We start from the raw sequence: 115,343 nt of genomic DNA on the forward strand, positions 1-115,343 counted from the left end.
CACAACCAGGTCGGCGCCGTCGAGCTGTTGCACGCGCTGCGCGACAGCCGCAAGGCCGCGCGACCGCTGTCGCTGTATGTGCATGTGCCGTTCTGCGCCAACGTCTGCTACTACTGCGCCTGCAACAAGGTGATCACCAAGGACCGTGGCCGCGCCCGGCCCTATCTGCAAAGTCTGACGCAAGAGATCGAGACGGTCGCCTGCCACCTCGGCCCGAAGCAGGTGGTGGAGCAACTGCATCTGGGCGGCGGCACTCCGACCTTCCTGAGCCACGACGAACTGCGCCAGGTGATGGGCAGCCTGCGCCGGCACTTCAATCTGCTGGAGGACGACTCGGGCGACTACGGCATCGAGATCGATCCGCGCGAAGCCGATTGGGCGACCATGGGCCTGCTGCGCGAGCTGGGGTTCAACCGGGTGAGCATCGGTCTGCAGGACCTCGACCCGCACGTGCAGCGCGCGGTCAATCGCCTGCAAAGCCTGGAAGAAACCCGCGCGGTGATCGACGCCGCGCGCACCCTGCAGTTTCGCTCGATCAATATCGACCTGATCTACGGTTTGCCCCGTCAGTCGCCGCTGAGTTTTGCCCACACTGTGGAGGAAGTCATCCGCCTGCAACCGGACCGCGTGTCGGTGTTCAACTACGCGCACCTGCCGGAGCGCTTCATGCCCCAGCGGCGGATCAACAGCGATGACCTGCCCACCCCGGTCGCCAAACTGTTGATGCTGCACACCACCCTCGAACAGTTGACCCAGGCCGGCTACCGCTACATCGGCATGGACCATTTCGCCTTGCCGGACGACGCGCTGGCCATCGCCCAGGAAGACAGCACCCTGCAACGCAACTTCCAGGGCTACACCACCCATGGGCACTGCGATTTGATTGGGCTGGGGGTGTCGGCGATCAGCCAGATCGGTGACCTGTACTGCCAGAACACGAGCGACCTCGGCGCCTACCAGAGCGCGCTGGCGGGTGCGCAACTGGCGACCAGCCGTGGGCTGCTGTGCACCCAGGATGACCGGCTGCGGCGGGCAATCATCCAGCAACTGATCTGCCATTTCCAGCTGGACTTCGAGCGCATCGAGCGGGCGTTCACCCTCGACTTTCGCGGCTATTTCGCCGCGCTGTGGCCGCAATTGCAGACCATGGCCGGCGACGGCCTGATCGAGCTCGACGCTCGGGGCATTCGCGTACTGCCGGCCGGGCGCCTGCTGGTACGCTCGCTGTGCATGCTGTTTGATGCGTACCTTGCGCAACAGAACCGGCAGCGGTTTTCGCGGGTGATCTGAGGCGTTACTTCGACGCCAGGCTCATGGCTTCCATCTGCGCGTCAGCGGGCTGATCCTTCATGGCCTTGCCCAGTTGCATCTGCACCATGGTCAGGCTGGCCTGCAACGTGGCGATGCTGGCCTGCAAGTTGGCGACCCGCGCCTGACGCGCCTCGGGGGTCATCGAATTGTCGGACTGGGCGGCAGCGACTTCGGCCTGCTTGTCGGCGATCTGCTTTTTCAGCTCGCGGATCATTTTCAGCAGCTGTTTGACCGGGTCGGTCTGACTGCTGTTATCGATGTCCTTGTTCGAGTCGGTTTTGGCGGCACGAAAGCCGGCACTGGAGATCGATACGCTCACGCCCTCGGTTACCTTGGTCTCGCTGGCAGGTTTTTCGTCGTCGCGCGCCGCTTCTGCCGCCGGGTTTTTCCTGAGGTCCGGCACCGTGGGAATGTTCACACTGGAAGGATTGAGGCCACCGATGGAAGACATGATCCGGGTCCTGATTGAATGAGAGAGGCCTTTGTATCGGCACGGATACAGGAACCTTTATAGCGCCAGAGCTGTTTTGTAAGCGCTGGCCTCATCCACCCTCGGTGCGTTACCCTTACGTCTTATGTGTGATTTCCCACAAGGATTGAAGAAATGCCTGAGCCAGTCAAACTGCGCGCTCATAGCCAGGCTCACTGCAAGGACTGCAGCCTCGCCCCCCTCTGCCTGCCACTTTCGTTGAATCTGGAAGACATGGATGCGTTGGACGAGATCGTCAAACGCGGGCGCCCGTTGAAGAAAGGCGAGTTTCTGTTTCGCCAGGGCGACCGGTTCGATTCCGTCTATGCAGTACGCTCGGGTGCGTTGAAGACTTTCAGCCTGAGCGGCAGCGGTGAAGAGCAGATCACGGGTTTTCACCTGCCCAGCGAACTGGTCGGGCTGTCGGGCATGGACACCGAGATGCACCCGGTGTCCGCCCAGGCGATGGAAACTACCTCGGTGTGCGAAATCCCCTTCGAACGCCTGGATGAACTGGCCCTGCAACTGCCACAACTGCGCCGCCAGTTGATGCGCGTGATGAGCCGCGAGATTCGTGACGACCAACAGATGATGTTACTGCTGTCGAAAAAAACCGCCGACGAACGCATCGCCACCTTCCTCGTCAACCTCTCGGCGCGCTTCAGGGCCCGCGGGTTCTCGGCCAACCAGTTTCGGCTGAGCATGTCGCGCAATGAAATCGGCAACTACCTGGGCCTGGCGGTGGAAACCGTGTCCCGGGTATTCACGCGTTTTCAACAGAGCCAATTGCTGGCCGCCGAGGGCAAGGAAGTGCACATCCTCGACCCGATCCAGCTGTGCGCGCTGGCCGGTGGCTCCCTGGAAGGCTGATCCAGACACCTGCGGCCAAGCGCACCGGCGACGCCGCAGGTATACTTCGCGTCCGTTTTCCTCCCAGGACCCTCGACGATGATCCTCGATTCGTTCGACATCAAATCCCTGATCCGCCCCGTCATCGACTTCCCCAAGCCTGGGGTGATTTTCCGTGACATCACGCCGCTGTTCCAATCACCCCGCGCGCTGCGCCTGGTGGCCGATACCTTTGCCCAGCGCTACGTCGAGGCCGACTTCACGCACATCGGCGCAATGGATGCGCGCGGTTTTCTGATCGGTTCGATCATCGCCTACCAGTTGAACAAACCGCTGATCCTGTTCCGCAAGCAAGGCAAATTGCCGGCCGACGTGCTGGCCGAGGGTTACCAGACCGAATACGGCGAGGCCTTTCTGGAAGTGCACGCCGACAGCCTGTGCGAAGGCGACTCGGTGCTGATGTTCGATGACCTGATCGCCACCGGCGGCACCCTGATTGCGGCGGCAAACCTGGTACGGCGCATGGGCGCGCAGATCTTTGAAGCGGCGGCGATCATTGATTTGCCGGAGCTGGGTGGATCGCAGCGTTTGCAGGCTATGGGGATTCCCACCTTCTGCCTGACGCAGTTTGCGTTGACCGAAAAATAGCGGTTAAGCCACACATCAAAATGTGGGAGGGGGCTTGCTCCCTCCCACATTTTTATTGGGTGTGCACCTTTAGGCTTGCGGTATCGCCTAGAGCGCGATGGGCTTGCGGCCCGCGAACGAGTGCGCCAGGGTGCCGCCGTCCACCAGTTCCAGCTCGCCACCCAGCGGCACGCCGTGGGCGATGCGCGAGGTGATCAGGCCTTTGTTGGTCAGCAGCTGCGCGATGTAATGCGCGGTGGCCTCGCCTTCCACGGTTGGGTTGGTGGCCAGAATCACTTCGGTGAACGTGCCCTGCTCCTGGATTCGCGTCACCAGTTGCGGAATGCCGATGGCTTCCGGCCCCAGGCCGTCCAGCGGCGACAGGTGGCCCTTGAGCACGAAGTAACGGCCGCGATAGCCGGTCTGCTCCACCGCGTACACATCCATCGGCCCTTCCACCACGCACAGCAGCGTGTCGTCGCGGCGCGGGTCGGCGCATTGCGGGCAGAGTTCTTCTTCGGTGAGGGTGCGGCACTGGCGGCAATGGCCCACGCCTTCCATGGCCTGGCTCAGGGCCTGGGCCAGACGGATGCCACCGCTGCGGTCACGCTCCAGCAGTTGCAGCGCCATGCGCTGGGCGGTTTTCTGGCCGACGCCCGGCAAGGTGCGCAGGCCGTCGATCAGTTGGCGAATCAGGGGGCTGAAGCTCATGGGCGAAGGGTCCGACAAAACAACGAGACGCGGTTTATACCCGCGCCTCGGATTAGCGTCAAATGCTCAATCCTGCGCAACGCGTACCACCAACTTGCCGAAGTTGCGTCCTTCGAGCAACCCGATAAATGCCTCGGGCGCCTGTTCCAGGCCGTCGACCACGTCCTCGCGGAACTTGATCTTGCCCTCGCGCACCCACGGCGCCATGGCGCTGAGGAACTCCGGCTGGCGGTCGCCATAGTCATCGAACACAATAAAGCCCTGGATACGCACGCGCTTGGTCAGCAGGGTGCGTTGCAGCGCCGGCAGGCGATCTGGCCCGGTGGGCGTCTCGTTGGCGTTGTAGCCGGCGATCAGGCCGCATAGCGGAATGCGCGCTTTGGCATTGAGCAACGGCAGCACCGCATCGAACACCTTGCCGCCGACGTTTTCGTAATAGATATCCACCCCATCGGAGCAGGCCGCGGCCAGCTCATCGGCGAAGTGCTCGCTCTTGTGGTCGACGCAGGCGTCAAAGCCCAGCTCGTCCACCACGTAGCGGCATTTTTGCGCACCGCCGGCGATGCCGACGACACGCAGGCCCTTGAGTTTGGCCACCTGCCCCACCACTGAACCCACCGCACCGGAGGCCGCCGCCACCACCAGGGTTTCCCCGGCCTTGGGCTGGCCGATGTCCATCAGGCCCATGTAGGCGGTCATCCCCGGCATGCCCAACACGCCCAACGCCATGGACGGGCTGGCCAGACCATTGGGCACCGGCATCAGGTTAGTGCCATCGGAAATGCTGTGGCTCTGCCAGCCGGTGGAACCGACCACCAGGTCGCCCACCTGGAATTTCGGGTGGCGCGATTGCTCGATACGGCTGACGGCGCCGCCGGTCATCACCTCGTCGATTTCCACCGGGGCCGCGTAAGACGGCGCGTCGCTCATGCGGCCACGCATGTAGGGGTCGAGGGACAGGTACAGCGTCTTGAGCAGTACCTGGCCGTCCGCCAGCTCCGGCAGGGTCACCCGTTCCAGGCGGAAGTTTTCCGGCGTCGGTGCGCCCTGGGGGCGAGAAACCAGGACGATACGCTGGTTGAGAGTCGGTTCTTGAGACATCAGGGTGCTCCTTATCGAAATCATCGGTATAGGGTGCAGACCGCGAGTGTCGTGCCGGGGTTCGATCGGATCGGCACAAACAAAAATGCCAGGCACAAGGCCTGGCATTGACGTACAGCCAAAGCTGGCCGATCAGAACGGCAGCTTCATCCCCGGCGGCATCTGCATGCCGGCGGTCATGCCAGACATCTTGTCCTGGCTGTTGGCTTCGATCTTGCGCACGGCGTCGTTGACGGCCGAGGCAAACAGCGCTTCGAGCATTTCCAGGTCATCTTCGCCCACGCCCGGCAGCACGCTGGGGTCGATGCTCACGCGCTTGATGTCGTGACGACCCGTCATTACCACGCTGACCATATCGCCACCGGCCTTGCCGGTGACTTCGGCGTTGGCCAGTTCTTCCTGCATCTTGGCCATCTTTTCCTGCATCTGCTGCGCCTGCTTCATCAGGCCGGCCATGCCACCTTTCATCATGGGAATCACCTCAAAAGTACGTGGATCGATCAGTTAACAGCCCGGTGTCATGACGCTTGGGTCACCGGAGCCTCGACAGGTTCAATAGTATCGTGACGCACCACCGCACCGAACTGCTGCATCATCTGCTGGATAAGCGGATCGGCCTGGATCGAGTTTTCCGCATCGCGCTGGCGGTTGATGCGTCGACGGGTCGCGGCCTGGGCCGGGGTTTCCTGCTCGGGCTTGATCAGCTCGATGGCGATGGTCAACGTGCGCCCGTGGTACTGGTTGAGTGCATCGTTGAGCCGGCGCTGCTGGGTCGCATTGAACAGCGCGCTGTGGGCCGGGTCCAGGTGCAGCCGCCAGTGGTCGCCGTCGATGGCGATCAGGGTGCAGTTGGCGGCGATGCTGCCGGTCATGCCGGAAATCGGCAGTTTCGGGAACAGCTCCAGCCATTGCAGCGCCAGACCGGTGGCCGGGGCTGCGGCGGGTTCCGCCTCGGGCTCCGGAGCCGGTTCGGCAACGTGTTCACTGGCCAGTTCGTCCAGGTAGCTGTAGGCCGAATCCATATCCGGCTCGATGTAATCTTCGTCCAGCGGCGGTTCGTCGTCGAGGTCGATGGCCGGAACGGCGGCTTCGACTTGCGCAACGGTGGGCTCGGGCACCGGCGCAGACACCCACTCGGGGGCATCCGGCACCACGCTGTCCGGGGTCGGCGTGGGCATCGGCGTCAGTTCGGGCTGCTCGCCGATGGTTTCCAGTACGGGCTCCACGGCGGGCTGCTGTTCGGGCTCGCCCGCGACCGGCTCATTCCACGGCAGATCGACGACTGCCTCGGGCTCGACCACAACCGGCGCCGGCTCGGGTACTGACTCTGGCGCTGGCACAACAGGCGCAGCCACCGCCGGCGCAACCGCCGCCGCGCCCGCCACGGATTTGGCGGAATCAACTGTGGCCTGGCTGATCCCCACTGGCTTTAGCGGCTGCCTCGGCGCGTCGGCCGAGTCGGCGGGCCGGAAGGCCAGCATGCGCAGCAGCACCATCTCGAAGCCACCGCGCGGGTCGGGCGCCAGCGGCAGGTCGCGGCGGCCGATCAGGCCCATCTGGTAATAGAACTGCACATCTTCGGCCGGCAGCGCCTGGGCCAGCGCCAAAACGCGGTCGCGGTCGCCGTGGCCGTTGTCGACGCCTTCAGGCAGCGCCTGGGCGATGGCGACACGGTGCAGCACATTGAGTATTTCCGAGAGCACGCCGTTCCAGTCCGGGCCCTGCTCCGACAAATGGCGCACGGCTTCGAGCAATGCCTTGGCGTCGCCTTCGATCAGCGCATGCAGTACATCGAACACCTGGCCGTGGTCCAGGGTGCCCAGCATGGCGCGCACATCGGCGGCCATGACCTTGCCTTCACCGAAGGCGATGGCCTGGTCGGTGAGGCTCATGGCGTCGCGCATCGAGCCATCGGCGGCGCGGCCGAGCAGCCACAGTGCGTCGTCCTCGAACGGTACGTTCTCGACGCCGAGCACGTGGGTCAGATGCTCGACCACGCGCTCCGGGGTCATGTTTTTCAGGGAGAATTGCAGGCACCGCGACAAAATCGTCGCAGGAAGTTTCTGCGGGTCGGTGGTGGCCAGGATGAATTTGACGTAGGGCGGCGGCTCTTCCAGGGTTTTCAACAGCGCGTTGAAGGAATGGCTGGACAGCATGTGCACTTCGTCGATCAGGTAGACCTTGAAGCGGCCACGGCTGGGGGCGTACTGCACGTTATCGAGCAGTTCGCGGGTGTCTTCGACCTTGGTGCGGCTCGCGGCGTCGATCTCGATCAGGTCGACGAAGCGCCCTTCGTCGATCTCGCGGCACACCGAGCAGGTACCGCAGGGCGTGGAGGTGATGCCGGTTTCGCAGTTAAGGCACTTGGCGATGATGCGCGCGATGGTGGTCTTGCCCACCCCGCGCGTACCGGTGAACAGGTAGGCGTGGTGCAGCCGCTGGCTGTCCAAGGCATTGATCAGAGCCTTGAGCACATGGGTCTGGCCGACCATTTCGCGGAACGAGCGCGGGCGCCATTTACGTGCAAGAACCTGATAACTCATCGAAAACCGTCGCAACTGGGAAGCGGAAGCCGGTAATGCTAGCGGAGCAGGGGGGAAATTGCATCCGACATGCTCGTCTAATCTGACTAAGCTGTGCTCAACAGCCTCTCGAAGGCCTGCACATGGAGGGCATATGCGCGTAGTTCTGGGCGCTTTATGGATGATTGCCACGGCTACCCTGGCGGCCCCTGCGCCGCTGCGTTTCTCGGTTTCCGACAGCTGGGCGATGCCGGTGGTGCAACTGGAGGCCGGCGTGCCCACCCAGGGGATCATGTACGACCTCATGTCGAGCCTGGCCACTCAGGTCGGTCGCCCGATCAGCTTTCATGTGCTGTCGCGGGTGCGAATTGCCGCGGCGTTGGCCCATGGCGACATTGATGTGCGCTGTTACGTGGCCCAGGCCTGGGTCAACGACTTGTCGGGTGACTACAGCTGGAGCGTGCCGCTGATGGTGCAGCGCGATGTGCTGGTCAGCGTCAGCAACCAGCGGGTCAAGGTGGACGAACTGGCCGCGCAGCCGATCGGCACGGTGCTCAACTACCGCTACCCCCTGCTCGACCTGCTGTTTGCCAGCGGCCAGCTCAGCCGCGACGATGCCCGTAGCGAGGAACAGGTGCTGCAAAAGCTGGTGGCCGGGCGTTTTGACTATGCGGTGATGAATGAATGGATCGTGGATCGCTTCAATCAGAAAGTCCCGGTTGGGCAGCGCTTGCACAAGGTGGCGACGATTGAAGAGCAAGATCTCAGGTGCGTGGTGCGCAATGCCCCGGATGTGCCGGTGCAACAGATCCTGCGCACGTTGCAGCACATGAAGAGGTCGGGGGAAATCGACGACATCATCCGGCTGTACATCGGACGCCCCGCCGCCAACGTCCCTCCAGACTGATGGCGGCGACGCTGACCAGCACGATCACCGCGCCCAGCATCACCTGTAAGCCAATGTGTTCGCCCAGCAGGGTAGCCGCCAGGCCCATGGCGACCGGCGGAATCAGGTACATCGCCGCCGTCGCGCGGCTGACCTCGACATGCTTCAACACATAACCCCAGCCCAGATACGCCAGGGCGCTGGGGAAAATTCCCAGCACCAGCACCGCCATGTTGTCCGCCAGCGGCGCCCGCGCCACGGCCGCGGGCAGGCCTGGCAGATTAACGCCCAGCATCAGCGTGCCCGTCCACACCATGTAGCACGCCATGGTCAACGGGCTGTACCGGTGGGCGTAGTGTTTCTGGATCGCGAAGTAGACGCTCCATGAGAACGCCGCCAGCAGGATCAGCAGGCCATGCGGGTCGATATCTGCAACGCCATGGTCGCCCCGGATCACCACCAGCACACCGATCAGACCCAGCAGCACGCAGCCCCAGCGCCAGGCACCGACCCGTTCCTTCAGGCAGAAAAACGCGATCAGCACACTGAACAGCGGCGCTGACTGTGCGAGCACGCTGGATGCCGCCGCCGTCACCCATTGCTGGCCGTAATTGAGACAGGTGTGGTGCAGGAACACGCCAAAAAAACCCAACACACACAACCACGGTGCGTCGCGCAGGTGTGGCCGGCCGATGCCCGCCACCAGCGCAATGCCGCCCATGAACACTGAGGCAATCAGGAACCTGAGCAACGCCAGTTGGCCGGGACGGTAACTGTGCAGGCCCAGGTGCACGCCAATCGGCGAATAGGACCAACAGAGGATCACGCCGGCGGCGACTAGCGTAAGCTTTACGGGTGACGGGGCATTCATCGAGGGTGTCCGGCAAGGAGAAGGAATGCCGTCAGTCTTGGCCGTGATACTCGGCAGGACAATTAAGGGTTTCTGACTTCTGACATCAGTGGAATTGAGCAATGGAACTGGCCCAACTGAAAATGGTGCGAGCGGTGGCGCAGACCGGCAGCGTGGCCCAGGCCGCCCTGCTGTTGCATTGTGTGCCGTCCAACATCACCACGCGCATCAAGCAGCTGGAAAGCGAACTGGGGACACCGCTGTTCATCCGCGCCGGACGCGGGCTGGTGATCAGCGCTGCCGGCGAGATTTTCCTGGATTACTGCGAACGCATTCTGGCACTGGTGGACGAATCCAAACGCGCGCTGGACGCCACTGCCGTGCCCCGTGGCACCTTGCGCATCGGCGCAGTGGAGTCCAGCGCCAGCGGGCGCCTGCCGCCGTTGCTGGCGGAGTATCACCGTCGCTATCCCGAGGTCAGCCTGGAACTGGTGACCGGCTCATGGAGCCAATTACTCGACGACCTGCAACACCATCGCCTCGACGTGGCGTTGGTGGGGGCCTGCAACAAACGTGAAAAACTCGAGCACTGCGTGGTCTACAGCGAACGCCTGGTGCTGATCGCCAGCGCCTTGAGTGCGCCGATCCACAGCGCCGAGGACCTGGCCGGCCGCACCCTGCTGGTGTGGCCGCCGGGCTGCCCGTATCGCGCGGCGCTGGAAAACTGGCTCAGGCCTCAGCCGTTCAAACCGGCCATTGCCAGCTATGCGAGCTGGGGCACGATCATTGGTTGCGTCAGCGCGGGGATTGGCGTTGCCCTGGCGCCGGAAGGCATTCTGGCCCGCTATGAGCAGGCCGACCAATTGGCCTCGTATCGATTTGACGCGCTGGCGCCGGTGGACAACCTGCTGTTCTGGAACAAGGACACCCAGCGGCATCTGGCGCGGGATGCGTTTGCCGAGCTGCTGCGAGAGACCTTTGGCTGACCCTGGCCACCGCTGGAATCAGCTCTTCGGTGGGGTTAACCGGGCGTACTGATCCTGGCTGATCCAGCCGGTATACGTGCGATCCCTGGCAGTGGTGAACTCGACCTGGGCCCAGCCATCCTTGAAGGCCAGCACCCCCACCACGTCATGCTTGACGATATAAGGGCGCTTGGCAGCCTTGGCGCCTGGCGATTCCAGCAGGTAGGCCTTGTCGGTCGCCACGGTCACCAGGCCGATCCAATTCGTCTCGGCGGTCTCGCTCAGGTCCAGGCCGGTGGCGATCTCCGGCATCAACACATTCATGCAACCGGGATGCTGACGGCCCTGCTCCACGGTCAGCGTTACGCCATCGACTGAAGACGCCACGCTGCCGGGGTAGGCGGCGTCGAGCCAGGTGGTCAGCGCGTCGGGCTTGCCTTGCAGGTAGAACGCGCAACCGCGCGTCATACCCTCGCCCATTTGTTCGGCGTAATAGCCTTCGATTTCATGCTGCGGCGTCACGGCCAGCATCAAGCCTTCGTACCTGCCCGAATGCAGCTCGACCGGACCAGCCAAGGCAGAGCCCATGGCGCATAACGACACACCCATCGCCAGAAAACGGATCATCCTGTTTTTCCCCAACTCACTATCAATTGCGCACGTTTGCCCTGCCATGAACAAGAAGCTGGCGGACGCTAACAAGTTGATTGGGGGTTGTCCATAGGCTGTTTCCCGGTGAAAACAGCCCATGCAGAATGTTACTGACCGGCTTGCAACTTTTCATAAGCCTTTTTGATTCGCTGGTCGTAATCGCCGTATTGCGGACCGTTGTAGTTGCGGGCCATCCCCACATAATCCCGGCTTTTCATGGCTTTGACCAACGCCGCGTTCTTGCTGCAGAAACCAACAAATGCGTTCAGTTGCTGGCCGGCGTTGAGCTTCATCGCGGCAACAAAATCAAACACATCCTTGAAACCACACGCGGCAAAATTGAACCCCATGATCTGAAACATGCCATACGACGCGGACATCAATGCGGCCTTCTGATCCAGGCTGTAGGCCGCCCGCAACGTTTGCCAGGCGGTGGCCTGATCCTTGTTATTGATTCGCCATTGCGTGTCGGCTTTCGCCATGTAGGGTGCTGAGAGATTGGGGTGGGAACTGTCGTACTTTTTCTGGGTGTACTTGTGGAAGATATGCCGCTCGTAGGCGAGCACCGGGAATTTTTCCGGCCCGAACCCGGACCGCCCGCCCGACTCCACAATGGCAAACGCCTTGATGATATTCACCTCGATACCGTTGCCCAGCGCGAGCGCAGCCTGCTTGAAGTCGGCATCGCTGAGGGTCACGTTACCGTCGCAGGTGGCTTGGGTGACCAACGGCTGCTTGTCTGACGCGGCCTGAGCCGGCGACTGAACCGCCGCCGCAGGTTGTCCGCCCGTGCGCGCAGCTTCGATCAGCGCTTTAAACGTCCTGCCAGCCGGGTCGATGACACCGTCGGGGCTGGCGACGTTGAGGCGATTCTTTTGAAAGTCAACGATGCGCTGGTTCAACAGCGGGCCCGACTTGCCGTCCACCACCAGGGGCGTAACGGATGGGGAGGCGATCAGATTGAACAACTGCTGGATGTACCTGACATCAGCCGGCAGATTGCTGGCTTTGCCAAGGGAACCGACTGAAGCACCGAGAGAACCGGATAAATCTGGAGAAGTGGTCATGGCAATCATCCTAAGTCTTCAGGAAATGAGCGCCTTCACTTCTTCACTACTCCAGCACCGAGGTCATTTGCATGATTGAAATTAGCAGGGCGTTGGAGGTTGTCCAGCCGGAATCGTCCGCGCCATGAAAAATGGGCAGAGGGCTGAATAAAAGGAGGGTGAGTTGAATCAGGGAGGAGAGCGTTATGGAGGCAACCCCACCAGCCACACCCCGGCACACTAATGGCGAGCGCGTTTATGAACTGACCATGGCTAGCGCTACAACCTAAGAAACAGAAAAGGTAGATGGGTGTGGGTACCCATCTCCCTGTCGTTTTCTCTTACCGGCCAACCGGTAGGCCTACAGCTTCACGGCCGACAGCGACTGAAGGAATTGGGCGATGTTCGCCTGTACCGATCTATTGAGCGACTCCTTGAGCCTGACCAGCCCGGAAAACGCGTAGCCAGGCGGAACAGTGCCCTCCGTGTAGATGTCTTTTTCAAACAGGATCTTCCCTGTTCGGCGACTCACAACGGTGTAGCGCGCACGCGCGGGCGTCACCATGGTGATGCCTCCGGCCGGGGGATCTAGCTCCAGAACCTTTACGAAGATGTTGACCTTGTCCGGCGCGTCGTCGCTGAACACCCCAGCCTTGTCTATCGCCTCCACCAGCGACTTCTCCCACAGGATGGGAAAACCTTCGCCGTAGGTTGGGATGTCACCCTTGACCTCGCTGGGAACGCCATAGGAAACGGAAACAGCCTTTAGTTCGACTGCTTGCTGGGTAGTGGCCCGCTGGACACCTGGAACTGAGAAGTTCGTCGGTGGTGCTGTGACGCAACCAGTTAGTGCCGCTCCCAGTACGGTGAGGAGCGTAATTCTCTTGAGCATATCGAAGTCCCTTTCCTAGTTGCGCGGATGATACCGATACATTTCAGGCGTGTCCTACAACATCAATGGCAAAGCGCTGGCGCCATCGAGCAGACTCACAAAAACATAACCCCTAACCTCCACGTCATCTCCTTGGAGATGCTGATTTACATGCAGAAACTTATGCGCCCTACGCTGAGGCGTCGGCATGAACCGGGTGCAAACATTTAGCTTTGGCCTGATGGACCTGCACGGCATTGAAGACAGCGGCCAGCCATAATTCGTGGCTATCGACGTTTACAAGCGGTTCGGGCTCACGGCAACACGGCTGCGTCTTGAGCCCGCTGGACCATCACGAAAAGACCTTGAGAGTGCGAACCTCTGTAGGCCTACCTCGCGGCAGGGAACGCTTATTAATCAGCGAGTCCGGTCTTTACATACTCTTCATGCACAGCGACAAACCCGACGCTAAAGCCTTCCAGGAGTGGGTAATACGGGTTGTCCTCACATCCATCCGCAAGGACGGCGCATACGTCCAAGGCGAAGAAAAGGTGGTGACCGGCGAGTTGTCCGAAGACGAACTGCTTGTGCGGGCAATGAGCATATTACCCAGAGGGTCGACCAACTGACCCAAGAACGCGACGTCCGCGCCCCGAAAGAGAACGGGGCAGTTACCTACCCCGTGAATGCTTAGAAATCGAACATCAACTGCGTCCAAGGCGGACTGCGGTAATGCTCACACACGCTTTCACGTTGCCCATAACGAGTACGGCAGTATGAGCTGACTTGGACAGTCCGAAGATGCTGCGGTGTGCGACGTCGAATACGTCGGCGTTTCGTATCGTTCATACCTTCTCTCCATGGTGAAACACCATGGGATAGAGAGCAGGAGATGTGTGCCAGCTATCCGCTAAAAGTCATACGGTATTGTATTAGCATACCGTATAGCCCACACTTCCCCCACAGCCCTTGCCTATGGCACTGGTTGAGTCGCTGAAGGGCTAACTCTGCCAAGTCCTACCCCTTCAACAACGCTGATACCCTGTCCCCTCACAGGACGGGGTTTTTTGTGCCTGGCAATAAGCCAAACAGCAAAAATCCTTCTACTTTTAGATCGTAATTTGTCACTCTAATGTTGGGGACTGGCGCCGCGAATACGGCTGTCAGTGCATGTTGCGCATGGTAACAGCAAACATCAACCAAAGTGCAGCCAGCCCGGCGCATCCGAGGAACACAACGGACAACCCGCCATGAAACAACGTCCGAGTGACCTACTAATTCGACGGCACCGCAATAAATCCGAGTCTGTTATGGCTACTCAACTTCGGGAAAAAACGCTGATCTCCCTTCGCCTTTACCTTGGTCACATCATTTTCTGATACCGCTTCAGTTAAAAGGGGTGCAAGGTAATGCCGAAGTGTAAGGACATATTGCGTTGTACCTGAGGCCTGTTTAGAGCCTCGGGATGGGAATTCCAAGATATCGCTCTCAAGTGGTCACCGCCTTCCCTGCTACCATCGAACAACACGTAGTTTCCGGGGTTACACATGCACTACATCGACCACGCTGAGCTGGAGGACAATTTCGAGTAGGCCGGCTTAGCGGACAATGCTCGGCAGGCTTTCCAGCTATAGGCAAGCAAGGCTGCCTCTTCGAACTTGCGGCTGCTTTGCCGAGACAATTAGCCAAGGGCAGCTATCACGGTCTTTCCGGCTGGAGGATGACTACGAGATTGGATGTCTAGGGGCTGGAGTTTCCGGGGTTTCATTACGCTCACCCTTGAGGGCATCCTAAAGCGCTTTACCCACGACCATCCAGCAGATTGCGAATTTGTCATGAGCAGACCGAGGAGGCGGTAGGATGAATTCAGTAGCCATGTGACTCGCGGAATCCCTGATAATTGTGATACTCAATCCATTCCACCACATCGAAGGGAACGTAAAGCTGCTGCTTTGCGCGAGAGATTGCGATGTACACAGCACAGATCCTCTTATCGAACTCATAGGCGTCCTTGAACTTCACGTTGGTGAGCAACTCAGGCGTCAGCAGGACCCAGTTGAACTCCATCCCCCCCGCATCTTCTGCCATCATCAACATGCAGCGCTTACCAGAGCGGCCGACCATTCTGTTCAATCGGGGCAAATCAGCAACCTTAAAGCCTTTTTCCAGTTCGGCCTCCACCCATAGAAAAGACTCATCGAACAGGTTAGCGTCCCGCACCTGCTGCCAATCGGGCATGTCGCTGAAGTACGGGTGCGGCCCCACTTCACTGTGTTCAGGATTGTAGAAATCCGGTTTGAACAATGCGATAGCGGTGCTCATGAAATGCCCCAGATCGTCCTGTGCCTTTTTGTCCAGCAAACTGAACGCGCAGTTGGAGTCGTGCAGGTGAATGGCCCACCTTGCCGTGTCCCAAGGGGAGGCAGTCAGCACCACACAACCTTCAGGCGGCACGAAGCCCTCCGGATACATTTCGATACCAACATCAGCATTACGAGCGCCTTCGAAGGGGATCTTACTCTTCTGAGAATGCAGGGATATCAAAGGATTGAGCAGTCGCTCCACATTGCGTCCTGAGCGCACAGAGTAGCTGACATTACTTTGCCTCACCTCACGCTTTCTTTGAACCGGTGCTCCACCTGCTTGTTGATACTCATCCCCCAAGGTTATCAACACCTGACGCCCCCGCTCGATAATCTGCAAAAGCGACTCGGGAACATCTTGACTCTCGTCAATGAGTACATGCGTGTAACGAGCAGGCACCATGCAGCCCGCGAGGCTCGCCCGCTTTATCATTAGTAATGCCTCGAACCCAGTCTGACTGGCCCAACCTGGGTTTGCCTCAAGGTAACTCCACAACCGGCTCGAATACTCTAGAAGCACCGTTGCATCTAGATTGGACAAGGGTTGCTTGAAATGAGGCAGATGCTTGGCCGAAAGACTATGTCCCCTAGAGCGGCAAAAGCTCTTGATAACCTTGAGGCAAACATCAACGGTCGCTTGCGCATCGTGGCTATGAAAACCGAGAATATTCAGCTCCTCCGCTAGCGTCTGCTTGCCTGGGATCCTGGCGGGCGTAATTGCAGGTTGAGTCATTCGGCCATGCAGTAACCTTTGTGCGAAGTGCACGAACGTCCAACCTGCCTTCCTATCACACGACCCTCCCATGCGCTCACGAAGAGCCTCCAGTTTTCCGGGTGTGTGCGCCAGTAATAATGTTTTATCCGGCCGCAGATACTCCATTAAGGCACCAAGCATGTGGCTCTTGCCTATTCCCGCGTAACCTTGAACATGCAAGTCCTCATCCAAATTTGCGCGAAAAATCCTGACCAACTTGTCTTGCGCAGCGCTCAGCCAACGCTCACGGTGTATGGGTGTAACCACCTGCTCGCTGAATGGGTCGTTGCGTCTACGATGGCGAACCTTGTACGCGACATCCCACTTACCATCTGGCAGAAGGTAATCCTCCGCCGATACTTCATCTGCTAGAAGAAAGCGCAAATTCAAGCCTTTGACGGCGTTCAGACCGAAGTACAACTTCCGTGGGTCGAACAACCGCTGCGCTTCTGATAACAACCCTGAAGCCGCTGAATGTCGGGAGTCGACCGCCCATGCAATGAGTTTGGACAACACTGTCTCAGCCGCACCAGAATTGAGGTCTTTTTCTTCTGCCTGGGCCAGATTCTGGATGACCAACATCGCCGCCAACTCCGGATCAGCCATGGCGTTAAGTGCACTTACACCCTCGATAGCCAACAAGCCAGCACAGGTTTCCTCCGTGATGGGCAAGAATAAAGGACCAGATAAATCAAAATGTTCCGGGAGCATAAAACCTCATAGACAAGAAAGAACAGGACGCATCACAAGATCAGCCCCGGTCATAGTCTTCGAGCATATCAGGGTCCTCCTCTTCATCTTCCTCATCGGAATCAAGGGCCCAAGGTGCAAGGCTATCAACTCCTCGCCTGATATTATTTTGAATGGGCAAAGTACTGCGGATGTCTTTGAGCCAGCCCAACTCAACCAACCTAGAGCGCACCAAAGAAATAGGCGCACCGAGGCTGACACTTAAATCAACGAGTAACTGGTGCGCGATGCAGATGTTGTCATGCTGGTGATCGATATAGATGATCCCATGTCCGCGCCACTTGACATCATGGTGCTTAAGTAACGGAACCAAATGGTCCGCTAAGTTTTCGGCCGCCATCCATTGCCATTGCCATTGCTCATCCTTTTCTTCGCTTGCATCGTCCATTACGAGGCCCTCTCTTGAAATCGAGCTGGAATCAATAGTTTTCCAGTGCGCCCGACAACCTACGAAGTCGATCTTACGCTCGCCATCAATACAGCCATATCACATCAACCTGTCGTCGAAACCCGCTAGCTGTCATTTCGAACAGCCTTTGCTCTTACACTCAACACTATACGCCAAGCTCATGGTCATCCTGTTCGACGAGATGTTCAACCGAAGCTATGCTTCAAGGTCGTCGTTTTAGACGCGAGTCGATGACAACAAGAGCATCTGACATGACACATAATTACATTTGAGCATTATCAACCAAAGCCTATACGGCAGCTGCGGGCGTTTCTCCTGAATCTTCAGGATAATGGCGACGCGAAGAAATTGCTGCTGACGCAGCCACGACGCCCAAGTTGCTTACCTCCAGACTCCCATGGACCTCGCAGAAGCGCCATAGCGAATCTACTCCTTTCAAACGATGGCCTGAACAGACCTTAGACTTGGGCAGGAATGTCTCTCCCACTAATCAACGCCTCCCGCTTGCAACGTTTGCAGGGAGCGACGAATTCTCTTTGGGAGAACAACGGGCGAATGACATCCGGCACCGCGATTCGGAAGTAGTAGACAGAGGGGTAATACAGCAAAAGGTAGGACAGGACGGTCGACACGGATGTATCACTCCTCGTACCACGTCGTAGTAAAGGGTGAAAAACCGTTAAAAATCAATCAATTGAGCGTTATGGAGGCAACCCCACCAGCCACACCCCGGCACACAATGTTCCCGCTGTGGCTGCTGCCTTCCGGCTCTGACCAGGTTCACGGGTAATCGTTGCGGGGGGACCGATGGGGTCACCATAACGACGCCTGCCTCTCGGCAAGCGGGGCCATTGTACCGATCTCATCGGAAGTTACAACCGTTGGTGCCGGATTAAAAATATCCGATGGTTCAAGCACTTGCCAGCGGCTTGCGCTTCTCCATCGTTCTTTTCACTTTGCCAGCAGGACCTCGTCAGCCCGGCCGCCCTCTTCCTGGATGACCAGGTGAATGAAGTGCAGCTTGGCGATCACCGCAGGCGGCAGTACAAAAGGGTAGAAATCCGGCTGCCCCATGCTGCGTGACAGTTCGTTGAGCATGCCGGCCAGTTCGATCCAGGCGTTGACGAACGACAGGAACGCCGGGCCGCCCGGATGCTCGGGGTCGTACAGGGTGGTGAGGGGGAACGGCTGGTAATCCAGGTCCATCTCACGGGCACTCATGCCAAAGCCCAGAGCAGTGTCGACGGCGTCCATCATGTGCAGATAGTGGGCCCAGGTTTCCGCCCAATCTTCCCACGGGTGCATGGTGGCGTAGGCGCTGACACAGGTCTGCTGCCAGTCGGCACGCGGGCCGTGCTGGTAGTGCTGGTCGAGCGCCTCGGCATAACTGGCGCGTTCGTCGCCGAACAGGTCGCGATAAGGCTGCAACCAGTGGCTGCTGGCGATCAGACGATCCCAGTAGTAATGGCCGACTTCATGACGAAAATGCCCGAGCAAGGTGCGGTAGGGCTCGTGCATCTGCACGCGGATCTTCTCGCGATGGGCGTCGTCGGCTTCCTTGATGTCGAGGGTGATCAGGCCGTTGGCATGCCCGGTGGTGGGCGCATTGCCTTCAAGGTCGACCCCGACGAAGTCGAAGGCCAGGCCCGCCTCTTCATCCACGCTTTTGGGCACCACTTGCAGGCCCAGGCTGATCAATTGGGCGACGAGCCGACGCTTGGCCGTCTCGACCTTGCCCCAGCGTTCGTGATTTTCCGCGATCGACAGGTCGGGAATGGTGCGGTTCAGGCTGCAGGCCACGCACAGTGCGTCGGTGCTGTGGGCCGGGATCAGCCAGTTGCACGCCGCCGGGGTGTCGAGGTTGGCGCAACGGCGAAAGGTACCGGCGTCGAGGTTGTCATCCATTTGCCAGGTATCGACCACCGGGCCCGGTTGCAGCGACGACAGACGGCTCTGCTGCGGGTGGTAGCCCAGCAGGGCCGAGCAGGCCAGGCACTGGCTGTTGCGAAAGAACAGCGACTGGCCGCAACGGCATTGCCAGACCTTGCTGTTACGCGAGGATCCGGCCATGAACGGGGCGGCGATGCGCGAACTGAGTTGCTCGAAGTAGCGGAACATGACGATCTCTCACGGGAAGACAGAGACTAGATCACCTTGTGCGCGGGATCGTTCCCGCGCGCAGCGTCAGGCCTTGCCGTGCTTGCTCAGGAAATCCACAAAGGCGGCCTCATCCAGCACGTTGAGCCCCAGCTCGCTGGCCTTGGCCAACTTGGATCCCGCCCCTGGCCCCGCCACCACGCAGTGGGTTTTCGCCGACACGGAACCGGCCACCTTGGCGCCCAGGCTTTCGAGCTTTTCCTTGGCCACGTCACGGCTCATCAACTCCAGGGAGCCAGTGAGGACCCAGGTGTGCCCGGCTTCCGGCAGGCCTTCGACGACCTTTTTCTCACTCTCCCAGTGCATGCCGAAGGCCTTGAGCTGCTGCTCGATGGCCAACGCGTGACTGGCGTTTGCCGGGTTATCGAAGTACTCGCGCACCGCCTTGGCCTGCTTCTCGGGCAGTGCCTGGCGCATGTCGAGCCAGTCGGCCTTGATTACGCCTTCGAGGCTACCGAACTTGTCGGCGAGCTTCTGCGCCGCGCCCGGGCCGACGGACGGCACGTGCAGTTTGTCGAGCAAGCCGCCGAGGGTGGTGCTGGCGGCGAACTCGGCGCTCAGGTCGCCCTGATCCTGCAACTGCAGGCCGCATTCGTCCGGCGACAGCAGCGCGCCGATCACCTGCCGGTTATGGGCGTCCTCGAAAAAGCTGTGGATCTCATGCGCCACTTCCAGGCCCACGTCCGGCAAGTACGTCAGCACCTGCGGCAAGGCCTGTTGCACCCGCTCCAGCGAGGCCAGGGAGCGTGCCAACACCTTGGCGGTCTCCTCGCCCACATCGGGAATGCCCAGGGCGTAGATAAAGCGCGCCAGGGTTGGTGTTTTGCTGTTTTCAATCGCGGTGATCAGCTTCTTGCTGGAAATATCGGCGAAGCCTTCCAGGTCGATGATCTGCTCGTACGTGAGCTTATAGAGGTCGGCCGGCGAACCGATGAGTTTTTCATCCACCAGTTGCTCGATGGTCTTGTCGCCCAGGCCGTCGATGTCCATGGCCCGACGCGAGACGAAATGGATAATCGCCTGCTTGAGCTGCGCACCACAGGCCAGGCGGCCGACGCAACGGTACACCGCGCCCTCGCTGACGGTTTCCTTGCCCTTGCTGCGTTTGACCAGTTGCGTGCGTTCCACATGGGAACCGCACACCGGGCAGCGCTCAGGGATCGGCACCGCGCGGGCATTGTCCGGGCGACGCTCGAGCACCACCGAGACCACCTGCGGGATCACATCCCCGGCGCGGCGGATGATCACGGTATCGCCGATCATCACGCCCAGGCGCGCGACTTCGTCCATATTGTGCAGAGTAGCGTTGGAGACAGTGACACCCGCGACCTTGACCGGCCTGAGGCGCGCCACCGGGGTGACGGCGCCGGTACGGCCGACCTGGAACTCCACATCGAGCAGCTCGGTGAGCTCTTCCATGGCCGGGAATTTATGGGCAATGGCCCAGCGCGGTTCGCGGGCACGAAACCCCAGTTCGCGCTGAGAGGCAATGCGGTTGACCTTGAACACCACGCCGTCGATTTCATAGGGCAGGCTGTTACGCCGCTCGCCGATATCGCGGTAGTAGTCGAGGCAATCCTGAATGCCCTTGGCCAGTTTCAATTCGTGACTGATGGGCAGGCCCCACTGCTGCAACTGCTGCAGGTTGCCAATATGGCTGTCGCTGATGTCCGCCGTCACCTGGCCAATGCCATAGCAGCAGAATTCCAGCGGGCGACTGGCGGTGATCTTCGAGTCCAACTGGCGCAGGCTGCCGGCAGCCGCGTTGCGCGGATTGGCGAAGGTCTTGCCGCCGATTTCCAGCTGCGACGCGTTGAGTCGCTCGAAACCGGCCTTGGACATGAACACTTCGCCGCGCACTTCCAGCGTCGCCGGCCAGCCGCTGCCATGCAGTTTGAGCGGGATATTGCGCACGGTGCGCACGTTGACGCTGATGTCTTCGCCGGTGGTGCCGTCGCCACGGGTGGCACCACGCACCAGCTCGCCGTCCTGATACAGCAGGCTGACCGCCAGACCATCGAGCTTGGGTTCGCAACTGTACTCGACTGCGCCAAACAGATCGCCGGCCGGCAGGTCCAGGCCCTCGGTCACGCGCCGGTCGAATTCCAGCATGCTGCTCTCATCGAACGCGTTGCCCAGGCTGAGCATGGGAATCTCGTGGCGCACCTGGGTAAACGCCGACAGCGCCGCACTGCCCACCCGCTGCGTCGGCGAATCGCGCGTCACCAGCTCGGGATGCTCGGCCTCAAGGGCCTTGAGCTCGTGGAACAACCGGTCGTACTCGGCGTCCGGAATGCTCGGCTCGTCGAGCACGTGGTAGCGGTAGTTGTGCTGATCCAGTTCAGCGCGCAGTTCGAGAATGCGGGTGTGGGCGGCGGTCATGGGTGTTCTCTCATAAAGCAAAAGAGCAGCCGAAGCTGCTCAATATGTTAGTGCACGGATTCTACAGACAACGCTTAAGATCGAACCTCAGCGTTTCTGTGTCAGGGCACGACGCTCGAACTCGACGATGCGCTGACGGTAATGTTCGATAGTCTGGGCGGTCAGCACGCTGCGCTGGTCGTCCTTGAGTTCGCCGTTGAGTTCCTGGGACAGCTTGCGGGCTGCGGCCACCATCACGTCGAACGCCTGTTTCGGGTGACGCGGGCCTGGCAGGCCAAGGAAGAAACTCACCGCCGGGGTGCTGAACAGGTCGATGTCGTCCAGGTCGAAGGTGCCCGGCTTGACCGCGTTGGCCATGGAGAACAGCACTTCGCCGTTACCGGCCATGCTTTCGTGACGATGGAAAATATCCATCTCGCCAAAGCGCAGGCCGCTTTCGAGAATGTTCTGCAGCAGTGCCGGGCCTTTGAAGCCACCCGCGTCGCGGCAGATCACGCTGATCACCAGCACTTCCTCGGCGGCCGGCTGATCGCTGACCGACTGGCGCGACGCCTGCTTGCCGACGTTTTCATCCGGGAAATCATCGTCGCGACTGCTGAAGCTCGGGCCTTCGTCCACGTCAAGGTTCAAGTCACCCTGATGCGGCTCGGCGACGCCCGCACTGCCGCGCTTGCCACGCTTGGCCGACGGTTCGCGGGCTTCACGCTGCGGCGCGCTCATCGACGGCAGGTCATGCTCGTCCAACTGCGGCTCTTTATGGGTATCGAGCACACGGGGCGGCCCCAGCAGCTCGGCGCTGCCGTCGTCGTCGGGCAAGTTGGACAGGTTGCGGTCCAGACGAAATTTAAGCTTGCCCTTGCCACCGCGCATGCGGCGCCAGCCATCAAAAAGAATACCGGCAATCACAATGATGCCGATGACGATCAGCCACTCGCGCAGACCGATTTCCATGTAATCCCGTGCCTCTATAAAAAATGCTGAAAAATAAGGGGTTTAGCACTGTGCAAACCGCTTTAAAACGTGGCGCCAACTCTATGTTCTGACTGACGTTTTGCCCACGCGTACGAAAAATTGACATTAAACTAGCACGACCCAAGATAACTTTACACCGTCTGTCAAAATGCCTTGAACAAATATGTCCATTTGTCACTTTCTCCAGACCGGTAAAACGCCCTATATCGCACCCTGCATTTTCGCCGATGGCAGCGCTCAAGATTCCACCATCTTCAGCGCTTCTTCGACATCCACTGCCACCAATCGCGAACACCCCGGTTCATGCATCGTCACCCCCATCAGTTGATCGGCCATTTCCATGGCGATCTTGTTGTGGGTGATGTAGATGAACTGCACGGTCTGGGACATCTCCTTGACCAGCCGCGCATAGCGTCCGACGTTCGCGTCATCCAGCGGCGCATCCACTTCGTCGAGCATGCAGAACGGCGCCGGGTTGAGCTTGAAGATGGCAAATACCAGCGCCAGTGCGGTCAGGGCTTTTTCGCCGCCGGACAACAAATGGATGGTGCTGTTCTTCTTGCCCGGCGGACGCGCCATGATCGTCACCCCTGTATCGAGTAGATCTTCGCCCGTCAGTTCCAGATAAGCGCTGCCACCGCCGAAAACTTTCGGGAATAACGCCTGTAAACCGCCATTAATCTGATCAAAGGTATCCTTGAAGCGGTTGCGGGTCTCCTTGTCGATCTTGCGGATCACGTTTTCCAAGGTGTCCAGCGCTTCGACCAGGTCGGCGTCCTGAGCATCCAGATAACGTTTGCGCTCGGACTGCTGCTGATATTCGTCGATGGCCGCCAGGTTGATCGCGCCCAGGCGCTGAATGCGCGCGGCAATGCGTTCGAGTTCTTCTTCGGCGTCTTTCTCGTTGGCCTGGGCGGTCAGGGTGTTGAGCACGCCGTGCAGGTCATAGCCGTCTTCGAGCAACTGGTCCTGCAGGGTCTTGCGGCGCACGGTGAGGGCTTGCCACTCCATGCGCTGCTGTTCGAGCTGGCCACGGATCAACTGCGATTGCTGCTCGGCCTGGGTGCGACGCTTCTCGGCGTCGCGCAATTCGCGGTCGGCATCTTCCAGGGCGATCTGCGCGGTCTTGAGTTCTTCGTCGACGCTCATGCGCTTGTCGAGCAGCTCTTCGAGTTTGAGGCGCAGCTCTTCCAGCGGCGCTTCGCCCTCCTCCAGGTTCAGGCTCAGTTGCTCGCGTTTTTCGGTAAGGCGTTCGGACTGCATCTCCAGGCGTTCGAGGGCTTGGGCGGTGGACGCATGCTGGGCGCGCAACGAGCCCAGGCGCACCGCCAACTGATGGGCATGATCCTTGTGCTGCCGGGCTTCCTGGCGCACGCGGTCGAGACGTTCGCGCAGGCTGTCGCGCTGGGCCAGCAGCAGCTCGCGCTGTTCGGTGTCCAGGGCCATGCTGTCGAGGGCTTCCTGCAACTGCAGGCGCGCTTCGCCGATCTGTTCATGTTCAAGAGCGCGCTGTTCACCCATCTCCGCGACTTCTTCGTCGAGACGCGTGCGGCGCAGGGTCAGTTGCTCGGCCTTGGCCTTGCTCGCCGAGAGCTGCGCCTTCAATTCGCCCTGCTGGCGCGCTTCGTCCTGCAACAGACGGCGCAGGTGCTCGCGGCCGGTTTCCTGCTGGCGCTGGGTGGCGCGCAGGGTTTGCAGTTCGGTTTCCAGGCGTTCCAGGGTGGCTTCGCGTTCTTCGCGCTCGGCACTCAGGTTGACGATTTCCTGGCCACGGGCCAACACGCCGCTTTCGGCTTCGCTGGCGCGGCGCACGCGCAGGAAGTGACGGCCGACCCAGTAGCCATCGCGGCTGATCAGGCTGGCGCCGGCCGCCAACTGGCTGCGCTGGGCCAGCGCCTCGTCGAGGGATTCAACCGGGCGTACCTGGCCCAGCCACGGCGACAGGTCAACGGCCGCCTCGACCTTGTCCTGCAGGCTGCCCGGCACCCGTTTGCCATCGGCATCCGGGCTGAGCAGGCGCAGATCGCCCTGGGCAAAGCCGGCCAGGTCAAAGCCGACGAAATCATCCACCAGCACCGCTTGCAGGTCGGCACCCAAAACGGTTTCCACGGCCAATTCCCAACCGGCGTCCACCTTCAGGCCTTCGGCCAGGCGCGGACGCTCGGCCAGGTGCTGGTCGCGCAGCCATTCGGCGGTGCCGGTGCCCGGGTCCAGGGCGGCTTGCTGCAAGGCTTCAAGCGACGCCAGCCGACCGTTGAGCCGCTGCAGATCGCCCTGGGCCTGCTGCTGGGCCTGGGTCGCCGTGTGCAATTGCTGACGCAGTTGCTCCAGGCGCTCCACTTGCTGTTCTTCACTGGCTTCGAGCTCTTCGAGGGTCATCTCGCTTTCGGCCAGTTGCTCGCTCAACGCCATGATCGCCGCGTCTTCCGGGTCGGCGGCGAGCAGCGCGCGCTCTTCGAGCATGCGGCGCTGGCGCTCGGCCAGGCGCTCCATGCTGGTTTCCAGCTGCTGGATGCGCGACTGCTGCACTTCGGCCTGACGGCGCGGTTCGGCCGATTGCAGGTTGAAGGCGTCCCACTGCTCCTGCCAGCCGTGCATGGTGGCTTCGGCTTCTTCCAGGGCGGCGGCGGCCTCCTCGGCGGCGGCGTTGGTGATCTCCTGCTCGGGGGTGAGCATGTCCAGCTCTTCGCCGAGGGTCAGCAGCAGGGTGCGGTCATGGCCCAGGTGCGATTCGGTTTCCAGGCGCGCGCGTTCGGCTTCCTTCAAATCGTCCTGCAACTGACGCAGGCGCTGCTGACCGTGCTGAATGCTCTGCTCGACGCGGGCAATGTCGCCGCCCACCGAATAGAAGCGCCCCTGCACCAGATTGAAGCGCTCGGACAGGTCATGGTGCCCGTCACGCAGGCGCTCGATGCTCGCGTCGGCATTGCGCTGTTCGGCCACCAGGGCTTCAAAGCTGATTTCCTGGGTGCCGATGATCGCCTCGCGCTGGCCCACCTGCTCGTTCAGCGCCTGCCAGCGCAGGGCCGACAGCTGCGCCTTGAGCTGGCGTTCCTCGCCCTTGTATTCCTGATACTTCTCGGCCGCCTGGGCCTGGCGGTGCAGGCGCTCCAATTGACGCTCAAGCTCTTCGCGCAGGTCGGTCAGGCGGGCGAGGTTTTCGTGGGTGCGGCGAATGCGGTTTTCGGTCTCGCGGCGGCGCTCCTTGTACTTGGAGATACCGGCGGCTTCTTCGATGAAGTTGCGCAGATCCTCGGGCTTGGCTTCGATCAGCTTGGAGATCATGCCCTGCTCGATGATCGAGTAGCTGCGCGGGCCCAGGCCGGTGCCGAGGAAGATATCGGTGATGTCGCGTCGACGGCATTTGGTGCCGTTGAGGAAATAGCTGTTCTGGCTGTCGCGAGTGACTTTGCGGCGGATGGAGATTTCCGCGTAGGCGGCGTACTCGCCGACCAGGGTGCCGTCGGAGTTGTCGAACACCAGCTCGATGCTGGCCTGGCTTACCGGCTTGCGGCTGGTGGAGCCGTTGAAGATGACGTCGGTCATCGACTCGCCACGCAGGTTCTTCGCCGAACTCTCGCCCATCACCCAGCGCACGGCGTCGATGATGTTCGACTTGCCGCACCCATTGGGCCCGACCACCGCCGCCATGTTACTGGGAAAGTTCACCGTGGTCGGGTCGACGAAGGATTTGAACCCCGCCAGCTTGATGCACTTGAGCCGCACGCTTAGGCGTCCGCCAACGCGGCGATCACCAGCGAGCTGCTGCGCTGGCAGTAGGCCGACAGCACCGTGCGAATCTGCGCCAGGTCACGCTCGAGCACGGCGGCGAGCAGTTGCTCGAACAGCGCCAGGTATTCGCTCATGCTCGCTTTGCGCTGATCCAGGGCCAGGTAGTAGGCGCGGTTCATCGCAGGCTGCAGGTTCTCAATGGTTTCCTGCAAGTACGGGTTGTTGGCGAAGGGGTATGCGGCGCGCATCACATTGAAGCTTTCTTCGACGAAGGCGCGGATGTCCTGGCGTTCGAAATTGCTCACCAGGCGCTGCTGGATCTGCACGAACGGCGCCATGTCGGCCTGGGTCTGCCAGCCCTCGGCGACCGCATTGCCGAGCAGGATGTACAGCTCGCCCATCAGCGTGCACAGGCTCTGCACTTTGTGCGCCGTCAGTTCGGTGACATGGGCGCCACGACGCGGCAGGATCGCGATGAGGTGGCGACGTTCGAGGATCAGCAAGGCTTCGCGCACGGAACCACGGCTGACATTCAGCGCCAGCGTGACCTTCTGTTCCTGGATCCGCTCCCCAGGCTTTAAATCGCCGCGAATGATACGTTCGGCGAGGTGGTGAGCGATTTGCTCGGCGAGACTGTCCGGCGCCTTGAACGTCATGTTTTCCCTTCAAAATCTTCTATCGTTGACAGCGCGGCAGTGTAGCGCATTGGCTCGCTGATGGCGCTACGCCCACAGGGGCGAATTTGGCATGAAATAAGCAGTTATTGCAGCTCATCACCCTGTAAAAACGCCGGCTTCAGAAGCCCGAACCCTAATTGAGGATGCTGTGACCACTATTTCTTGACCCTAAAGTCAGAAAGCCATTGACCGAAAAGTCAGACATGACTAGATTCGGCGCACAGCGGTTACAACAATAATGAGTCTGCGAGGCCTTCCGTGATCCAGTTTTTACTCAACCAGGAACTCCGTAGCGAGCATGCCCTGGACCCCAACCTGACGGTGCTCAATTACCTGCGTGAACACGTGGGCAAGCCCGGCACCAAGGAAGGCTGCGCCAGCGGTGACTGCGGCGCGTGCACCGTGGTGGTGGGCGAGTTGCACCGCGATGACTGCGGCGCCGAGCAGATTCGTTATCGCAGCCTCAATTCGTGCCTGACCTTTGTCTCGTCGTTGCACGGCAAACAACTGATCAGCGTTGAAGACCTCAAGCACCAGGGCCAGTTGCACAGCGTGCAGCAGGCGATGGTCGAGTGCCACGGCTCGCAATGCGGCTTTTGCACGCCGGGTTTTGTGATGTCGCTGTTTGCCCTGCAAAAGAACAGCGATTCACCCGACAGCCGCAAAGCCCACGAAGCCCTGGCCGGCAACCTGTGCCGCTGCACCGGCTACCGCCCGATTCTGGCCGCCGCCGAGCAGGCTTGCTGCAACAAACCCCAGGACCAGTTCGACAGCCGCCAGGCCCAGACCATCGCCCGCCTCAAGGCCATCGCGCCCACCCACACCGGCGAGTTGAACAGCGGCGACAAACGCTGCCTGGTGCCCCTCACCGTCGCCGACCTGGCCGACCTCTACGACGCCTACCCGCAAGCCCGGCTGCTCGCCGGCGGCACCGACCTGGCGCTGGAAGTCACGCAGTTTCACCGCACGCTGCCGGTGATGATCTACGTGGGCAACATCGACGAGATGAAGCGCATCGAGTCCTTCGACGACCGCCTGGAAATCGGCGCCGCCGCCGCCCTCTCCGACTGCTACAGCGCGTTGCACCAGGCCTACCCGGACTTCGGCGAACTGCTGCAGCGTTTTGCCTCCCTGCAGATCCGCAACCAGGGCACCCTGGGCGGCAATATCGGCAACGCTTCGCCGATTGGCGACTCACCGCCGCTGCTGATCGCCCTGGGCGCGCAGATCGTGCTGTGCAAGGGCAGCACCCGGCGCACCCTGGCGCTGGAAGACTACTTCATCGACTACCGCGTCACCGCCCGGCAAGACAGCGAATTCATCGAAAAAATCATCGTGCCCAAGGGCCACACGCTGTTTCGAGCTTACAAGGTGTCCAAGCGCCTGGACGATGATATTTCCGCGGTCTGCGCCGCCTTCAACCTGAAGATTGACAACGGTGTAATCAACCAGGCGCGCGTTGCCTTTGGTGGCATGGCCGCCACGCCCAAGCGCGCCAAACACTGCGAAGCCGCGCTGGTCGGCGCCACCTGCAACGCCGCCACCGTCGAACGCGCCTGCGCCGCCCTGGCCGAGGACTTCACCCCGCTCTCGGATTTTCGCGCCAGCAAGGAATACCGCCTGCTCAGCGCGCAAAACCTGCTGCGCAAATACTTTATCGAGCTGCAGACGCCGCACATCGAGACTCGGGTGACCGCTTATGTCTAACCATCACGCCGTCGTTAAAACCCAGGCCGAACTGGCCGAGCTGTTCGCCGGGGAAATCACCTCTGGCGTCGGCCGCAGCGTCAAGCACGACAGCGCCGCCAAACACGTCAGCGGTGAGGCGCAGTACATCGATGACCGCCTGGAATTTCCCAACCAGTTGCACCTGTATGCGCGCCTGTCCGACCGCGCCCACGCGCGCATCCTCAGCATCGACACTGCGCCCTGCCACGCCTTTGACGGTGTGCGCATCGTCATCACCCACGAAGACGTGCCGGGCCTTAAAGACATCGGCCCGTTGCTGCCCGGCGACCCGCTGCTGGCCATCGACACCGTGCAATACGTCGGCCAGGTGGTGCTGGCCGTGGCCGCCCGCGACCTCGACACCGCGCGCAAAGCCGCGATGGCGGCGCTGATCGAATACGAAGACCTGGAACCGGTGCTCGACGTGGTCCAGGCCTACCGCACCAAACACTTCGTGCTCGACAGCCACACCCACCAACGCGGGGATTCGGCGGGCGCATTGGCCACGGCCAAACATCGCCTGCAAGGCACCCTGCACATCGGCGGTCAGGAACACTTCTATCTCGAAACCCAGATTTCCTCGGTGATGCCCACCGAAGACGGCGGCATGATCGTCTACTGCTCCACGCAAAACCCCACCGAAGTACAGAAACTGGTGGCCGAAGTGCTCGACGTGTCGATGAACAAAATCGTCGTCGACATGCGCCGCATGGGCGGTGGTTTCGGCGGCAAGGAAACCCAGGCCGCGAGCCCCGCCTGCCTGTGTGCAGTGGTCGCGCGCCTCACCGGCCAGCCGACCAAGATGCGCCTGCCGCGCGTCGAAGACATGCTGATGACCGGCAAGCGCCACCCGTTCTATATCGAATACGACGTGGGTTTTGATGACAGCGGCCGGCTGCACGGGATCAACCTGGAACTGGCGGGCAACTGCGGCTGCTCGCCGGACCTGTCCAACTCGATCGTCGACCGCGCGATGTTCCACGCCGACAACTCGTATTACCTGGGCGACGCCACGGTCAACGGTCATCGCTGCAAGACCAATACCGCGTCCAACACCGCCTATCGCGGCTTCGGCGGCCCCCAGGGCATGGTCGCCATCGAAGAAGTGATGGACGCCATCGCCCGCCACCTCGCGCTCGACCCGCTGGCGGTGCGCAAGGCCAATTACTACGGCAAGACCGAGCGCAACGTCACCCACTACTACCAGACCGTCGAGCACAACATGCTCGACGAGATGACCGCCGAGCTTGAAGCCAGCAGCCAATACGCCGAACGCCGCGAAGCGATCCGCCAGTACAACGCCCACAGCCCGATCCTGAAAAAAGGCCTGGCGCTGACCCCGGTAAAATTCGGCATCTCGTTTACCGCCAGCTTTCTCAACCAGGCCGGCGCGCTGATCCACATCTACACCGACGGCAGTATCCACCTCAACCACGGCGGCACCGAGATGGGCCAGGGCCTGAACACCAAGGTTGCGCAAGTGGTGGCCGAAGTGTTCCAGGTGCACATCGACCGCGTGCAGATCACCGCGACCAACACCGATAAAGTGCCGAACACCTCGCCCACGGCCGCCTCCAGCGGCGCCGACCTGAACGGCAAGGCCGCGCAGAACGCCGCCGAAACCATCAAGCAGCGCCTGGTGGAATTTGCCGCGCGCAAGTACGACGTGAGTGAAGCGGATGTGGAATTTCGCAACGGCCATGTGCGCGTGCGCGAGCAGATTCTGAGCTTCGAGGCGTTGATCCAGCAGGCGTACTTTGCTCAGGTGTCGCTGTCGAGCACCGGGTTCTACAAGACCCCGAAAATCTTCTATGACCGCAGCCAGTCGCGCGGGCGGCCGTTCTACTACTACGCGTTCGGCGCGGCCTGCTGCGAAGTGATCGTCGACACCCTCACCGGCGAATACCGGATGCTGCGCACCGATATCCTGCATGACGTGGGCGCCTCGCTGAACCCGGCCATCGACATCGGCCAGGTCGAAGGCGGCTTCATCCAGGGCATGGGCTGGCTGACCATGGAAGAACTGGTGTGGAACGACAAGGGCAAGCTGATGACCAATGGACCGGCCAGCTACAAGATCCCGGCAGTGGCCGACATGCCACTGGATTTGCGGGTGAAGCTGGTGGAGAACCGCAAGAACCCGGAAGACACGGTGTTTCACTCCAAGGCCGTGGGCGAGCCACCGTTCATGCTCGGCATTGCCTCGTGGTGCGCGATCAAGGATGCGGTGGCGAGCCTCGGGGATTATCGCCATCAGCCGCAGATCGATGCCCCGGCGACGCCGGAGCGGGTGCTGTGGGGGTGTGAGCAGATGCGGCGGTTGCAGGCAAGCCAGCTCCCACAATGACGGCCTTCACACATCAACATGTGGGAGCGGGCTTGCCCGCGATGACGGCCTGACAGACACCACAGGAGGTAACCATGAACAACTGGATCAGCGCCCTCGCCCACCTGCAAGCCAGCGGCGAATCCTGCGTGCTTGTCACCATTATCGAAGAGCTCGGCTCCACCCCGCGCAATGCCGGCTCGAAGATGGTGATCAGCGCCGACCGGTCCTTCGACACCATCGGCGGCGGGCACCTGGAATACAAGGCGATGCAGATCGCCCGCGACATGCTCGCGCGCGGCCAGCAGAACACCCATCTGGAGCGCTTCAGCCTCGGCGCCAGCCTGGGCCAGTGCTGTGGCGGCGTGACCGTGCTGCTGTTCGAGCCCATGGGCCAGGTGCAGGCGCACATCGCGGTGTTCGGCGCCGGCCATGTCGGCCGCGCACTGGTGCCCTTGCTGGCGAGCCTGCCGTGCCGGGTGCGCTGGATCGATTCGCGCGAGCAGGAATTTCCGCAACAGATCCCCGAGGGCGTGCGTAAAATCGTCAGCGAAGAGCCGGTCGACGAAATTGCCGACCTGCCGGCGGGCAGTTACTGCATCGTCATGACCCACAATCACGCGCTGGACCTGGCACTGACCGCCGCCCTGCTCACGCGCAATGACTTCACCTACTTCGGTCTGATCGGCTCCAGGACCAAGCGCGTCAAGTTCGAACACCGCCTGCGCGAGCGCGGCTTCGATACCGCGCAGTTGCAACGCATGCGCTGCCCCATGGGCCTCACCGAGGTGAAGGGCAAACTGCCGGTGGAGATCGCCATCTCCATTGCCGCGGAAATCATCGCCACCTACAACGCCAGTTTCGGCCAGCACGCTGCCCGCGCCGAACCCATTGCCAAACTGCTGCCGGCGTCACGTCGCAGCCACGCTATCTGAATCGAGCCCCCCATGCCTTTGACTCGCAAAGCCTACCGCGCCGCCCTCCTGCACAGCCTCGGCGACCCTGCCGAAGTGGGCATCGAAGCCTCCTACGAGTATTTCGAAGACGGCCTGCTGGTGATCGAAAACGGCCGCATCAGCGCCGTCGGCCACGCCGCCGACCTGCTGCAGAGCCTGCCCGCCGATACCGAAGTCGTTCACTATCAGGACGCGCTGATCACGCCGGGACTGATCGACACCCATATCCACCTGCCGCAAACCGGCATGGTCGGCGCCTATGGCGAGCAATTGCTTGATTGGCTCAACACCTACACTTTCCCCTGTGAAAGCCAGTTCGCCGACAAGGCCCATGCCGAGCACGTCGCGGACATTTTCATCAAGGAGCTGCTGCGCAACGGCACCACCACGGCGCTCGTGTTCGGCAGCGTGCACCCGCAGTCGGTGGACGCGTTCTTTGAAGCCGCGCAAAAACTCGACCTGCGCATGATCGCCGGCAAAGTGATGATGGACCGCAACGCACCGGACTACCTCACCGACACCGCCCAAACCAGCTACGCGGACAGCAAGGCGCTGATCGAACGCTGGCACGGCAAGGGCCGCCTGCACTATGCAGTCACCCCGCGCTTTGCCCCCACCAGCACGCCGGAGCAACTGGCATTGGCCGGGCAGCTGCTGGGGGAATACCCCGACCTGTACCTGCAGACCCACATCAGCGAGAACACGCAGGAAGTCGAATGGGTGAAGGAACTGTTCCCGGAGCGCAGCGGCTATCTGGACGTGTACGACCACTACAAACTGCTGGGCGAACGCTCGGTGTTCGCCCACGGCGTGCACCTGTGTGACGACGAATGCGCGCGACTGGCAGAGACCGGCTCGGCAGTCGCCTTCTGCCCTACCTCGAACCTGTTTCTGGGCAGCGGGCTGTTCAACCTGCCGATGGCCGAGAAGCACAAGCTCAATGTTGGCCTGGGCACCGACGTGGGCGGCGGCACCAGCTTTTCACTGCTGCAGACCCTGAACGAAGCGTACAAGGTCATGCAGTTGCAGGGCGTGCGGTTGAGCCCGTTCAAGTCGCTGTACCTGGCGACCCTGGGCGGCGCGCGGGCGCTGCGTCTGGAAGACAGAATCGGGACTTTGCAACCAGGTTCGGATGCGGATTTTCTGGTGCTGGATTACAACGCCACGCCGCTGCTCAGTTATCGCTTGAAGCAGTCGAACACTATTGCCGAGACGTTGTTTGTGTTGATGACGCTGGGGGATGATCGGGTGGTGTTGCAGACTTATGCGGCTGGCCGGTTGGTGCACCAACGGTGATTTTTGGCCACGGAGTTATTGTGTACATACCGAGTGCTGGCGGTTCCACCCTTACATCGCCCCACCACTCGGCACCTCGTCCAGGCTCGGTGTGCCCCAGATCAAAAGCAAGAGCGCGGCAGCCTTAGAGCCGACCGGAGTGGTTTGCCGAACGCTGTACAAAATGTGAGAGGGGGCTTGCTCCCGATGGCTGAGTGTCAGTCAACTTATTGGTAGCTGACACACTGCTATCGGGAGCAAGCCCCCTCCCACATTTGGATCTCCATTTGTCTGATGGATATCACACTGCTTTTGATCTGCTTTTGATCTGCTTTTGATCTGTTTTGCTTTGGCTTTTGATTTTGATCTCAAGCGCCCCGTCAACCACGCTGGCCGAAGTGCGGGCACACCGAGCCTGAGCGAGGTGCCGAGTGGTGGGGCGAAGCGTTTTTGGTTACTTTTTGCGCTCTTCAAAAAGTGACCCGCCGTAAGGGCGGAACCGCAAGCAGCCGTTACCGCAGCAACGGATATGTACACAATTAAAGCCCCCTCCCACACTTTTAAAATGTGTTTACACCTTCAAAGAAGAACGCCCAGCCTTCCTCGTCTGCAACAAATGCGAAAACACCGCATGCAAATCATCCGAGGCCCCTTCCTCATCAAGGTTGAGCTTGCTGTCGATATGATCCATGTGGTGCATCATCAACTCCACCGCCAGCACCGCATCGCGGGCTTCGATCGCATCGATCAACTGGGTGTGTTCATCGTAGGAACAGTGCGAGCGGTTGCCACTTTCGTACTGAGCAATGATCAATGATGTCTGCGAAACCAGGCTGCGCTGAAAGCTGATCAGCGGCGCATTCTTAGCCGCTTCGGCCAGCTTGAGATGGAACTCGCCGGAAAGACGAATACCCGCACCGCGATCACCACGAGAAAAACTGTCGCGCTCGTCGTTGACCATCTGGCGCAGTTCGGCCAGTTGCTCGGCGGTGGCATGCTGCACTGCCAACTCAGTGATCGCGCGCTCCACCAGACGCCGCGCCATGAACACCTGGCGGGCCTCCTCGACACTCGGGCTGGCAACCACCGCACCGCGATTGGGCCGCAGCAGCACCACGCCTTCATGGGCCAGACGCGACAGCGCACGGCGAATGATGGTGCGGCTCACGCCGAAGATTTCGCCCAGTGCCTCTTCACTCAATTTGGTGCCGGGTGCCAGGCGCTGCTCGAGGATCGCCTCGAAGATATGCGCGTAGACGATATCGTCCTGGGTGCCGGTGCGACCGGCCTTGCCAGCGCGCGGTTGTTTCTTGAGAGGTTGCAACTGTTCGTTCATGGGCACTCGGGTTTGGAGAACGGCGGCGAATTAACGGTAATACGGCAACAGCATGACGCTGGCAAGTATCGCCTGAAAACGGGGCACATTGTACACAACCCGATACGCCAACACACTGTACGGCTGTTTGCGGCCCCGGCTGTATTGCAATGACCGGTGACCTTTGAGTTTAGGCTTGAATCCGCGCCTTCACCGGCAACTCCCCAGGTAAAAGGATCACCCCCGTCATGACCGATGCCACCCACGCGCCCCTGCGCCCGCTGGCCGACACTTCGCCCTCGGCCGTCGTCGCCGGCTTTATCGCCATGATGACCGGCTACACCAGTTCCCTCGTGCTGATGTTCCAGGCCGGCCAGGCCGCCGGCTTGACCACGGCGCAGATTTCTTCGTGGATCTGGGCGCTGTCCATCGGCATGGCGGTGTGCAGCATCGGCCTGTCGCTGCGCTACCGCACGCCGATCACCGTCGCCTGGTCGACGCCCGGCGCGGCGCTGCTGATCACCAGCCTTGGCGGCGTGAGCTACGGCGAAGCCATCGGTGCCTACATCACCTGCGCGGTGCTGGTGACGCTGTGCGGGCTCACCGGCAGTTTTGACAAATTGCTCAAGCGCATTCCCGCTTCACTGGCCGCCGCCTTGCTGGCCGGGATCCTGTTCAAGATAGGCAGCGAGATTTTCGTCGCCGCGCAACATCGCACCGCGCTGGTGCTGGGAATGTTTTTTACCTATCTGATCATCAAGCGCCTGTCGCCGCGTTATGCGGTGCTCGCCGCGCTGGTGATCGGCACCGCGTTGTCCGGGCTGCTGGGGCTGCTGGATTTCAGCGCGTTTCACCTGGAAGTGGCGGTGCCGGTGTGGACCATGCCGCACTTCTCCCTCGCAGCGACCATCAGCATCGGCATCCCGCTGTTCGTGGTGGCGATGACCTCGCAGAACATGCCCGGCATCGCCGTGCTGCGCGCCGACGGTTACAACGTGCCAGCCTCGCCATTGATCAGCACCACCGGGCTGGCCTCGCTGCTGCTGGCGCCGTTCGGCTCCCACGGCATCAACCTGGCGGCGATCAGCGCGGCCATCTGCACCGGGCCGCACGCCCATGAAGACCGAAACAAGCGCTACACCGCCGCCGTGTGGTGCGGGGTGTTCTACGGCATTGCCGGGGTGTTCGGCGCGACCCTGGCGGCGCTGTTCGCCGCCTTGCCAAAGGAGCTGGTGCTGTCGATTGCGGCGCTGGCGTTGTTCGGCTCGATCATCAATGGCCTGAGCGTCGCCATGCACGAGCCGAAGGAACGCGAGGCGGCGCTGATCACCTTTATGGTCACCGCATCGGGGCTGACGCTGTTTTCCATCGGCTCGGCGTTCTGGGGCATTGTCGCGGGGCTGTTGACCCTGCTGATCCTGAACGGGCGAACCCGCGCTCAATGACGCAGCAGCTTGCGCAGCGGCACGCCGTCTTTGAGCACCGGTGATTTGATCACGATGTAGCTGAAGTACTTGGAGATACCGATGTTCTTGTCCAGCAGGCCTTCAACCACTTCCTGGTAATGCTGGATGCTGCGGGTCATGAAACGCACCAGGTAATCGTAGCCGCCGCTGATCAGGTGGCATTCAAGTACCTCATCCACCAGGCGGATATTGGATTCGAACTTGGCGAAGTCTTCGCGCTTGTGGTCGCTGAGGGTGATTTCGGTGAACACCGTGACCGAATCGGTGATCTTGGCCAGGTTCAGATGCGCCTTGTAGCTGGAGATATAACCGGCCGACTCCAGCCGCTTGACCCTTTGCAGGCACGGGCTGGCGGACAGACCCACGGCATCGGCCAGGCTGACGTTGGTCATCCGGCCATCTTTTTGCAGTTCAACCAGAATGCTGATGTCGATCCGGTCCAGCTTGACGAGCCCTTCCATTGCATACCTCTTGACTGCCGTTTGTAAGCAATCTTCTAGCAAAATCAGCGCCGTAAAGACAGCTGATGCTGAGCGACCAGATCAGCCATGCTGTTAATGCAGTAATCGGCCGCACACGGCGTGGGCTGCGGCGAGCGGTTGCGGCCGATCAGGCAACGGTCCAGCGCCAGGACGGCACCGGTGGACGCGCGGGTCACGTGCAACACAGGCTGTACCTGCGCCCCTTGGCGGTCAAGCCATTGCTCGGCCTCCACCAGAGAAATGAAATGCTCGGCCTCGATGCCCAGGCGTTCGCACAACAGCCCACGGTCTTCGGCATCGCGGTCGCCGCGCACCAGCAAACGATAGAACTTGCGCAGGTACAACATTGCCCCCGGCGCATCCTCGAACAGCGACCAGTTGCCCGCCGAACGCGCGAAGCTCATGCCCTCCTCCCAACTGGCGTGCAGCCCCCAGCGCTCGGCGAGCTGGCGATGGGCAAAACACAGCACGCCGCTGAAGCCCAGCTCGGCAAAGCGCGGGTAGAGGCCCTCGATCACCGCGTTGAACTCGGCCAGTACCTGCTCCCTGGCTGGCGTTGGCCCGCCACGGCTGTCGAGCAGCGGCTGCAACGCGGCGAACACGCCCGAGTCACGGTCCACCAGCACCCCATCACAATCGATCAGCAACGCTCGATAATCTGTCAGTCCCATGAGGGGTCACGCCTCCAATGATGCAGTGTGGTCGCCCGTGCGCCATAACAGGTCACGGGCGGTGCCGCCAACCGGGTTCGCCGCTGGTAGCGGCTCAGTTCAAGACCCGTGCCAGGGCTGCGTCGAGAATCTGCACGGCTTCGTCAACCTGCGCCTCGGTGGTCACCAGCGGCGCGAGGAAGCGCAGCACGTTGCGGTACACGCCGCACTTGATCACCAGCAAACCACCGGCGCGGGCTTCGTCGATCACTCGTTGGTTGAGGTCGGCATCCGGGCTGCGCGCCGCGTCGTCCTTGACCAGTTCGATTGCCAGCATGAAGCCGGTGCCACGCACGTCACCGATGCGCGGGTAGCGCGCCTGCAGACCGAGCAGGCCGTGACGCAGGCGTTCGCCGAGCACGTGGCTGCGCGCCAGCAATTGTTCCTCTTCGAACGCACTGATCACCGCCAGCGCCGCCGCGCAGGCCAACGCATTACCGCCGTAGGTGCCGCCCAGGCCGCCGGGCAGCGGCGCGTCCATGATGTGCGCCTTGCCCACCACGCCGGACAGCGGCAAGCCACCGGCCAGGCTCTTGGCCACGGTAACCAGGTCGGGCTGGATGCCCGAGTGCTGGAACCCGAACCAACTGCCGGTGCGACCGAAACCGGTCTGGATCTCGTCGAGGATCAGCACGATGCCGTGTTTGTCGGCCAGTGCGCGCAAGGCCTGGAGAAACTCCGGCGGCGCGGCAAGGAAGCCGCCGTCACCCTGCACCGGCTCAATCAGAATCGCCGCGACGCGGTCCGGGGCAACCTGGGTGGCCAGCAGTTCATCCAGCGCCTTGAGCGCCAGCTCGCTGGTCATGCCGCGATATGCGTTGGGATAGGGGGTGTGAAACACCTCCGGCGCAAACGGCCCGAAGTTCTGTTTGTACGGCTGGCTCATGCCGGTGAGCGTGGTGCCGAGCAACGTCCGGCCATGGAAGCCGCCGCGAAAGGCAATGACCGCCGAACGATTGGTGTGGGCACGGGCGATCTTCACCGCATTTTCCACCGCCTCGGCACCGGACGTGAAGAACGCCGCCTTGTAGGCCTCCTCCCCGCCAACCAGCTCGCACAGGCGCTGGGCCAGGTCGAGGTAAGGCTGGTAGGCCACCACCTGGAAGCAGGCGTGGGAAACTTTCTGCAACTGCGCCTGCACCGCCGCGACCACTTTGGGGTGGTTATGGCCGATGTTCAGCACGCCGATGCCGCCGACGAAATCGAGATAGCGCTTGCCTTCCACGTCCCAGAGTTCGGCGCCCTGGGCGCGATCGATCACCAGCGGGTGCGCGGTGATCAGGCCACGGGGTACGAATTGATCGCGCTGACGGAGCAAATGTGGGGTTTTATCGACTCTGCTGTTCATGGCATTTCCCAAGGTGAGCCCGGCAACCGGAAGGTGGTTGCGATGACATTCAGATTACGGCCTGGCAAAAACGAACTGCACCGAACTTGCCCCGTGAGAAATTCGGATCGACTGTTTTTTCACTGCGTTTCAACAGATCCTGCGCCGGCATTGCGCGATGATGATGGCTACTTTCAGCCCTGCGGAGATGCCCATGGCCCTGCTCTACAAATCCGACCCCGTGCGCGGCGAACGCTGGAAGGCCCTGTTTGCCGAACACGCGCCGGATATCGAATGGCGCGCCTGGCCGGACATCGGCGACCCCAGCGAAATCGACTACCTCGCCGCCTGGCTGGCGCCGGACGATCTTGAACAATTGCTGCCCAACCTGAAGGTGCTGTTTGCCGTATCAGCCGGGGTCGACCAACTGGACCTTGCCCGTTTGCCCGCCGACTTGCCGGTGGTGCGCCTGCTCGATCCCGGCATCACCCAGGGCATGTGCGAATACGCCACCTGGGCCGTGCTCAGCCTCCATCGCGACATGCTGCGCTACCGCCAGCAACAGACGGCGCGCTGCTGGCAGGCGCACCGGTTGCAACCGGCGGCCAACCGCCGCGTCGGCGTGATGGGCCTGGGCGCGCAGGCGCAGCAGATCCTCGCGACCCTGGCGCCGCTGGGGTTTGCCTTGTCGGGCTGGGCCCGCAGCGCGCATCAACTGCCGGGGGTTACGTGTTATGCGGGTGAAGCGCAATTGTCGGCGTTTCTCGGCCAGTGCGACATTCTGCTGTGCGTATTGCCGTTGACCGAGCAGACCCAGGGCATTCTCAACAGCCGCTTGTTTGATCAACTGCCACAGGGTGCGGGGCTGATCAACATGGGGCGCGGCGGGCACCTGGTGGAGGAGGATCTGCTGGGGGCGCTGTCCAGCGGGCAACTCAGCGGCGCGGTGCTGGATGTGTTGCAGCAGGAGCCGGCGCCAGCGGAGCATCCGTTTTGGGGGCATCCGCAGATTTTGATGACGCCACATATTGCGGCGATGACTCAGCCGGATAGCGCGTTTGGCGTGTTGTTGGGGAATATTCGGCGGTTTCAGCGCGGGGAGCGGATGGTTGGAGAGGTGGATCGGGGGAAGGGGTATTGATGGGGTACATATTCGTTATTACTGGGTACATATCCGTTATTTGGGTAACGGCTAAGTAAGGTTCCGCCCTTACGGCGGGTCACTTTTTGAAGAGCGCAAAAAGTAACCCAAAACGCTTTGCCCCAACACTCGGCACCTCGCCCAGGCTCGGTGTGCCCTCACTCCGGCTTTGGAGCGTGGGCCGCCGCGATGGGCCATCCTTGGCCCAGCGCAGCTAACCCGGCGTCCTGCCGGGTTGCCCACGCTCCAAAGCCTGCGTTCGGCCAGCGTGTTTGACGGGGCGCCTCAGATCAAGATCAAGAGCGCGGCGGCCTTAGAGCCGACCGAGGTTTTCCTACCTGGCGCTGTTCAAAATGTGGGAGGGGGCTTGCTCCCGATGGCTGAGTGTCAGTCAGCTTATGGGTAGCTGACCCACTGCTATCGGGAGCAAGCCCCCTCCCACAGTGGATCTCCATTTGTCTGTTGGATATCACACTGCTGTTGATCTGCTTTGCTCTGGCTTTGGCTTTGGCTTTGGCTTTGGCTTTTGATCTTGATCTTGATCTTGATCTCAGGCGCCCCGTTAACCACGCTGGCCGAACGCAGGTTTGAATCCGTGGGTAACCCGGCAGGACGCCGGGTTAGCCGCACTGGGCCATGGATGGCCCATTGCGGCGGCCCACGGATTCAAGCCTGCGTGCGGGCACACCGAGCCTAAGCGAGGTGCCGAGTGGTGGGGCAAGAGCCCTTTTGGTTACTTTTGGGGCTCTTTTCCAAAAGTGACCCGCCGTAAGGGCGGAACCCTATGTAGCCGTTACCCAAATAACGGATAAACACACCGCTAAAAAGCTGTCACCCCAACCCCCCAATATGAAATGCCTTAACCTCAAGGTACTCATCCAACCCGTACTTGCTCCCCTCACGCCCCAGCCCCGACTGCTTGATACCGCCAAACGGCGCCACCTCCATCGAGATGATCCCGGTATTGAGCCCGACCATGCCAAACTCCAGCGCCTCACCAAAGCGCCACGAGCGCGCCAGGTTCTGCGTGAAGTAATAGGCCCCCAACCCGTACGGCGTGGCGTTGGCCAGCGCAAGTGCCTCGGCTTCGTCGGTAAAGCGCATCAGTGGCGCCACCGGCCCAAAGGTTTCCTCATTGGCCAGCAGCATCCCGGCATGGGCATCGCCCAGCACGGTAGGCTGCACAAACGGGCTGTCGCCACCAGGGACGGCACCGCATAACAAGGTCGCGCCCTGGCTCAGGGCGTCCTCGATATGCCGCGTCACCTTGGCCACCGCCGCAGGGTTGATCAGCGGGCCGATGGTCACGCCCGCCTCCAGCCCATTGCCGACCTTAAGCTTGCCCACCTCCTCCACCAGCCGCGCGGCGAAGCGTTCGTAGATGCCGGCCTGCACCAGGATGCGGTTGGCGCACACGCAGGTTTGCCCGGCATTACGAAATTTGCTGATCATGACCCCGGCCACCGCCTGCTCCAGGTCAGCGTCGTCAAACACCACGAACGGCGCATTGCCGCCCAGTTCCAGGCTCAGGCGCTTGATGTGCTCGGCGCTCTGGCGCATCAGCAGGCGGCCGACGGCGGTGGAGCCGGTGAAGGAAATCTTGCGCACCACCGGGTTGCCGGTCAGCTCCGCGCCGATACCGGCGGGCAGCCCGGTGAGCACATTGAAGACGCCGGCCGGGATGCCGACACGCTCGGCCAGCACTGCCAGGGCCAGGGCCGACAGCGGTGTGAGGTCGGACGGTTTGACGATGATCGGGCAACCGGCGGCCAATGCCGGCGCGCACTTGCGGGTGATCATTGCGTTGGGGAAATTCCACGGGGTGATGGCGGCGCATACGCCCACTGGCTGTTTCAACGTCAGCAGACGCCGGTCGCCACTGGGGGCCGGCATGGTTTCGCCATACACCCGCCGTGCTTCTTCGGCGAACCATTTGACGAAGCCTGCGCCGTAGCGAATCTCGCCACGGGCTTCATTGAGCGGCTTGCCCTGCTCGCAGGTCATGATCAGCGCCAGGTCCTCGAGGTTGTCGAGCATGGCCTGATACCAGCGCTCCAGCAGCGCTGCGCGTTCGGCGGCCGGGCGTGCACGCCAGGCGGGCCAGGCACGCTCGGCGGCGTCGATGGCGCGACGGGTGTCCACCGAGTCCATGGCCGGCACCCGTGCGAGCACCTCGCCGCTGGCGGGGTCGAGGATGTCCAGGGTGGCGCCGCTGGCGGCGGCGATCCACTGGCCGTCAACGTAGGCGAGTTCAGCCAGAAGGCTGGGGTCTTGCAGGCGAGTAGTGAGCATGGTCGAGTCCTGATCCGAGACACGCTCCAGTCTAGGGAGGTGCCGCGAACAAGGATGCCGAAAGCGTCGCGTGGGCAGCGTGGCGTGCTGAAATTACCCGCGCAACGGCAGGCTCTGCTAAGCCTTCAAAGAGCCGAGCAGGCCGTGCAGGAATGCCTCGCCGGCTTCCATCTGGCTGATCTCGATAAACTCGTCGGGCTTGTGCGCCTGCTCAATGGAACCGGGCCCGCAGACCACCACCGGCACGTCCAGGCGCTGCTTGAACAGCCCGCCTTCGGTGCCGAACGAGACCTTGGCAGTGCCGGTATCAGGCGCGGCGAACTGCTTGAGAAAACGCACCGCTTCAACGCTGGGGTGCGTGTCGAGGCCGGGGTAGACGTTGACGGTTTCGATCTCGATGGCGGCCACGTTGGAGAGTTTTTTCGCCTCGTGCACGATCACTTCGGCGCGCTCGCGCAGTTGCTCCAGAAACAGGTCCAGGTCGTCGGCCGGCAGGTTGCGCACCTCGAAATCCAGGGTGCACAGGTTGGGCACGATGTTCAGCGCCTTGCCGCCGACAATCTGCCCGACATGCACGGTGCTGTAGGGCACGTCGTAATCGCTGTCCTGGGCGCCATGGTGCTGCAACTGCTGCTGGCTCTCGCGCAGTGCGGCGATAAAGTCGCAGGCGACATGGATGGCGTTGACCGAACGCGGTGCCAGCGACGAGTGCGCCTCCAGGCCCCGGCAGTAGGTGCGGTAGGAGCCCTTGCCCTTGTGGCCCAGCACGAATTGCATGTTGGTCGGCTCGCCGATCACGCACAGAAACGGACGCATTGGCGCCAGGTGCAGCACATCGAGCAGGCGCCGTACGCCGACGCAGCCGATCTCTTCGTCATGGGACAAGGCCAGTTGCAACGGGCGGCTCAAGGTGTGCTGCGCCGCATCGAGCATGGCGTCGATGGCCAGCGCGATAAAGCCCTTCATGTCGCAACTGCCACGCCCGTAGATGCGCCCGTCCTGCACGGTGGCGGCAAACGGCGGGAAGGTCCAGGCCTGCCCCGCCGCCGGCACCACATCGGTGTGCCCGGAGAGCAGCACGCCGGGCCGCACTTCGGGCCCGGTGCTGGCGAACAGGTTGGCCTTTTTGCCGCTCTGGTCCTTGACGATCAGCGACTCGATGCCCTGGGTCAGCAGCAGGTCGCGCACGTATTCGATCAAGGCCATGTTCGACTCGGACGACACGGTGTCGAACGCCATCAGTTTTTTCAGAATCTCCAGTACGCGCGGTTTCATAAGGACTGGCTCCGGTGCAGGGCAAGATATCGGCTCATGCGTAGGCGCCGCTGGTTTCCACCACGAGGCCACGCTGGGTCTTGATCAATTGGGCGCCGTCATGGTGGCAGAGCATTTCACCGCCATTGTCCAGGCTGTGGCGGGGGGGAGCGATGCGGTTGCAGACGCCGTCGATACGCACCGGGCAAAGGTTGAGGAAGGTGCACAGTTCCGGCACGGCGGCCCGCGCGCCCACCGGCGGCAGGGTGCCGCTGGTGGCGCCGCAGGTTTCCAGCCAGCCCTGGCGCAACTCCGGCACCGAATGAATCAGCAGGTCGGTGTAGGGATGGAACGGCGGCGTGGCAAACGACTCGCGGCTGCCGGCCTGCACCTTGTGGCCGCTGTACATCACCACAATGTCGTCGCACAGCGCGCGCACGGTGGAGATGTCGTGGCTGATAAACAGGTAAGACACGCCCAGTTGCTGGCGCAGGTCGCGCAGCAGCTCAAGGATCGCCGCGCCGACCACGGTGTCCAGTGCCGAGGTCACTTCATCGCAGAGGATCAGGTCGGGTTTGGCGGCCAGCGCCCGGGCCAGGTTGACCCGCTGCTTTTGCCCGCCGGACAACTCGCTGGGGCGCCGCTCGGCCAGGGCGTGCGGCAGGCGCACCAGGTCGAGCAGCTCATGGGTGCGCTCGCGCAACGCCGCGCCCTTGAGGCCGAAATACATTTTCAACGGACGGCCGATGATGGCGCCGACGCTGTGCATCGGGTTGAGCGCGGTGTCGGCGTTCTGGAACACCATCTGAATGCGTCGAAACTGTTCCGGCGTGCGCTCGGACAGGCGACCACCGAGGGGCTGACCGTCAAACGTGAGGCCGCCCAGGGCCGGCGTCAGCAGGCCCGCGACCACCCGCGCCAGGGTGGATTTGCCCGAGCCGGATTCGCCGATCACGCCAATCGCCTGGCCACGGCGCACGGTGAGGTCGATGCCTTCGAGCACACGGATCAGCGGCATGCCCTGGGCGTTCTTGTTGCCGTAGCCGGCGGTCAGGCCGTTGATAGTCAGCAGCGGTGTGTTTTCGGCGATGCCGCTGGGCGGGCGAATCGTCGCGTCGGGCCGCGCGGCCGCAAGCAGGCTGCGCGTGTAGTCATGGGCCGGCGCCGCCAGCAACGGCGCGGTATCGCTTTGTTCAAGAATCTGCCCGTCATTGAGCACCACGATGCGGTCGGCCATCTGCGCCACCACCGCCAGGTCGTGGGACACATACACCGCCGTGGCGCCGCGCTCGCGCACCACGCGCTTGAACGCGCGCAACACGTCGATCTGGGTGGTCACGTCCAGCGCCGTGGTGGGCTCGTCGAGCACCACCAGCAACGGGTCGCTGATCAGCGCCATGGCCGCCATCACCCGCTGCAACTGTCCGCCCGACACTTGGTGCGGGTAGCGTTGGCCGATGCTTTCCGGGTTTGGCAATGACAGGTCGCGGAACAGGTCCACCGCCTTGGCCTCCAGCTCGACACGGCTGCCCAGGCCGTGAATCAAAGCGCCCTCCACCACCTGGTCGATGAGTTTTTTCGCCGGGTTGAACGCGGCGGCGGCACTCTGGGCGATATACGACACGCGGTTGCCACGCAGTTTCTGCAACTGGCTTTCGCTCACCGCCAGCATGTCGTGCTCGCCCACGCGCACCACGCCGCCGGACAGCCGGCAACCGCGCCGCGCATAGCCCAGCAGCGCCAGGGCGATGGTGGTCTTGCCGGAACCGGACTCGCCGATCAGCGCCAGCACCTGGCCCTGTTCCAGGGCAAAGCTTACGCCCTTGACGATTTCCACCTCGCCGCGTTCGCCACAGGCGACCACGCGCAAGTCTTCGACACGAATCAATTCAGTCATTTCAATGGCCTCCGGTGCGTCGGCTACGTCTGGAAGACAGGTAGTCGATCAACAGATTCACGCCGATGGTCAGGGTGCCGATGGCCAGCGCCGGAATGACGATAGCCAGCGCACCCTGGCTGAGGCCGCCGATATTTTCGCGCACCAGCGAGCCGAGGTCGGCGTCGGGTGGCTGCACGCCAAGACCGAGAAAACTCATGCCGGCGAGCAACAGTACGATGTAGCCGAACCGCAGGCCGAGGTCGGTGAGCACCGGGTTGAGGATGTTCGGCAGGATCTCCCGGCACGCCACGTACAACCGGCGCTCGCCCCGGGTGCGGGCGACCTGCACGTATTCCAGCGCCTCGATGTTCACCGCCATGCTGCGGGCCACGCGGAACGATCCGGGGATGTAGCTGATGACCGCCGTGCAGATCAGCAGGGTCACTGACGAGCCGAAAGCCGACACCATGATCAGCGCGAGCATTTTGCTCGGGATGGAAATGAAGGCGTCCATGATGCGGCTGATGATTTCGTCCAGCCACTTGGGCGACACCACCGACACCAGCGCACACAGCGTGCCCAGGGTGCTGGCGAGCACCGCAGCCACCAGCGCCAGGCCGACGGTAAAGCGTGCGCCAACCATCACCCGGCTGAGCATGTCGCGGCCCAGGTAGTCGGTACCGAACGGGTGCGCCAGGCTGAAGCCGTCGAAGACGTTATCGGACACCACTTCACCCACCGGGTGCGGCGCCAGCCAGGGGCCGACCAGCGCCAGCAGCAGCCAGGCGACGCAGATTACCGCACCGGCCAGGCCCAGCCAGGACGGACCGTTGGAGGCCTTGGCCAGGGCCAGTGCGGAGGATGCAGGCTTGGACTTCGCAATGAGCGTGTTCATTGGTTTCTCAGCCTCGGGTTGGAGAGGATTGCGCAGAGGTCGGCGATCAGCACCAGGCTCAGGTAAGCGGTGCAGAACAGCATGGTGCAGGCTTGCACCAGCGCCATGTCGCGGTTGGTCACCGCATCGACCATCAGGCTGGCAATGCCCGGGTAGTTGAAGATGGTTTCGACGATGACCACGCCGCCCAGCAGGTACGACAGGCTCAGGGCAATGGCATTGGCAATCGGCCCGATGGCATTGGGCAAGGCATGGCGCAGCACGATGCGGATCGGGCCGACGCCTTTGAGCCGCGCCATTTCCACGTAGGGGCTGTCGAGCTGGTCGATCACCGCAGCGCGGGTCATGCGCGCCATTTGCGCGACGATCACGCAGCACAGCGTCATCACCGGCAAGGCATAGGTGCGCATGAACGCCCACGGCGAGCTGATATCGCTGGCATAGGACAGCGACGACAGCCACCCCAGGTTCACCGCGAAGATCAGCACCGCCAGGGTCGCCACCAGAAACTCCGGCACCGCGACCATGGCCAGGGTGACAAAACTCAGGATGTTGTCGATACGCCCGCCACGGGCCATCGCCGATCCGATGCCGAGTACCAGGGCCACCGGCACCGAGACCAGCGCCGTGGTGGTCGCCAGCATCAGGGTGTTGGGCACCCGGCCGCCCATCAACTCACTCACCGGTGTGGCGCTGGACACCGACATGCCCAGATCGCCGGTGAGCAGGCTCATCAACCAGTGCAGGTAGCGCAACACACCGGGCTGGTCCAGCCCCAGTTTCAGGCGCAGCGCCGCCACCTGTTCCGGGGTGGCGAACTGGCCGAGTGCCTGTTGCGCCGCGTCGCCCGGCAGGACTGCCGTGATCGCGAACACGACCATCGACACGATCAACAAGGTCACGATGGCAGCGCCCAGGCGCCGGCCGATCAACCACAGTGTAGTGCTGTTCATCGCAAAGCCCTCATTACGCGTCCAACCACACCTGCTCGGCGAACATGTAGCCCATGAAGCCGCCCAGCGGATTGGTGCTGTAGCCCTTCAGACGCTGGTCGACGCCATCGATGTTGCTGATGAACACCGGCACGCCGATGCCGCAATGGTCATGCACCAGGGTCTGCATGTCGGCGTACATCTTGCCGCGTTTGGCTTCATCGGTTTCGGCACGGGCCAGCAGCAGCAACTGATCGAACTGCTCGTTCTGCCAGCCGGACTCGTTCCACGGCGCCTTGGACTGGAAGAACTGCGAGAACATCACGTCGGCATTCGGCCGTGGGTTGATGTTGCCGAAGGTCAGCGGATGCTTCATCCAGTGGTTGGACCAGTAACCATCGCTGGGCAGGCGATTGACGTCGAGCTTGAGGCCGGCCTGTTTCGCCGACTGCTGCAACAGCACGGCGATGTCCACCGACGAGGTGGCGGCGGGCGAAGCGGCGAGCGGCATGGTGATGCTTTCCATGCCGGCTTTTTTCAGCAGAAAGCGCGCTTTCTCAGGGTCGTATACGGTCTGCGGCAGGTCGGCGTTGTAATAGCGCGAACCGGGCGCAATCGGATGATCGTTGCCGACCACGGCGAACCCGCGGAACACCGCAGACTTGACCTGTTCGCGGTCGAGCAGGCATTTCATGGCCTGGGTGAACTCGGGGCTTTTGCCCGGCATCTGGTCCTGACGGATGATCAGGTTGGTGTAGTTGCCCGAGGGCGAATCGACGTACCGGTGCCCGGCGCTGGCCTTGATCCGGGTGGTGGAGCGCGGGTCGACCTGGTTGATCGCATGCACGTCGCCCGACAGCAACGCGTTGACCCGCGACGGTTCATCGCTGATGGCGATGACTTCGATCTCGTCCAGGTACGGCAGGCCGGGTTTCCAGTAGTTGGGATTGCGCACCGCCACCGAACGCACACCGGGTTTGAATTCCTTGACCTTGAACGGCCCGGTGCCGATGCCCTGGCTGAAGTCGGTGGTGCCTTCGGGCACGATCAGCAAGTGCGACACGGCGAGAATAGAGGGCAACTCGGCATTCGGCGCGCCGAGGCGAATCTGTACCTCGTTGGGACCGCTGGCCTTGATCTCCTCGAACTGCGCCACCAGCGCCATGACTTTGGAGCCGATCGCCGGGTCCTTGTGGCGGTTCAGGGAATACACCACGTCGGCGGCGGTGAGCGGCTTGCCGTTGTGGAAGGTCACCTCCTTGCGCAGGGTGATGGTCCACAGCGTGGCGTCGGTATTGTCGATGCGTTCGGCCAGTTCCAGTTGCGGCACCATGTGCACGTCGAAACGGGTCAGGCCGTTGTAGAACATGTACTGGCGCACGTAGTCGGTAGACAGGGCACCCTTGGCCGGGTCGAGGGTATCGGCGGTGGAACTGGCCACACTGGCCACGCGAATTTTTCCGCCGGGCTTGCCCTTGCCGGCCACCGGCGCGTCATCGGCCCACAGCTTGCCGGCGGCGCCGAACAGGCTGCCCGCGCCCGCCGCCGCCACACCGGCGACGCCAAGCATCTGCAGGGCGTTGCGGCGCGACATGCCGCGGTTGAGGCTTTCAAATACCCGCAGGCTTTCTGCACCGGAGATGAGTTCGGGTGTGTTTTTGTTATCAGTCATGGCAAGGCTACCTGTCGAAGATCAAAAGATTCGAGTGCTCACGGATATCCGGAGCGTCCTGGAAACGCAAACGACGGTGAGTCAACGGCGACGGTTCAATGCAAGTAATCCTGGAAGCGGTAATAGGCGCCCACGAACGGCAGGAACCAGGGTGTGCCGAAGTGTCCGGGGATGGCCGGCCACTCCAGTTCGCGCCACGGGTTGGCCGCCGCATTGCCGGCCATTACCTCGGCCATGACCTGGCCCATGTGCACCGACATCTGCACGCCATGGCCGCTGTAGCCCATGGAGTGAAACACGCCGCCATGCTGGCCGGCGCGTGGCAGGCGGTCGGAGGTCATGTCCACCAGGCCGCCCCAGCAGTAATCGATCTTCACCTGCGCCAGTTGCGGGAACATGTTTACCATCGCCGTTTGCAGCACCTTGCCGCTCTTGGCGTCGGACACACTGTTGGACATGGCAAACCGCGCACGCCCGCCGAACAGCAGGCGGTTGTCCGGGGTCAGTCGGAAGTAATTGCCGATCATGCGGCTGGTGACATAGGCACGGTGCTGCGGCAACAGCTGGTCGATCAGCGCCTGGGGCAAGACCTCGGTGACGATCACAAAGCTGCCCACCGGCACAATGCGTCGGCGATACCAGCCGAGGCCGCCGTGCTGGCAGGCGCCGCTGGCCAGCAGCACCTGGCCGGCATGCAGCGAGCCCTTGGCGGTGTTGACCTGATAGCCACCGGCTTGTGCCTTCCAGTCGTTGACCAGGGTGTGCTCGTGAATCAGCGCGCCACGTCGCGCGGCGGCTTCGGCCAGGCCGACACCGAAGCGCCCGATGTGCATCTGCACGCCATTGCGTTGCAGCAGGCCGCCGTGAAACTGCGCCGAATTGACTTCAGCACGGGCCTGCCCGGCGTCGAGCAATTGCACATCGGCGTCCACCTCGCGACGAATCAGCTCGCAGGTGCGTGCCAGCCCCTCGTAATGCAGGGGCTTGGCCGCCAGCTTGAGCTTGCCGTTGCGCACCAGGTCGCAGGCGATCTGCTCCTGCGCCACCAGCGACACCACCGTGTGCACCGCGCTTTCATAGGCCTGGTAATAGGCCCGCGCGCGGTCCGCCCCGAGGCTGGCGTGCAGCCCGGCGTAGTCCTGGGCCACGCCAGTGTTGCATTGCCCGCCATTGCGCCCCGACGCTTCGCCGACCACCCGCCCGGCATCCAGCACCACCACGCTGGCGCCGCGCATGGCCAGTGCACGGGCAGCCGACAGCCCGGTAAACCCGCCACCGACCACCGCCACATCGACCTGCCGAGGCAGGTCGCCCGACTGTGCGCCGGTAAAGGCCGGTGCGGTGTCGAGCCAATAGGATTCACTGCCCATGTCTAACCTCGCGTGCTGTGGACGTTCGTTTTACAAACCCACCAGGCCTGGCAACCCACCGATATCGCTAATCTGCTGGTAACCATAAGCGGCATTGGCCGGCACTTCATGCCCACGGGCAACGAAGGCCTTGTGCTTGATCTTCATGTCATGGGCCGGCATCAGGTCGTAGCGGAAGCTGGATGACACATGCAAGATGTCTTCCGGACCGCAGCCCAGGTTGTCGAGCATGAACTCGAACGCGCGCAGGCGTGGTTTGTAGGCCTGGGCCTGTTGGGCGGTGAACACTTTGTGGAAAGGCGCGCCGAGCTTGTCGACGTTGGACATGATCTGACTGTCCATGGCATTGGAGAAAATCACCAGGGGAATCTTGTCGGCGATCTTCGACAGGCCGGCCGGCACATCGGCATGGGGACCCCAGGTCGGCACGGCGTCGTAATACAGCTGGCCTTCTTCGCGATACTCAATGCCCCAACGCTTGCAGGTACGGGCCAGGGCGGTCTTGAGCACTTCATCGTAGGGCCGCCAGTCACCCATCACCTGGTCGAGGCGGTAGGCGGTGAAGTCCTTGACGAACTGTTCCATCTGCTCGGCCGTGACGCGGTCGGCAAACAGCTCGCGGGTCAGGGTGCCCATCTGGAAGTTGGTCAGCGTACCGTAGCAGTCGAACGTAATGAATTTGGGACGAAGAAAGCTCATGGCGTGTGGTCCTGGAGTCAATGGAATGTGGCCAAGCGTTCGCGGCTCTGGCGGCGCGTCAGCCCTGTGCAACACAGCTTCATTACAACACTGTGAAATCAGCAGATGGCGTCAAAAACGCCCGCACCTCAATACAAAGCACCGTTTTTAGCGCCAGCGCCAGCAGAGTTTGCGGCGCGCACAAGCCTTGGGCAAAGCCCGTATTCATGCGCCTTAATGGGCCTTTTACGGCATGAAGGCTCAAGAATGGGGCTGGCGAGCGGCAGAAAGTGTGGTGGACCGCCGTGGTTTATGTTGCGCGCTGGCGCAGCCATAAACAGCCCTCCGTGCGGCAACGCATTTGCTGCTGAGCGCCGCCTCCAATTTAGTAGTAACTATGGTGGTGCGACCCTCCTGCATCGCAAATCTGCCGAATACTGCGCACCCTCTTGCCAGCCCTGAAAACAGGTGGGATACAGGCATTCCAATGATGCTCCCCCTTTTGCTCAACGGAGGCCCGCCATGGCAGCCCAGCCCCACACTGATTACCTCTATCGCTCGATGACGGTGGCCGACTTGCCGGCCGCCCATGCCCTGTCGGTGCAACTCAAATGGCCCCACCGCCAGGAAGACTGGGCGATGTTGCAGCGCGTCAGTGACGGCTTTGTAGTACTCGACGGCGAACGCCTGATCGGCACCGCATTCGCCTGCCCTCAGGGCGACTACGCCACCATCGGCCTGGTGATTGTCAGCGACGACTATCAGGGCCGGGGCATTGGCCGACGTTTGATGGAGCTGGCGCTGAAAGCCTGTGACGCGCGCACGCCGTTGCTCAACGCCACCGTGGCCGGCGCGCCGCTGTATGCCAGCCAGGGTTTTGTCGAGTTCGGCCATATACAACAGCACCAAGGCAATGTGCAGGTGCCCGAGCAGACCGCGCTGGCCGAGGGGGAACACTGTCGCCCGTTGACGGCCGATGATCACGCCGCCGTGATTGCCCTGGCCAACGCCGGCAGCGGCCTGGACCGCCGTGAAATCCTGCGCGACCTGCAGGTGGAACACGCCGTGGGCATCGAGCGCGACGGCCAGTTGCGCGGCTTTGCGCTGCTGCGCCCGTTCGGCCGTGGGCGCTGCCTCGGCCCGGTGGTGGCCGAAACCTTCGAACAGGCCAAACACCTGATCACCACGTTGCTGGAGCAGGTGCCGGACGCCTTCGTGCGTATCGACATCCCCGCCGAGTGCGGCCTCGGCGACTGGCTCGAACAGGCCGGTCTCAAGTGCGTCGACACCGTCGCGCGCATGGCCAAGGGCACACCGCCCCAGGCCGGCGGCGGCGTCCACCTGTTTGCCCTGATCACCCAAGCGGTCGGTTGATTCTTTTCTGGAGCCTTGCCCATGTCCTCTCCCCGTATTCTGATGCTGGCCCGTGCCGACGGCAGCGCCGTTGGCACCCCCTTTCGCCACGCGGCCCTGAACGCCCTCGACCCGTTCGGCGACGCCCGCCAGATCGCCTGGTTGAGCGAAGACGGCATGTCGGCCGGGCGCGTCGCGTTCAGCGGCGAAGCTGTGATCGACGATTTCCCCTACAGCGAAACGCTGGTGGTACAAGCCGGTTCCGTGCTGCTGCACAGCGCCGAGCAGACCCTGGAACTGGGCGTCGGCGACAGCGCCGTGATCGGCCGGGGCACGCGCCTCACCCTGCAAGCGAGCCCCGGCAGCTGGTGGGCCTTCTGCGCGCTGAACCTGACCGATGCGCCGCTGCGTCCCGGCCTTACCTGGCTCGATCCACGCACCCCGCTCAACCCGTCTGCCGCACCCGACGCGCAGATTTTGATTGGCCCGGCGCCGCAATGCCGCGCGAACAACCTGTTCGACGATGAAAGCACCGAGCTGCGCGTGGGCATCTGGGACTCCACGCCCTATGCCCGTCACGGCCGCCCGCACAAGCTGCATGAATTGATGTACCTGATCGAAGGCAGCATGACGTTGCAGGACGCCGAGGGCGTGGACACGACGGTCAACCCCGGCGACACCGTGTTCGTCGCCAAAGGCGCGCCCTGCGCCTGGCGCGGCTCGGTGTATGTGCGCAAGATTTACACGGTGAAATAAGCTGTTATCGCTCCAGGGAGCCCGTTGAATGACTACACACTCTTCGAACCGTTACAGCGTCGATGCGCACACGGCGGACAAGTTCTATATCGATGGCCGCTGGGTGGCGCCGGCCGTTCCGGCGAGCCTGGCGGTGATCAACCCGGCCACCGAAGAGGTGGCCGCGCAGGTCGCGCGCGGCTCCAGCGAAGATGTCGACCGTGCCGTCGCTGCGGCGCGTGCGGCGTTTCCCGGCTGGTCGGCCACCCCCCCGGCGGCGCGCGCTGGGGTGCTGGGGAAAATCCATGAACTGATTCTGGAGCGCAAAGAGCAACTGGCCCAGGCGCTGTCCCTGGAAATGGGCGCGGCCATCGGTTTTGCCCGCGCCATGCAGGTGCCGCTGGCGGCCGAACATGTGCGGGTGGCGCGTGATTTGTTGACGAGCTACCGCTTTCACACGCTCGAAGGCAGCACCGCCATCGAACGCGAAGCCATCGGCGTGTGCGGGCTGATCACGCCGTGGAACTGGCCGCTGTACCAGATCACCGCCAAGGTCGCGCCGGCGATTGCCGCCGGCTGCACCGTGGTACTCAAACCCAGCGAATTGTCGCCGCTGAGCGCGCTGCTGTTCGCTCAACTGGTGCACGACGCCGGCCTGCCGCCGGGGGTGTTCAACCTGGTCAACGGCAGCGGTCACGAGGTGGGCGCGGCGATGGCGGCACACCCTGACATCGACATGATTTCCATCACTGGCTCCAACCGCGCCGGCGCCCTGGTGGCGCAGGCCGCCGCGCCGACGGTCAAGCGCGTGACCCAGGAACTGGGCGGCAAGTCACCGAACGTGCTGCTGCCCGATGCGGACTTTGCCAACGTGGTGCCGCTGGGGGTGATGTCGGCGTTTCGCAACGTGGGCCAGTCGTGCAGCGCGCCAACGCGGATGATCGTGCCGAGGGCGCGGTTGGCCGAGGTCGAAGCGCTGGCGGCAGCCACAGCCAACGCGATCATTGTGGGTGACCCGTCAGCGGAGGAGACAGTGCTGGGACCGATTGCCAATCAGGCGCAGTTCGAGCGCGTGCAAGTGATGATCGAGGCCGGCATCGACGAAGGGGCGAAACTGGTGTGCGGCGGTCCGGGACGTGTGGCGGGTTTTGACTACGGCTTTTACACGCGGCCGACGGTGTTCTCCGAGGTGGAGAACCGCATGCGTATCGCCCAGGAGGAAATTTTCGGGCCGGTGCTTTGTATCATTGCGTATGACACGGTGGACGAGGCCGTGGCCATTGCCAATGACACGGTGTATGGGCTGGGCGCGCATGTGCAGGGGCAGGACCTGCAGGCTGCCCGGGCAGTGGCATCGCGTATTCGGGCGGGGCAGGTGCATCTGAATCATCCCGCGTGGGATCCGATGGCCCCGTTTGGGGGGTATAAGCGGTCGGGCAATGGGCGGGAGTATGGGGTGGTGGGGTTCGAGGAGTATCTGGAGATTAAGGCGATTGTTGGGTTTGGTAGTTAAGGATGGGCCATCCTTGGCCCAGCGCGGCTAACCCGGCGTCCTGCCGGGTTAGCAACGGATTCAAGCCTGCGTTCGGCCAGCGCGGTTGACGGGGCGCCTGAGATCAAGATCAAAAGCAGATCAACAACAGGGCAAAAGCAGGATCTGGTCGATTCGCTTTTTTGTGGGAGCTGGCTTGCCTGCAATGCAGACACCTCAATCCTTCAGGCAGACCTAGGCGATGCCTTCGCAGGCAAGCCAGCTTTTATCAAACACAAAATAAAGTTTTGATTTAAAACATGAAACTTCAGGAAGCCACATTCCTGTGGCGAGCAGGCTTGTCCTGCGGTGGGCTGCGCAGCAGTCCCAAAACCATGCTCCGAGCAGTTTCAGGTGCGCCGCATGTTCCTTGATTGGGGGCGCTTCGCACCCCAACGCGGGGCAAGCCCCAATGCCGTTCAGTTAAGCGCAGATTCCCTGTGGCGAGCAGGCTTGTCCTGCGTTGGGCTGCGCAGCAGCCCCAAAACCAGGCGCTGAGCCGTATCAGGTACACCGCGTTTTGCTGGATTGGGGGCGCTTCGCACCCCAACGCGGGGCAAGCCCGCTCGCCACATAAGCCCACATATTTTCCTTAACTGAACGGCATTAGGGCAAGCCCGCTCGCCACAGAGGCTCTAGTTTGCTGCGCGACAGCGCTCAGTCGAAGGCTTGGCGCTGCTTCCCGCATTTGATCGCGCTCCCCTCATACCGGTGGGTTCTAAGGGTGGGCGGCTTTTGTAACATCATCCAGCACGCGCTCGGCCAGCAAGCGCGACACTTCAATCAGTTGTGCAATACCCAATGCGCATTCGCGCCGTGTGCTTTCCAGCTCAAAGGCAAAGTCGCAGGCCAGGGCGTGGGCGCAGGCCAGTGATTCGCTGAGGTTGACCAACAGGTCCTGGGTGGGGATGCCGTCCTTGACGGAGAACAGCACGCTGGAAGCGCAATCGCGTGGGGGACTTGGGGTGGGTTTGATCATTGTGAAGCTCCGGAGAAGTATTGAAGGAGCTGCCACTGATCGCCGCGACGCGATGGAAGGTGGCAGCTGTACGCAGGTTCGCGGACCGACTCTCCAGAACATCGGCATACCCGAAGGTATCCCGCGCACAGCTGCCATAACGCCGCACAGTAGACGATAAAAAAGCGCCAACTGAAAGGAGCCGATGACGCTTTTGCGTCTGAAGAAATACGGGCCGCGACGCCCGACCGCTGAATGCGCAGCGGTATACGGAGACTAGAGATCGAGTGTCCTAGGGACAACCTCAAATCCGTGTGGGACGTTTCCGTTTTTTACCAACACCTGAATTCAAAATGTGCAGTGGGTCAGCTAGAAATAAGTTAACTGACACACCGCATTCGCGAGCAAGCCCCCTCCCACAGTTTGTACAGTGCTCGGCAAAAAAATGGTCGACTCGCTCCGGCCAGCGTGGTCGACACGGACGCCTGAAATTCAGATCAGCAGTGTGATATCTATCGACAGATGGAGATCCAAATGTGGGAGGGGGCTTGCTCCCGATAGCAGTGGGTCAGCTATCCATAAGCTGACTGACACTCAGCCATCGCGAGCAAGCCCCCTCCCACACTTTGAACAGCGCCAGGCAGGAAAACCTCGGTCGGCTCTAAGGTCGCCGCGCTCTTGATCTGGGGCGCTGTAAAAGCGGAACCGCCATTAGCCGTTACCGAAGCAACGGCGATACCCACCCCAAAAAAACCTCAAAAGTCCGCCACCTTTCCCCAAGCCGAAGACTTGAACCGATCCGGATGATAAGGCTGCGGATCCACAATCGGCTGTGCCCCACTCACAATATCCGCAATCAAATGCCCCGCCCCCGGACCAATCCCGAACCCATGTCCGCTGAACCCCGCCGCCAATACCAATCCTGGCAAGCTGGCCATCTCGCCAATCCCGGGCACCCCGTCAGGCGTACTGTCCACATACCCCGCCCAAGCCGCGGTCACCGTAGACTCTTTAAAGGCCGGCATCAGTTGCGCAGCCCGCGCATAAGTCAACTTCACCGCCGCCGCATCCGGCGTCGGGTCCAGAATCCGCATCTTCTCCATCGGCGTCGGCTCATCGAGACGCCAGCGCTTCCAGCTCTCATGCCCTGCCCGCGCGCCCTCGAACCCGCCCACCGCCAGATTGCGCCAGCGACGTTGAAACATCGGTAAAAACTGCGGCGCAAAGCTGAGCAACTGCGGCGTCGGGTCAACCCGCCCGCGCCCGCTGATGGCCAGCGTATAGCTGCCATCAAAGCGACGTGTCATCGAGGCCTGGGAGGTGTGCAGCGCACTTGGCAGGTCCTGATTGGGCGGCGACACACGAAGCACCGTTTGCCGAATGGTCGCCTGGGGAAAACGAATGCCGTACTGACGGCAGAACGACGACGCCCAGGCACCGGCGGCGAGTACCGCGAGACGGGTGCGGATGGTGCCCTTCTCGGTCACTACTCCCGACAGTCGCCCGCCTTCGGTCTCCAGCCCGCGCACGGCGCAGCCCTGATGCACCGTGCTGCCCAGCGCCATGATCGCGCGCGCGACCGCAGGCGCTGCGCGAGATGGGTCGGCGATGCCGTCGGTGGGCGCGTAGACCCCGCCCTTCCACTGTTTGCCGGTGGCCCGACCCCGTTCAGCGGCTTGCTGCGCGGTGAGCATATGGGTCTCGACGTTAACCGAACGGGCAAATTCGCCCCAGCGCGCCCAGCCGTCGATTTCCTTTTCGTCATTGCTCAGGTAAAGCAGGCCGCAGCGGGTGAAGCCGGTCTGCTCGCCGGTTTCGGCGGCGAACTGCGACCACAGTTCCAGGCTCTTGGTGGCCATCGGCAGCTCGCGCGCATCGCGATTCTGCTGGCGGCACCAGCCCCAGTTGCGGCTCGATTGTTCAGCGCCGATACGGCCCTTTTCCACCAGGGCGACGTTCATCCCGCGTTTGGCCAGGTAATAAGCAGTAAAGGCACCGATAATGCCGCCGCCGATCACGACCACGTCGGCGTCCGTCGGCAGGTCAGGCGAGGTTTCTACAGGAATCAGGGGAGCTGGCATGGGCGGGTTTCCGTCAAGGTCGGTCGTGGGGGCTCTGGCATCGCGGCAGCATGGATTTATTACACCACCATGAAGCCATGCATAAACGGCGAAAAATACCGGCTGACTGACACAAACCACCGTTTAACAGGCCCGCCCCGGCAGACTTTACCGATGAAGCGAATGAAGGTTTGCGTAACGCTGTAAGGCGGCCGCGCCTATTAGCTGGTAAAGTGCGCACCGTTATTTATCAAGAGGAATGTTTCATGGCCACTAACCGCTCCCAGCGTCTGCGCAAAAAACTGTGTGTGGACGAGTTCCAGGAATTGGGTTTCGAACTGAACCTGGAATTCAAGAAAGACCTGGCTGACGATGCAATCGATGCATTTCTCGACGCGTTCCTCAAAGAAGCCATGGAAGCCAACGGCCTGGGCTACGTCGGCGGTGACGACTACGGTCTGGTCTGCCTGCAGAAGCGTGGCTCGGTCAGCGAAGAGCAGCGCGCCAAGGTTGAAGCCTGGCTCAAATCCCGCGATGAACTGACCAAAGCTGAAGTCAGCCCATTGCTGGACGTCTGGTACCCGGAAAAGCCGATCAATCCGGTTGCCTGATTGTCCTCAGGGCCATCCTTGTGATGGCCCTGTTTGTTTACGCGAGCCCCTTCTCTGGTGCTCCGCGCCCACGACACTTTGGTCGCCGGGCAACCGCTCAAAATCACTCGATCAATGAACGCGCTGCCGACTCTGTGGTGAAAGCAACGCCGTGCCTGTAAAAAAACGCCGATTTCCAGCTATCGTTCAGCTACAAGTGGCGCGACCTTGGGGCATAATGCCGACACTTTCATGACCACTGAGGGATTTTCTTACGTTCCCCTCGCCTTTTTCACCCTCCTCAGCAGCAGGGTTCTATTTTTTATGATCAAATCTTTGCGTCCATTGTTACTCGCCGGTCTGCTCCTGCCACTGGCCTTTTCCGCCACCGCCGCCCCCGTCAACAACAGCCTGCCGCCCAATGTCGCGCAGGCCCTGCAGAAAGCCAAGCTGCAAAATACCGCCCTGTCTCTGGTGATGATTCCGCTCAACGGTCCGGGCACGCCGACTGTATTCAACGCCGACGTCTCGGTGAACCCCGCTTCCACCATGAAGCTGGTCACCACCTACGCGGCCCTGGAAATGCTGGGCCCCAACCATCAGTGGAAAACCGAGTTCTATACCGACGGCACCCTCAGCGGGGGCGTGTTGCATGGCAACCTGTACCTCAAGGGCGGCGGCGACCCCAAGCTGAACATGGAAAAACTCTGGCTGCTGATGCGCGACCTGCGGGCCAATGGCGTGCAGCAGGTCACCGGTGACCTGGTGCTGGACCGCAGTTTCTTCAATCAACCGCTGCTGCCCGAGTTCAATGACGACGGCAACGACGAGAACAAACCGTTCCTGGTCAAGCCCGACGCGCTGCTGGTCAACCTCAAGGCTCTGCGCTTTGTCACGCGTAACGATGGGGGGCGGGTGATCGTCTCGGTCGAGCCGCCGATTGCCACCATCCGCATCGACAATCAGGTCAAGGTCTCCAACGCCAGGCAGTGCACCGGCGATGTGCGCTACAACCCGGTCACCGCCGCCGATGGCAGCGTCACCGTGACCGTCAGCGGCCAGTTGGCCGAGGGCTGCAGCTCGCAGACCTACCTGTCGCTGCTCGACCACGCCACCTACACCGCCGGCGCCGTGCGCGCCATCTGGAAAGAGTTGGGCGGCAGCATCCAGGGCCGTGACCTCCAGGCGCCGGTGCCCAAGAGCGCCAAGGTACTGGCTCGCGCGTTCTCGCCGGACCTGGCGGAAATCATCCGCGACATCAACAAATACAGTAACAACACCATGGCCCAGCAGTTGTTCCTGAGCCTGGGCGCGCAATTTCGCAACGACGCCGACGGCGACGATGCCAAGGCCGCGCAGCGTGTGGTGCGCCAGTGGCTGGCGAAGAAAGGCATCACCGCGCCACACCTGGTGATGGAAAACGGTTCCGGCCTGTCCCGCGCCGAACGCGTCAGCGCCCGCGAAATGGCCGCCATGTTGCAGGCCGCATGGAAAAGCCCGTACGCCGCCGAATACATCAGCTCCCTGCCGATTGCCGGCACCGACGGCACCATGCGTAAACGCCTGAAGACCACCGCCATGCGCGGCGAAGCCCACGTCAAGACCGGCACACTGAACACCGTTCGCGCGATTGCCGGGTTCAGCCGCGACAACAACGGCTACACCTGGGCGGTGGTGGCGATCCTCAACGATTCGAAGCCGTGGGGTGCCTCGTCGGTACTGGACCAGGTGCTTCTGGACCTGTATCGCCAGCCTAAAGTGATGGCGGCAGCGCCGGTGCTCTAAATGTGGGAGGGGGCTCGCTCCCGATGGCGGTGTGACAGTCAGTCCAGGTATTGACTGATTCACCGCTATCGGGAGCAAGCCCCCTCCCACCTTGGTTTTTGTGTCTGCCTTCAGGCCGGTAGTTTCTCCGGCGTGACACGGTCACGGCCGGCCTGTTTGGCCAGGTACACCGCCGAATCGGCGCGCAGCAGCAAGCCGTCGATGCCCTCATCGACACGCCAACTGGCCACGCCGAAACTGGCGGTCACCGTACCGACGGTATCCATCGGTACGCTGCGCAACGATTCCCACAGTTCCATCGCCAGGCGGCAGGCCTGTTGGCCGTCGGTGCCGGGGCACAACACCATGAACTCTTCGCCCCCCAGGCGGCAGAACACATCGGTGCGGCGCAGGCGCTGGCCGATGCGCTTGCACAGTTCCTGCAGCACGCCGTCACCCACGGCATGGCCATAGCGGTCATTGATGCGCTTGAAGTGGTCGATATCGAGCATGATCACCGACAACGCCCCCGACGTACGCCTGACGCGCACCATCTCGGCCTTGAGGCGGTCCTGGAAGTAACGACGGTTGTGGATGCCGGTCAGGGAATCGGTGATGGACAACGCACGCAGTTCTTCTTCCACCCGTTTCAGATCGGAAATATCCGACACATAACCGTGCCACAGCGTGCCGCCTCCGGGTAACTCCTCCGGCGTGGCCTCGCCACGAATCCAGCGCAACCCGCGCTGCGGCAAGATCACCCGATACTCTTCACGCCAATGGCTCAACTGCACGGCCGACGAGCGAATCGAGGCGCGTATGCGTTCGACGTCCAGCGGATGGATACGCTCGAAGACCTTTTCCGCGTCCTGCTGCAGTACTCCTACCTCGATTTCATAGATATCGCGCATGCCGTCGCTGGCATAAATGAAGCGCCACTCACCCCGGGGCTTGAGGGTGAACTGGAAAATCCCGCCGGGCACGTGGGCGCTGAGTTTTTTCAGCAGGCGATCGCGTGCAGCCAGCGCCTCGTAGGCGCGCTTTTGCTCGGTCACGTCGAGGTAGATCGCCAGGTGCCCCACCCACAGGCCATGGTCATCGAGCAACGCGGTGCCAAGCATATTCACAATCAACTGGCTGCCATCTTCGCGGACCAGCGTCCATTCGCGCGCCTCGTGCAGGCTGTCCGGGCTCTGCACCAGCATGGCCTGGCTCGGCGGGATACGCTTGCCCAGCAGCAGGCTCACGCTCGCGGCACTGGCTTGCAGCTCCGACGCCAGGTGCAGGCTTTCGAGGGTGGCGCGCCCGACCACTTCGGCGGCCTTGAAGCCGAGCATTTGTTCAGCACCGGCGTTGAAGGTATTGATCACACCGCGCAGGTCGGTGGCGATGATGGCGACTTGAGTGGCGGCATTCAGCACGCTGCGCAGCTGGCTGTGGGCGCCGCGCAGTTCCTGCTCGCGCACGCGCAGTTGCACGGTGCGCTGCTCCACCAGTTTCAGCGCGCGCTGGCGCTGGCTGACCAATACGTAGAGCAAGGCGGCAACCAACAGGCTGAGCATCCCGCCCATGCTCAGGATGCTGGCCAGCGAAGAGCGGCTGGACCGGTCGAATACCTCGCTGGGACGCAGGGTCAGGGCGTAGACATGATCGCCCAGGGTCAAGCGGCGGGTAACGGTGAGGTCCCTGTCGCTCGGCGTGTTGCCGGACTCATACAGCATGCGTTGCTGCAGGTCGGAGGTGTCGACGATCTGCGTCACCAGATTATCGCGGTCGGGCCTGGGCAGGCCGTCGGCCACCAGCTGCCGCAGGCTGATCACAGCCATCACAAAGCCGAACGGCTCTGCTCCTGTCCGGGAAGCGACCGGCGCAACCAGCAGCACGCCCATCGCGTAGGCTGGCTCCACGCCCACCAGTTGCATGGGTTGGGACACTGCCAGCTTGCCGCTTTTCTGCGCCCGTTCAAGGGTCGAGCGCCGCAGGGGCTGGGCCAACAGGTCAAACCCCATGGGCGAGCCGAGCTGGCTCTGGGTCTGGTTGTACAGCACCGGCACGTATTCATCACGTTCAGCCGCCAGAGCCAGTTCGCCGACCGCATTGAGTTCACGGATGGCGAACGGCGTACCGAGCGCGCGCGAGATGTCCTGTTCAAACCGGCTGCGCTGCTCGCGCAAAACGCGAGGCGCCCACGCATAGGCGCGCGCGTGCAGCAGCAAGGGCTGGGCAAAACCGTCGAATTCTGCGCGGGTCACGTCTCGGGAATTGATGAAGAAACGTTGCAGGCTGCCCAGGCGTTGCTCCTGGTCCTCGAAGCGTTCCTGCAGGCGACTGAAGCGCTCGCTGACCAGCAATTGGAAGCGTTGGCGCACCTGCTGCCGATTGAGGTCGCAAGCGGCCCAGGCCACCACGAAGGTCAAGGCAATCCCTGCCAGGAACACCACCGACGCCACCAGCCAGGCGGATGCCTGCTCACTGATAAAGCCTAGTATTTTCGGGCGGACGGCTTGCAACGGCATGGACAACACTCAAGACGCCAACGTGCGGGGGTGTCACGTTGGCCAGGCCTTAGTTATAGCCATAGGCCCGGGGTTTGACCAGCCTCAAACCACGGCAGGCGCAAGTAAGCTTGCGCCTGCCGTGGACACGCATCAATCAACGTGCGGTGATTTTCCAGGCGCGGTGGATCTTGGCGTTGCGCGCAAAATCCGGGTCGAGGGTCTTGTCGCTGATGTCCTCGACGGCGTAGCGCTCGCTGAGGTTGTCCTCGAGCACGAACTTGCGGAAGTTGTTCGAAAAATACAGCACGCCGCCCGGTGCCAGGCGCGCCATGGCCAGGTCGAGCAACTGCACGTGGTCGCGCTGTACGTCGAAGATGCCTTCCATGCGCTTGGAGTTGGAGAAGGTCGGCGGGTCGATGAAGATCAGGTCGAACTCATCGCGGCTCGCCTCCAGCCACGCCATCACATCGCCCTGCTCCAGGCGGTTCTTGTCGGAGAAGCCATTGAGCGAGAAGTTGCGACGCGCCCAGTCCAGGTAGGTCTTGGACAGGTCGACGCTGGTGGTGCTGCGCGCGCCACCCTTGGCGGCGTGCACGCTGGCGGTGGCGGTGTAGCAATACAGATTGAGAAAGCGCTTGCCGGCCGCTTCCTTCTGAATGCGCATGCGCATCGGACGGTGGTCGAGGAACAGGCCGGTGTCCAGGTAATCGGTGAGGTTGACCAGCAGCTTCACGCCGCCTTCGCTGACCTCGGTGAACTTGCCCTGGGCGCTCTGGCGCTCGTACTGCCTGGTGCCGCTCTGGCGCTCGCGACGCTTGACCACCACGCGGCTCTTGTCGATGTTGAGCGCCTGGGGAATCGCGGCCAGGGCATCGAACATGCGTGCCGAGGCTTTTTCCGGGTCGATGGACTTGGGCGCGGCGTATTCCTGCACATGGACCCAGTCGTGGTACAGGTCGATGGCCATGGAGTATTCCGGCATATCGGCGTCGTACACGCGGTAGCAATCCACGCCTTCACGCTTGGCCCACTTGCCCAGCAACTTGAGGTTCTTTTGCAGGCGGTTGGCGAACATCTGCCCGCCTTCGCTCAGGCGTGCCTGCTCGACGACCGGGGCCGGGGCCGGTTTGATCGGGTTGCCGTTCTTATTGTACTGGCGCTCCTGCGGCTCGACCGGGGCCTGGTCGTAAGCGGCCTGCTCGCGCTCGGCCTGACGCTGCTCCGGGGTGCGCCGCTCGCCGGTGACGAACTGATCCGGGTTGACCTTGATCAGCAGCAGCTTGCACGGCAGTGCGCCGTTCCAGAACGAATACTGTTTGTGGCTGCGGATGCCCATGCGCTTGCCCAGGTCCGGCGCGCCGGTGAATACCGCCGCTTCCCAGCCCATGCAGGCCTGACGCAGACGCTCGCCAAGGTTCTGGTAGAGGTACAACAGGCTGGCTTCGTCACCCAGGCGCTCGCCGTAGGGCGGGTTGCAGATCACCAGGCCTTTCTGGTTCTGGTCCGGACGCGGCTCGAAGGTGCCGACTTCGCCCTGATACACCTTGATCCAGTGGCTCAGGCCAGCGCGTTCGATGTTGTTGCGTGCCGGCTGGATCAGGCGCGGGTCGGCTTCGTAGCCACGCACCCACAGCGGCGGTTTGTTCATGCCGATGGCGGCACGCTCCGACGCTTCGGTGTGAAGTTTCTTCCACAGCGCCGGCACGTGGCCGAGCCAGGTGGTGAAGCCCCACAATTCGCGATTGAGGTTGGGCGCCATGTCGGCGGCAATCATCGCGCCTTCGACGAGGAAGGTGCCCACACCGCACATCGGGTCGGTCAGCGCGCCGCCCTCAGCGGCAATGCGCGGCCAGCCGGCGCGAATCAGGATGGCGGCCGCGAGGTTTTCCTTCAGCGGCGCCGCGCCCTGCTGCAGGCGATAACCGCGCTGGTGCAGGCTGTGGCCGGACAGGTCGAGGGAGAGGATGGCTTCGCCACGGTCCAGGCGCAGGTGGATACGCAGGTCCGGGTTGATCTTGTCGATGGACGGCCGTTCGCCGGTGGGGGTGCGCAGTTTGTCGACAATCGCATCCTTGACCTTCAGCGCGCCGAAGTGGGTGTTGTCGATGCCCGAGCCGTGGCCGCTGAATTCCACGGCGAGGGTGCCCTCGGGGACCATGTGCTCGGCCCATTCGATGTCGAGCACGCCGTGGTAGAGGTCTTCGGCGTCCTTCATCGGGAAGCGCTTGAGCACCAGCAGCACGCGGTTGGCCAGACGCGACCAGAGGCACAGGCGGTAGGCGGTCTCCATGTCGGCCATGCCGCGCACCGCCGAGGTGTGCTCGCGGGCTTCCTCAAGGCCAAGCCCGACGGCTTCCTCGATCAGCAGGCCTTCAAGGCCCTTGGGGCAAGTGAGGAAGAGTTCAAAACGGTCCGACATGGGGCATTCCAGGCTTTTCAGCAATAAATGAACGGGCGACGCATCGCCGGTTCGGTTTTCAATCAAGCACTTTTCTTGAAGAGTGCTCGCGTGGCACGAATGTGCCGTCCCACCCCGGCGATAGGGCCCGTGGGCCCTGAATGCAGAGGCAGATCAATAATGTTAGGCAACAAAAAGAAATATTCCGACCCTTCGTCGAATAATAACCGACTGCAACGGGCGGGCATTCTCACCTGGGGATTGCACCCATGGCCTGCGCGGGGCACATCATAGCTGGCTTTGCCGATAAAAAGGGGCGAAAAGCCATCCCAGCTTATGGCTATAGCATCCAAAACGTTACGTGCTTATGACAAAACGATCATTGAATCCATGTGACCTATTGGTTAGAACTCAACACAGGTTGGCGCCGTAACGACGCCGACACACAGGCTCGCCACGCCGGCAGCGAGCCCACCAACGGCAGAAAAACTCTGCCCGGCCCCAGACGAGGCCGAAGGATATCTAGACAGTCAACCAGTGAGGGAAACACCCTATGAGAAGACTTAAGCGTGATCCGTTGGAAAGAGCATTTTTACGCGGATATCAATATGGCGTTCATGGCAAATCCCGTGAGCTTTGCCCATTTACTCTACCGTCGGTACGCCAAGCCTGGATCAACGGCTGGCGAGAAGGACGCGGCGACAACTGGGACGGTATGACTGGCACTGCGGGCATCCACAGACTCAACGAACTTCACGCCGTCGGCTAATCAGGGCATCTAATTCCGACCTGCCACCTTTGACTATGTAACGACTTAACCACGCACGCCTGACCCAGGCGGCGGGCTTCGGCCCAAGGGCTCCTTTATGGAGCCCTTTTTATTGGATGGCAAAACCCATTGAGGCTACTAATTTTTGTGGATTGCCCTATTGCCCGCTCTGTGGCGAGCAGGCTTGTCCTGCGTTGGGTTGCGCAGCAGCCCCAAAACCGGACACTCGGTTCCAACTGAAAGAACGCAGCGTCATGACTGGGTCTGCTGCGCAGACCAGCGCGGGGCAAGCCCGCTCGCCACAATGGCATCCACCGACTCGCGAATCAGCGCCGGGCCCTTGTAGATAAAGCCGGAGTACAGCTGCACCAGGCTGGCGCCGGCGGCGATTTTTTCGGCAGCGTGCTTGCCCTCGGTAATGCCGCCCACGGCGATGATCGGCAAACGCCCGGCCAGCTCGGCCGCCAGCACCTTGACGATGTGGGTGCTCTGCTCGCGCACCGGTGCGCCCGAGAGCCCCCCTGCTTCATCCCCATGGGCCAGACCTTCGACACCTGCGCGGCTCAGGGTAGTATTGGTCGCGATCACCGCATCCATCCCCGAATCCACCAGAGCCTGGGCCACCAGCACGGTCTCTGCGTCGCTCATGTCCGGGGCAATCTTGATTGCCAGCGGCACGCGCTTGCCATGCCGCACGGCCAGGTCTTCCTGGCGCTGGCGCAGGGCTTCGAGCAATTGTTTGAGCGAATCACCGAACTGCAGGCTGCGCAGGCCCGGCGTGTTGGGGGAACTGACGTTGACGGTGACGTAGCTGGCGTGGGCGTAGACCTTGTCCAGGCAGATGAGGTAGTCATCCACCGCACGCTCGACCGGGGTGTCGAAGTTCTTGCCGATATTGATGCCCAGGATGCCCTTGTACTTCGCCGCCTGAACCCGCGACAGCAGGTGATCGACGCCCAGGTTGTTAAAGCCCATGCGGTTGATGATCGCCTCGGCTTCCGGCAGGCGGAAAATGCGCGGTTTGGGGTTGCCCGGCTGCGGCCGTGGGGTCACGGTGCCGATTTCGACAAAGCCAAAACCCAACTGGGCAAAGCCATCGATGGCGGCGCCGTTCTTGTCCAGACCGGCTGCCAGCCCGACCGGGTTGGGAAACTCGAGCCCCATCACCGACACCGGCATTTTCGCCGGCGCCTTGCAGACCAGGCCATTGAGCCCCAGACGGCCGCCGGCACCGATCAGGTCCAGGGACAGATCGTGGGAGGTTTCCGGGGAGAGTTTGAACAACAGCTGGCGGGCCAGGTTATACATGGGCGGGCTAGACTCGGATGGCGGCGAAAGGTGGCGCGATTATAGCCGGGGTAACCGCCCGCGTGCGAGGCGTGCCGCCCAATCGTCAGTGACGCAGTGCGACCAGCGCCTCATACTGGGCCCAGATTTTTTGCGCATATTGCTCGCGCAATGCATCACGCTCCGGACCCGACCCAGGTCCCGCGTTGTAGGAACCCACGGCCGTCCAGTTGTAACCGAACCGCTGGATAAATTCGGCGAGGATCGAAGCGCCCACTTCCACCGACAAACAGGGCTCGCTTAGCAACCGTTCTTCGGTAATGCCCTGTTTGAGCAAGCGCGGCAGGTGCATGCTGTTGATCTGCATCAAGCCGATATCGCGGCTGCCATCGCTGTTAGCCTTGTTCATCGCGTTCGCGCGGTATCCCGACTCCACGGCCGCGATGGCCTGCAGCAGTTCCGGTTCAATGTCGTAGCGACCGGCCACGTCTTCCCAGCAATCGGCCCAGGCCGGGCTGCTGACCAGCACCGCACTCAACACGACGCTGCTGGTCATGCGTTTAATCATGCTGCACCTGGCCACAGGCCGAGCAGAGACGCTGCTCGCGCGCGCCTTCCCACAGCGGCCTGCGCTGGACGTTCACAGGACACGTGAAACGATAGCCTTTGCCATAAATCGTCTTGATAAAGCCCTTGTCGGTCTTCAAGTGTTTGCGCAGCGCATAAATGCAGCGGGTCAGCGACTCCTCGGACACCTCTCTACGGGGCCAGGCCGACTCCAGCAAATGGTCCTTGGTCATCAACGCACCGCCGGATGCCAGCAGCAATCGCAGCACATGCCACTCTTTGGGCGGCAATTGAAGGTCCACATTCTGCCCGGTCAACCGGCCATAGCCATGCAAGGTCCACCCCGCAAACACCCATGAGGTTGTCAGCTCATCATTTGCGATGGCCATGGGCACCTCGGTATCCATTTACTGACATTGAATTTCTTGCTTCCTGAATCCACCGATACGGCAACAGCAGGACTATAAAAACCTGATCGCCGAACGGAGCTAGGAAACTGCCTATGCACTTGAGGATTTCGAGAGTCACTACGTAGGACTTTTCGCCAAGCAGAGGTCACTCAATGGCCTCGGGGCCTGCGCGCATAAAGGCACGCTGCACCCGCTCGTATTGAGCCTCAGTCAGTGGCGGCGGTCCTACGGTGCCTGCCAGCAGCTTCGGCTCGCCACCCACCGCGCGCGCCTGGATCACGAACAGGCGCACCTGGGCACCACGAACGCGGCGCGCGCCTTCGTCATCGCGGCGAAAAGTCCCAAGCCACAGGCGCCGGCCCTGAGGCACCCGCACCACCGTGCTGATCGCGATGCGGCCCACCGCCGCTGCCGAACCTGGCGTGAGCTTGCCGGCCATGGGCCGCCCATCTTCCAGGTTCAGTTGCATTTCGATCTGGCTCGCATCGGCAAAACGCGGCAGCACACTGGCTTCGGTGCGATAGCGCACCGGCTGCCACTGAGCGTCGTCTTGCGCGGATTTGGGCAGGTAAAACGTGTGGGCGTCATGGAACACCGCCGGGACGTTTTCCTGGGTAAGGATCACTGGAAACGCCACCACCCTGGCCTTGCGACGACGCTCCAGCGCGGCCAGTTGTGCCATCAGGCGGTTGTCCTCCAGAGGAGTCAGCACCTGCGTCACTGAAGGCGGGTCGTTGCCCTCTGCGGACCAGGCCATCCCCAGTTTTTCCAGTTCAGTACGGTCCACATCAACCTGCCACAAAGCCACCTCAATCGGCCGCCTGGGCGTGTCGAGTTGCGCCACCAGTGCCTCAATCACTTTCACCTGAGCCGGCTTGCCCTTGATCAGCAGGCTGTTGGAGTCGGGATAGGCGAGCACCAGCAGGCTCTTGTCGGCCATCAGATCGCGCGCACCTTGCTTGCGCTCGGCGGCCAGTACGGTCTCGATCATCGAGGCCATGCCGGGAACATTGACCTGCTCATCGCCCAGGGCGTATTGACGATCGGCCACATGGGTATTGAACACCTGCACCACGCCAAATGCCTGATCGCCGACTTGCACCTGGGTACGCTGACGATCCATCAGTTGCGCCAGGTGCAGCACCTGATCCACGTAGTTGGGCGGGCCGGACACATAAAAGGTGCGCCCGGCGCTTTCGCGCAGGGGAAAGCGTGATTCATCCAACCCCGAGCGGCGCATGAACTCACGCAGCCGGTCGACCGATATATATCGCAACGTCACTGCCGAGCTTTTCGCTTCGTTGGCGTCATACACACGCAGCACCTGGCCGTCGCTGTACCAGATCAGGCCATGCTGCTCGGCCAGGGCCTGCAAGGTGTGCTGCGTTGCGTTGAGGTCGAATACCCCCGAAACGCGCCTGCGCGAGACGTCGCGGCTGACCACCACGGGCAACCCCAGCGGCACTGACAATGCGCTGAAGACGGTATGCAGGCTTTCATCCTGCGCCCGATACGCCTCGGCCGAGACGAACGTGCTTGTGCACAGCACGGCCAGACACAGCAACCAGCGCAAGCGGGTCATGACAGGGGAATCGATCGTCACGTTGGAAGTTCCTCGCAAAGAGGCGGCCATACTGAAAGCCGGCCGGGTTTCAATCTTGATGAAAAGCTGACGGTCTGCCGCGCCTGCGGGGCCGTGGCATGTGCCTTGCTAAGCCTTGCTCACTGGTTTTTTGATTGAAAAGGCGGCATTGATGAACGATTCGGCAGGCAGCGGCCCGGCCAGAGATCCACTGGCCTGGGTCCACGGCAGTGACGCCCCGGAAAAGAGCAGCCTCGATCTCGGATTCATGGCCCTGAGCGATTGCGCCTCGCTGGTGGTCGCAGCCACCCAGGGCTTTGCCCAACCCTACGGCTTGACCCTGAACCTCAAGCGCCAGTCATCCTGGGCCAACCTGCGCGACAGGCTGGTCAGCGGTGAACTGGATGCCGCCCACAGCCTGTATGGGCTGATCTACGCGGTGCACCTGGGCATCGGCGGCGTGGCGCCCACCGACATGGCGGTGTTGATGGGCCTGAACCAGAACGGCCAGAGCATCAATCTGTCCCACGGCCTGCAGGCACAGGGGGTGACCACTCCTGAGGCACTGGACCACCACGTGCACCAAAGCCGCACAAAACTGACCTTCGCCCAGACGTTCCCCACCGGCACCCACGCCATGTGGCTGTATTACTGGCTCGCAAGCCAGGGCATTCACCCCTTGCAGGATGTCGACAGCGTGGTGGTGCCGCCGCCGCAGATGGTTGCGCACCTGCAGGCGGGGCGCATCGACGGTTTCTGTGCCGGCGAACCCTGGGCTGCAAGCGCGGTGAAGCACAATCAGGGCTTCACCCTGGCGACCAGCCAGACGATCTGGCCGAACCACCCGGAAAAAGTGCTGGGCTGCACCCAGGCGTTCGTCGATCAATACCCCAACACCGCGCGCGTACTGGTGATGGCGGTGCTCGAAGCCAGCCGTTTTATCGAACAGAGCCACGAAAACCGCCGTTCCACCGCGCAACTGCTCAGCGCCCGCGAGTACCTTGATGCCCCACTCGACTGCATCGAGCCGCGCCTGTTGGGCCACTATGACGACGGCCTGGGCAACCAGTGGCAGGACCCTCATGCCCTGCGATTTTTCGCCAATGGCGAGGTCAACCTGCCCTACCTCTGCGACGGCATGTGGTTCATGACCCAGTTCCGCCGCTGGGGTCTGTTGCGTGAAGACCCGGACTACCTTCAGGTTGCCCGCCAGGTGCAGCAACTGGACCTGTATCGCCAGGCCGCCGCCGCCGTTCACGTGTCGGCAAGCCACGAGGACACACGCAGCAGCCAGTTGATCGACGGCAAAATCTGGGACGGCTCCGACCCCGCCGCCTACGCCCGCAGTTTCCGTCTGCACGCCCTGGCGGATCACCCCAACCGCCAGGCCCGGCGCTGACAGGAGCACCACCATGTTGCGAATCCTGTTGATCAACGACACCCCGCGCAAGGTCGGGCGGCTCAAGGCGGCGCTGGTCGAGGCCGGCTTCGAGGTGATCGATGAGTCCGGCCTGACCATCGACCTGCCCGCCCGCGTCGAAACGGTACGCCCGGACGTGATCCTGATCGATACCGAGTCAGCCGGGCGCGATGTCATGGAGCAAGTGGTGCTGGTGACCCGCGACCAGCCGCGGCCGATTGTGATGTTCACCGATGAGCACGACCCGAATGTGATGCGCCAGGCGATCAAGTCCGGCGTCAGCGCCTATATCGTCGAAGGCATCCAGGCCCAGCGCCTGCAACCGATCCTTGATGTGGCCATGGCCCGCTTCGAAAGCGACCAGGCCCTGCGCGCCCAGTTGCAGGCCCGCGACCAGCAGTTGGCCGAGCGCAAGCGCATCGAACTGGCCAAGGGCATGCTGATGAAAATGAAAAGCTGCAACGAGGAAGAGGCCTACACCCTGATGCGCCGCCAGGCCATGAGCCGCCAGCAGAAACTGATCCAGGTGGCCGAGCAGATTATTGCCATGAGTGAATTGCTGGGCTGACGGTGGCAAGCCTTGTGATGGGCAGACTGGTTTTGATTGTGGTTGGGGGCTTGTTCTTCACAAGTTTAGTGTTGGCGCAGGACTTGCTAAGCATTCATCACAGGTAGCCAACGGCGGTTGCCCTTCCACGACAAAGACGTCGCACATCCGGTTTGCTTTCGCGAACCCGATGGCGGCGTTTTTTTTCGTTTTGGCCTTCTGACAAGACCCCCAACCGTTGAGGTGCGTGATGAAATCAAGCTTCTGGAAATCCGGGCACACCCCGACCCTGTTTGCCGCGTTCCTGTATTTCGACCTGAGTTTCATGGTCTGGTACCTGCTGGGCCCGCTGGCGGTGCAGATTGCCGCCGACCTGCACCTGACCACCCAACAGCGTGGCCTGGTAGTGGCAACGCCGATCCTGGCGGGCGCGGTGCTGCGCTTTCTGATGGGCATGCTGGCCGACAAGCTGTCGCCCAAGACCGCCGGGCTGATTGGCCAGGTGATCGTGATCGTCGCGTTGTTCGGCGCCTGGAAACTGGGCATTCATAGTTATGAGCAAGCCCTGCTGCTGGGCTTGTTCCTCGGCATGGCCGGCGCCTCCTTTGCCGTCGCCCTGCCCCTGGCCTCGCAGTGGTACCCCGCTGAACATCAGGGCAAGGCCATGGGCATCGCCGGAGCGGGCAACTCCGGCACGGTGTTCGCCGCGTTACTCGCGCCGGTGCTGGCCGCCGCGTTTGGCTGGAGCAATGTCTTCGGTTTTGCGCTGATTCCGTTGGTGCTCACGCTGATCGTGTTCGCCTGGCTGGCGCGCAACGCCCCGCAGCGCCCGAAAGCCAAAGCCATGGCCGACTACTTCAAGGCCCTGGGCGACCGTGACAGCTGGTGGTTCATGTTTTTCTACAGCGTGACCTTCGGCGGTTTCATCGGCCTGGCCAGCGCCCTGCCCGGCTACTTCAACGACCAGTACGCGCTGAGCCCGGTGACCGCCGGCTACTACACCGCCGCCTGCGTGTTCGGCGGCAGCCTGATGCGTCCGTTGGGCGGCGCGCTGGCGGATCGTTTCGGCGGCATCCGCACGCTGCTGGGCATGTACGGCGTGGCGGCAATATGCATAGCGGCGGTGGGCTTCAACCTGCCTAGTTCCTACGCCGCCTTGGCACTGTTCGTGTGCACCATGCTCGGGCTGGGTGCGGGCAACGGTGCAGTCTTCCAACTGGTGCCCCAGCGTTTTCGCAGCGAAATCGGCGTGATGACCGGCCTGATCGGCATGGCCGGCGGCATCGGTGGTTTCGCCCTCGCCGCCGGCATGGGCGCGATCAAGCAAAGCACCGGCAGTTATCAACTGGCCCTGTGGCTGTTCGCCAGCCTCGGCGTGCTGGCCTGGTTCGGTCTCTACGGCGTGAAACGCCGCTGGAGAACCACCTGGGGTTCGGCTGCCGTGACCGCTGCGCGCGTCTGATGAGCCTGCAACTGAGCGTCGCCCAGGCCAGCGCCATCGGCCCGCGCAGCGAAAACCAGGACGCGCTGCGCGTGGTCACGCCCAGCGCGCAACTGGCGGCGAGCAAAGGTTACCTGTGCGCCCTCGCCGACGGCGTCAGCCAGTGTGCAGACGGCGGCCTGGCCGCACGCTCAAGCCTGCAGGCGCTGGCCGTGGACTACTACGCCACACCGCAGACCTGGGGCGTGGCCCAGGCGCTCGAACGGTTATTGCTCGCGCAGAATCGCTGGCTGCAAGCCAACGGCGGCGGCCAGCCCTTGCTCACCACCCTCAGCGCCCTGGTGTTTCGCGGCCAGCGCTTTACCCTCGCCCATGTCGGCGATTGCCGCGTGTATCGCTGGCTGGACGGCGAGCTGCAGCGCATCAGCGAAGACCATGTGTGGGAGCAACCGGGCATGCAGCATGTGCTCAAGCGCGCCCTCGGCCTGGATCAACACTTGGTGCTGGACTTTCTCGACGGCGAACTGCGCGCGGGCGAGTGCTTCCTGCTGCTCAGCGACGGCGTCTGGGCCACATTGGGCGAGCACAGCATCCGTGCGATCCTGCGCGAGCAAACCGACCTCGACCTGGCCGTCAACACCCTGGTGAGCGCCGCGCACCTGGCCGGCAGCCAGGACAACGCCAGCGCGCTGCTGGTGCGCATCGACGCCCTCGGCGCCGCCACCCTGGGCGATGCGCTGGTGCAGTTGCAGCAGTGGCCGCTGCCGCCGCCGCTCAAGCCCGGTCAGGCGTTCGAAGGCTGGCAGGTGGAAAGCGTGGTCGCGCAGAGCCGACAATCGTTGCTGTACCGGGTCCGCGACGCGCAGCAACAGCCCTGGCTGCTGAAAACCCTGCCGCGCAGCCACGACAATGACACCGATGCGGGCCAGGCCCTGCTGTCGGAGGAATGGTTTCTGCGTCGGGTGGCCGGGCGCGCGTTCCCGCAGGTCCACCCCGCCAGCGGGCGTCAGCATGTGTATTACGTGATGCGCGAATACCCTGGGCTTACCCTGGCCGAGCTGTTCAAGCAGCAAGGCCCGTTGCCCCTGGCGCAATGGCAGTCCATCGCCGAGCGTTTGCTGCGCGCGGTCGGCCTGCTGCATCGTCGACAAATCCTGCACCGCGATATCAAGCCGGAAAACCTGCTGCTGGGCGACGATGGTGAACTGCGCGTGCTGGATTTTGGCCTGGCCTACTGCCCGGGCCTCTCCGCAGACCCGATCAACACTCTGCCGGGCACGCCGAGCTTTATCGCCCCCGAAGCGTTCAATGGCGAGCGTCCTGCGGCCCAGCAGGATTTGTACAGTGTCGGCATTACGCTGTATTACCTGCTGACGGGGCATTATCCCTACGGCGAAATCGAAGCCTTCCAACGCCCCCGCTTCCATCAACCGATCAGCGCCAGCCGCTATCGCCCCGACCTGCCGGACTGGCTGCCCCTGAGCCTGGAGCGCGCCGTGGCCGCGCAACCGGCGCAGCGTTATGAAACCGCCGAAGAATGGCTGTTGGTGCTGGAGCAAGCCGACCGCCGCGAACTGAGCGTGCGCCCGCGCCCGCTGCTGGAGCGCGAACCCTTGAAGGTGTGGCGCACATTGGCGCTGCTGTCGCTGCTGCTCAATCTGGTGCTGCTGTATGGGCTGTTGCACCACTAACGGGCAAAACGTTTCGGCTGTGGGTTTAAACGCCCAGTAAAACCGGGGTTATGCGGACTTGGCACAAGCGCTGCATTAGCTTTCCCAACAACCCACATATAGCCGCCCCTTCAACGACGAAGGATCGAGCTTCCCGAGAGAACGGGACCGGACAAAGGCGTCCTCGCTAGGTAACTAGCGGGGACGCCTTTTTTTGTTTGCGCGTGATTGGTCGGAGAGCGACATGAAAAAACTCAAATTGGTGATGATCGGCAACGGCATGGCCGGGGTTCGTACCCTTGAAGAACTGCTCAAGCTGAGCAGCGACCTCTACGACATCACCGTGTTCGGCGCCGAGCCCCACACCAACTACAACCGCATCCTGCTGTCGCCGGTGCTGGCCGGCGAACAGACCTTCGAAGAGATCGTGCTCAACGACCTGGACTGGTACCTGGACAACAACGTCAAGCTGCTGCTCAACCGCAAGGTGGTGCAGATCGACCGGGTCAGACGCAAGGTCATCGCCGATGACGGCACCGAGGCCGAGTACGATCGGTTGCTGATCGCCACCGGTTCCACGCCGTTTATCCTGCCGATCCCCGGCAACACCTTGCAGGGCGTGATCGGCTATCGCGACATTGCCGACACCCAGGCCATGATCGACACCGCCAAAACCCATAAACACGCGGTAGTCATCGGCGGCGGCCTGCTCGGCCTGGAAGCCGCCAACGGCCTGATGCTGCGTGGCATGCACGTGACCGTGGTGCACATCGGCGAATGGTTGCTGGAACGTCAGCTGGACAAGACCAGTGGCCAACTGCTGCAAACCGAACTGGAAAGCCGTGGCCTGGTCTTTCGCCTGGGCGAACACACCCAGGCCCTGCACGACGCCGGCAATGGTCGCGTCGGCTCGGTGCAGTTCAAGAATGGCGACATCATCCCCGCCGACCTGGTGGTGATGGCTGCCGGCATCCGGCCCAACACCGAACTCGCGGAAAAATCCGGCATCCCGTGCAACCGTGGGATTCTGGTCAATGACACCATGCAAACCTACGACCCGCGTATTTATGCGATCGGCGAATGCGCCAGCCATCGCGGGATTGCCTACGGCCTGGTGGCGCCGCTGTTCGAACAGGCCAAGGTCTGCGCCAACCACCTGGCCCAGCTGGGCTTTGCCACTTACAAGGGCTCGGTCACCTCGACCAAGCTGAAAGTCACCGGCATCGACCTGTTTTCGGCCGGCGACTTCATGGGCGGCGAAGGCACCGAGACCATCACCCTCTCCGACCCGATTGGCGGCGTGTACAAAAAACTGGTGATCAAGGACGACATCCTGGTTGGCGCCTGCCTGTACGGCGACACCGCCGATGGCGGTTGGTATTTCCGCCAGATCCGTGAGAACCATGCCATCGGCGAGATCCGCGATCACCTGATGTTCGGCGAGAACGCCCTGGGCGATGTCGGCCATCAGGGCCAGGACAAGGCCATGAGCATGGCCGACAGCGCTGAAGTCTGCGGCTGCAACGGCGTGTGCAAGGGCACCATCGTCAAGGCTATCCAGGAACAGGGCCTGTTCAGTGTCGACGAGGTGAAAAAACACACCAAGGCCGCCAGTTCCTGCGGCTCCTGCGTGGGGCTGGTGGAACAGATCCTGATCAACACCGTGGGTGGCGCGGCCGATGTAAAACCCAAGAGCGAAAAAGCCATCTGCGGGTGCAGCGACCTCAATCACGGGCAAATCCGCCAGGCCATCCGCGAACAGCACCTGCTGACCATCGCCGGCACCATGAGCTACCTGAACTGGCGCACCCCCAACGGCTGCGCCACCTGCCGCCCGGCGCTGAATTATTACCTGATCTCCACCTGGCCCGGCGAAGCCAAGGACGACCCGCAGTCGCGCCTGATCAACGAACGGGCCCACGCCAACATCCAGAAAGACGGCACCTACTCTGTGGTGCCACGGATGTGGGGCGGCGTGACCAACCCGTCGGAACTGCGCCGCATCGCCGACGTGGCCGACAAGTACAACGTGCCGATGGTCAAGGTCACCGGCGGTCAGCGCATTGACTTGCTCGGCATCAAAAAGCAGGACCTGCCCGGCGTATGGAAGGACCTGGACATGCCGTCCGGCCACGCCTACGGCAAATCCATCCGTACCGTGAAAACCTGCGTGGGCAGCGAGTTCTGCCGCTTCGGCACGCAGAACTCGACGCAACTGGGCATCGAGCTTGAGCACGACCTGTTCAACATGTGGTCGCCGCACAAGGTCAAGCTGGCGGTGTCCGGCTGCCCGCGCAATTGCTCGGAAGCCGGCATCAAGGACGTCGGCATCATCGGCGTCGACTCCGGCTGGGAGATGTATATCGGCGGCAACGGCGGCATCAAGACCGAAGTCGCGGAGTTCTTCGTCAAGCTCAAAACCGCCGACGAAGTGCGCGAGTACAACGGCGCGTTCCTGCAGTTGTATCGCGAAGAGGCGTTCTACCTGGAGCGCACCGTGCATTACCTGCAGCGCGTGGGCATGGAGCACATCAAGAAAGCCGTGCTGGAAGACCCGGCGCGGCGCAAGGCACTGAATGAGCGCCTGCAATTCTCGCTGTCATTCGAGCAGGACCCGTGGAAAGAACGGCTGGAGCAGCCCTTGCTGAAAAAGGAATTCGAGGTGATCCCCGTCAAACAGTTGGAGGTGCAGGCATGAACTGGCTGGATATTTGCGCCCTCGACGAGATCAACGCACTGGGCTCGCGCATCATCAATGGGCCCAAGGGCGACATCGCGATCTTTCGCACCAGTGACGACGAAGTCTTCGCCCTCGACGACCGCTGCCCGCACAAGGGTGGCCCGCTGTCCCAAGGCCTGATCTACGGCAAACGCGTGGCCTGCCCGCTGCACAACTGGCAGATCGACCTGGCGTCCGGCGAAGCCCAGGCGCCGGATATCGGCTGCGCCCACCATCATCCCGCCCGTGTCGAAAACGGCCGGGTGATGCTGGCCATACGGGACGCCGGTTGATGGACCGCCAAATCACCGCGTCCACCTGCTGCTACTGCGGGGTGGGCTGCGGCGTGCTGATCGAGCATGACGGCACGCAGATTCTCGGTGTGCAGGGCGACCCGAGCCACCCGGCCAATTTCGGCAAGTTGTGCAGCAAGGGCGCCAGCCTGCACCTGACGGGCGACCTGAGCGCGCGCGCCTTGTACCCGGAGTTGCGCCTGGGCAAAGGCCTGGCTCGCAGCCGCACCAGTTGGGATACCGCGCTGGACCACGCGGCCAGCGTGTTCGCCGACACACTCGCCGAACACGGGCCGGACAGCGTGGCCTTCTATATTTCCGGGCAACTGCTCACCGAGGACTATTACAGCTTCAACAAACTGGCGCGGGCGCTGGTGGGCACCAACAATCTGGACAGTAATTCACGGCTGTGCATGTCCTCGGCGGTGGTCGGCTACAAGCGCAGCCTGGGCGCCGACGCGCCACCCTGCAGCTATGAAGACCTCGACACCAGTGACTGCGTGATGATCGTCGGCAGCAACATGGCCTACGCCCACCCGGTATTGTTCCGACGCCTGGAGGAAGCCAAGGCGCGGCGTCCGCAGATGAAAGTCGTGGTGATCGACCCTCGGCGCACCGACACCTGCGAATTGGCTGACATGCACCTGGCCATCCTACCGGGCACGGATGTGGCGCTGTTTCATGGAATTTTGCACCTGTTGCTGTGGGAAGACTGGATCGACCGCGACTTTATCCAGGCCCATACGGACGGGTTGGCGGAGCTTAAACGCCTGGTGCATGACTACACGCCGCAGATGGTCACGCAATTGTGCGGGATCAGTGTCGAGCAATTGCGCCTGTGCGCCGAATGGGTGGGCACCTCCCCTGGCTTTCTGTCGCTGTGGTGCATGGGGCTTAACCAGTCCACCGCCGGCAGCGCTAAAAACAGCGCGCTGATCAACCTGCACCTGGCCACCGGCACGATTGGTCGACCAGGCTGTGGGCCGTTCTCCCTGACCGGCCAACCCAATGCCATGGGCGGTCGCGAAACTGGCAGTTTGTCCAACCTGTTGCCGGGCCATCGGGAAGCCGCCAACCCTGAACACCGCGCAGAAGTCGCTGCTTACTGGGGCGTCGATGCGTTGCCGGAGCCGACCGGGCTGACGGCCATTGAGCTGTTTGAGCAGGTGCAGGCCGGCAAGATCAAGGCGCTGTGGATCGCGTGCACCAACCCCGCGCAATCGCTGCCGGACCAGACCGCTGTGCGCGCCGCCCTGGCAGCCTGCCCATTCGTGGTGTTGCAGGAAGCCTTTCGCACCACCGAGACCGCCGCCTACGCCGACCTGCTTTTGCCGGCCGCCAGTTGGGGGGAGAAAGAAGGCACGGTGACCAATTCCGAACGGCGTATTTCCCACGTGCGCCGCGCCATAGCCCCCCCCGCAGAAGCACGGCCGGACTGGGCAATCACCGTGGATTTCGCCCAACGCCTGGAACAGCGACTGCGCCCAGAGCTGCCGAGCCTGTTCGCCTTCGAGCATCCGGCGCAGATTTTTGATGAGTTCAAGCTGCTGACCCGTGGGCGTGATTTGGATTTGTCGGGTATCAGTCATGCCCTGCTCGACGAACTGGGGCCGCAGCAGTGGCCGTTTCCCATGGGCGCCCGCAGCGGCACCCCGCGTCTGTATACCGACGGGGTTTTCCCGACCGACGGTGGCCGCGCGCACTTTATCGCCGATCCTTATCGCGCGGCCAAGGAGCAGCGCGACGCGCGCTTCCCGCTGACACTGATCACTGGCCGCCTGCGCGACCAATGGCACGGCATGAGTCGCACCGGCACGGCGGCGCAGTTGTTCGGGCATGTGAACGAGGCGCTGTTGAGCCTGCACCCCGATGAACTGCGCCGTCATCGCCTCAAGGAAGGCGACCTGGTAAACCTCAAAAGTAGGCGCGGCAATGTGATCGTTGCCGTGAGCAGTGATGACAGCGTACGCCCCGGCCAGGCCTTCCTGCCGATGCACTGGGGCGACCGGTTTCTCAAGGGCGGCGTGAACACCCTCACCCAGCCGGCGTTCGACCCGCTGTCGAAACAGCCGGAACTCAAGCACAGCGGCGTGCGCCTGGAGGCGGTGCAGTTGCCCTGGCAGCTGTTCGCGCTGATTGAGGGCGATGTGCAGCAACACTTCGAGGCGCTGCGCCCACTGTGCGAGGGCTTTGCCTACGTCAGCCTGAGCCTGGCCGGACGGGAACGGCCGGCGTTGCTGGTACGCGCGGCACATACCGCAGCGCCCGAGCTTGAGCTGCTGACCCGTATCGACCAACTGCTGGGCCTGCACGACGGCCCGGTGATGGCCTACGACGACCCGCGCCGCTCGATCGGCAAGCGGGTGAAGATCGAAAAAGGCCGCATCACGGCAGTACGCCTGGCCGGTGAAACCCTGGCCCGCCACTGGCTGCAGAGCCTGTGGCTGGAAGGCCGCACCGATGAGCAGTTGCGCCGCTGGCTGCTCGCGCCCTTGAGCGCAGCGCCCGGCGGTGCGGCGGCAAACAGCAAGGTGTTGTGTAACTGCATGAACGTCAGTGAAAACGCGGTGTGTGCCGGTATTGCCCAGGGCCTGGACCTGGAGGGGCTCAAGCAATCCCTGGGATGCGGCACGCAATGCGGCTCCTGTGTGCCGGAAATCAAACGTCTGCTGGTAAGCCATCCGCAGCCAATCGCTATCAGTGTGTGAGGACAGGAATATGAGCGCAAAAGTCTGGCTGGTAGGCGCAGGGCCGGGGGATCCGGAGCTGTTGACCCTGAAGGCGGTGCGGGCGATGAACGAGGCCGATGTGGTGCTGATTGACGATCTGGTCAACCCGGCGGTGCTGGAACATTGCGGCGATGCGCGGGTGATTACGGTGGGCAAGCGCGGCGGCTGTCGTTCAACACCGCAGGATTTCATCCACCGTTTGATGCTGCGTTACGCGCGTCAGGGCAAGTGTGTGGTGCGGCTCAAAGGCGGCGACCCGTGCATTTTCGGACGCGGCGGCGAAGAGGCGATGTGGCTGCGCGAGCGCGGGATCGAGGCGCAAGTGGTCAATGGCATTACGTCGGGGCTGGCAGGCGCGACCCACTGCGATATCCCGCTGACGCTGCGCGGTGTCAGCCGTGGCGTAACGCTCGTCACAGCGCATACCCAGGACGACAGCCGCCTGAACTGGCGCGCGCTGGCTGAAGGCGGGACGACGCTGGTGGTGTATATGGGCGTGGCGAAGCTGGAAGAAATACGCCAGCAGTTGCTGGACGGCGGCATGGCGGCGGATATGCCGGTGGCGATGATCGAGAATGCATCGCTGCCCCAGCAACGGGAGTGCCGCAGCGTGCTGTCGCGCATGCAGGAAGATGCGCAGGCTTTTGCGTTGAAGAGCCCGGCAATTCTAGTGATTGGCAGGGTTGCAGCGGCTGAGCAGGCGGCTTATGTCGCAGTAGCGGCCAGCGCCTGAGGCAAATTGCAGACGAAAAAAAGCCCGGCCTGAGCCGGGCTTTTTTCTACTACTCAGTAATTACTGAGCGGTAGCTTCAACCGACGCTTCTACGCGACGGTTAACAGCGCGACCAGCTTCAGTTGCGTTGTCAGCAACTGGGCGGGATTCGCCGTAACCTACAGCAGTTACACGGCTAGGAGCCACGCCGTCTTTAACCAGGACTTGCTTAACAGCGTCAGCACGACGCTGGGACAGCTTCTGGTTGTAAGCGTCTGGACCTACGGAGTCAGTGTGACCAGCAACTTCTACGTTGGTGGACGGGTACTGAGCCATGAAGTCGGCCAGGTTTTTCACGTCGCCGTAGCTGTTAGGCTTAACAACGGCTTTGTCGAAGTCGAACTTAACGTCCAGCTCAACACGAACAACCTGAGCAACTGGAGCTTCTGGCTCTGGAGTTGGCTCTGGAGCTGGTGCTGGGGTAGGAGCTGGAGCAACTGCGCCAGCGTTACCGCCGAAGTTCACGCCCAGGCCGACCAGTGCGGAGTAGTCCCACTTGCCGTTGTCCAGACCGTAGTCAGCTTCAACACCGGCACGAGCGTACAGGTTGTTGGTGAAGTAGTACTTCACGCCGGTACCGACGGTGGCGAAAGTGGTCTGATCGCGACCGCTGTGGCCGTCAGCTTGCACGTTGCCACGGCTCTGGTGGCCGAAACCGCCTTCAACGTATGGACGCAGGCTGTCAACGCCGGCCTGACCGAAGTGGTACTGGGCCACGAGGCTGCCAGTGTCACCTTTGATCTTCTGGCTACCAGTACCGTCGTTCGAACGGGTGTGGTTAGTCTTGTCGTAGGACAAGTTCAAGGACAGATCGTCGGTCAGGAAGTAACCAATGCGAGCGCCTGGGTTGAAGCCGTCTTCGATGTGCTTGACGCTATCGTTGTACTGCTTCTTGTAGAACAGCTCGCCTTCAACTGCGCCTTGGCCTTGTGCCAGAACGCCGAAAGAAGTTGCGGCAATAAGAGAACCAATGGCCAAGCCCAAGGTGTTTTTCAGTTTCATCCGTTAAATCCCCATCTGGTGATTGTAAAGCAGTCCCACAAACCGGGGGACAACTCGGCGACAAGTCTAACAGAACTTGCCTACACGTAAGAGATATTTGCCACGCACTAAGTTTCAGTCTCGCCCGCAAATTTCTCACGTAATTTATCTAGAGCACGTTTGTACCGCATTTTTGTAGCACTCAAACCCATGTGCATGATGTCAGCGATCTCCTGGAACTCCAGCTCTGCGACGAATCGCAGCACCAGAATCTCCCGATCGATCGGGTTCACATACACCAGCCAGCGATCGAGTCCGCCCTTGTCCTCGGGTGCCGGCGCCTTCTCTTCAGACGCTTCCTCAAGGGGGTCCAGACTCAAGGCGTCCATCAAGCGACGCTTTCGCCGTTCCTTCCGATACTGCGTGATGCACTCGTTGTACGTGATGCTGTAGAGCCAGGTCTTGAACTTCGATTTACCCTCGAAGTTCTTGAGGCCGTACAGCACCTTTAGCATCACTTCCTGACAGACATCGTCCGCATCTCTATCGTTCCCTAAATACCTTGAACAAACGTTGAACAGAGTGCGTTGATACCTGCGCATCAATTCTTCATAGGCGCGCGTGATGTGAAACAGCTCCGTATGTGCACGCGCGACCAGCTCCTCATCAGAGAGCTCACGGGGGTCATAGCGCGTGGACAGCGTTTGAGCTTTATTCAAAACAAGTCGTGCCGACAGTCAGGTCAATGTCCGCTACGGCCCGGCAAGCCGGGTTCGCGGCGGCGTACATTAGCAGGGTGCCGGGTCAGCGGCTACTGACCTGCTGTTCAAGGAGTATCCGATTGGACAGCGATACCAGCTCGCCATCATCGGTCAGCACTGTCGTTTTGACGGTACCGATCTCCTCGATTTGCCCTTCGACCTCGCCCACACGCACCTGTTGCCCTACCTGATACAGCTCACGCACGTAGATTCCCGCAAGAATCTGACCGGCAATTTCCCGGCTTCCCAACCCCATGGCCAGCGCAACTGCCAGACCAACGGTAATCAAAACAATCACAATCACGTGGTTGAGCAGGTCAGTCTTGACCTCCAACTGGCTGATCGCGACCGAAATACTGATGATGATGACCAGCCCCTGGGCAATTCGCCCCAGACCGGCTGCATAGTCCAGCCCCACGCCTTCGGCGGCTCCGCGCACCAGCCCATTGGCCAATTGCGCAAGTAAAACGCCTACCAGCAGTACCAGCGCGCCGCCGAAAACCTTGGGCAAATACAGCGCCAGCATGTCGAGCGTAGCTGAAACTCGCTCAAGTCCAAGGGATTGCGCCGCCGAAACCAGAAATATCAGCAAAACGAACCAATAGACGATCTTGCCGATCAAGGTCGAGATCGGCACCTGCAGCCCGGCGCGGCCCAGCAGCTTGGTCAGGCCGGTGCCTGCCATCAAGCGGTCCAGGCCGAGTTTCGCGAGCAGCTTGGACAGCAGGGTGTCGAGCAACTTGGCCACGACAAAGCCGAGCAGTACCAGCACCAGCGCACCAAACAGGTTGGGAATGAAATTCGCCACCTTGGTCCACAATGCCGTCATCGCGGTGACCAGGCTCTGGGTCCAGAGATCAAGTTCCATATTCAATCAGCCTTATCAGTGCGAGCAAGAGGTTTGCCACGGGAAACCGGGGATACGTGGGCTGAACCGTTGTTCAGGGCCATCATCAACGCCGGCACCCAACGCCCGAGCAGCCCGAACAGGTCTCCTGCCCCAACCTGACGGTTGGCGGTTTTCAATACGCGACCCAGGCAGGCATCGTCATCACGGCTGGATGGCGAAGCATTCAGCATGTCACGCAAAGACTGTTCAAACGGATCGTGCATAAAGGACCTCTCGCAAGTGAATTAAAAGACGAGGGTTAAATTCCTGAGGTCACATCCGACCCTTCCTACGTTCAGCTCGTATTCAGGTCAAACCCAGCGCAAACGTCGAAACAACCACCATTGCCCGAGCGCGACCGACACCATCAGCAGGCACGCTATCGCAAATCCATAGGGGCTGGAGGAGAAAGGAATACCTCCCACATTTATACCCAGCAGCCCCGTGAGAAAACTCATCGGCAGGAAGATCCCGGTGATGATTCCGAAGCGGTACATGGTGCGGTTCATGCGCACGCTCAAACGCCGGTCTTCAGCTTCAAGTACAAGCCCCACGCGCTCCCGGGTCAATTCCAGCTCTTCCAGGTAGCGGGTCAGGCTGTTGTTCAATTCGTTCCAGTAGTCGGCATCGTCGTCACAGAACCACGGTAATTTGATGCGCGTGAGCTGAGCGAAAATATCCCGCTGCGGCGCCAGGAACCGCTTCAGTCCAGCGGCTCTGCGACGGATCTGCAGAATGCTGCCGTGCTCCGGAGTATACCGTTCGTCGGCGTCGAGTTTTTCTTCCTCTGAATCGACGATTTCAGACAGGTCGGTCACCAGATCCTGCACTTTGTTGGTCAGGTACTGCGCCATATAAAGGATGAGTTCAGAGGTATTTTTCGGCCCCTTGCCCTCCGCCAGTTGCACCAGCAGCTCATCGGTGGCGCGCAGTGGGCGCAAACGCAGGGAGATCACCCGGCTGGCAGCGGCGAAGATGCGTGCCGAGACCATGTCCTCCGGCTCAGCGCCCGGGTTGAGATTGACGCCGCGCAGAAACAGCAGCAGCTCGGCGTCGGGCAACGGCAACAGGCGTGGACGGGTGTTCTCCTCCAGCAACAGGTCGCAGGCAAATTCGCTCAAGCCGCTGGATTGGCGCAGCCAGGTGCGGGTTTGCGGATGGCTGCGATCCCAATGCAACCACAGGCTTTCGCGGGGCTGCAGGTGCAGGTCGTCCAGTTCAGTCCGGGCAATCGAACGCGCGCCGCCTTTACCGTCCAGCACCAGGGCATGCACCAGCCCCCATTGCGCGTTTTCTTCCTCGAACATCCTCACCCCTGTCGGCTATTGCGGTTTATTCAGGCATCTTCAGCGGACTGGGCGACACGATCACACCGTTATTGTCGGCATAGATGTATTCCCCCGGACGAAATGTGACGCCAGCAAAGGTCACCACCACGTTCAGGTCGCCGATGCCGCGCTTGTCGGTTTTCATCGGGTGGCTGGCCAGCGCCTGCACACCCAGATCGGTCTGGGCGATCACGTCGACGTCACGGATGCAGCCGTAGATCACCATGCCTTCCCAGCCATTTTTTGCGGCTTTCTCGGCGAGCATGTCGCCCAGCAATGCGCGACGCAGCGAGCCACCACCGTCGACCACCAGCACCTTACCGGCACCCGGCAGGTCAACCTGCTCCCTGACCAGCGAGTTGTCTTCGAAACATTTGAGGGTGACGATCTCGCCGCCAAAGGAATCGCGGCCACCGAAATTGCTGAACATCGGCTCGACCACCTGCACCAGGTCGGGGTAGGCATCGCACAGGTCGGGGGTTACGTAATGGATCATCGTTAAGATTCCCTTGCGTCAAAAAGCTGTCTTTGGAAAGAAGCGTCTGCCTCGCAGCTTCGCAACATCCCATCCGTTTCGCCGCAACGCAAGCGCGCGGCAGCGACTGAATATGACCAGAAGCGTTTAACGCGTCATAGCTTAGCCGCAACCGCAGATCAGCGAAAAGCCCCGGATCAAGCCGTGGCCATCAGCTCGGGCCGGGCAGCGGACAACGGTGTCAGCGGATCTTTCAGCCACTGCGCCGCCAACGGCCAGACCTCAGCCTGCGCGGCCTTGCTGACGAGCATTTCCACATGGCCGAAATCCCCGGTAAACCCTTGCCCGCGCCCCAGACACAGGTATTGGCGATGCTCGCTGCCCACTTGTTCGAACAGCTTGCGGCAGGCCCAGTCCGGGTCTTGTTCGTCGCCCGCGGCGCTCACCGCCAGCAACGGCACGTCGACCTGGGCCAGGCCCTTCCACCAGTCGGCGTCGGCATCGCCAAACCGGCCGAACAGGCCGTTCCAGCGCAACGCCTCGATCAACACGCCAGCGGGCTCATCTTCCGGCCCCCGCTTGAAACGCGGCCCGGACACATGGGCAAAGCGCTTGAGCAACCAGCGACCCGCCCATTCCACCGGCGGAATTTTCAACGGCCAGTGCGTGCGGCTGACCTGACAGCCAAACAACGCCGCCGACGCCACCGCCGATGCATCCAGGTGACGCGCCCCGAGGGCTGCTGCCAGGGTGATAGCGCCGAGAGAATGTCCGATCCAATGCGGCGTCTGCGCGCTTTGCTCACGCACGAAAGCGCCGATGGCCGGCAAATCGTAACGCGCATAGTCCGCCACGCGATTTTTCGCATAGTCCTGGTTGCGCCTGGACAGCCCGTGCCCGCGCATTTCCGGCACCCACACATCAAACCCCTGGCGCGCCAGATAGGCGCCAAGACCGAGGCCTTTGGGCGAATACCAGAAACGCCGATTGGAAAAACTGCCGTGCAACAGGATAACCGCAATGCCCCGGTTTTCCGGGACATCGGCCAGGCCCAAACGGGTCACTGCCAGCTCGACGGTGCCGTCGGGGCTGTTACCGGGTTTGAGGCGATACACGTCTTCACTCAGGTCGCCACGACGTTCAGCACTGATCAGGGCGACGGGAAACAGATTGCTGCTGCTTTGCATAATGCTCTTGCACAAAAAAGGGCGGCGTCCGCGAGGATTCCCGCCCTGTACAGATAAGAATGCCGGTCACCCGCGAGGGTAACCGGCACTTTTGACGTAACGACTTTAAGCGGACGCTTGGCCTTCCGCGAGGAAGAACCAGGTTTCCAGTACCGAATCAGGGTTCAGCGAGACGCTTTCGATGCCCTGCTCCATCAGCCATTTGGCCAGGTCCGGGTGATCGGAAGGGCCCTGGCCGCAGATGCCGATGTACTTGCCCGCCTTGTTACAGGCCTGGATGGCGTTGGCCAGCAGCTTCTTGACCGCAGGATTTCGCTCGTCGAACAAGTGCGCAATGATCCCCGAGTCGCGGTCCAGGCCCAGGGTCAACTGGGTCAGGTCGTTGGAGCCGATGGAGAACCCGTCGAAGAACTCCAGGAACTCTTCGGCCAGGATCGCATTGGACGGCAACTCGCACATCATGATCACGCGCAGGCCGTTTTCGCCACGGGACAGGCCGTTTTCGGCCAGCAGGTCGACCACCTGACTCGCCTCGCCCAGGGTGCGCACGAACGGCACCATGATTTCAACGTTGGTCAGGCCCATCTCGTTGCGTACACGTTTGAGCGCGCGGCATTCGAGTTCGAAGCAGTCACGGAACGCTTCGCTGATGTAACGCGAGGCACCGCGAAAGCCCAGCATCGGGTTTTCTTCTTCCGGCTCGTAGAGCTTGCCGCCGATCAGGTTGGCGTACTCATTGGACTTGAAGTCCGACAGGCGCACGATCACCTTTTTCGGGTAGAACGCCGCCGCCAGGGTGCTGATGCCTTCCACCAGCTTGTCGACATAGAAGCCCACGGGGTCGTTGTAACCGGCGATGCGCTTGTCGACGCTCTCTTTAATGTCCAGCGGCAGCCCGTCGTAGTTCAACAGGGCCTTGGGGTGCACGCCGATCATGCGGTTGATGATGAACTCGAGGCGGGCCAGGCCCACACCGGCGTTCGGCAACTGCGCGAAATCGAAGGCACGGTCCGGGTTGCCGACGTTCATCATGATCTTGAACGGCAGGTCGGGCATGGCGTCGATGGAGTTCTGTTTGATGTCGAAGCCCAGCTCGCCTTCGAAGATGAAACCGGTATCGCCTTCGGCGCAGGACACGGTCACGCCCTGACCGTCTTTCAACAGCTGGGTGGCATTGCCGCACCCCACGACCGCCGGGATGCCCAGCTCACGGGCGATGATCGCCGCGTGGCAGGTACGCCCGCCACGGTTGGTGACGATGGCGCTGGCGCGTTTCATCACCGGTTCCCAGTCCGGGTCGGTCATGTCGGAGACCAGCACGTCCCCCGGCTGGACCTTGTCCATCTCGGACACATCCTTGATGATCCGCACCTTGCCCGCGCCGATGCGCTGGCCAATGGCACGGCCTTCCACCAGCACGGTGCCGGTTTCCTTCAACAGGTAGCGTTCCATGACGTTGGCCGAGGTGCGGCTCTTCACGGTTTCCGGACGGGCCTGCACGATGTACAGCTTGCCGTCGTCACCGTCCTTGGCCCACTCGATGTCCATCGGGCACTTGTAGTGCTTTTCGATGATCATCGCTTGTTTGGCCAGTTCGCTGACTTCGGCGTCGCTCAGGCAGAAGCGCGCGCGTTCGGCCTTGTCCACGTCCACCGTCTTGACCGAGCGACCGGCCTTGGCTTCGTCGCCGTAGATCATCTTGATGGCTTTGCTGCCCAGGTTGCGGCGCAGGATGGCCGGGCGACCGGCCTCAAGGGTGTGCTTGTGCACGTAGAATTCGTCCGGGTTGACCGCGCCTTGTACGACGGTTTCGCCCAGGCCGTAGGCGCCGGTGATGAACACCACGTCACGGAAGCCCGACTCGGTATCGAGGGTGAACATCACGCCGGCGGTGCCGGTTTCCGAACGCACCATGCGCTGCACGCCCGCAGACAGGGCCACCAGCTTGTGGTCGAAACCCTGGTGCACGCGGTAGGAAATGGCGCGGTCGTTGAACAGCGAGGCGAACACTTCCTTGGCTGCGCGGATCACGTTTTCCACGCCACGGATATTCAGGAAGGTTTCCTGCTGACCGGCAAAGGAGGCGTCGGGCAAGTCTTCGGCGGTGGCCGAGGAGCGCACGGCGACGGCCATGTCCGGATTGCCGGCCGACAGGGTGGCGAAGGCGGTACGAATTTCTTCGTTGAGCTTTTCAGGGAACTCGGCCTCCATGATCCATTGGCGGATCTGGCTGCCGGTTCGGGCCAGGGCGTTGACGTCATCGACGTCCAGAGCGTCCAGCGCGGCGTGGATCTGAGCGTTGAGGCCGCTCAGCTCAAGGAAATCACGGTACGCCTGGGCCGTGGTGGCGAAACCACCGGGCACCGACACACCTGCGCCTGCAAGATTACTGATCATCTCGCCGAGGGATGCGTTCTTGCCCCCTACGTGCTCTACATCATGGACGCCGAGCTTATCGAGGGAAACTACGTACTCTACCAAGGTGATCTCTCCACTTTCTGTGTTGGAAAAGCTCATGGACGCCAGCGGCTCAGTAGGAGCATTCGCCAGCGCTTGTGGCCTGGACCTGGAAAATAAGTGAGAATGCGGCCCACTGCGGGACAGCAAAATCGCGCCTATCATATCCAAGATTCGCCATCAGCTTAAGGCCCAGGGCTCAAATGAAACGATCTGCTTTCTTTATCTCCGATGGCACCGGCATTACTGCCGAAACCCTGGGCCAAAGCCTGCTCGCGCAGTTCGAAAACATTACCTTCGCCAAATTCACCCGGCCTTATATAGACAGCGTGGATAAAGCGCGGGCCATGGTACAACAAATCAATCTGGCGGCTGAAAAAGACGGCTGCCGCCCGATCATTTTCGACACCATCGTTAACCAGGACATTCGTGAGATTCTCGCGACCTCCAATGGTTTCATGATCGACATCTTCTCCACCTTCCTGGCGCCACTGGAGCAGGAGCTGAGTGAACACTCCTCCTATTCGGTAGGAAAGTCCCACTCGATCGGGCATAACTCCAACTATATGGAGCGTATCGAGGCGGTCAACTTCGCCCTCGACAACGACGACGGCGCACGCACGCATTACTACGACAAGGCCGACCTGATCCTGGTAGGCGTCTCGCGTTGCGGCAAGACGCCGACCTGTCTGTACATGGCCATGCAATTCGGCATCCGCGCGGCCAACTACCCGCTGACCGAAGACGACATGGAACACCTGACCCTGCCCGCCGCCCTGCGCGCGCACTCGCACAAGCTGTTCGGCCTGACCATCGACCCGGACCGCCTGACCGCCATCCGCAACGAGCGCAAGCCCAACAGCCGCTATTCGAGCTATGCCCAGTGCGAGTTCGAGGTGCGTGAAGTGGAAAATCTGTTCCGTCGCGAGAATATTGCGCATATCAACTCCACGCATTTTTCGGTGGAGGAGATCTCGGCGAAGATTCTGGTGGAGAAAGGGGTGGAGCGCAGGTTCAAGTAATCAACGCCGGCATGAACCGAGGGAGGGGCTTGCTCCCGATTGCAGTGTGTCAGTTAACACATTCATCAACTGATTCACCGTAATCGGGAGCAAGCCCCTCCCACAAAAAGCCTGATCTGCCTTACAGATGAAACCTTCCCCCACCCTGCCCAAGCGCGGTCGCCAACGCATCAAACCCCGCCCGCAATAACTGATCATCCCCGGACGTGTTACAGATACTCGCCCGAATAAACTGCGGCACCGCCGTCTGACCCACCGCAAAGGCTTCTGCCGTGGCGATCAGGTAATTGTTCTGCTTGAGTTCGGCCTCGATTTCCGACGCGCGCCAGGGCTCCGGCACTTCGATCCAGAAATGCGGACTGTTGAGGTGGGTACAGTAAGCCAGGCCCGCCAGCAAATCCTGCACCAGCGCCTTGCGTCGGCTGATCTCGCTGATCTGCTGGCGCAACAGGTATTCCGCCGTGCCGTTTTCGATCCACTGGGTGGCCAGTTCCAGGGTCACCGGCGTAGCCATCCAGCAGGTGGAACGCAGGGCGGCGGAAATGCGGCTGACCAGCGCGGGCGGCGCATGCACATAACCCACGCGCAACCCGGCTGACACCGCCTTGCTCAGGCTGCTGATCAAAATCGTACGCTCGGGCGCGAAATAGCTGAGCGGCGGCGGCCGGTCTTCCACCAGAACACCGTGGGCCTCATCCTCAAGAATCAACAGATTGTGTTCACGACAGACTCTGGCCAGCGCTTCGCGGCGCGCCACCGACAACACCGCCGTCGTGGGATTCTGAATAGTGGGCGTGCAGTACAACGCCGAAATTCGGTGATTACGACAGACTTCATCCAGCGCCCCCGGCAACACACCCTCTTCATCCATCTCCAGACCGATCAGGCGAATACCGAGCATGCGTGCCGCCGTGATCAATCCCGGATACGTCAGCTGCTCGGTGACCACCGTATCGCCAGCCCGCAGCAGGGCCATCATGGCGCAGAGCAAGCCGTGCTGGCCGCCATTGACGCAGATGACCTGCTCGGGAATCGGATGGAAATCGCGCTGTACCAGCCACTGCGCACCGGCTTCGCGGTAGCGCGGCAGCCCGGCGTCCGGGGTATAGGCACTGATTTCCTGGAGAAACTTGGCATTGGTCGACAGGGTCTGGAAGCTCTGCGCCAGGAACACCGTCTCTTGCCCGGGGATATGCATGTTGCGGCTCATGTCGAAGTACTGGCGCGGCTCCTCGCTGACATTGCGAAAGCCTTCATCGCGCTGGCGCTCCATCCCGCGCTTGCGCACGAAGGTGCCGTCACCGACCCGCGCCACCACCAGCCCCAGACGCTCCAGCTCGCCGTAGGCGCGGCTGATGGTGCCGATGGTGACGCCCAGATTGTCCGAAAGCACCCGATGGGGCGGCAGTTTTCGTCCCGGTTCAATCAAGCCCTCAAGGATGCCGCGCTCCATGACATCGGACAGGCGCTTGTACTTGACGCCCTGCCCGTTGGACAACCCCTCACGCATAATTGACACCATGTCAATATTTGTTTTGACAGTCATCTTTCGCCCTAATAGTGTGCTTTTACGGGTTCAATCGCCGATTTTTACTGCGCGCTACACGCTCAATATAGAGTTCAATGTCGGCTCATGGAAGCAATAAACGATGCCAATGTCTGCTGTTCTCGAAAACACCGCCAAAACAAAAACCCCCAAACAGTGGTTGCCCGGCCTGGTGACCAGTGTGATGTTTCTTATCGTGTGCCTGAGCTGGGGCACTACGTGGCTGGGCATCAAGATTGCAGTGGAAAGCGTGCCGCCGCTGACGTCCGCCGGCCTGCGCTTTCTGATCGCGTTCCCGCTGTTCCTGTGTTTTGCCAGGGTGCGCCGCGAGCCGATCCTGTTTCCCCGGGAAAGCCGCTGGTTTTTCGTATTCGTGACATTGTCCTACTTCAGCGTTCCGTATTACCTGCTCAACTACGGCGAGATGCATGTCTCGTCGGGCCTCACCGCCCTGCTGTTCAGCTGCATGCCGGTGTTCATCCTGATTTTTTCCGCGCTGTTTTTGCGCGAACGCATCTACTTTTCCCAGGTGGTCGGCATTGGTATCGGTTTCGGCAGTCTCTACATGATCATCCGCAGCCAGGGCCTGCACCTGGACCACGCCGAGTTCTTCGGGGTGCTGGCAATCCTCACCGCCGCGATCATGCATGCGCTGTGCTACGTGATTACCAAGCAAAAAGGCAGCGCCATCAGCGTGATCACCTACAACACCCTGCCCATCGGCATTGCCGGCCTGATGCTGTTCGTGGCCGGTCTGTGGTTTGAAACACCGACGTTCGAAGACATCACCCTGCGCTCCTGGAGCGCGCTGTTCTACCTGGGGCTGGTGGCGTCGGTGGGCGGTTTCATCGTGTATTTCATGCTGCTCAAACGCCTGAGCCCGATCATCCTGTCGTTCGTGTTCATTATCTTCCCGGTGTTCGCGGTGATCATCGGCGCCTGGTACGAGGGCGTGGCGCTGTCCCGTGACCTGATGCTCTACTCGGCGATCCTGCTGGCCGGTTTTGCGATCACCAAACTGCCCATTGAAAAACTCCTGGCCAAGAAAAATTGAGCCTCCCACCACGACGCGAGAGCAACATGGATGTCCTTCGCCCCACCGCCCTGGAACAGATCTATGCCCACGCCGGCCGCTGCTACCCCGAAGAGTGCTGCGGTTTCGTCTTCGCCGATGGCAGCGTGTACCCGGGCTGCAATATCCAGAACGAGCTGCACCGCAAAAACCCCGAGAGGTACCCACGCAGCGCGGCCAGTGGCTACACCTTTGCCGTGGCCGACACCCTGCTGCTGAACAAGGCGTTGCGCAGCGACAACCCGGTGGTGGTGATCTACCACTCGCACCCGGATGTCGGCGCCTATTTCAGCGACGAAGACCAGGACAAGGCGCTGTTCATGGGCGAACCGATCTACCCGGTCAGTTATCTGGTGGTCGACGTCCGCCAGGGCCAGCCCCTGGGTTCCAAGCTGTTTGCCTGGGATGGCAAGCATTTCGCCCCCACCCCTTTCAACGACCTGCCTGCGGAGCTGTCCATGAACGCTGTCTCTTTCCCCGACATTCTGGTTCGCGTGGCCAAGTTGCCGGAGTCGACCCTCGAGGGCGCCGGATCGACATTGCGCGAGGTCATGGAAAACCTGTGCAGCCGCCACCCGCAGCTGCGCGCACACTTGTTCCACGAGAACAACAACCAGCTCAAGGAACATTTTCTGTTCACCGCCGAAGAAGCCTTGATCGACGCCGACGAGCCACTGCCGGAAAAAGCCCGGATCGATGTGCTGCTCGCCACTTCCGGCGGCATGGACGTCGACGCGCTGAGCAATGAAGAAGTGCAACGCTACGTGCGTCATATCACCCTGCCCGGCGTCGGCCGCGAAGGCCAGTTGAAGCTGAAAAAAGCCAGGGTGCTGATCATTGGCACCGGTGGCCTGGGCTCGCCCATCAGCCTGTACCTGGCCGCGGCCGGTGTCGGCACGCTGGGCCTGGTGGATTTTGATGTGGTGGAAAGCAGCAACCTGCAACGCCAGATCGTTCACGGCAACAGCAGCCTGGGCATGTCCAAGGTTGAATCTGCCAAACAGCGCCTGCTGGACCTCAACAGCCACATCCGGATCAACACCCACGACACCGCCTTCAATGCCGATAACGCCCTCGAGCTGGTCGGCGCCTACGACCTGGTGATCGACGGCACCGACAATTTCGACACGCGCTATCGGGTCAACGACGCCTGCGTACAGCTGGACAAACCGCTGGTGTACGGCGCCATCTACCGCTTCGATGGGCAGATCAGCGTGTTCAACTACCAGGGCGGGCCGTGCTATCGCTGCCTGTTTCCCAGCCCGCCGCCGGCCGAACTGGCGCCCAACTGCAGCGCCGGCGGAGTGATCGGCGTGCTGCCGGGGGTGGTGGGGATGATCCAGGCCACCGAGGCGATCAAGCTGCTGATCGGCATTGGCGAGCCGCTGTCCGGGCGCCTGATGCGCTTCGATGCCCTGGCGATGAAGTTCACCGAGGTGCGCTTCAAGCGCCGCGCCGATTGCCCGTGCTGCTCAGCGCAGCGCCACAGCCACACAATTGCCCCGGCAGTCTGCGCCGACGCCGTGGCGCCCCGGCCGTGCCTTGCCGAGGAGCGCTACATCCAGCCGCGCACCCTCAAGCAAGTGCTGGAACACCCAAGCAGCGCCGATGTGCTGGTGGATGTACGCGATGCCAGCGAGCTGGAGGTGTGCAAACTGCCGGGCGTGGTGCATATCCCTCTCGACGAACTGGATTCGCAGCTCGGTCGTCTGAGCCGCGACAATACCCATTACCTGATCTGCTACGCAGGCACCCGCGCCGAGCAGGCGGCGAGCACCCTGCTGGCGGCCGGTTTTGCCAACACCAGGGTGCTGCAGGGTGGCATGAAACACTGGGTGCGCGACGTCGAACCCGACATGCCGTTGTATTGAGGGGGGGCAGAGCGATGTTGCATAACTCGATTATCGACGCCATCGGCCACACGCCGACTGTGCGCCTGGCGCAGTTTTCCGAAGACCTCGGCATCGAGGTCTACGCCAAACTCGAATCCCTCAACCCCGGTGGCAGCCACAAGGCGCGCATTGCCCTGGGCATGATCCTCGATGCCGAACGCCGTGGCGTGCTCATCCGTGATTCCGGGCAAACCCTGATCGAACCCAGCGGCGGCAACACCGGCATCGGCCTGGTAATGGCCGCCAATGTGCTGGGCTACAAAGTGGTGCTGGTGATTCCCGACAACTACAGCCCGGAAAAACAGAAACTGCTGCGCCTCTACGGCGCCAGGGTGGTGTTGTCGGACAGCCGTCTGGGCAACAACTCCCACGGCGAGAAATGCATGGAGTTGCAGTTGGAAAACCCCAGCTACGTAATGCTCAACCAGCAACGCAACGGCGCCAACCCGCAGACCCATCGCGATACCACCGCGCCGGAAATCCTGCGCGATTTCGGTGAGCTGCGTGCGGACTATTTCGTCAGTGGCATCGGCACCGGCGGCCATATCACCGGCATCGGCGAAACCCTCAAGGCCGCCTGGCCGGGCCTGCGCGTGATGGGGGTGGAGCCCGAAGAATGCGACCTGCTCAAGGACCGGCATGCGCCGCACGATATCCAGGGCCTGTCGATCGGGCTGATCCCGAGCATTCTCAACCTGGATGTGATCGACGGCATGCTTAAGGTCTCGCACCGGGCGTGCGTGGACATGATCAAACGCATCATGCGCACCGACGCCATCAGCCTGGGCCTGTCCTCGGCCGCCAACATGGTCGCCATCGCCCAACTTGCCCCCGAACTGCCGCCTGAAACGGTGGTGCTGACCCTGGTCTACGACAATGCCGACAGCTACCTGCCCAACTTCGAGTAACCGGCCTTCCAACTATCCAGACTGCGGAGGTGGCTCCATGGGGGGCTTTATCGACATGCAACTGCTGCACGATGAGTTGCTCACCCACCTCATCAAGACGCTCACGCCCGCGCAGATGAAGCAGCTGGAGCCGCACCTGGCGCCATTGATCCAGGACGCGGCGCAGGCGGTGGCCGAAGACCTGATCGCCTACGCCAGTCGCGACCCGGCTTCACGCGGGCGCGGCGAGTTGATCCTGGAGTCCTACGCCTCGTTCAAGGCGGTGCTGTACTACCGGCTCGCGCACCGTGTGTGGAACTTCCCGGACCAGACCGACGAGGCGTACGCGCACATCGCCTCGCATCTGAGCAACCAGGGCAAGATGCTCTCCGGCGCCGACATTCACCCGGCGGCGCGCATCGGCCGGCGGTTTGTGCTCGACCACGGCTACGGCACGGTGATCGGCGAAACCTGCGAAATCGGTAACGACTGCTACATCCTCTGTGGCGTGACCCTCGGCGCGCGCGGCATCGCCAACAACCCCGACGGCAAGCGCCACCCGCGCCTGGGCAATAACGTCGAGATCGGCTCCGGCGCACGAGTACTGGGCTACGTGCTGATTGGCGACAATGTGTTTATCAGCCCGTCCTGCGTGATCACCCAGGACGTGCCGGCGGGCACCAAGGTCAAGGTGGTCAACCAGATCCAGATGCAGAAGAACGATGCGTCGGAGCACAGCACCTACCTCGGCGCATTCGCGCTGGAAGAGCGCCTGCATGTGGTCGGTGAAATCACCGCCGGGCACAAGGTCACGGTGCTGGACGCCGACTTTCATCCATTGCCGGGACTGATGCTGGAGCCCACGGTGAAGGAGCGCCACCACCTGCAATTTCGCCTGCATCGCATCGAACCGAACAACCCGCTGCCACGCCTGCCGCTGAACCTCAAAGTCTGCGGGCCGGAGTTTGAAATCACCCTGCTGTCCCCGCCAGGCTTGAGTGCGATGGTGCGCTCGGTGTTGCAGGCCAGCCCATTGATCGTCGGAGGTTGAATATGTCTGTGCACGCCATGGAAACCCTGGCGCTGTTCGACAGCGCGCCCTACCAGAACACGTTCAACGCACGGGTAATGGCCGTCGGCGAACACGGCATCGCCCTGGAGCACACGCTGTTCTACCCCACCGGCGGCGGACAACCGGGCGACACTGGCCACTTCCTCCTGGCCGATGGCACGCGCATCGACGTGATTGGCACCGTGCGCGACCCGGTATCGCGCGCGATCATCTGGCACCAGGTGCAGCAATGCCCTGAGCAACTGGTCGCAGGCGTGCAGGTAAACGCTGAAATTGATTGGGATCGGCGCTACCGGCACATGAAGATGCACACCTGCCTGCACCTGCTGTGCTCGATGATCGATGCGCCGGTGACCGGCTGCAGCATCAGCGCAGACAAGGGCCGCCTGGATTTCGACCTGCCGGAAATGACCCTGGACAAGGACACCATCACCCGCGACCTGAACGCACTGATCGAACAGGCCCACGAGGTAAAAACCCTGTCGATGCCTGCGTCGGAATACGCCACGCTGCTGCAGATCACCCGTACCCAGGCAGTCGCGCCGCCGGTGATCCAGGGCTCGGTGCGGGTGATCGATATCGCCGGTGTCGATATCCAGCCGTGCGGCGGCACCCATGTGGCCAACACCAGGGAAGTCGGCCGGGTGTTCTGCGAGAAAATCGAGAAGAAGAGCAAGCATAACCGCCGGGTGATACTGCGGTTCGCGTGAACATCGGTGAAGACGCGCTTAAGTGCAGGGGATAGCCCCCGCACTGGTTAACGGGGGCTGGGGCCTATTGCTTTTGTTGGTCGACTTGCTGACTCAAGCTGTCAACTTGCTGCTGAAGTTCTGCAATGAATTGCTCGTAGGCCTCTGCTGCCTGATCAAGTTCGGTACTGAGCTGCTCGTTTGCACTCTTGAGTGTTTCAATGGTGCGGGTGTCAGACGTTGCTGGCTGAGTGGGCGCCATCGTTTCTTCACTTTGCCTGGTGACAGGTGCTTGAGGCTGCATGGTATCCGACTCAGTGGTGTTGTCATCATCCGCAGACATGGGCGGAGTCTCGTTACGGGAAGCGCCCGTACCGCCGATTTTTTTAAACAATTCAGTAATTTGTTGACTCAGCCCCATAAGCAGCCCCCCGATCTCCTGAAGTGCCTTTGTGATCTGCCGGTGAATCTGACGGGTTTGGTTGCTCAGCGCCTCCAGACCTGGCGTCTGCGTCGGCTCCATCTGAGGTGACGCTTGTACGGGCATCTGTTGCACGGAAGTCGAATCTTCGGCCTGCATCAGGTCCTGACCATCGCCGACGGCACTCCTGGTTTGGCTGCCGTTATCAAAAGGAGTTACTTGAGTGGATTTTTCCGAGGATTCAAGTTGCTGGGTCAAATTAGCAATTTTTTGCTTAAGTTCTTTTATGATCGGTGCGAACTTGGCGATCAATGCGTCGAATTTCTCATTGAGCGCTTGATTTTTTCGGGTCAATTCCGCCAGTTCGCCTGGCCCAGCGGTTTTCACCTGCTCGGGGTTGACCAATGCATTGTGACTCGAAAAGGGGCCGCGTTGCTGGGCCATCATGGGGCCACGGGGCGGCGTGGAATCCTGAGGGGCGGCAGGATATTCAGCGGCATCAGCGCTGTGTTCATGACGGATGGGCGCCGGCTTGGGGGACATGTCGTAGCCAACGGTATAAGGCGTTTGTGGCTGAGAACTTATGCTGGTCATAGGAACCTTCCAGGATTCAGGTAGTGGATTTTCACAAAGCCTGCTGGAGCAAGCCTTATGGCTACCTGATTGGGTGTTTATCCGGAAGAAGTTCCGCAGGTGCCGGCGTCGTAAGTAGCAACCTGTTTCAAGTAAAAACAGGCTGCCAAATGCGCTCGCCCGTCCTGGCACAGTAAGCCCCCGGTAGACAGTTCTTTTGTGGCGAGCAGGCTTTAGAACGCGTCGCCGGGGATGCGCACGAAACCTTCCATCAGCACCCGCGCACTGCGGCTCATGATAGCTTTTTTGACCACCCACTCACCGTTCACCTGGGTGGCCTCGGCACCCACGCGCAGGGTGCCGGAGGGATGCCCGAAGCGCACCGCGCTGCGCTCCACACCGCCTGCCGCCAGGTTGACCAGGGTTCCAGGAATCGCCGCTGCGGTGCCAATTGCCACCGCCGCCGTGCCCATCATGGCATGGTGCAGCTTGCCCATGGACAGCGCGCGCACCAACAGGTCCACGTCGGCGGCCTTGATCGGTTTGCCGCTGGACGCCACATAATCGGCAGGCCTGGCCACGAACGCGACTTTGGGCGTGTGCTGGCGCCGGGCAGCTTCGTCCAGGTGGTTGATCAGGCCCATGCGCAACGCGCCGTGGGCGCGCACGGTTTCGAACATCGCCAGGGCCTTGGGGTCGCCGTTGATTGCGCCCTGCAGTTCGGTACCGGTATAGCCGAGGTCGTCGGCGTTGATGAAAATCGTCGGAATGCCGGCGTTGATCAGCGTCGCCTTGAAGGTTCCCACGCCGGGCACTTGCAGCTCATCGACCAGGTTACCGGTGGGGAACATCGCGCCACCACCGCCCTCCTCTTCCGCTGCCGGGTCGATGAACTCCAGTTGCACTTCGGCGGCCGGGAAGGTCACGCCGTCCAGTTCGAAGTCGCCGGTTTCCTGCACCGCGCCGTCGGTGATCGGCACGTGGGCGATGATGGTCTTGCCGATATTGGCCTGCCACACGCGCACGACGGCCACACCGTTGTGCGGCACGCGCGCGGCATCGACCAGCCCGGCGCTGATGGCGAACGCACCGACCGCCGCCGACAGGTTGCCGCAATTGCCGCTCCAGTCGACGAAGGGTTTGTCGATGGCGACCTGGCCAAACAGATAGTCCACGTCATGCTCGGCGCGGCTGCTTCTGGACAGGATCACGGTTTTGCTGGTGCTGGACGTCGCACCGCCCATGCCATCGATCTGCTTGTCATAGGGGTCGGGGCTGCCGATCACCCGCAACAACAAGGCATCGCGTGCGGCGCCGGGCACCTGCGCTGCAACGGGCAGGTCCTGGAGACTGAAAAACACACCCTTGCTGGTACCGCCACGCATGTAGGTGGCGGGGATTCTGATTTGCGCTGCATGTGCCATGGTCAGCCCTCAGGCGGTCGCCGTTGATGCCAGGAAGTCCTGGGCAAAACGCTGCAACACGCCGCCCGCCTCGTAGATCGATACTTCTTCGGCGGTGTCCAGGCGGCAAGTCACCGGCACCTCGACACGTTCGCCATTTTTACGATTGATTACCAGGGTCAACTGCGCACCCGGGGTGCGCGCGCCGAGCACGTCATAGGTTTCACTGCCGTCGATCTGCAGGGTATGACGGTCGGTGCCCGGCAGAAATTCCAGCGGCAGCACGCCCATGCCCACCAGGTTGGTGCGATGGATGCGCTCGAAGCCTTCGGCGGCAATCGCTTCCACCCCGGCCAGGCGCACGCCCTTGGCCGCCCAGTCGCGGGATGAGCCCTGACCGTAGTCGGCGCCGGCGATGATGATCAGCGGCTGCTTGCGCTGCATGTAGGTTTCGATGGCTTCCCACATGCGCGTGACCTGGCCCTCGGGCTCGATGCGCGCCAGCGAGCCCTGCTTGACCTTGCCGTTTTCCACCACCATTTCATTGAACAGTTTCGGGTTGGCGAAGGTGGCGCGCTGGGCGGTCAAGTGGTCGCCCCGATGGGTCGCATAAGAGTTGAAGTCGACTTCCGGCAGGCCCATTTTCGCCAGGTATTCGCCGGCCGCACTGTCGAGCATGATGGCGTTGGACGGCGACAGGTGATCGGTGGTGATGTTGTCCGGCAGCACCGCCAGCGGGCGCATGCCCTTGAGCGGCCGCGCCCCGGCCAGCGCGCCTTCCCAATACGGCGGGCGGCGAATATAGGTGCTTTGCGGGCGCCAGTCGTACAGCGGCGCCACCTTGGGGCCGGTGTCCTCGTGGATCGCGAACATCGGGATATACACCGCACGGAACTGCTCTGGCTTGACCGAGGCCTTGACCACCGCGTCGATCTCTTCGTCGCTGGGCCAGAGGTCCTGCAGGCGGATTTCATTGCCCTGCGCGTCGAGCCCGAGCACATCCTTTTCGATGTCGAAACGGATGGTGCCGGCAATCGCGTAGGCCACCACCAACGGTGGCGAAGCCAGGAACGCCTGCCTGGCGTACGGGTGAATACGCCCGTCGAAGTTGCGGTTGCCCGACAACACGGCGGTGGCGTACAGGTCGCGGTCGATGATTTCCTGCTGGATCAAAGGGTCCAGCGCGCCGGACATGCCATTGCAGGTGGTGCAGGCAAACGCCACCACGCCAAAACCGAGTTTTTCCAGTTCGTCAGCCAGGCCCGCTTCTTCCAGGTACATGGCCACGGTCTTCGAGCCCGGCGCCAGCGACGACTTGACCCACGGTTTGCGCGTCAGCCCCAGCCTGTTGGCGTTGCGCGCCAGGAGACCGGCGGCGATCACGTTGCGTGGGTTGCTGGTGTTGGTGCAACTGGTGATGGCGGCAATGATCACCGCGCCATCGGGCATCTGCCCCGGCACTTGGTCCCATTGGCCGCTGATGCCTTTGGAGGCCAGGTCACGGGTGGCGACACGGGCGTGAGGATTGCTCGGCCCGGCCATGTTGCGCACCACGCTGGACAGATCGAACGTGAGGCCGCGCTCGTATTGCGCGCCCTTCAGGTCATCCGCCCACAGGCCGGTGTGGCGGGCGTACTGTTCGACCAGGGCAACCTGTTCGTCTTCACGGCCGGTGAGTTTGAGGTAGGCGACGGTCTGCGGGTCGATGTAGAACATCGCCGCCGTGGCGCCGTATTCCGGGGCCATGTTGGAGATGGTCGCGCGGTCGCCCAGGGTGAGGTTTGACGCGCCCTCGCCGAAAAACTCCAGCCATGCACCGACCACTTTTTGCTTGCGCAGAAACTCGGTCAGCGCCAGCACCATGTCGGTGGCGGTGATGCCCGGCAGCAGCTTGCCGGTCAGCTCGACGCCGATGATTTCCGGCAGGCGCATCCACGATGCGCGACCGAGCATCACGCTCTCGGCTTCCAGACCGCCCACGCCAATGGCGATCACGCCCAGGGCATCGACATGCGGGGTGTGGCTGTCGGTGCCGACGCAGGTATCCGGGAAGGCCACGCCGTCGCGCACCTGGATCACCGGGGACATTTTCTCCAGGTTGATCTGGTGCATGATGCCGTTGCCCGGCGGGATCACGTCGACGTTCTTGAAGGCTTTTTTGCTCCACTCGATAAAGTGGAAGCGGTCTTCGTTGCGGCGATCCTCGATGGCGCGGTTTTTCGCGAACGCGTCCGGGTCGGCACCGCCCGCTTCGACGGCCAGGGAGTGATCGACGATCAACTGCGTCGGCACCACCGGGTTGACCTGCGCAGGGTCGCCGCCTTGCAGGGCGATGGCGTCACGCAGGCCGGCGAGGTCGACCAGCGCGGTCTGGCCGAGAATGTCATGGCACACCACGCGGGCCGGAAACCATGGAAAGTCGAGGTCGCGCTTGCGCTCGATCAACTGGCGCAGGGACGCATCGAGGGTGGCCGGGTCGCAGCGGCGCACCAGGTTCTCGGCCAGTACGCGGGAGGTGTAGGGCAAGGTGGCGTAGGCGCCAGGGGTGATGGCTTCGACCGCCGCGCGGGTGTCGAAGTAATCCAGCCGACTGCCTGGGAGCGGTTTGCGAAATTCAGTGTTCATCGTCAGGACTCGGTCACGGTGATTGCACAGGAAGCCGGAGCTCGAACTGGAACGCGATCCCCTGTGGGAGGGGGCTTGCTCCCGATGGCGGTGTGACAGTCGCTACATGTGCTGAATGACACACCGTCATCGGGAGCAAGCCCCCTCCCACATTTGATCCGATTGCCAATTCGGGATCGACGGTCTTCAGCGACGTTCGATTGCCACGAACTTGCGCTGCTCGACGCCGGTGTACTCGGCGCTTGGACGGATGATGCGGTTGTTGGCGCGCTGTTCGAACACATGGGCCGCCCAGCCGGTGAGGCGTGAGCAGACGAAGATCGGGGTGAACAGCTTGGTCGGGATGCCCATGAAGTGATACGCCGAGGCATGGTAGAAGTCGGCGTTGGGGAACAGTTTTTTCTGTTCCCACATGGTTTTGTCGATGGCTTCGGAAACCTTGAACAGCACGGTATCGCCCACTTCGTCAGCCAGCTTTTTCGCCCAGCCCTTGATCACCTCATTGCGCGGGTCGCTGTCTTTGTAGATCGCGTGGCCAAAGCCCATGATCTTGTCCTTGCGCGCCAGCATGCCGAGGGTGCCCTCCACCGCTTCTGCGGCCGAGCCGAAACGCTCGATCATTTCCATCGCCGCTTCGTTGGCGCCGCCGTGCAGCGGGCCGCGCAGCGAGCCGATGGCCGCCGTGACGCAGGAATACAGGTCGGACAAGGTCGAGGCACACACCCGCGCGGTGAAGGTGGAGGCGTTGAATTCGTGCTCGGCGTAGAGGATCAGCGACACGTTCATCACTTTGACATGCAGGTCGCTGGGCTTCCTGCCATGCAGCAGGTGCAGGAAGTGGCCACCGATGCTCGGTTCGTCGGTCACGCAATCGATGCGCTGGCCGTCGTGGCTGAAGCGGTACCAGTAGCACATGATCGCCGGGAAGGCGGCGAGCAGGCGGTCGGTGACATCGTGCTGCGCACTGAAGTCTTTTTCCGGCTCGATATTGCCCAGGAACGAGCAGCCGGTGCGCATCACGTCCATCGGGTGGGCGTCGGCGGGGATGCGTTCGAGCACTTCCTTCAAGGCTTGCGGCAGGTCGCGCAGCGTGCCGAGCTTTTTGCTGTAGTCCGCCAGTTGGGCCTGGGTCGGCAGCTCGCCGTACAGCAGCAGATAGGCAACTTCTTCAAACTGCGCGTCGGCGGCCAGTTCACGCACATCGTAGCCACGGTAGGTAAGACCGGCGCCGGCCTGGCCCACGGTGGACAGCGCAGTCTGCCCGGCCACCTGGCCACGCAGGCCGGCGCCACTCAATACTTTTGCTTCAGCCATGGTGTTTCTCCAATTTTGTCGTTGTTCAGGGAGCCACGAGGTTTATTTTTTGGCGGCGAACAGCGCGTCGAGCTTCTGTTCGAAGGTGTGGTAGTCGATACGGTCGTAAAGCTCCATGCGGGTTTGCATGGTGTCGACCACGTTCTGTTGGGTGCCGTCGCGACGGATCGCGGTGTAGACGTTCTCGGCGGCCTTGTTCATGGCGCGAAAGGCCGAGAGCGGGTACAGCACCAGAGAAACATCCGCAGATTTCAACTGTTCGGTGGTGTACAGCGGGGTCGCGCCGAATTCGGTGATGTTGGCCAGAATCGGCGCTTTGACGCGGGCGGCAAACAGTTTGTACATGTCCAGTTCGGTGATGGCTTCCGGAAACACCATGTCGGCACCGGCCTCGATGCACGCGGCGGCACGTTCCAGGGCGGACTCCAGTCCCTCGACGGCCAGGGCGTCGGTGCGCGCCATGATCACGAAGCTGTCATCGGTGCGCGCGTCCACGGCGGCCTTGATGCGGTCGACCATTTCCTGCTGGGACACGATTTCCTTGTTGGGACGATGGCCGCAGCGCTTGGCGCCGACCTGGTCCTCGATATGGATGGCTGCGGCGCCGAACTTGATCATCGACTTGACGGTGCGCGCCACGTTGAACGCCGAGGAGCCGAAACCGGTGTCCACGTCCACCAGCAGCGGCAGGTCGCACACGTCGGTGATGCGGCGCACATCGGTGAGCACGTCGTCCAGGCCGGTGATGCCCAGGTCCGGCACACCCAGGGAGCCGGCTGCGACGCCGCCGCCCGACAGGTAGATCGCCTTGAAGCCGGCGCGTTTGGCCAGCAGGGCGTGGTTGGCATTGATCGCGCCGACCACCTGCAAGGGGTGCTCACTGGCAACCGCGTCACGGAAACGCTGGCCCGGCGTACTTTTAGTGTTGGAACTCATGACTCACCTCGTGATTGGGCGGCACCGTCGGGGAAGTGACGGGCAATGTTGCGTTTTGAGGCGCCGATATGGCGGCGCATCAGCAGTTCGGCCAGTTCACCGTCGCGCTCGGCAATCGCGTCGAGAATGCGGTGATGCTCGGCAAAGGCCTGGCGTGGGCGATTGGGCGTGGCGGAAAACTGAATGCGGTACATGCGCACCAATTGATACAGCTCGCCGCAGAGCATTTGGGTCAGGGTGCGATTGCCGGCGCCTTGAATTATCCGGTAATGAAAATCGAAGTCGCCTTCCTGCTGGTAGTAGCCCAGGCCGGCCTGAAACGCCTCGTCCCGCTCGTGGGTGTGCAGCACCTGGCGCAGCTCTTCGATCTCGGCGTCGGTCATGCGCTCGGCGGCGAGGCGGCAGGCCATGCCTTCGAGGGATTCGCGGATCTCATAAAGCTCGACCAGCTCTGCGTGGCTCAAGGACACCACCCGCGCGCCGACGTGAGGCACCCGCACCAGCAGGCGCTGGCCCTCGAGACGGTGGATCGCTTCACGCAACGGCCCGCGACTGATGCCGTAGGTGCGCGCCAGCTCCGGCTCGGAGATCTTGCTGCCGGGGGCGATCTCGCCCTTGACGATGGCAGCCTGGATACGCCGGAACACGTTCTCGGACATGGTCTGGGAATCGTCCTGCGTCGGCACCGGGGCTTGCAGCTGATCCAACATATTGTCGACACTCTTAAAAGCAATGTGGCAAAAACTAGCCAATCAACCTTTATTAGTCAAAGAATAAATCAACATTGTCGACAATCGTCTAATAACCTCCGGCAAGCTCCGCCAAGACATGGCCGCCTGCCAGCGCTGGCGCCAAAAAAGCATCATGTTAGAATGCCCGCCGCTTTTGCCTGACATCACTGGATGAAACGGCGCACGAGGGAGTTTGCGCAGCAATGCCAGTCGCCTTGAATCAAACATCGCACTGCACGCCTCAGGATCTATGAGACTCAAGCCCTTCCTTTTATTGATGTGCCTGCTGGCCGTACCGGGCCTTGGCGTCGCCGCCGAGAAGACCGTGTATGGCCTCAACGAATACGCGCAATTGGCCGGCATCAACCTCGAAGTCGCCGCCAAACTGGACACCGGCGCCAAGACCGCCTCCCTCAGCGCCCGTGATATCAAGCGCTTCAAGCGCAACGGCGAATCCTGGGTGCGCTTTTATCTGGCCATCGACGCCGCCCATTCCCACCCCATCGAACGGCCCCTGGCCCGCGTGAGCAAGATCAAGCGCCGCGCCGGTGACTACGACCCCGATGAAGACAAGAACTACACCGCCCGCCCAGTGATTGCCCTGAATATCTGCATGGGCAGCGCTTTGCGCAGCATAGAAGTGAACTTGACTGACCGAAGTACCTTCCAATACCCGCTGTTGATCGGCTCCGAAGCGCTGAAGCGCTTTGATGCGCTGGTCGACCCCAGTCTTAAATACGCAGCGGGCAAGCCTGCCTGCGCCGCCGACGCTCATACCGCCGAGTAAACCGAATGCGCTCTTTGACCCTGCACCTGAGAATCCTCATCGCCATCCTGGTGGTGCTGGGTATTTCGGTCACCTGTTACCAGATCTTCGTGCTGGGCATTCCTGTTACCGAGGATGCCACCGACGATCTGTGGAACATCGACGCCAAGGTCGAGTTCGTCGCCAATCCGAAAGACCCGGTGAAGATCCAGATGTTCGTGCCGCCCCTGAGCCGCGACTTCGTGAGCCTTAACGAAAGCTTCATTTCGAACAACTACGGGGTCAGCGTCAACCGCACCGATGGCAACCGCAAGGTCACCTGGTCGGCACGCCGCGCCAAGGGCAACCAGACCCTGTATTACCGCCTGGTGCTGACCAAGCGCTACAGCGGTGAAAAAATCAAGGTCAAGGGCCCGACCTTCCGCGACAGCATCGCCGTTGAAGGCCCGGAAAAAATCGCCGCTGAAGCCCTGCTGGCACCGATCCGCCAGCACTCGGCCGACGTCGAGACCTTCATCACCGAAGCGATCAAGCGCACCAACAACCTCAGCGACGACAACGTCAAGCTGCTGCTGGCGGGCGATCCGTCCACAGCGCACAAGGCCAAGATCGTCGAGCTGCTGCTGTCCATCGCCCATGTGCCGGTGGAAAAGGTCCACACCATTCGCCTGGTCGCCGACCAGCCGCAAAGCCCGGAACTGTGGCTGCGCAGCTTCAACGGTAATGACTGGCTGTACTTCAACCCGGAAACCGGCGAACAGGGCCTGCCTGCCGACCGCCTGCTGTGGTGGACCGGCGACGAAAACCTGATCACCGTGGACGGCGGCAAGAAAGCCATGGTGACCTTCAGTCTGAACAACAGCGAGATGAACGCGATTCGCCTGGCCAAGCTGACGGACGAGAACACCGACGCCAACTTCCTCGAATACTCGCTGTACGGCCTGCCGCTGCAGACCCAGCAGACCTTCATGATCATGGTGATGATCCCGATTGGCGTGCTGGTGATCCTGATCCTGCGCAACCTGATCGGCCTGCAGACCCTGGGTACCTTCACCCCGGTGCTGATTGCCCTGGCGTTCCGCGAGACGCAGTTGGGCTTCGGGATTGTGCTGTTCACGATTATCACCGCGCTGGGGCTGTCGTTACGCTCCTACCTGGAACACCTGAAGCTGCAAATGCTGCCCAGGTTGTCGGTGGTGCTGACTTTCGTGGTGGTGCTGATTGCGGCCATCAGCCTGTTCAGCCACAAGCTGGGGCTGGAGCGCGGGCTGTCGGTGGCGCTGTTCCCGATGGTGATCCTGACCATGACCATCGAACGCCTGTCGATCACCTGGGAAGAACGCGGCGCCAACCATGCACTGAAAGTGGCGATCGGCACGCTGTTCGCGGCGTCGCTGGCGCATATCATCATGAGCGTGCCGGAGTTGATCTACTTCGTGTTTACCTTCCCGGCGATCCTGTTGATTCTGGTGGGCTTCATGCTGGCCATGGGGCGTTATCGCGGCTACCGCCTGACCGAGCTGGTGCGTTTCAAGGCCTTCCTGAAGGCTGACCAGTAATGTTCGGTTTCTGGAAGACCTGGAAGGCCCTCGAAGCACGCGGGATCATGGGCATCAACCGGCGTAACGCCGATTACGTGCTCAAGTACAACAAGCGCAGCCTTTACCCGTTGGTGGATGACAAGATCATCACCAAGGAGCGCGCGCTGGCCGCCGGCCTGCATGTGCCGGAAATGTACGGGGTGATTTCCACCGAAAAAGGCATCGACAAGCTCGACGAGATCATCGGCGGGCGCAGCGACTTCGTGATCAAACCGGCCCAGGGCGCTGGCGGTGACGGCATTCTGGTGGTGGCGGACCGTTTTGAAGGACGCTATCGCACGGTGTCGGGCAAGATCATCAGCCATGAAGAAATCGAACATCAGATTTCCAGCATTCTGACCGGCCTGTATTCCCTGGGTGGGCATCGCGACCGCGCGCTGATCGAATACCGCGTGGTGCCCGACCAGATCTTCAAGAGCATCAGCTACGAAGGGGTGCCGGACATCCGCATCATCGTGCTGATGGGCTACCCGGTCATGGCCATGCTGCGCCTGCCGACCCGTCAGTCCGGCGGCAAGGCCAACCTGCACCAGGGCGCAATCGGCGTGGGCGTCGATCTGGCCACCGGCCTGACCCTGCGCGGCACCTGGCTGAACAGCATCATCACCAAGCACCCCGACACCACCAACGCCGTGGACGGTGTGCAATTGCCCAACTGGGACGGCTTCATGAAGCTGGCGGCCGGCTGCCATGAGTTGTGCGGGCTGGGCTATATCGGCGTGGACATGGTGCTGGACCAGGAGAAAGGCCCGCTGATCCTGGAGCTGAATGCGCGGCCGGGGTTGAATATTCAGATCGCCAACGATTGCGGTTTGACCCTGCGCACCCATGCCGTGGAAGCGCGGCTGGAAACCCTGAAAGCCGATGGCGTGACGGAAACGCCGGAAGAACGGGTGAGGTTTGTGCAGGAGATGTTCGGGCATATTCCGCCCGTGGAAGGCTGACCGAGTCGTCTGTGGGCAATTGCCTCTAGGAGCAAATCCTACAGCGGACTACAATCCCCTCCCCGCGCTTTGGCTGATCCACCCCGCATGTCGACCTGCTCCGTCTACCCGCTGCCCTACCAGGCAAACCCCGCCCAGTATTTTGCGGCGATCCGCCATGCCCCCGACGCGGTGCTGCTGGACAGCGGCCGGCCGACGGCCGAGCGGGGCCGGTATGACCTGCTGAGCGCATGGCCGCAGGCCACACTGACGGTCTCGCCGGATGAAAGCGGCAGTGATTTCCTGCAACGCCTGCGCAAAAACATTGCCCAGCTGGGTGAGGCGAATTTGCCCGCCGGTTATGAATTACCGTTTGCCGGCGGCCTGATCGGTTATTTGAGCTACGACTTCGGCCGCCATCTGGAGCAGATGCCGCAGTTGGCGGCGGACGACCTCCACCTGCCGGACGCACGCCTGGGCCTGTATGCCTGGGCGCTGATCAGTGATCACCTGGCGCAGACCAGCCAACTGGTGTTTCACCCGACTCTGGCAGAGCGCGAACGACAACGTCTGATTACCGTATTCAGTCAGCCGGTCGCGGCCTCAAAGGCCAGTTTCAAGCTGCGTGGCCCCATGGCACCGGACCTCGGCGCCGAGGCTTATCGCCACGCCATCGCACGTATTCACGACTATATCCAGGCCGGTGACTGCTACCAGGTCAACTTCGCGCAACGCTTTCGCGCGCCCTGCGTTGGCGATCCCTGGACGGCCTATTGCGCCCTGCGCGAGGCGTGCCCGACGCCCTTTTCCGGCTTCCAGAGCCTGCCGGATCATGGCGCGGTGCTGAGCCTGTCACCGGAACGCTTTGTCAAAATCAGCCGACGCCAGGTCGAAACCCGGCCGATCAAAGGCACCCGGCCGCGCGGCCTTACGCCCGAGGAAGATGCAGCCAACGCCGCCGAACTGCTAGCCAGCCCCAAGGACCGTGCCGAAAATCTGATGATTGTCGACCTGCTGCGCAACGACCTCGGGCGCAGTTGCCGCACCGGTTCGGTGAAGGTGCCGGAACTGTTCAGCCTGGAAAGCTACCCCAACGTGCACCACCTGGTGAGCAGCGTGACTGGCGAGTTGGCAAGCGACAAGGACGCCCTCGACCTGATCGCGGGCAGCTTCCCCGGCGGCTCCATCACCGGCGCCCCGAAGATCCGCGCCATGCAGATCATCGACGAGCTGGAACCCACTCGACGCGGTTTGTACTGCGGCTCGCTGGTGTACCTGGACGTACGTGGCGAGATGGACAGCTCGATCGCCATTCGTAGCCTGCTGGTCAAGGATGACCAGGTGTGCTGCTGGGGCGGCGGCGGGATTGTGGCCGACTCGCAGTGGGAGGCGGAGTACCAGGAGTCGATGACGAAGGTACGGGTTTTGTTACAGACGCTGGAAAATCTGTAGTCCCCCCTGCAATCCGGCCTCTGACCTCACGAAGCGCGAAGCACGAAAAAACCTGAATCAGTACGCGTGTGGACGACCTGCCGGCACGCCTATAGCGTCGGCAGCTCCTGCCTATACGTCGTCTGTGAAGGATCACATAGGCGATTGCTTACTCGTCAGAATTTGTTTCCGGAGTTGCATCCCGTTCTGCCCATGCCTAACATCTCCCAAATCGGGAGGCACGCAAGATGCGAATAATCGCGCTATCCACCTTGCGACGGTTCTGGGAAAGCCACCCAAACCACGCTGACGCGAGAACGCCGTTGGTCGAACTGTATCGGTACATGGAGAACGCCACCTACCCGACGCCACAAGCACTGAAGGCAACGCTCAGAACAGTGAGCATTCTCAAGGCCGGCAGGGTCGTCTTCAACGTAGGTGGCAACAAATATCGAGTCGTCATGGCCATCGATTATCAGCGCCAGCTTGGGTTCATACGCTTTGTAGGCACTCATGCGCAATACGATCAAATCAATGCGGAGACCGTGTGATGAACATTAAACCCATTCATTCCCATGAAGACCTGACCGACGCGCTCGCGCGGGTGGAGCAGCTATGGGGAGCGCAGATCGGCTCACCCGAAGGCGACGAGCTGGAAATTCTCGCCGTGCTCATCGAGAAGTACGAAGCGGAACAGTTTCCAATGCCGGCGTCGGATCCAGTGGAAGCGATCAAATTCCGCATGGAGCAAATGGGCCTGACGGCCCGCGACCTGGAGCCATTCATCGGGACCAGCGGGCGGGTCTCGGAAGTATTGAATCATAAGCGCAAGTTGAGCCTGGCCATGATCAAGCGCCTGCACGATGGCCTGAGCATTCCTTATGAGCGGCTGCTGGCAGGCGTTTGAGCAGAACGGGCTTACACATCAGGACCGCCGAATGCCCGCAGCCAGTTGGCGGACTCAATGGCGCAAGCGCAGCGCCGCACCCCGGGGCTGATTTTGATACCATCGCTCCCCTATAGAGCGCTCAGCGCCACTGACCTGTAGGAACCGTCCTGATGAACCAAGCCTTCGACGTCGTTGAACTCGCCACGACCTATGCCAACAAGTCTGCCCAGGACATTCTCAAGCTGGCCTTCAGCCAGTTCGGTGATGACCTGTGGATTTCCTTCAGCGGTGCCGAAGACGTGGTGCTGGTGGACATGGCCTGGAAGCTGAACAAGAACGTCAAGGTGTTCAGCCTCGACACCGGCCGCCTGCACCCGGAGACCTACCGGTTTATCGAGCAGGTTCGCGACTTCTACAAGATCGACATCGAACTGATCTCGCCGGACCAGAGCAAGCTGGAACCCTTCGTCAAGGAAAAGGGCCTGTTCAGCTTCTACCGCGACGGCCATGGCGAGTGCTGCGGCATACGCAAGATCGAACCATTGCGCCGCAAGTTGTCCGGCGTCAGCGCCTGGGCCACCGGCCAGCGCCGCGACCAGAGCCCCGGCACGCGCAGCCAGGTGGCCGCCCTGGAAATCGACACGGCGTTTTCCACCCCGGAACGCACCCTGTACAAGTTCAACCCACTGGCGCAGATGACCAGTGAGGAAATCTGGGGCTATATCCGCATGCTGGAGCTGCCGTACAACAGCCTGCATGAGCGTGGGTTTATCAGCATTGGCTGCGAGCCGTGCACGCGCCCGGTGTTGCCGAATCAGCATGAACGCGAAGGTCGCTGGTGGTGGGAAGAGGCAACGCAGAAGGAATGCGGACTGCATGCCGGGAATATCATCAGCAAGGCTTGAGGCGACGTCCGTCACTCATCAAGGAGGTTTCATGCGCATCCTCGTGGTCAACGTCAACACCACCGAATCCATCACCGACGCCATCGCCCAGCAGGCGCGCACCGTGGCCTCACCGGGCACCGAGATTGTCGGACTCACGCCGTACTTTGGCGCCGAGTCGGTGGAGGGAAACTTCGAAAGCTACCTGGCGGCCATTGCGGTGATGGACCGGGTGATGGCCTACGACCAGCCGTTCGATGCGGTCATCCAGGCCGGCTATGGCGAGCATGGCCGCGAGGGGTTGCAGGAGTTGTTGAACGTGCCGGTGGTGGACATCACCGAAGCGGCCGCCAGCACGGCGATGTTCCTGGGCCATGCGTATTCGGTGGTGACCACCCTGGATCGCACCGTGCCACTGATTGAAGACCGGCTGAAACTCGCCGGCTTGTATCAGCGCTGTGCGTCGGTGCGCGCCAGTGGCATGGCGGTGCTGGAACTGGAGGAGGATCCACTGGCCGCCATGGAAGCCATCGTGCGCCAGGCGCAATTGGCGATTGCCGAGGACAAGGCCGAAGTCATCTGCCTGGGCTGTGGCGGCATGGCGGGCCTGGACGAACAGATCCGCCAGCGCACGGGCGTGCCGGTGGTGGACGGCGTAACCGCGGCGGTGACGATTGCCGAGGGCCTTGTACGCCTGGGCTTGTCGACGTCAAAGGTGCGCACCTACGCGACGCCGAGGCCAAAGAAAGTCATCGGCTGGCCGGGCACGTTCAGCCACTGAAGATCAAATCTGCCCGTTCAAGGCAGAGGTGGCAGGCCATAGGCAGTCAGGTCGAAGTCCGCCAGCTTGCGGATGATCTGGTCGGCATGCGAGTACTTGCTGTCGGCCATGGCCTCATCGGGCACCGCAATGGCCGTCATCTGCGCGGCTTTGGCGGCAGTAATGCCAAACGGCGAGTCTTCAAATACCAGGCAATCCCGTGGCGCCACACCCAGTCGGCGGGCGGCCGTGAGGAAGATGTCCGGCGCAGGCTTGGCGGCGCCCACTTCCGGGTCGTCAGCGGTGACGATGGTGCCGAACAGGCCAAACCATTCGCGGTGCAAGGTGGTCTTGTGGCCAAACGAGTTTCGCGACGAACTGGTGCCCACGGCAATCGGAATGTCATGCGCCTTCAAATGCCGCACCAACGCCTCGGCGCCGGGCATGCCCAGGGCCTTGGGGAAACGCTCGCTCATCAACGGCTCACGGATCTCCAGGAACTCGGCCGGAGTGATCGGCAGGTCCAGCGCCTTGACGACGTACTCTGCCAGATCCTGTGAACCGCGCCCGATGATGTGTTGCTTGATCCTCCAGTCATAGGTGCGGCCGTAGCGCTCGGCGATGATCTGCGTGACTTCGGTGTAGATGCCTTCAGTGTCCAGCAGCAAACCGTCCATATCGAAAATCACGGCCTTGATCGGGACAGCGGTACGCGGTGCACTCATCGGAGAAGGATCCTGGGGACTGACTGGAGGAATGCAGCACAATAGCGGCCACGCTTGCCTGCAAGCAACCCTTTAGACTGTAGGTTTTCCCCTTACAGAGTGATCCACGATGCTCTACCGTCTGGCCGCCGATGGCCTCGTGCTGCTCCACCTGTGTTTCATCCTGTTCGCGCTGTTCGGCGGGCTGCTCGCCTTGAAATGGCGACCGATCCTATGGCTGCACCTGCCGGCAGCCGCGTGGGGCGTTGTTGTCGAGGTGTTTCATCTGCCCTGCCCGCTGACCCGCTGGGAAAACCTGTTTCGCCACCTGGCCGGGCAGGACGGCTACGGCGGTGGCTTTGTGGAGCACTACCTCCTCACGCTGATTTACCCGGCCGGGCTTACACCGCAGATTCAACTGGGCCTGGGTGCTTTGGTGCTGCTGATCAATATTGCGGTGTATGTGCGAATTTTCCGACGTTACGGACAGGCTTGAGACAGCCTCGCCGGTGAAGAATCAGACTCCCTCAGTCCGTTTGTAGCCGCCCCCATGTCCGAAGCCTTCGAAGTCCCCAGCCCCCACGAAAAACACATCGAACACACCACCGAACATGCCCACGGCCGCGGGGACAGGTTCGCCAGCCGCATTGCCGTGATGACTGCGCTGATGGCCACCCTAGGCGCCATGCTCAGCTACCAGGCCGGCTCCACCGAGAGCGAAGCGGCGATGGACAAGAACAACGCCGCCATCTTCAAGACCGAAGCCGCCAACCAGTGGAATTACTACCAGGCCAAATCCAGCCGCCAGAATCTGGCCGAACTGGCCACGCACATTCCCGGCGTCGACGTCGCCCACTACAGCGACGAAATCCAGCGCTATAAGGGCCAGAAGGAGGAAGTACGCAAGCAGGCGGAGAAACTTGAAGCGACCTCCAAGGAATGGAATGACAAGTCCGAGGAGGCCCTGCACCAGCACCACCGCTGGGCCCAGGCGATGACCGCGATCCAGATCGCGATCTCGTTGGCGGCGATTACCTTGCTCACGCGCAAGGAATGGCTCAAGCGCCTGTCGTATACCGCCGGCGGCGTGGCCGTGATACTCGGTAGCCTGGCCTGGCTGCATCTCTGATTGACTGCATAACGCGCCTTGTGGCGAGCGGGCTTGCCACAGAAACCCAGGAAATTTCCTACGATGGATTTCAATCCGGCCTTCACGCCATTAGAGTGTCGCGCCTTCGAGAATTGAATCTCGATATTCAGCCCATGGAGTTACCCGTGAAGTACGCCCGTCAAGCAGTTGCAGCAGCCGTTCTCGGTTTCACCCTCGCCGGCTGCACCGGCACCGCCATCAAATCCCCGCAATACGACAGCAGCCAATACACCGTACTGGGCCACAGCGAAGCCAGCGCCACCGGCATCATGCTGTTCGGCATCATCCCAATCGGCCAGAACAGCCGCTTCGTGCGTGCACAGACCGCCGCCATCCAGGCCAAAGGCGGTGATGCGCTGATCAACACACAAATTCAGGAGAAGTGGTTCTGGGCGTGGGTATTGAGCGGCTATACCACGAAGATTTCGGGTGACGTGGTCAAGTTGAAGGCTGCGCAGTAAGCAGGAACCGCCAGAGCCAGCATGCTGGCAAGCGACGTATCATGGGCCAGACCCCAGAGGACGGCCCATGGTTTTGCGAGCTGCCTGAACGCGCCTTTTCAAGGGCCAGAAACTACAAAACCCCTGATTTCTCTCGAAACCAGGGGTTTTGTTTACATCGAATGTGGCGGTGAAGGAGAGATTCGAACTCTCGATACAATTTCTTGTATACACACTTTCCAGGCGTGCTCCTTAAGCCACTCGGACACTTCACCGTATCTCGGCAAACCAGTTCAGTCTGTCGAGGCGCGCTAATGTAGTCGAAAGCCTTTCTGATGGCAAAGGTTTTTTTCAGAATTTTCATGCGGTTAGACCGCTCCGTCAGGACGCGCCCGACGGGGGCGGTGATTGTGCCATTCTCGGGCACTGGCGACATGCGTCTGACTCGTCTGTCGCGCCCTGCTCCGGGCCGTCTACCCTTGCAGGTGTGGGAAAAGCCTGACTGGGTAGTCAGTCATGACGCTTTACCGGGGCGGGCGTGGTGGGTAACGTCTGCTGCATTCTTCTATAACAAGTCCTGCAAGGAAACGCGTCATGAGTGAGTTGATTGCCTACCACTTCGAAGAAGGTATCGCGACCCTGACCTTGAGCAACGGCAAGGTGAATGCCATTTCTCCGGCGGTGGTCA

At 61.8% G+C, this 115,343-nt stretch carries 96 protein-coding genes, 1 tRNA gene, 1 other RNA gene and 1 pseudogene (2 of these 99 cut by a window edge); 44 read left to right on the plus strand and 55 right to left on the minus strand.

Translation table 11 applies throughout. The annotated features are described in order from the left end of the window. Positions 1–1,290: the 3' portion of an oxygen-independent coproporphyrinogen III oxidase gene (hemN, locus tag TU79_RS17490; RefSeq protein WP_057009156.1), read on the plus strand. 93 nt of this gene lie to the left of the window's left edge; only the last 1,290 of its 1,383 coding nucleotides appear in the window; its start codon lies beyond the left edge, outside the window; the stop codon is at positions 1,288–1,290. A 4-nt stretch (positions 1,291–1,294) separates the two neighbouring features. Here hemN and TU79_RS17495 read toward each other — a convergent pair whose 3' ends face one another. Next, positions 1,295–1,762 (minus strand): hypothetical protein, encoded by a 468-nt coding sequence (locus tag TU79_RS17495; RefSeq protein WP_057009157.1) that lies wholly within the window; start codon positions 1,760–1,762, stop codon positions 1,295–1,297. 153 nt (positions 1,763–1,915) lie between these two features. On the opposite strand from TU79_RS17495, the gene fnr reads away from it, so the two are divergent. Next, positions 1,916–2,650, plus strand: coding sequence for a fumarate/nitrate reduction transcriptional regulator Fnr (gene fnr, locus TU79_RS17500; protein WP_057009158.1), 735 nt, complete (start codon positions 1,916–1,918; stop codon positions 2,648–2,650). A 78-nt stretch (positions 2,651–2,728) separates the two neighbouring features. Continuing rightward, a complete protein-coding gene (locus tag TU79_RS17505) occupies positions 2,729–3,277 on the plus strand; it encodes an adenine phosphoribosyltransferase (protein ID WP_057009159.1) in 549 nt (182 codons plus the stop codon). An 87-nt stretch (positions 3,278–3,364) separates the two neighbouring features. On the opposite strand, the gene recR is transcribed toward TU79_RS17505, so the two are convergent. From recR to dnaX, 4 genes are all read right to left on the minus strand, one after another. Further along, a complete protein-coding gene (gene recR / locus TU79_RS17510) occupies positions 3,365–3,967 on the minus strand; it encodes a recombination mediator RecR (protein WP_003230421.1) in 603 nt (200 codons plus the stop codon). A 66-nt stretch (positions 3,968–4,033) separates the two neighbouring features. Beyond that, entirely contained in the window at positions 4,034–5,068 is a 1,035-nt protein-coding gene (locus tag TU79_RS17515) for an NADP-dependent oxidoreductase (protein ID WP_057009160.1), read from the minus strand. A 132-nt stretch (positions 5,069–5,200) separates the two neighbouring features. Beyond that, entirely contained in the window at positions 5,201–5,539 is a 339-nt protein-coding gene (locus tag TU79_RS17520) for a YbaB/EbfC family nucleoid-associated protein (protein WP_003230417.1), read from the minus strand. A gap of 47 nt (positions 5,540–5,586) precedes the next feature. Then, entirely contained in the window at positions 5,587–7,611 is a 2,025-nt protein-coding gene (gene dnaX, locus TU79_RS17525) for a DNA polymerase III subunit gamma/tau (RefSeq protein WP_057009161.1), read from the minus strand. Positions 7,612–7,744: 133 nt separating this feature from the next. Between dnaX and TU79_RS17530 the strand changes: the two genes are divergently transcribed. Then, complete coding sequence (locus tag TU79_RS17530) at positions 7,745–8,497, plus strand: substrate-binding periplasmic protein (protein ID WP_057009162.1); 753 nt, start codon at positions 7,745–7,747, stop codon at positions 8,495–8,497. Here the strand turns inward: TU79_RS17530 and TU79_RS17535 are convergent. Continuing rightward, entirely contained in the window at positions 8,448–9,347 is a 900-nt protein-coding gene (locus tag TU79_RS17535; RefSeq protein WP_057009163.1) for a DMT family transporter, read from the minus strand. The two genes, TU79_RS17530 and TU79_RS17535, sit on opposite strands and share 50 nt — an antisense overlap. 101 nt (positions 9,348–9,448) lie before the next feature. On the opposite strand from TU79_RS17535, the gene TU79_RS17540 reads away from it, so the two are divergent. Continuing rightward, complete coding sequence (locus tag TU79_RS17540) at positions 9,449–10,312, plus strand: LysR family transcriptional regulator (protein ID WP_057009164.1); 864 nt, start codon at positions 9,449–9,451, stop codon at positions 10,310–10,312. Between the two features lie 18 nt (positions 10,313–10,330). Here the strand turns inward: TU79_RS17540 and TU79_RS17545 are convergent, their stop codons facing one another. From TU79_RS17545 to TU79_RS17555, 3 genes are all read right to left on the minus strand, one after another. Then, complete coding sequence (locus tag TU79_RS17545; protein WP_057009165.1) at positions 10,331–10,918, minus strand: SH3 domain-containing protein; 588 nt, start codon at positions 10,916–10,918, stop codon at positions 10,331–10,333. 131 nt (positions 10,919–11,049) lie between these two features. Beyond that, the gene (locus TU79_RS17550; protein WP_057009258.1) at positions 11,050–12,009 is read right to left on the minus strand and encodes an N-acetylmuramidase domain-containing protein; all 960 of its coding nucleotides are present in this window, start codon (positions 12,007–12,009) and stop codon (positions 11,050–11,052) included. A gap of 340 nt (positions 12,010–12,349) precedes the next feature. Next, a complete protein-coding gene (locus TU79_RS17555; protein WP_057009166.1) occupies positions 12,350–12,880 on the minus strand; it encodes a hypothetical protein in 531 nt (176 codons plus the stop codon). A gap of 344 nt (positions 12,881–13,224) precedes the next feature. Between TU79_RS17555 and TU79_RS26995 the strand changes: the two genes are divergently transcribed. Then, positions 13,225–13,488, plus strand: coding sequence for a BRO-N domain-containing protein (locus TU79_RS26995; RefSeq protein WP_057009259.1), 264 nt, complete (start codon positions 13,225–13,227; stop codon positions 13,486–13,488). 546 nt (positions 13,489–14,034) lie between these two features. Here the strand turns inward: TU79_RS26995 and TU79_RS26635 are convergent. The 9 genes and pseudogenes from TU79_RS26635 to TU79_RS17600 form a co-directional block, all read right to left on the minus strand. After that, a pseudogene (locus TU79_RS26635) lies at positions 14,035–14,112 on the minus strand (hypothetical protein); the annotation flags it as partial. A 613-nt stretch (positions 14,113–14,725) separates the two neighbouring features. After that, the gene (locus TU79_RS17570; protein WP_057009168.1) at positions 14,726–16,687 is read right to left on the minus strand and encodes a P-loop NTPase family protein; all 1,962 of its coding nucleotides are present in this window, start codon (positions 16,685–16,687) and stop codon (positions 14,726–14,728) included. A 40-nt stretch (positions 16,688–16,727) separates the two neighbouring features. Beyond that, entirely contained in the window at positions 16,728–17,114 is a 387-nt protein-coding gene (locus TU79_RS17575) for a hypothetical protein (protein ID WP_057009169.1), read from the minus strand. A gap of 734 nt (positions 17,115–17,848) precedes the next feature. Continuing rightward, an RNA gene (gene ffs / locus TU79_RS25450) (signal recognition particle sRNA small type) lies at positions 17,849–17,945 on the minus strand. A 141-nt stretch (positions 17,946–18,086) separates the two neighbouring features. Continuing rightward, a complete protein-coding gene (locus tag TU79_RS17580; protein ID WP_057009170.1) occupies positions 18,087–19,253 on the minus strand; it encodes a zinc-binding metallopeptidase family protein in 1,167 nt (388 codons plus the stop codon). Between the two features lie 66 nt (positions 19,254–19,319). Beyond that, positions 19,320–21,674 (minus strand): NAD-dependent DNA ligase LigA, encoded by a 2,355-nt coding sequence (ligA, locus tag TU79_RS17585; protein WP_057009171.1) that lies wholly within the window; start codon positions 21,672–21,674, stop codon positions 19,320–19,322. Between the two features lie 87 nt (positions 21,675–21,761). Continuing rightward, entirely contained in the window at positions 21,762–22,625 is an 864-nt protein-coding gene (zipA, locus tag TU79_RS17590) for a cell division protein ZipA (protein WP_057009172.1), read from the minus strand. Between the two features lie 258 nt (positions 22,626–22,883). Further along, on the minus strand, positions 22,884–26,372 hold the full coding sequence (smc, locus tag TU79_RS17595; RefSeq protein WP_057009173.1) for a chromosome segregation protein SMC: 3,489 nt from the start codon (positions 26,370–26,372) through the stop codon (positions 22,884–22,886). 2 nt (positions 26,373–26,374) lie between these two features. Then, positions 26,375–27,034 (minus strand): GntR family transcriptional regulator, encoded by a 660-nt coding sequence (locus tag TU79_RS17600; RefSeq protein WP_003230401.1) that lies wholly within the window; start codon positions 27,032–27,034, stop codon positions 26,375–26,377. A 279-nt stretch (positions 27,035–27,313) separates the two neighbouring features. Here TU79_RS17600 and xdhA point away from each other — a divergent pair, with 279 nt between their 5' ends. The 4 genes from xdhA (at position 27,314) to guaD (ending at position 33,361) form a co-directional block, all read left to right on the plus strand. Next, complete coding sequence (xdhA, locus tag TU79_RS17605; protein WP_057009174.1) at positions 27,314–28,762, plus strand: xanthine dehydrogenase small subunit; 1,449 nt, start codon at positions 27,314–27,316, stop codon at positions 28,760–28,762. Beyond that, the gene (gene xdhB / locus TU79_RS17610; protein WP_057009175.1) at positions 28,755–31,130 is read left to right on the plus strand and encodes a xanthine dehydrogenase molybdopterin binding subunit; all 2,376 of its coding nucleotides are present in this window, start codon (positions 28,755–28,757) and stop codon (positions 31,128–31,130) included. The genes xdhA and xdhB overlap by 8 nt, the downstream gene beginning before the upstream one ends. Before the next feature lie 74 nt (positions 31,131–31,204). Further along, entirely contained in the window at positions 31,205–32,044 is an 840-nt protein-coding gene (gene xdhC, locus TU79_RS17615) for a xanthine dehydrogenase accessory protein XdhC (protein WP_057009176.1), read from the plus strand. Between the two features lie 12 nt (positions 32,045–32,056). Then, entirely contained in the window at positions 32,057–33,361 is a 1,305-nt protein-coding gene (gene guaD, locus TU79_RS17620; protein ID WP_057009177.1) for a guanine deaminase, read from the plus strand. A gap of 550 nt (positions 33,362–33,911) precedes the next feature. Here guaD and TU79_RS17625 read toward each other — a convergent pair. Then, positions 33,912–34,676 (minus strand): GntR family transcriptional regulator, encoded by a 765-nt coding sequence (locus tag TU79_RS17625; RefSeq protein ID WP_057009178.1) that lies wholly within the window; start codon positions 34,674–34,676, stop codon positions 33,912–33,914. A gap of 227 nt (positions 34,677–34,903) precedes the next feature. Here TU79_RS17625 and TU79_RS17630 point away from each other — a divergent pair, with 227 nt between their 5' ends. Next, positions 34,904–36,100, plus strand: coding sequence for a benzoate/H(+) symporter BenE family transporter (locus TU79_RS17630; RefSeq protein ID WP_057009179.1), 1,197 nt, complete (start codon positions 34,904–34,906; stop codon positions 36,098–36,100). Here the strand turns inward: TU79_RS17630 and TU79_RS17635 are convergent. The 3 genes from TU79_RS17635 to gabT form a co-directional block, all read right to left on the minus strand. Next, entirely contained in the window at positions 36,094–36,582 is a 489-nt protein-coding gene (locus TU79_RS17635; RefSeq protein ID WP_003230384.1) for an Lrp/AsnC family transcriptional regulator, read from the minus strand. The genes TU79_RS17630 and TU79_RS17635 overlap by 7 nt on opposite strands. A gap of 44 nt (positions 36,583–36,626) precedes the next feature. Further along, complete coding sequence (locus TU79_RS17640; protein ID WP_057009180.1) at positions 36,627–37,274, minus strand: HAD family hydrolase; 648 nt, start codon at positions 37,272–37,274, stop codon at positions 36,627–36,629. A 94-nt stretch (positions 37,275–37,368) separates the two neighbouring features. Next, positions 37,369–38,661, minus strand: a complete 1,293-nt coding sequence (gene gabT / locus TU79_RS17645; protein ID WP_057009181.1) for a 4-aminobutyrate--2-oxoglutarate transaminase — start codon at positions 38,659–38,661, stop codon at positions 37,369–37,371. A 193-nt stretch (positions 38,662–38,854) separates the two neighbouring features. Here gabT and TU79_RS17650 point away from each other — a divergent pair, with 193 nt between their 5' ends. Then, complete coding sequence (locus tag TU79_RS17650) at positions 38,855–39,781, plus strand: 2-hydroxyacid dehydrogenase (protein ID WP_057009182.1); 927 nt, start codon at positions 38,855–38,857, stop codon at positions 39,779–39,781. Between the two features lie 831 nt (positions 39,782–40,612). On the opposite strand, the gene TU79_RS17655 is transcribed toward TU79_RS17650, so the two are convergent. The 8 genes from TU79_RS17655 to TU79_RS17690 all read right to left on the minus strand — a co-directional run bounded on the left by TU79_RS17655 (position 40,613) and on the right by TU79_RS17690 (position 50,774). Continuing rightward, complete coding sequence (locus tag TU79_RS17655) at positions 40,613–42,073, minus strand: NAD-dependent succinate-semialdehyde dehydrogenase (protein ID WP_057009183.1); 1,461 nt, start codon at positions 42,071–42,073, stop codon at positions 40,613–40,615. 117 nt (positions 42,074–42,190) lie between these two features. Further along, positions 42,191–43,348 (minus strand): acetylornithine deacetylase, encoded by a 1,158-nt coding sequence (gene argE / locus TU79_RS17660; RefSeq protein WP_057009184.1) that lies wholly within the window; start codon positions 43,346–43,348, stop codon positions 42,191–42,193. Between the two features lie 34 nt (positions 43,349–43,382). Further along, complete coding sequence (locus TU79_RS17665) at positions 43,383–45,224, minus strand: ABC transporter ATP-binding protein (RefSeq protein ID WP_057009185.1); 1,842 nt, start codon at positions 45,222–45,224, stop codon at positions 43,383–43,385. A gap of 1 nt (position 45,225) precedes the next feature. Continuing rightward, positions 45,226–46,101 (minus strand): ABC transporter permease, encoded by an 876-nt coding sequence (locus TU79_RS17670; RefSeq protein ID WP_057009186.1) that lies wholly within the window; start codon positions 46,099–46,101, stop codon positions 45,226–45,228. Next, the gene (locus TU79_RS17675) at positions 46,098–47,054 is read right to left on the minus strand and encodes an ABC transporter permease (protein ID WP_057009187.1); all 957 of its coding nucleotides are present in this window, start codon (positions 47,052–47,054) and stop codon (positions 46,098–46,100) included. The genes TU79_RS17670 and TU79_RS17675 overlap by 4 nt, the downstream gene beginning before the upstream one ends. 13 nt (positions 47,055–47,067) lie before the next feature. Further along, positions 47,068–48,705, minus strand: coding sequence for an ABC transporter substrate-binding protein (locus TU79_RS17680; protein ID WP_057009188.1), 1,638 nt, complete (start codon positions 48,703–48,705; stop codon positions 47,068–47,070). Between the two features lie 95 nt (positions 48,706–48,800). Further along, complete coding sequence (locus tag TU79_RS17685; protein ID WP_057009189.1) at positions 48,801–50,075, minus strand: NAD(P)/FAD-dependent oxidoreductase; 1,275 nt, start codon at positions 50,073–50,075, stop codon at positions 48,801–48,803. 30 nt (positions 50,076–50,105) lie between these two features. After that, positions 50,106–50,774 carry a haloacid dehalogenase type II gene (locus TU79_RS17690; protein WP_057009190.1) on the minus strand — a complete coding sequence of 223 codons (669 nt, stop codon included), beginning with the start codon at positions 50,772–50,774 and terminating at the stop codon, positions 50,106–50,108. A gap of 501 nt (positions 50,775–51,275) precedes the next feature. Between TU79_RS17690 and TU79_RS17695 the strand changes: the two genes are divergently transcribed. From TU79_RS17695 to TU79_RS17705, 3 genes are read left to right on the plus strand one after another with little or no spacing between them, the layout of a single operon-like run. Further along, a complete protein-coding gene (locus TU79_RS17695; RefSeq protein WP_057009191.1) occupies positions 51,276–52,127 on the plus strand; it encodes a GNAT family N-acetyltransferase in 852 nt (283 codons plus the stop codon). 21 nt (positions 52,128–52,148) lie between these two features. Then, positions 52,149–52,862: a cupin domain-containing protein gene (locus tag TU79_RS17700; protein WP_057009192.1), complete on the plus strand. Its 714-nt coding sequence runs from the start codon at positions 52,149–52,151 to the stop codon at positions 52,860–52,862. 28 nt (positions 52,863–52,890) lie between these two features. After that, positions 52,891–54,354 carry an aldehyde dehydrogenase family protein gene (locus tag TU79_RS17705; RefSeq protein ID WP_057009193.1) on the plus strand — a complete coding sequence of 488 codons (1,464 nt, stop codon included), beginning with the start codon at positions 52,891–52,893 and terminating at the stop codon, positions 54,352–54,354. A 736-nt stretch (positions 54,355–55,090) separates the two neighbouring features. Here TU79_RS17705 and TU79_RS17710 read toward each other — a convergent pair. After that, positions 55,091–55,351: a DUF6124 family protein gene (locus tag TU79_RS17710; RefSeq protein WP_057009194.1), complete on the minus strand. Its 261-nt coding sequence runs from the start codon at positions 55,349–55,351 to the stop codon at positions 55,091–55,093. A 734-nt stretch (positions 55,352–56,085) separates the two neighbouring features. Continuing rightward, positions 56,086–57,411 carry an NAD(P)/FAD-dependent oxidoreductase gene (locus TU79_RS17715; protein ID WP_057009195.1) on the minus strand — a complete coding sequence of 442 codons (1,326 nt, stop codon included), beginning with the start codon at positions 57,409–57,411 and terminating at the stop codon, positions 56,086–56,088. A 245-nt stretch (positions 57,412–57,656) separates the two neighbouring features. On the opposite strand from TU79_RS17715, the gene TU79_RS17720 reads away from it, so the two are divergent. Together TU79_RS17720 and dacB are read left to right on the plus strand one after the other, a co-directional pair. After that, positions 57,657–58,001, plus strand: a complete 345-nt coding sequence (locus TU79_RS17720; protein ID WP_003230349.1) for a YggL family protein — start codon at positions 57,657–57,659, stop codon at positions 57,999–58,001. 303 nt (positions 58,002–58,304) lie between these two features. Continuing rightward, the gene (dacB, locus tag TU79_RS17725; protein ID WP_057009196.1) at positions 58,305–59,765 is read left to right on the plus strand and encodes a D-alanyl-D-alanine carboxypeptidase/D-alanyl-D-alanine endopeptidase; all 1,461 of its coding nucleotides are present in this window, start codon (positions 58,305–58,307) and stop codon (positions 59,763–59,765) included. A 110-nt stretch (positions 59,766–59,875) separates the two neighbouring features. Here the strand turns inward: dacB and TU79_RS17730 are convergent, their stop codons facing one another. Together TU79_RS17730 and rlmKL are read right to left on the minus strand one after the other, a co-directional pair. Beyond that, positions 59,876–62,260 carry a sensor domain-containing diguanylate cyclase gene (locus TU79_RS17730; RefSeq protein WP_057009197.1) on the minus strand — a complete coding sequence of 795 codons (2,385 nt, stop codon included), beginning with the start codon at positions 62,258–62,260 and terminating at the stop codon, positions 59,876–59,878. Positions 62,261–62,396: 136 nt separating this feature from the next. Next, the gene (rlmKL, locus tag TU79_RS17735; RefSeq protein WP_057009198.1) at positions 62,397–64,661 is read right to left on the minus strand and encodes a bifunctional 23S rRNA (guanine(2069)-N(7))-methyltransferase RlmK/23S rRNA (guanine(2445)-N(2))-methyltransferase RlmL; all 2,265 of its coding nucleotides are present in this window, start codon (positions 64,659–64,661) and stop codon (positions 62,397–62,399) included. A 532-nt stretch (positions 64,662–65,193) separates the two neighbouring features. Between rlmKL and rmf the strand changes: the two genes are divergently transcribed. After that, a complete protein-coding gene (rmf, locus tag TU79_RS25465) occupies positions 65,194–65,409 on the plus strand; it encodes a ribosome modulation factor (RefSeq protein WP_002553055.1) in 216 nt (71 codons plus the stop codon). Between the two features lie 252 nt (positions 65,410–65,661). On the opposite strand, the gene TU79_RS17740 is transcribed toward rmf, so the two are convergent. The 4 genes from TU79_RS17740 to sctC form a co-directional block, all read right to left on the minus strand. After that, positions 65,662–66,717 (minus strand): quinone-dependent dihydroorotate dehydrogenase, encoded by a 1,056-nt coding sequence (locus TU79_RS17740; RefSeq protein WP_057009199.1) that lies wholly within the window; start codon positions 66,715–66,717, stop codon positions 65,662–65,664. 85 nt (positions 66,718–66,802) lie between these two features. Then, positions 66,803–67,264: a transglycosylase SLT domain-containing protein gene (locus tag TU79_RS17745; RefSeq protein WP_057009200.1), complete on the minus strand. Its 462-nt coding sequence runs from the start codon at positions 67,262–67,264 to the stop codon at positions 66,803–66,805. Further along, a complete protein-coding gene (locus TU79_RS17750; RefSeq protein WP_057009260.1) occupies positions 67,257–67,652 on the minus strand; it encodes a winged helix-turn-helix domain-containing protein in 396 nt (131 codons plus the stop codon). Before TU79_RS17750 ends, TU79_RS17745 begins: the two co-directional genes overlap by 8 nt. A gap of 166 nt (positions 67,653–67,818) precedes the next feature. Beyond that, positions 67,819–69,276: a type III secretion system outer membrane ring subunit SctC gene (gene sctC / locus TU79_RS17755; protein WP_057009201.1), complete on the minus strand. Its 1,458-nt coding sequence runs from the start codon at positions 69,274–69,276 to the stop codon at positions 67,819–67,821. Between the two features lie 151 nt (positions 69,277–69,427). Here sctC and TU79_RS17760 point away from each other — a divergent pair, with 151 nt between their 5' ends. From TU79_RS17760 to cobA, 8 genes are all read left to right on the plus strand, one after another. Further along, positions 69,428–70,654 carry a CmpA/NrtA family ABC transporter substrate-binding protein gene (locus tag TU79_RS17760; protein WP_057009202.1) on the plus strand — a complete coding sequence of 409 codons (1,227 nt, stop codon included), beginning with the start codon at positions 69,428–69,430 and terminating at the stop codon, positions 70,652–70,654. Positions 70,655–70,667: 13 nt separating this feature from the next. Then, positions 70,668–71,243 (plus strand): ANTAR domain-containing response regulator, encoded by a 576-nt coding sequence (locus TU79_RS17765; protein ID WP_057009203.1) that lies wholly within the window; start codon positions 70,668–70,670, stop codon positions 71,241–71,243. Positions 71,244–71,472: 229 nt separating this feature from the next. Continuing rightward, positions 71,473–72,684, plus strand: coding sequence for a nitrate/nitrite transporter (locus TU79_RS17770; protein WP_057009204.1), 1,212 nt, complete (start codon positions 71,473–71,475; stop codon positions 72,682–72,684). Further along, positions 72,684–74,354 (plus strand): bifunctional protein-serine/threonine kinase/phosphatase, encoded by a 1,671-nt coding sequence (locus TU79_RS17775; RefSeq protein WP_057009205.1) that lies wholly within the window; start codon positions 72,684–72,686, stop codon positions 74,352–74,354. Before TU79_RS17770 ends, TU79_RS17775 begins: the two co-directional genes overlap by 1 nt. A gap of 223 nt (positions 74,355–74,577) precedes the next feature. After that, on the plus strand, positions 74,578–77,031 hold the full coding sequence (nirB, locus tag TU79_RS17780; protein WP_057009206.1) for a nitrite reductase large subunit NirB: 2,454 nt from the start codon (positions 74,578–74,580) through the stop codon (positions 77,029–77,031). Then, the gene (nirD, locus tag TU79_RS17785) at positions 77,028–77,345 is read left to right on the plus strand and encodes a nitrite reductase small subunit NirD (protein WP_057009207.1); all 318 of its coding nucleotides are present in this window, start codon (positions 77,028–77,030) and stop codon (positions 77,343–77,345) included. The genes nirB and nirD overlap by 4 nt, the downstream gene beginning before the upstream one ends. Then, a complete protein-coding gene (locus TU79_RS17790) occupies positions 77,345–80,053 on the plus strand; it encodes a nitrate reductase (RefSeq protein ID WP_057009208.1) in 2,709 nt (902 codons plus the stop codon). Before nirD ends, TU79_RS17790 begins: the two co-directional genes overlap by 1 nt. 10 nt (positions 80,054–80,063) lie before the next feature. Beyond that, the gene (cobA, locus tag TU79_RS17795; RefSeq protein WP_057009209.1) at positions 80,064–80,807 is read left to right on the plus strand and encodes a uroporphyrinogen-III C-methyltransferase; all 744 of its coding nucleotides are present in this window, start codon (positions 80,064–80,066) and stop codon (positions 80,805–80,807) included. Positions 80,808–80,867: 60 nt separating this feature from the next. Here the strand turns inward: cobA and TU79_RS17800 are convergent, their stop codons facing one another. The 8 genes from TU79_RS17800 to ppsA form a co-directional block, all read right to left on the minus strand. Continuing rightward, a complete protein-coding gene (locus tag TU79_RS17800) occupies positions 80,868–81,848 on the minus strand; it encodes an OmpA family protein (protein WP_003230320.1) in 981 nt (326 codons plus the stop codon). A 107-nt stretch (positions 81,849–81,955) separates the two neighbouring features. Then, on the minus strand, positions 81,956–82,546 hold the full coding sequence (sigX, locus tag TU79_RS17805; protein ID WP_057009210.1) for an RNA polymerase sigma factor SigX: 591 nt from the start codon (positions 82,544–82,546) through the stop codon (positions 81,956–81,958). An 85-nt stretch (positions 82,547–82,631) separates the two neighbouring features. After that, positions 82,632–83,456 carry a mechanosensitive ion channel family protein gene (locus TU79_RS17810; RefSeq protein WP_003193288.1) on the minus strand — a complete coding sequence of 275 codons (825 nt, stop codon included), beginning with the start codon at positions 83,454–83,456 and terminating at the stop codon, positions 82,632–82,634. A 2-nt stretch (positions 83,457–83,458) separates the two neighbouring features. Beyond that, entirely contained in the window at positions 83,459–83,701 is a 243-nt protein-coding gene (locus TU79_RS17815; protein WP_057009211.1) for a hypothetical protein, read from the minus strand. 87 nt (positions 83,702–83,788) lie between these two features. Next, the gene (locus TU79_RS17820) at positions 83,789–84,784 is read right to left on the minus strand and encodes a zinc transporter ZntB (RefSeq protein ID WP_057009212.1); all 996 of its coding nucleotides are present in this window, start codon (positions 84,782–84,784) and stop codon (positions 83,789–83,791) included. Between the two features lie 25 nt (positions 84,785–84,809). Continuing rightward, positions 84,810–85,298 (minus strand): ribonuclease E activity regulator RraA, encoded by a 489-nt coding sequence (gene rraA, locus TU79_RS17825; RefSeq protein ID WP_139136753.1) that lies wholly within the window; start codon positions 85,296–85,298, stop codon positions 84,810–84,812. A 179-nt stretch (positions 85,299–85,477) separates the two neighbouring features. Further along, positions 85,478–86,467, minus strand: a complete 990-nt coding sequence (locus TU79_RS17830; RefSeq protein WP_057009214.1) for an alpha/beta fold hydrolase — start codon at positions 86,465–86,467, stop codon at positions 85,478–85,480. A 105-nt stretch (positions 86,468–86,572) separates the two neighbouring features. Further along, the gene (ppsA, locus tag TU79_RS17835) at positions 86,573–88,948 is read right to left on the minus strand and encodes a phosphoenolpyruvate synthase (RefSeq protein ID WP_057009261.1); all 2,376 of its coding nucleotides are present in this window, start codon (positions 88,946–88,948) and stop codon (positions 86,573–86,575) included. A gap of 179 nt (positions 88,949–89,127) precedes the next feature. Here ppsA and ppsR point away from each other — a divergent pair, with 179 nt between their 5' ends. Beyond that, positions 89,128–89,946 carry a posphoenolpyruvate synthetase regulatory kinase/phosphorylase PpsR gene (gene ppsR / locus TU79_RS17840; protein WP_003230310.1) on the plus strand — a complete coding sequence of 273 codons (819 nt, stop codon included), beginning with the start codon at positions 89,128–89,130 and terminating at the stop codon, positions 89,944–89,946. A gap of 121 nt (positions 89,947–90,067) precedes the next feature. On the opposite strand, the gene TU79_RS17845 is transcribed toward ppsR, so the two are convergent. Continuing rightward, positions 90,068–91,492 (minus strand): aminotransferase-like domain-containing protein, encoded by a 1,425-nt coding sequence (locus TU79_RS17845; protein ID WP_057009215.1) that lies wholly within the window; start codon positions 91,490–91,492, stop codon positions 90,068–90,070. Positions 91,493–91,652: 160 nt separating this feature from the next. Between TU79_RS17845 and TU79_RS17850 the strand changes: the two genes are divergently transcribed. Genes TU79_RS17850 through TU79_RS17870 form a run of 5 tightly spaced genes read left to right on the plus strand, consistent with a single transcriptional unit; the run spans position 91,653 to position 97,125 of the window. Continuing rightward, positions 91,653–92,546, plus strand: coding sequence for a DMT family transporter (locus tag TU79_RS17850; protein ID WP_162276097.1), 894 nt, complete (start codon positions 91,653–91,655; stop codon positions 92,544–92,546). A gap of 26 nt (positions 92,547–92,572) precedes the next feature. Next, complete coding sequence (gene moeB, locus TU79_RS17855; RefSeq protein WP_057009217.1) at positions 92,573–94,435, plus strand: molybdopterin-synthase adenylyltransferase MoeB; 1,863 nt, start codon at positions 92,573–92,575, stop codon at positions 94,433–94,435. A gap of 14 nt (positions 94,436–94,449) precedes the next feature. Then, positions 94,450–95,364 (plus strand): PLP-dependent cysteine synthase family protein, encoded by a 915-nt coding sequence (locus TU79_RS17860; RefSeq protein WP_057009218.1) that lies wholly within the window; start codon positions 94,450–94,452, stop codon positions 95,362–95,364. 37 nt (positions 95,365–95,401) lie between these two features. Further along, the gene (locus TU79_RS17865) at positions 95,402–96,394 is read left to right on the plus strand and encodes a serine O-acetyltransferase (RefSeq protein WP_057009219.1); all 993 of its coding nucleotides are present in this window, start codon (positions 95,402–95,404) and stop codon (positions 96,392–96,394) included. Between the two features lie 2 nt (positions 96,395–96,396). Beyond that, positions 96,397–97,125 carry an alanyl-tRNA editing protein gene (locus tag TU79_RS17870; RefSeq protein ID WP_057009220.1) on the plus strand — a complete coding sequence of 243 codons (729 nt, stop codon included), beginning with the start codon at positions 96,397–96,399 and terminating at the stop codon, positions 97,123–97,125. A gap of 64 nt (positions 97,126–97,189) precedes the next feature. On the opposite strand, the gene TU79_RS17875 is transcribed toward TU79_RS17870, so the two are convergent. From TU79_RS17875 to TU79_RS17900, 6 genes are all read right to left on the minus strand, one after another. Continuing rightward, positions 97,190–98,119: a hypothetical protein gene (locus tag TU79_RS17875; RefSeq protein ID WP_231986868.1), complete on the minus strand. Its 930-nt coding sequence runs from the start codon at positions 98,117–98,119 to the stop codon at positions 97,190–97,192. 212 nt (positions 98,120–98,331) lie between these two features. Next, positions 98,332–99,522: a 2-methylaconitate cis-trans isomerase PrpF gene (gene prpF / locus TU79_RS17880; RefSeq protein ID WP_057009221.1), complete on the minus strand. Its 1,191-nt coding sequence runs from the start codon at positions 99,520–99,522 to the stop codon at positions 98,332–98,334. A gap of 9 nt (positions 99,523–99,531) precedes the next feature. After that, positions 99,532–102,126 (minus strand): Fe/S-dependent 2-methylisocitrate dehydratase AcnD, encoded by a 2,595-nt coding sequence (acnD, locus tag TU79_RS17885; RefSeq protein ID WP_057009222.1) that lies wholly within the window; start codon positions 102,124–102,126, stop codon positions 99,532–99,534. A 186-nt stretch (positions 102,127–102,312) separates the two neighbouring features. Then, entirely contained in the window at positions 102,313–103,440 is a 1,128-nt protein-coding gene (gene prpC, locus TU79_RS17890) for a bifunctional 2-methylcitrate synthase/citrate synthase (protein WP_057009223.1), read from the minus strand. A 42-nt stretch (positions 103,441–103,482) separates the two neighbouring features. Then, the gene (prpB, locus tag TU79_RS17895) at positions 103,483–104,376 is read right to left on the minus strand and encodes a methylisocitrate lyase (protein ID WP_057009224.1); all 894 of its coding nucleotides are present in this window, start codon (positions 104,374–104,376) and stop codon (positions 103,483–103,485) included. Continuing rightward, positions 104,373–105,086, minus strand: a complete 714-nt coding sequence (locus TU79_RS17900; protein WP_057009225.1) for a GntR family transcriptional regulator — start codon at positions 105,084–105,086, stop codon at positions 104,373–104,375. The genes prpB and TU79_RS17900 overlap by 4 nt, the downstream gene beginning before the upstream one ends. Before the next feature lie 271 nt (positions 105,087–105,357). Between TU79_RS17900 and rloA the strand changes: the two genes are divergently transcribed. From rloA to TU79_RS17940, 8 genes are all read left to right on the plus strand, one after another. Further along, positions 105,358–105,894 carry a retropepsin-like aspartic peptidase RloA gene (gene rloA, locus TU79_RS17905; protein WP_057009226.1) on the plus strand — a complete coding sequence of 179 codons (537 nt, stop codon included), beginning with the start codon at positions 105,358–105,360 and terminating at the stop codon, positions 105,892–105,894. Positions 105,895–105,899: 5 nt separating this feature from the next. Then, entirely contained in the window at positions 105,900–107,432 is a 1,533-nt protein-coding gene (gene rloB, locus TU79_RS17910; protein ID WP_057009227.1) for an osmotic stress tolerance membrane protein RloB, read from the plus strand. Then, complete coding sequence (locus TU79_RS17915) at positions 107,432–108,418, plus strand: alpha-L-glutamate ligase-like protein (protein ID WP_057009228.1); 987 nt, start codon at positions 107,432–107,434, stop codon at positions 108,416–108,418. The genes rloB and TU79_RS17915 overlap by 1 nt, the downstream gene beginning before the upstream one ends. A gap of 87 nt (positions 108,419–108,505) precedes the next feature. Then, on the plus strand, positions 108,506–109,849 hold the full coding sequence (pabB, locus tag TU79_RS17920) for an aminodeoxychorismate synthase component I (protein WP_057009229.1): 1,344 nt from the start codon (positions 108,506–108,508) through the stop codon (positions 109,847–109,849). Positions 109,850–110,076: 227 nt separating this feature from the next. Then, the gene (locus TU79_RS17925) at positions 110,077–110,379 is read left to right on the plus strand and encodes a type II toxin-antitoxin system HigB family toxin (protein WP_057009230.1); all 303 of its coding nucleotides are present in this window, start codon (positions 110,077–110,079) and stop codon (positions 110,377–110,379) included. Further along, the gene (locus tag TU79_RS17930) at positions 110,379–110,735 is read left to right on the plus strand and encodes a helix-turn-helix domain-containing protein (RefSeq protein ID WP_057009231.1); all 357 of its coding nucleotides are present in this window, start codon (positions 110,379–110,381) and stop codon (positions 110,733–110,735) included. Before TU79_RS17925 ends, TU79_RS17930 begins: the two co-directional genes overlap by 1 nt. Positions 110,736–110,887: 152 nt before the next feature. Then, positions 110,888–111,622 carry a phosphoadenylyl-sulfate reductase gene (locus tag TU79_RS17935; protein WP_057009232.1) on the plus strand — a complete coding sequence of 245 codons (735 nt, stop codon included), beginning with the start codon at positions 110,888–110,890 and terminating at the stop codon, positions 111,620–111,622. A gap of 31 nt (positions 111,623–111,653) precedes the next feature. Further along, a complete protein-coding gene (locus tag TU79_RS17940; protein ID WP_057009233.1) occupies positions 111,654–112,382 on the plus strand; it encodes an aspartate/glutamate racemase family protein in 729 nt (242 codons plus the stop codon). Between the two features lie 17 nt (positions 112,383–112,399). On the opposite strand, the gene TU79_RS17945 is transcribed toward TU79_RS17940, so the two are convergent. Further along, entirely contained in the window at positions 112,400–113,086 is a 687-nt protein-coding gene (locus TU79_RS17945) for an HAD-IA family hydrolase (RefSeq protein ID WP_057009234.1), read from the minus strand. 109 nt (positions 113,087–113,195) lie between these two features. Between TU79_RS17945 and TU79_RS17950 the strand changes: the two genes are divergently transcribed. The 3 genes from TU79_RS17950 to TU79_RS17960 all read left to right on the plus strand — a co-directional run bounded on the left by TU79_RS17950 (position 113,196) and on the right by TU79_RS17960 (position 114,676). Next, positions 113,196–113,561, plus strand: a complete 366-nt coding sequence (locus TU79_RS17950; protein WP_057009235.1) for a DUF2784 domain-containing protein — start codon at positions 113,196–113,198, stop codon at positions 113,559–113,561. A gap of 54 nt (positions 113,562–113,615) precedes the next feature. Beyond that, positions 113,616–114,194: a DUF4337 domain-containing protein gene (locus TU79_RS17955; RefSeq protein WP_057009236.1), complete on the plus strand. Its 579-nt coding sequence runs from the start codon at positions 113,616–113,618 to the stop codon at positions 114,192–114,194. A 134-nt stretch (positions 114,195–114,328) separates the two neighbouring features. Next, a complete protein-coding gene (locus TU79_RS17960; RefSeq protein WP_245229009.1) occupies positions 114,329–114,676 on the plus strand; it encodes a hypothetical protein in 348 nt (115 codons plus the stop codon). Between the two features lie 164 nt (positions 114,677–114,840). Here TU79_RS17960 and TU79_RS17965 read toward each other — a convergent pair. Further along, positions 114,841–114,930 (minus strand) — tRNA-Ser (locus TU79_RS17965). A gap of 319 nt (positions 114,931–115,249) precedes the next feature. On the opposite strand from TU79_RS17965, the gene TU79_RS17970 reads away from it, so the two are divergent. After that, positions 115,250–115,343 carry the 5' portion of a crotonase/enoyl-CoA hydratase family protein gene (locus tag TU79_RS17970; RefSeq protein WP_057009238.1) on the plus strand. The gene runs 599 nt beyond the window's last position, so only the first 94 of its 693 coding nucleotides appear in the window; the start codon lies at positions 115,250–115,252; its stop codon lies off the right edge, out of view.

The organism is Pseudomonas trivialis (genome assembly GCF_001439805.1).
In the GTDB taxonomy this organism is placed as follows: domain Bacteria; phylum Pseudomonadota; class Gammaproteobacteria; order Pseudomonadales; family Pseudomonadaceae; genus Aquipseudomonas; species Aquipseudomonas trivialis.

Excerpts from the sequence above, each read along its gene's own strand:
- TU79_RS17495 (WP_057009157.1), bottom strand. The coding sequence starts at position 1,762 with ATGTCTTCCATCGGTGGCCTCAATCCTTCCAGTGTGAACATTCCCACG.
- fnr (WP_057009158.1), top strand. The coding sequence starts at position 1,916 with ATGCCTGAGCCAGTCAAACTGCGCGCTCATAGCCAGGCTCACTGCAAG.
- TU79_RS17505 (WP_057009159.1), top strand. The coding sequence starts at position 2,729 with ATGATCCTCGATTCGTTCGACATCAAATCCCTGATCCGCCCCGTCATC.
- recR (WP_003230421.1), bottom strand. The coding sequence starts at position 3,967 with ATGAGCTTCAGCCCCCTGATTCGCCAACTGATCGACGGCCTGCGCACC.
- TU79_RS17515 (WP_057009160.1), bottom strand. The coding sequence starts at position 5,068 with ATGTCTCAAGAACCGACTCTCAACCAGCGTATCGTCCTGGTTTCTCGC.
- TU79_RS17520 (WP_003230417.1), bottom strand. The coding sequence starts at position 5,539 with ATGATGAAAGGTGGCATGGCCGGCCTGATGAAGCAGGCGCAGCAGATG.
- dnaX (WP_057009161.1), bottom strand. The coding sequence starts at position 7,611 with ATGAGTTATCAGGTTCTTGCACGTAAATGGCGCCCGCGCTCGTTCCGC.
- TU79_RS17530 (WP_057009162.1), top strand. The coding sequence starts at position 7,745 with ATGCGCGTAGTTCTGGGCGCTTTATGGATGATTGCCACGGCTACCCTG.
- TU79_RS17535 (WP_057009163.1), bottom strand. The coding sequence starts at position 9,347 with ATGAATGCCCCGTCACCCGTAAAGCTTACGCTAGTCGCCGCCGGCGTG.
- TU79_RS17540 (WP_057009164.1), top strand. The coding sequence starts at position 9,449 with ATGGAACTGGCCCAACTGAAAATGGTGCGAGCGGTGGCGCAGACCGGC.
- TU79_RS17545 (WP_057009165.1), bottom strand. The coding sequence starts at position 10,918 with ATGATCCGTTTTCTGGCGATGGGTGTGTCGTTATGCGCCATGGGCTCT.
- TU79_RS17550 (WP_057009258.1), bottom strand. The coding sequence starts at position 12,009 with ATGACCACTTCTCCAGATTTATCCGGTTCTCTCGGTGCTTCAGTCGGT.
- TU79_RS17555 (WP_057009166.1), bottom strand. The coding sequence starts at position 12,880 with ATGCTCAAGAGAATTACGCTCCTCACCGTACTGGGAGCGGCACTAACT.
- TU79_RS17570 (WP_057009168.1), bottom strand. The coding sequence starts at position 16,687 with ATGCTCCCGGAACATTTTGATTTATCTGGTCCTTTATTCTTGCCCATC.
- TU79_RS17575 (WP_057009169.1), bottom strand. The coding sequence starts at position 17,114 with ATGGACGATGCAAGCGAAGAAAAGGATGAGCAATGGCAATGGCAATGG.
- TU79_RS17580 (WP_057009170.1), bottom strand. The coding sequence starts at position 19,253 with ATGTTCCGCTACTTCGAGCAACTCAGTTCGCGCATCGCCGCCCCGTTC.
- ligA (WP_057009171.1), bottom strand. The coding sequence starts at position 21,674 with ATGACCGCCGCCCACACCCGCATTCTCGAACTGCGCGCTGAACTGGAT.
- zipA (WP_057009172.1), bottom strand. The coding sequence starts at position 22,625 with ATGGAAATCGGTCTGCGCGAGTGGCTGATCGTCATCGGCATCATTGTG.
- TU79_RS17600 (WP_003230401.1), bottom strand. The coding sequence starts at position 27,034 with ATGACGTTCAAGGCGCCGGACAGTCTCGCCGAGCAAATCGCTCACCAC.
- xdhB (WP_057009175.1), top strand. The coding sequence starts at position 28,755 with ATGTCTAACCATCACGCCGTCGTTAAAACCCAGGCCGAACTGGCCGAG.
- xdhC (WP_057009176.1), top strand. The coding sequence starts at position 31,205 with ATGAACAACTGGATCAGCGCCCTCGCCCACCTGCAAGCCAGCGGCGAA.
- guaD (WP_057009177.1), top strand. The coding sequence starts at position 32,057 with ATGCCTTTGACTCGCAAAGCCTACCGCGCCGCCCTCCTGCACAGCCTC.
- TU79_RS17625 (WP_057009178.1), bottom strand. The coding sequence starts at position 34,676 with ATGAACGAACAGTTGCAACCTCTCAAGAAACAACCGCGCGCTGGCAAG.
- TU79_RS17630 (WP_057009179.1), top strand. The coding sequence starts at position 34,904 with ATGACCGATGCCACCCACGCGCCCCTGCGCCCGCTGGCCGACACTTCG.
- TU79_RS17635 (WP_003230384.1), bottom strand. The coding sequence starts at position 36,582 with ATGGAAGGGCTCGTCAAGCTGGACCGGATCGACATCAGCATTCTGGTT.
- TU79_RS17640 (WP_057009180.1), bottom strand. The coding sequence starts at position 37,274 with ATGGGACTGACAGATTATCGAGCGTTGCTGATCGATTGTGATGGGGTG.
- gabT (WP_057009181.1), bottom strand. The coding sequence starts at position 38,661 with ATGAACAGCAGAGTCGATAAAACCCCACATTTGCTCCGTCAGCGCGAT.
- TU79_RS17650 (WP_057009182.1), top strand. The coding sequence starts at position 38,855 with ATGGCCCTGCTCTACAAATCCGACCCCGTGCGCGGCGAACGCTGGAAG.
- TU79_RS17655 (WP_057009183.1), bottom strand. The coding sequence starts at position 42,073 with ATGCTCACTACTCGCCTGCAAGACCCCAGCCTTCTGGCTGAACTCGCC.
- argE (WP_057009184.1), bottom strand. The coding sequence starts at position 43,348 with ATGAAACCGCGCGTACTGGAGATTCTGAAAAAACTGATGGCGTTCGAC.
- TU79_RS17665 (WP_057009185.1), bottom strand. The coding sequence starts at position 45,224 with ATGACTGAATTGATTCGTGTCGAAGACTTGCGCGTGGTCGCCTGTGGC.
- TU79_RS17670 (WP_057009186.1), bottom strand. The coding sequence starts at position 46,101 with ATGAACACGCTCATTGCGAAGTCCAAGCCTGCATCCTCCGCACTGGCC.
- TU79_RS17675 (WP_057009187.1), bottom strand. The coding sequence starts at position 47,054 with ATGAACAGCACTACACTGTGGTTGATCGGCCGGCGCCTGGGCGCTGCC.
- TU79_RS17680 (WP_057009188.1), bottom strand. The coding sequence starts at position 48,705 with ATGACTGATAACAAAAACACACCCGAACTCATCTCCGGTGCAGAAAGC.
- TU79_RS17685 (WP_057009189.1), bottom strand. The coding sequence starts at position 50,075 with ATGGGCAGTGAATCCTATTGGCTCGACACCGCACCGGCCTTTACCGGC.
- TU79_RS17690 (WP_057009190.1), bottom strand. The coding sequence starts at position 50,774 with ATGAGCTTTCTTCGTCCCAAATTCATTACGTTCGACTGCTACGGTACG.
- TU79_RS17695 (WP_057009191.1), top strand. The coding sequence starts at position 51,276 with ATGGCAGCCCAGCCCCACACTGATTACCTCTATCGCTCGATGACGGTG.
- TU79_RS17700 (WP_057009192.1), top strand. The coding sequence starts at position 52,149 with ATGTCCTCTCCCCGTATTCTGATGCTGGCCCGTGCCGACGGCAGCGCC.
- TU79_RS17705 (WP_057009193.1), top strand. The coding sequence starts at position 52,891 with ATGACTACACACTCTTCGAACCGTTACAGCGTCGATGCGCACACGGCG.
- TU79_RS17710 (WP_057009194.1), bottom strand. The coding sequence starts at position 55,351 with ATGATCAAACCCACCCCAAGTCCCCCACGCGATTGCGCTTCCAGCGTG.
- TU79_RS17715 (WP_057009195.1), bottom strand. The coding sequence starts at position 57,411 with ATGCCAGCTCCCCTGATTCCTGTAGAAACCTCGCCTGACCTGCCGACG.
- TU79_RS17720 (WP_003230349.1), top strand. The coding sequence starts at position 57,657 with ATGGCCACTAACCGCTCCCAGCGTCTGCGCAAAAAACTGTGTGTGGAC.
- dacB (WP_057009196.1), top strand. The coding sequence starts at position 58,305 with ATGATCAAATCTTTGCGTCCATTGTTACTCGCCGGTCTGCTCCTGCCA.
- TU79_RS17730 (WP_057009197.1), bottom strand. The coding sequence starts at position 62,260 with ATGCCGTTGCAAGCCGTCCGCCCGAAAATACTAGGCTTTATCAGTGAG.
- rlmKL (WP_057009198.1), bottom strand. The coding sequence starts at position 64,661 with ATGTCGGACCGTTTTGAACTCTTCCTCACTTGCCCCAAGGGCCTTGAA.
- rmf (WP_002553055.1), top strand. The coding sequence starts at position 65,194 with ATGAGAAGACTTAAGCGTGATCCGTTGGAAAGAGCATTTTTACGCGGA.
- TU79_RS17740 (WP_057009199.1), bottom strand. The coding sequence starts at position 66,717 with ATGTATAACCTGGCCCGCCAGCTGTTGTTCAAACTCTCCCCGGAAACC.
- TU79_RS17745 (WP_057009200.1), bottom strand. The coding sequence starts at position 67,264 with ATGATTAAACGCATGACCAGCAGCGTCGTGTTGAGTGCGGTGCTGGTC.
- TU79_RS17750 (WP_057009260.1), bottom strand. The coding sequence starts at position 67,652 with ATGGCCATCGCAAATGATGAGCTGACAACCTCATGGGTGTTTGCGGGG.
- TU79_RS17760 (WP_057009202.1), top strand. The coding sequence starts at position 69,428 with ATGAACGATTCGGCAGGCAGCGGCCCGGCCAGAGATCCACTGGCCTGG.
- TU79_RS17765 (WP_057009203.1), top strand. The coding sequence starts at position 70,668 with ATGTTGCGAATCCTGTTGATCAACGACACCCCGCGCAAGGTCGGGCGG.
- TU79_RS17770 (WP_057009204.1), top strand. The coding sequence starts at position 71,473 with ATGAAATCAAGCTTCTGGAAATCCGGGCACACCCCGACCCTGTTTGCC.
- TU79_RS17775 (WP_057009205.1), top strand. The coding sequence starts at position 72,684 with ATGAGCCTGCAACTGAGCGTCGCCCAGGCCAGCGCCATCGGCCCGCGC.
- nirB (WP_057009206.1), top strand. The coding sequence starts at position 74,578 with ATGAAAAAACTCAAATTGGTGATGATCGGCAACGGCATGGCCGGGGTT.
- nirD (WP_057009207.1), top strand. The coding sequence starts at position 77,028 with ATGAACTGGCTGGATATTTGCGCCCTCGACGAGATCAACGCACTGGGC.
- TU79_RS17790 (WP_057009208.1), top strand. The coding sequence starts at position 77,345 with ATGGACCGCCAAATCACCGCGTCCACCTGCTGCTACTGCGGGGTGGGC.
- cobA (WP_057009209.1), top strand. The coding sequence starts at position 80,064 with ATGAGCGCAAAAGTCTGGCTGGTAGGCGCAGGGCCGGGGGATCCGGAG.
- TU79_RS17800 (WP_003230320.1), bottom strand. The coding sequence starts at position 81,848 with ATGAAACTGAAAAACACCTTGGGCTTGGCCATTGGTTCTCTTATTGCC.
- TU79_RS17810 (WP_003193288.1), bottom strand. The coding sequence starts at position 83,456 with ATGGAACTTGATCTCTGGACCCAGAGCCTGGTCACCGCGATGACGGCA.
- TU79_RS17815 (WP_057009211.1), bottom strand. The coding sequence starts at position 83,701 with ATGCACGATCCGTTTGAACAGTCTTTGCGTGACATGCTGAATGCTTCG.
- TU79_RS17820 (WP_057009212.1), bottom strand. The coding sequence starts at position 84,784 with ATGTTCGAGGAAGAAAACGCGCAATGGGGGCTGGTGCATGCCCTGGTG.
- TU79_RS17830 (WP_057009214.1), bottom strand. The coding sequence starts at position 86,467 with ATGCAAAGCAGCAGCAATCTGTTTCCCGTCGCCCTGATCAGTGCTGAA.
- ppsR (WP_003230310.1), top strand. The coding sequence starts at position 89,128 with ATGAAACGATCTGCTTTCTTTATCTCCGATGGCACCGGCATTACTGCC.
- TU79_RS17845 (WP_057009215.1), bottom strand. The coding sequence starts at position 91,492 with ATGACTGTCAAAACAAATATTGACATGGTGTCAATTATGCGTGAGGGG.
- moeB (WP_057009217.1), top strand. The coding sequence starts at position 92,573 with ATGGATGTCCTTCGCCCCACCGCCCTGGAACAGATCTATGCCCACGCC.
- TU79_RS17860 (WP_057009218.1), top strand. The coding sequence starts at position 94,450 with ATGTTGCATAACTCGATTATCGACGCCATCGGCCACACGCCGACTGTG.
- TU79_RS17865 (WP_057009219.1), top strand. The coding sequence starts at position 95,402 with ATGGGGGGCTTTATCGACATGCAACTGCTGCACGATGAGTTGCTCACC.
- TU79_RS17870 (WP_057009220.1), top strand. The coding sequence starts at position 96,397 with ATGTCTGTGCACGCCATGGAAACCCTGGCGCTGTTCGACAGCGCGCCC.
- TU79_RS17875 (WP_231986868.1), bottom strand. The coding sequence starts at position 98,119 with ATGACCAGCATAAGTTCTCAGCCACAAACGCCTTATACCGTTGGCTAC.
- prpF (WP_057009221.1), bottom strand. The coding sequence starts at position 99,522 with ATGGCACATGCAGCGCAAATCAGAATCCCCGCCACCTACATGCGTGGC.
- acnD (WP_057009222.1), bottom strand. The coding sequence starts at position 102,126 with ATGAACACTGAATTTCGCAAACCGCTCCCAGGCAGTCGGCTGGATTAC.
- prpC (WP_057009223.1), bottom strand. The coding sequence starts at position 103,440 with ATGGCTGAAGCAAAAGTATTGAGTGGCGCCGGCCTGCGTGGCCAGGTG.
- prpB (WP_057009224.1), bottom strand. The coding sequence starts at position 104,376 with ATGAGTTCCAACACTAAAAGTACGCCGGGCCAGCGTTTCCGTGACGCG.
- TU79_RS17900 (WP_057009225.1), bottom strand. The coding sequence starts at position 105,086 with ATGTTGGATCAGCTGCAAGCCCCGGTGCCGACGCAGGACGATTCCCAG.
- rloA (WP_057009226.1), top strand. The coding sequence starts at position 105,358 with ATGAGACTCAAGCCCTTCCTTTTATTGATGTGCCTGCTGGCCGTACCG.
- rloB (WP_057009227.1), top strand. The coding sequence starts at position 105,900 with ATGCGCTCTTTGACCCTGCACCTGAGAATCCTCATCGCCATCCTGGTG.
- TU79_RS17915 (WP_057009228.1), top strand. The coding sequence starts at position 107,432 with ATGTTCGGTTTCTGGAAGACCTGGAAGGCCCTCGAAGCACGCGGGATC.
- pabB (WP_057009229.1), top strand. The coding sequence starts at position 108,506 with ATGTCGACCTGCTCCGTCTACCCGCTGCCCTACCAGGCAAACCCCGCC.
- TU79_RS17925 (WP_057009230.1), top strand. The coding sequence starts at position 110,077 with ATGCGAATAATCGCGCTATCCACCTTGCGACGGTTCTGGGAAAGCCAC.
- TU79_RS17930 (WP_057009231.1), top strand. The coding sequence starts at position 110,379 with ATGAACATTAAACCCATTCATTCCCATGAAGACCTGACCGACGCGCTC.
- TU79_RS17935 (WP_057009232.1), top strand. The coding sequence starts at position 110,888 with ATGAACCAAGCCTTCGACGTCGTTGAACTCGCCACGACCTATGCCAAC.
- TU79_RS17940 (WP_057009233.1), top strand. The coding sequence starts at position 111,654 with ATGCGCATCCTCGTGGTCAACGTCAACACCACCGAATCCATCACCGAC.
- TU79_RS17945 (WP_057009234.1), bottom strand. The coding sequence starts at position 113,086 with ATGAGTGCACCGCGTACCGCTGTCCCGATCAAGGCCGTGATTTTCGAT.
- TU79_RS17950 (WP_057009235.1), top strand. The coding sequence starts at position 113,196 with ATGCTCTACCGTCTGGCCGCCGATGGCCTCGTGCTGCTCCACCTGTGT.
- TU79_RS17955 (WP_057009236.1), top strand. The coding sequence starts at position 113,616 with ATGTCCGAAGCCTTCGAAGTCCCCAGCCCCCACGAAAAACACATCGAA.
- TU79_RS17960 (WP_245229009.1), top strand. The coding sequence starts at position 114,329 with ATGGAGTTACCCGTGAAGTACGCCCGTCAAGCAGTTGCAGCAGCCGTT.